This is a genomic window from Rhizobium leguminosarum (assembly GCF_002953715.1).
Taxonomy (GTDB): domain Bacteria; phylum Pseudomonadota; class Alphaproteobacteria; order Rhizobiales; family Rhizobiaceae; genus Rhizobium; species Rhizobium leguminosarum_V.
The window spans coordinates 3,477,428-3,592,468 of the sequence record NZ_CP025012.1; the positions used below are offsets into that span (position 1 = coordinate 3,477,428).

The following is a 115,041-nucleotide window of genomic DNA, read 5'->3' on the forward strand; positions in this document are numbered from 1 at the left end:
ATCGTCAGAGTCATGGCCGGCCAGAAGGCTGCGATTTCGCTCTCCGGCAGCCGCGAGAAGCTGTCCGGCTCCGTGCGCCTGGTCTCGCCCACCGTCGATCCGGTCACCCGCCTCGGTCTTGTCCATATATCCATCGACGACGACAGCAAGGCGCGCTCGGGCATGTATGGCAGCGCCGAGATCATCGTGCGCGAAACAGAGGGCGTATCGCTTCCCCTGACCGCCGTGCTCACCAGTAACGAAGGCTCCTCCGCCCGCAGGGTCGAGGATGGTGTGGTAAAATACGCCAAGGTCGAGACCGGCATCCAGGATGGTGCCTATGTCGAGATCGTTGAAGGATTGAAGACCGGCGACGAGGTCGTGGCCAAGGCGGGCGCTTATGTTCGTGACGGCGACCACATCACCCCGGTGCGTGAACAGCTCCCGGCTTCCAACTAAAGAGACCATCCGATGAATTTTTCAGCCTGGTCCATTCGAAACCCCATCGCACCGCTGCTGGCCTTCTGCCTGCTGGTGTTCATCGGCATACAGTCCTTCAACTCGCTGCCGATCACGCGCTTTCCCAACATCGACGTACCGCTCGTTTCGATCAGCGTGACGCAGAGCGGTGCTTCGCCGGCCGAACTCGAAATGCAGGTGACGAAGGAGATCGAGGACGCAGTCGCTTCGATCACCGGCATCGACGAAATCCAGTCGACGGTGACCGACGGCAGCTCGCAGACCAACGTCATGTTCCGCATGGAAGTGCCGACCGAACAGGCCGTGCAGGACACCAAGGACGCGATCGACCGCATCCGCAGCGATCTGCCGGCAAACGCCGAAGCACCGATCGTCTCCAAGGTCGATGTCGAAGGCCAGGCGATCCAGACCTTCGCCGTTTCCTCGCCCGCCATGTCGCTGGAGGAACTTTCCTGGTTCGTTGACGACACGATCAAGCGTTCGCTGCAGGGCCAGGCCGGCATCGGCCGCGTCGACCGCTACGGCGGTGCCGAGCGCGAAGTGCGCATCGAACTCACCCCCGACAAGCTCAACGCCTATGGCATCACCGCCGCAAGCGTGAACGAGCAACTGCGCGGCACCAACATCGATCTCGGCTCCGGCCGCGGCCAGGTGGCCGGCAGCGAACAGGCGATCCGCGTCCTGGGCGATGCCCGCAACGTCGCCGAACTCGCCGACACGACGATCGCGCTGCCGAACGGCCGCTTCGTCAAACTCTCCGATCTCGGTGTCATCAAGGACACTTATGAGGAGCCGAAGTCCTTCTCGCGCTTCAACGATACGCCCGTCGTCACTTTCGGCGTTTTCCGTTCCAAGGGCGCCAGCGAGGTCAGCGTCGCCGAAACCGTAGCGCAGAGCCTCGACAAGGTGCGGGCCGAAAACCCGAATGTGAAGGTCGAACTGATCGACGATTCGGTTTATTTCACCTATGGCAACTACGAAGCCGCCATCCATACGCTGCTCGAAGGCGCGCTGCTCGCCGTCATCGTCGTCTTCCTGTTCCTCAGGAACTGGCGGGCGACGCTGATTTCAGCAATCGCCCTTCCCTTGTCCGCGATCCCGACCTTCTGGATCATGGACATGATGGGCTTTTCACTGAACCTTGTCAGCTTCCTCGCTTTGACGCTTGCGACCGGTATCCTCGTCGACGATGCGATCGTCGAAATCGAAAACATCGCTCGCCACATCAAGATGGGCAAGACGCCCTACCGAGCGGCGATCGAGGCGGCTGATGAAATCGGCCTTGCCGTTATCGCCACCACTTTCACGATCATCGCCGTTTTCGTGCCGGTTTCCTTCATGCCGGGCATTCCGGGCCAGTACTTCATCCAGTTCGGCCTGACCGTCGCCTTCTCCGTCTTCTTCTCGCTGATGGTGGCGCGCCTGATCACGCCGATGATGGCCGCCTATCTGATGCGCGCCGAAGACGCGATGGAAGACCATCACGACAATGACAGCCTGCTGATGCGCGGCTACACCCGTCTCATACGTGGCACGACCGGACGCTGGTACACGCGTTATGCGACGCTGATTGTCGCGTTCGGCTTCCTGGTCGGCTCTGTTATGTTGCTGATGCAGGTTCCCGGCAGCTTCCTGCCGCCGGAAGACGCTTCACGCATCGTTCTCTCCGTCGAACTGCCTCCCAATGCGCGGCTTGACGACACCGAGAAGACGACGGATGCGATTTACGACAGGGTCAAGGACATCAACGGTGTCGATAGCGTCTTCGTTCTCGGCGGCGCGTCGCCGAAGGGCGAACTCGAACTGCGCCGCGCGACCATCACGCTCGCCCTCGACAAGCTCGACCAATCGCTGCTCAAGAAGATGGTCAACGACGTGCTCGGCCGTATCCCGGTCGTTGGCCCGATGCTGCCGAAGGTGGAAGTCCACGGGCGCGAACGTCCGCAATGGAATATCGAAAAGGAAGTCTTCGCCAAGCTGCGCGACATTCCCGACGTCCATATCCTGAAGCTCAACGACCGCGGCGAACGCGACCTCTCCTTCAACTTCCTCTCCAAGAACGAGAAGGACCTGAACGACGCCGTCGGCATTCTGGAATCCAAGCTCCGCGCCGATCCGCTGCTTGCCAATGTCAGCGCCGACGGCGCCCTGCCCCGTCCGGAACTGCAGGTTCATCCGCGCAAGGATGAGGCTGCCCGCCTCGGCATCACGCCGCAGCAGATCTCCGAGACGATCCGCGTCGCCACCATCGGCGATGTCGATGCAGCCCTTGCCAAGATCTCGCTCGACGATCGCCAGATCCCGATCCGTGTCCAGACTTCACTCGACATGCGCCGCGATCTCGCGGCCATACGGGCGCTGAAGGTCCAGACCGCCAGCGGCGGCACCGTTCCGCTCGCAAGCGTCGCCAATATCGACTATTCGGAAGGCGTAAGCTCGATCAAGCGCAACAACCGCAACCGCGTCGTCTCGATCGGGTCCGACCTGCCGCAGGGCGTTGCGCTCGACACGGCTTCGGCCCGCTTCCGCGAGATCGTCAATGGGGCCAACATCCCGGCCTCGGTGCACCTTGCCGAAAGCGGCGACACCAAGGTGCAGACCGAGATGCAGCAGAGCTTCGTCAACGCCATGCTGATGGGCCTCCTGCTGGTGTTGACAGTGCTGATCCTGCTCTTCAAGGACGTGATCCAGCCCTTCACCATCCTGTTCTCGCTGCCGCTCGCCATTGGCGGCGTCGCGGCCGGCTTGCTCGTCACCAGCAATCCGCTGTCGATGCCTGTCATGATCGGCATTCTGATGCTGATGGGTGTCGTCACCAAGAACGCGATCCTGCTCGTCGATTTCGCGATCGAGATGCGCCACCGGGGCATGCCTCGCGTCGAGGCCATGGTCGAAGCCGGCCGCAAGCGCGCCCGTCCGATCATCATGACCTCGATCGCCATGTCGGCGGGCATGCTGCCTTCCGCGCTCGGTGTCGGCGAAGGCGGCTCGTTCCGCGCGCCGATGGCGATTGCGGTGATTGGCGGTATCATCGTCTCGACCGTGCTCTCGCTCGTCGTCGTGCCCTCCTTCTTCCTGATCATGGACGATCTGTCCCGCCTGCTCGGCTGGGCTTTCGGCCGCCTGGTCGGCAGGAAGGACGAGGAGGAGCTGCCGCTGTCGCGCGAGGATCTCACCCGTGTCACCCGGGAGAACCGCAGCGAAATCGACTCGCTGGAGGAGCGCCTGACCGCAATCGAAAAGCCGGAAGGCAAACGCAAGAGCGCCAAGGGCAACGACACCAACGTGCTGCGCCTGCCGCCCTTCGCGGCGGAATAAGCAAAACCCAGGAAATGAACGGGCCGGGAGCGATCTCCCGGCCCGTTTCATTTTTTGCTGTTCACTTCTGGCGATTGACCGAAATCAAATCCGCCGCCATCTCCTTCCCGTATTTTGCCGGGCATGCACATGGAATTGGAAAGACCGGCCATATCAGGAGACCGGGAGATGAACAGGACGCTGACATTCAACGGCCATGAGGCCGCTGTGCTCGCCAAGGCCGCCGTCATGGCCGGGCTCGACCATAGCGAGACTGAAGCCCTGCGTGCCTGTGCCACCGTTCGCCTCTGCGACCCGCATGACGTTCTCTTCGAGGAGGGCGACAAGGCGGCCTATTTCTATTGCGTGCTCAGCGGTTATGTCAGGCTCTATCGTCACAACGGCGACGGCAGGCAGGCCGATATCCGCATCTGCGAGCCCGGCGACAGCTTCGCGGAATGCCTGATCCACGCCGACGAAACCTATCGCTACGGTGCGCAAGCAATGGATCATGCCGTGTTGGCCTGCTTCCACATCGGCAAGGTCCGGCTATTGCTGGAGGAGCGGCCGCGGATCGGCAAGGCGATCATGCGCAGCCTGTCACTGCATCTGATCTCGGCGATGGAATGCCTGGCAAGCGACCGGATGCAGACCGCGCCGCAGCGCGTGGCTCATTATCTGCTGACTCACTGCGCCGAGAACGGTGCGGCCGCTTCGCTGCGGCTGCCCTTTCCGAAAAACCTGCTTGCCCGCAAGCTTGGCCTCGCACCGGAGGCGCTCTCGCGCGCCTTCTCGACGCTGAAGACAAAAGGTGTCACGGTGCGCGGCCGGGCGATCGCCATCAGCGACGTCAACCTGCTGCGTCAGATCTGATCGTCAGAGCATGAGGCCGAAAAGTGTGAGTGGTTTTCGGACGACATCATGCTCTAATTCTTTGACTTTGATCCGATGATTTTAGGCCGATCCGGCCTAAAATCATCCGGATCTAAGCATGTCGCGCAAAAGTGTGCAGCGGTTTTGCGACAACGACATGCGTAAAAACAAAGACCTAAAGCGCACGAAGCGAATCTGAAAGATCGCGACGCGCTTTAGAGACCGCCCTGCTCCCTGAGGAAGCTGACGATCGAGCTGACGCCGTCGCCGCGCTTCATGTCGGAGAAGACGAAGGGGCGCGAAGCGCGCATACGCGTCGCATCCCGGTCCATCACCTCGAGATCGGCGCCGACATACGGCGCCAGATCCTTCTTGTTGATGACGAGCAGGTCCGACCGGGTGATGCCGGGCCCGCCCTTGCGCGGGATTTCCTCGCCCTGGCAAACGGAGATGACATAGATGGTGATATCGGCAAGATCGGGCGAAAAGGTCGCCGCCAGATTGTCACCGCCGGATTCGATGAAGACGACGTCGAGATCGGGGATCCGCCGGTTCAAGCCGGCGATCGCCTGCAAATTGATCGTCGCATCCTCGCGGATTGCTGTATGCGGGCAGCCACCCGTTTCGACACCGACGATGCGGTCCGAAGTCAATGCCTGCATCCGCACCAGCGCCTCGGCATCCTCTGTCGTGTAGATATCGTTGGTGACGACGGCGACGGAATAGTCGTCGCGCATCGCCTTGCAGAGCTTTTCGGTCAGCGCCGTCTTGCCCGAGCCGACCGGCCCGCCGATGCCGACACGTAAAGGTCCGTTTCTTGATTTCATGTGCCTTACTCCAATCGAACCCCGATGATAGCGAAGCCGCCCGCCCGCGCCACCGTCAAATGACTTAGAGCGCTTGTTTTTCTTCAAATCACGGAAGCGCTCTATCTCTTTGTTTTCACGCAATTCCGGACGCAAAACCGCTGCGCACTTTTGCTGGAATTGCTCTCGCTCCAGCGATATTTCGGACAATCACGAACGGAACAGCCGTGTCGCCTGCGTCTCGTGGCGCAGGCTGGCAATATCGGCCTGCACCGTCGCCGAACCCAGATCGTCGAGCGTCGAGGCTGCCGCCCGCCGGGCAACCTCCGCGATACGGTCTTCCAGACCGGCAAGAACGGCGACGCCATCCCTTTGCCCGGCGACACCGAGGCGGATGCCTGATGAAACCGCTTGTGAGACATAAGCATGTAGGAAGGCGGCGAGCGCCTTCTCGGGCCCTATCCCATGGGCGCCCGTCACCGCCCCGACTGCAATGGGATACGTGACCCTATCAGGTAGCCGCTCGAACACCTCGTCCGGCCAGGCCCGCGCCGCTGCGAGGAAAGCCTCACCGAGCAACATCGTTTCCTGATGCCGCTCGCGTGATCCGGCCAGCGCCTCGGCGAGTGCAGCGACTTCGGCAAGGCGTGCGGGTTCTGCCTGTTGCCTGTGGCTTTCGGCCAGAAGCACCGCATCGTTCCAGGCCGAACCATTGCCGATCAGCGTGCCGATCCAGGCCGCAAGCGAGGCCGCATCCGTAACCAGCCCGTCGGCCACCGCCCGCTCCAGCCCGCCCGAATAGGCAAAGCTGCCGATAGGAAAGGCCGGCGAGAGCCATGCCGTCAGGCGCAGCAATGCCTGCAGCTCGCGATCCCTGGTCATCAAGGCTCAGTCGTGCTTGTGGTCATGATCATGACCACGATCGTGGCGGTGCTCATGCTCATGCTCGTAGCCATGTTCGTGATCATGGTCATGGCCGTGATCATGCCCGTGGTCATGCCCGTGGTCATGCCCGTGGTCATGATTGTGATCGTGATCATGCCCATGCGAATGCCCGCCTTGGGAATGATAGGCGCCGCGCGCCGGCTGGAACGGCTCGTCGATCTCGAGGACGACGGCGCCGAGGCCCTGCAGCATGGCGCGGATGACATGATCGCGGAGGATGACGATGCGGTCTTCCTCGATCTGCGCGGCAAGATGCCGGTTGCCGAGATGCCAGGCGAGCTCGACCAGATGGGTGCGGTCGCGACCGCGGATTTCGAAGAGTTTCTCGTCGGCGGCGAGGATCTCAATCAGTTCGCCGTCGTCGCGCACCAGCAGGTCGCCATTGGCGAAAAGCACCGGATCCTTGAGATCGAGCATGACCATCGCGCCATTTTCCAGATGCAGCAGCTTGCGGCGCAGATGGCGCAGATCATGCGGCAGCTTGACCTGGGCGATTGGGTGAGAGGAAGGGGTTCCGGCGAGAAGATAGGAGGTGACGCGCTGCATGACATGTCCGTTTTTCTGAGAGGACGACCATGCAAAATAGCTCTTCCCGATGCAAGCACCAATGGCCTTTCGTCCGGCTTCGGCTTTTATATTCCGTAAGCCTGCATCACATTGTCGCTCTCCGGGCCTCTGTTCTCGCCATCGACGCCGTTCTCGACGAGCCCGTGCCAGGCGTGATGAAGACCTTCCCGTTCGTGTACGACGCGATTGCGCCCGAGCGCCTTGGCGAGATAGAGCGCCCGGTCGGCGGAGGCATAGACCGCCTGCTTGTTGCGCCCGGCGACGAGATCGGCAACGCCGCCGGAAACGGTGATGCGGATATCGTGCCCCTCGGCCTTGATGGCGCCGCCGGCGATCCAGGCCCGGACACCTTCGATGCGCTCCATCCGTGCCTCCAGCGGCTCGCCGGATACGATGATGCCGAACTCCTCCCCACCCAGCCGTGCGACGACGGACATCTCATCGAAGGCGGATGTGAGCATGGACGAAACGGCGATGATCACGGCATCGCCGCAACCGTGGCCGAAGCGATCATTGATCGCCTTGAAACGGTCGACGTCGAAAATCACTAGGGACGCGTTGCCATCGGCATTCTCAAGCGCCTCGGTAAAAGCGCGCCGGTTGAGCAGCCCGGAAAGCGTATCCGTGCGGCTGAGCTTTTCGAACTCCGCTCGTGAGAGCGCGAGGTCGCGCATGGCAAAGCCGGCAAACAGCGACAGCATGCCGGAAACGGTACCGCCGATCAGCCAGGAAAAGATCGCGCTGAAGCCGATAGCATGGGCGAGCGTCACCGGTAGGAGCCCGAGAAGATCGAGCGACGGCATCGTCAATGCGATAATGACTCCCGAGAGAATGACGGCAAGAAAAGCCATCTTCAGGGCGAAGACGTAGACGTTCTTGCGGTATTGAAGATCGCCAAAATCGGCCTGCAGCGAAATCCAGTTTCTCATGAGAATCAACCTTCCTGCTCGGCGTTTCCAGGCATTGATAAGAGCCCAATTGCTGTGGGTGTCTTAATTGACTCGTTAAAATTCGAACGGTTTCGGACGTTTCGGTGGACAGAATTTTTCTAGCAGGGGATGCAGCTTTCCAATCCCTGAATCGAACAGTGCGGAGAGACAGTTAAACATTTGATATAAAAGGAGTTTATCAGGATAAGCGACGCATATGTTCCAGAATGGTTTAGCCGGGAAAAATACTGGCTTTCCCACCGATTTTTACAACCAAATGGAGAGTGCTGTTCGCAATTCACTTTAAGGGCGGGTTGGGTCGACGCCGCCTCAATTGTAGACAGCAACAGACAATCGCAATGCTTGTGGAAACGGGTTCCATAAGCCGGTTCGAAGCCCGGCCGAGCGCAGGGCGGCGGCAGTCCAGGTATTGCAGCCGAAGAGGGCGTTGAAGTATCCCCGGGCCTCGAAGAACCGATCGATCTCGCCGTAACCTGCATCCGGGATCGGCACCGCCGCGCCCGCGTCGCGGACGAAGCTCTGCGAGATAAAAACGCGCAGCCGCGCCAATTGATCGTCGCTGACATCAAATGCCGCAACAGTGGGCTGGGGCTCGGCGATAGGACCGGCAAGGTCCACATGCAGCACTGAACGGTCGATCGTCAGCGCGCGCAACACCGGCAGCGGCTTCAGCTCCGCCCATGTGGGAGTTTCCAGATAGAAGGCACGACCGCCCCAGCCGATAATGAGCCACTCCGCATTCGGATGGCCGAGCGGAAAACCGGTATCGTCGAGGAAGGAAAAGGCAGCCCGCGTTTCCGCGTCGAGCGGGATGGCAATATCGGTATGGATCGGGCCTGACAGCAGGAGAATCCGATGCGTCATCGCCGCGGACGACGCCTTGACCGGCGCAATCAGCGGCCGGGGAACGAAGGTCCCGCAGGCCACCGAGAGCACAAGCAGAAATACGATCCGCAACAACCAGCGGATACCTGTCCTCATCGCACCCGTCCGTCGCACATCGGACGTGGGCCTAGAACAGGAAATAGCGCTGCGCCATCGGCAGCACCGTCGCCGGCTCGCAAGTCAGCAGCTCACCGTTCGCCCTGACCTCATAGGTCTCCGGATCGACCTCGATCTCGGGTGTCAGGTCGTTGTGGATCATCGATGCCTTGGAGATGCCGCCGCGCGTATTCTTCACCGCGACCAGTTCCTTGGCGACGCCGAGCCGGCCCTTCAGGCCGGCATCGAGCGACGCCTGGCTGACGAAGGTGACGGAGGAATTGGTGAGGCTCTTGCCGTAGGAGGCAAACATCGGCCGGTAGTGAACCGGCTGCGGCGTCGGGATCGAGGCGTTCGGATCGCCCATCGGCGCGGCCGCGATCGAGCCCCCGAGCAGCACCATATCGGGCTTCACCCCGAAGAAGGCCGGATTCCACAGCACGAGGTCGGCGCGTTTGCCGACTTCGACCGAGCCGATCTCACGGCTGAGGCCATGGGCGATCGCCGGGTTGATCGTGTATTTGGCGATATAGCGGCGGACGCGGAAATTGTCGTTGTCGCCCCTTTCCTCCTTCAGCCGGCCGCGCTGACGCTTCATCTTATCGGCCGTCTGCCAGGTGCGGATCGCCACTTCGCCGACACGGCCCATGGCCTGGCTGTCGGAGGAGATGATCGAGAAGGCGCCGATATCGTGCAGGATGTCTTCGGCAGCGATCGTTTCCTTGCGAATACGGCTTTCGGCAAAGGCGATGTCTTCGGGGATCGACGGCGACAGATGGTGGCAGACCATCAGCATGTCGAGATGCTCGGCGATCGTATTGACCGTATAGGGCCGTGTTGGATTGGTCGACGACGGAATGACGTTCGGCTGGCCGCAGATCTTGATGATGTCAGGCGCGTGGCCGCCGCCGGCCCCTTCCGTGTGGAAGGCATGGATGGTGCGGCCCTTGATGGCGCCGATCGTATCCTCGACGAAGCCGCTTTCGTTCAGCGTATCGGTGTGGATCATCACCTGCACGTCGTATTCGTCGGCAACCGACAGGCAGCAGTCGATCGCACCTGGCGTCGTGCCCCAATCCTCGTGCAGCTTCAGCGAGGTGGCGCCGGCCAGCACCATTTCGGTCAGTGCCCCCGGCAGCGAGGCATTGCCCTTGCCGGCAAAGGCAAGGTTCATCGGAAAGGCGTCGGCGGCCTCGATCATGCGTGCGAGATGCCAGGGACCGGGCGTGCAGGTGGTGGCAAGCGTGCCGTGCGCCGGTCCCGTTCCGCCGCCGAGCATGCAGGTCATGCCGCTCATCAGCGCTTCCTCGATCTGCTGCGGCGCGATGAAATGGATATGGCTGTCCATGCCGCCAGCGGTGACGATCTTGCCTTCGGCGGCGATCGCCTCCGTGCCGGGACCGACGATGATATTGACACCCGGCTGCATGTCGGGATTACCGGCCTTGCCGATCGCGACGATGCGCCCGTCCTTGAGACCGATATCGGCCTTGTAGATGCCAGAATGATCAACGATCACCGCATTGGTGATGACGGTATCCACTGCGCCATCCGCCCGCGTCACCTGGCTCTGGCCCATGCCGTCACGGATCACCTTGCCGCCGCCGAACTTCACCTCCTCGCCATAGGTGGTGAAATCCTTCTCGATCTCGATGAAGAGCTCCGTATCGGCAAGGCGCACCTTGTCGCCGGTGGTCGGTCCAAACATGCCGGCATAGGCGGCGCGCGAGATCTTGTAGGGCATCTATCAGGCTCCTTGGGAGGAAGAGACGAGTGTTTCTCCGCAGAACCGCTTGAGGCGGCCAGCGGCAATATAACTATCGACAAGCTGTCGTTCGGCCGCAAATGGGTGCCATTCCCAGCCGGAGTGGCCGAAGCCGGCAAGCGTCACCTCGGCCTCGGCATATGTATTCAAAACCTCGGCAATGACGATCATGCCGCTGCTCGGCACGACATAGGGCGAAGGAGCAAAGGCCGACAGCGAGGTATCGACGGCCTCGTGAACCGCCTTGCCGATAACGACGTGCGTTTTGCCGGTATCGGCGCAGAAGACACTGAATTCATCCGTGTAGTCGTCGCAGAAATCGTCGAGTTCCGGATGCGAGACGGCAAGCGGCGCCCGCATCGCGGCGAATTTTTCCGGGTCGCGCACACTCCAGATTTCGCCAGCCGACACGACGCCCGGATGGGCGCGCCACTCACGCGAACCGAGCATCGCCTTTGCCGGCCTGCCGGTGTTGCAGACCGCAACGGCATCGGTGCGGCTGCCGCCGGCGCCATAGGAGCGGCAATCATTGAAGCGGATGACGATATCGGCGGCATCGATGATGCCAGCCCCGCCCTCCTCAATGTCGCCATTGCCGACGATCATGATTTTCCTGATCACCCTAGTTGCTCATCGTATCTTCGAGCTCTTTCAGCTCTTTCGTGCGTTTGTCGGTAATGTTGGCGAGACAACCGGCGACCAGCATCGGCTCCATCGTGCCGCCACGGGCCTGAAAGCCAAAGGCGTCGCATTCGGCATCGCGATAGTCGATCCAGGCACGCTGCGCCTTGACGAGCGCCTGCTCTGCGCCCTTCTGGTCAGCATCCAGGTCCTTGTCGATCGCCGCCACGGCGGCGCGGGTCTTCTTGTATTGCGCATTCAAAGCCTTGTCGGCGGTCTCATGGCGCGCCGCCTCGCAGCCAGTCATGTCCGATTGCGTCTTGGGATTGTTGCAATCGATATCCTCCGCAGAGGCGGCACCTGCCGTCAGCAGCATCGCCGCCCCGACGAGGCAGATATTCAAGCGCATGCATTCCTCCAGCCTATTGTTCTTAAAGCTTACCCATCACCAGCTGGCGGAAGCCGTAAACCTCGCGCTTGCCGGAAAGCGGGATCAGCGTCACCGAGCGCGTCTGCCCCGGCTCGAAGCGCACCGCGGTTCCCGCCGGGATATCCAGCCGCTTGCCATGCGCCGCCGCGCGATCGAAGGAAAGCCCGGCATTGGTCTCGGCGAAATGATAGTGGCTGCCGACCTGCACCGGCCGGTCGCCTGTATTGGAAACCTCCAGCGTCACCGTCGGCGCGCCGGCATTCAGTTCGATATCGCCACTTGCGGCAATGATTTCGCCTGGAATCATCTCGTCCTCCTTAAGCCGCCTTGGGCGCGCAGCCCTCGGCTTTCAGCACACGCTTCGTCGATGCCGGATTTTTAGCAAGCATCGCCGCCGGCCGAATAGGCCTCGCGACGAGATTACCGCCGCAGTTCGGGCAGACACCCTTCAATACACCGTCCACGCAATCGGCGCAGAAGGTGCATTCATAGGTGCAGATCCGTGCCTCAGTGCTATCAGGCGACAGATCCTTGTCGCAGCATTCGCAATTGGGCCTGAGCTCCAGCATTCCTATCTCCTCACCGGATCGGTTCGTGCACGGTGACAAGCTTGGTGCCATCGGGAAACGTCGCCTCCACCTGCACGTCGTGGATCATCTCTGCAATCCCCTCCATCACCTGGTCGCGGCCGATCACATGGGCGCCGGCTTCCATCAACTCGGCAACCGGGCGGCCGTCGCGGGCGCCTTCGACGACGAAGTCGCTGATCAGCGCGATCGCCTCGGGATAGTTCAGCTTGACGCCGCGCTCCAGCCGCCGCCGCGCCACCATCGCCGCCATGGAAATCAACAGCTTGTCTTTTTCTCTCGGAGTGAGGTTCATCGCTTGTCCATCTGCTTCATGCCTAGAACAGGATGATCCTGTTCTACATTAAAGAGTTAGAGCATGATGTCGTCCGAAAACCGCTCACACTTTTCGGCGTCATGCTCTAGGTTCATAGATTCCAGACTTTCGGCACAGGCGCGCCGTTGCGCAAGACCGAAATGACCGGGATCAGGATTTTTCTGAGCGAGAAGCCGTCGGCTGCGGCAAGGCGGACGACGAGCTTGTCGTTCCAGGCGCTTGCCCCGCCCATCGGCCCCTCGACGAGCGGCCGCACCTTGCCGAGATAGGCTTCGGCCAAAGGCCCGGCATAAAGCAGCGTCGCAAAAGCCACCTGCCCGCCGAGCACGGCCTGGCGCGCGGCAAGGGCCGCTACGCCGTCGGACAGCCGCAGTTCTTCGGCATGGATCAACCGCCCCGAGCGGCGGATGCGCCAGCGGTCGCGGAAAAGTCCCGTCTCCATCATCTCGCCCATCGCCTTGCGGCCAAGCAGCACGGCTTCGACGGCGAGAAATTCGGCATTCTCGTCGAGATCAACATCCAACCGGCGCGACAGCGAGGCGCGGTCGAAAAGGATCGTCTCCTGCGGCAGCCAGTCGACACGGGCGCCGGCGCCGACCTCGATGCTGGTCGAAACCTCTGCCGTGCCGGCCGAAGCCTTGTAGATCTTCTCGCAGGCCTGGGTGGTGACGTCGATGCGCGTACCGGCACCGGCAACGACGCTCCAGGACATGCGGTCACCGCCTGTCAAACCGCCTGATGTATTGATGATAACAGCTTCCATGGAGGCATCGAAGGTATCGGGCAGGCGGATCTTCGCGGCCCCCTCCTGATAGAGTTCACGGATGCGCGTGCGGCCATCGAACAGCTTTGCCGCCAGATGCCCGCGCCCTTCCGCTCTTTGCGGTCTCGTGCCTGCCGCCGCAATCGTCATATCGTCCCTTTCGGTCGCGCTATCGGTTTTCATTCAAGCGCGTGGATAGCGGAAAGCAAGCAATTCCTATGCCGTCCCGAGCAGACCTTTGGCGGCGGCGGACGGTTTTCCAGACGCCGTGCTCCTTGCTGTTAAAAGCGGCATCTGCCGGTCAGACAGTCAGATGGCGGCGAGCCTCTGGCGTATCCAGCGTCTCGGCAAGTCCTTCATGCACGATTTCGCCGCGATCCATGATGTAGACGTAGTCGGCCAGCTCGCGGCAGAAATCGAGATATTGCTCTACGAGCAGGATCGCCATGCCTGTGGAGTCACGCAGATAGCGGATGGCCCGGCCGATATCCTTGATGATCGATGGCTGAATGCCCTCGGTCGGCTCGTCGAGCACGAGGATCTTCGGCCGCGTCACCATGGCGCGCCCGATCGCCAATTGTTGCTGCTGCCCGCCGGAAAGATCGCCGCCGCGACGTGACAACATCGACTTCAGCACCGGGAAGAGACTGAAGATGTCATCAGGGATGTTGCGGTCGCGGCGGCCAAGCGGAGCAAAGCCGGTTTCGAGGTTTTCCTTGACGGTCAGCAGCGGGAAGATTTCGCGCCCCTGCGGCACATAACCGATGCCCTGCTTGGCGCGGGCAAAGGGCGGCAGGCCGTTGAGCCTGGTGTCGTTGAAGGTGATGGTGCCCGCCGACAGCGGATGCTGGCCGGTAACGGCGCGCAGAAGAGAACTCTTCCCCACGCCGTTACGCCCCAGCACGCAGGTGATCTTGCCCATCTCGGCCTTGATCGAGATGCCGCGCAGCGCCTGAGCGGCGCCATAATGCAGATTTGCGTTTTCAACTGTCAGCATGCGTTCACCCATTCCCCATCAGTTCATCAGCATGCGCCTCAGCATTTGCAGGGCGTGCTCCTGTTCCTTCGTTCTCTCACCACCGACCTCGGCCACTTCCTCGGCAATGCCGATCAATTGCTGACGCTCTTGCATATCGAGCGCCTCTATCCAGAGAGGCCGGAACCGGCGGATCGGATCTTCGGGGCTGGTGACGTTTTTAGACGCCCACTCGCCGAAAACCAGCACCTCTTCCATATCGCCCGGCCGGATGATGCCTTTCATGCGATTACGGACGACATTCTTCGCAGCGTCGAAATACATCGGCTTTTCCTTGGCAAGGCAGAAGAAAAAGGCCACCGCCGCAATCGCCGGATCGGCGATCGAGGCCAGCGGCGCTGCCTCGGCCTGCTTGCGGAACTTTCCGCGCTTATAGGCGCCCCGCATACGCTCGACGGAATCGATGATCTCGTTTCCCGCCTCACGCACCATTTTCAAACGCCAATACCAGACGACCGCGCCGCTGATCGCCACGACGAGAATACCGAGAAAAGCCACGATGAAACCCCACAACAAGACCCGCTCGTTTTAAAGCCCGTTCTTTTGTCAGGTTCAAGCCTGCAAGTTGCATAGATCACCGCCCCAGATAGTTCTCGATCACCTTCGGATCGGAGCTGACGAAATCGATCGATCCTTCCGCCAGCACCGAGCCTTCCGCGAGGCAGGTCACCTTGACGCCGAGGTCACGGATGAAGCCCATGTCATGTTCGACGACGACGACAGACCGGGTTTTGGCGATATCCTTGAGCAGGATCGCAGTTTCCGCCGTCTCTGCATCGGTCATGCCGGCCACCGGTTCGTCGACGAGCAGAAGCTTCGGCTCCTGCGCCAGCAGCATGCCGATCTCCAGCCACTGCTTCTGCCCGTGCGAGAGATTGGCGGCGAATTCGTCGCGGCGATGCGTCAGCCGCACCGTTCCGAGGATCTCCTCGATGCGCGCCTTGTCCTCGCCGGAAAGCCGGTAGAGCAGCGTCGAGAACACGCCACGACGTCGGTTCAGCGCCAGCTCCAGATTGTCCCACACCGTATGGCTTTCGAAGACGGTCGGCTTCTGAAACTTGCGGCCGATGCCGAGCTGAGCGATATCGGCTTCATCCTTCTTGGTGAGATCGATCGTGCCGTTGAAGAACACCTCACCCTCATCGGGCCGGGTCTTGCCGGTGATGATATCCATCATCGTCGTCTTGCCGGCGCCGTTCGGGCCGATGATGGCGCGGAGTTCACCGGGCTCGATGACGATCGACAGCGAGTTCAGCGCCTTGAAGCCGTCGAAGGAAACCGACACGCCGTTGAGATAAAGCACGCTGGTGGGTTTGACGTCGGGGATCATGGCGCTCACTCCGCTGCCTGGATTTTCGGCTCGATACCGTCTTCCTCAGCCGCCGGTGGTGCCGCCTTGGAGACAGGCTTCCGCTTGCCTAGATATTGCGAAATTGTGCCGACGACGCCCTTCGGCAGGAACAGCGTGACGGCGACGAAGAGACCGCCGAGTGCAAACAGCCAGAATTCCGGGAAGAGGCCGGTGAAGATCGTCTTGCCGCCGTTGACGAGGATCGCGCCGATGATCGGCCCGATCAGCGTCGCCCGCCCGCCGACCGCCGTCCAGATGACGACTTCGATCGAGTTCGCAGGGGCGAATTCGCCCGGATTGATGATACCGACCTGCGGCACGTAAAGCGCGCCGGCAATGCCCGCCATCATCGCCGAGACGACGAAGGTGAAGAGCTTGAAATGCTCGACGCGGTAGCCGAGGAAGCGCGTGCGGCTTTCGGCATCGCGCACGCCGACCAGCACCTTGCCGAATTTCGAGCGTACGATCGCCGAGGCGATCATCAGCGATAGAGCGAGAAAGATCGCGGTTGCGGCAAAGAGGGCTGCACGCGTGCCGTCAGCCTGTACGTTGAAACCGATAATGTCCTTGAAATCAGTGAGGCCGTTATTGCCGCCGAAGCCCATGTCGTTGCGGAAGAAGGCCAGCAGCAGCGCATAGGTCATCGCCTGGGTGATGATCGAGAGATAGACGCCGTTGACGCGTGAGCGGAAGGCAAACCAGCCGAAGACGAAGGCGAGCAGGCCGGGTACGACGAGCACCATCAGCGCCGCAAACCAGAAATGGTTGAAGCCGTACCAGAACCAGGGCAGATCCTTCCAGTTCAGGAACACCATGAAGTCGGGCAGAACAGGATCTCCGTAGCTGCCGCGCGTGCCGATCTGGCGCATCAGATACATGCCCATCGCATAGCCGCCGAGCGCAAAGAAGGCACCGTGGCCGAGGGAGAGGATGCCGCAGAAGCCCCAGACGAGGTCGAGCGCCAGCGCCAGCAGCGCATAGGTCAGGTACTTGCCGAACAGCGACATGATATAAGTCGGCACGTGCAGCGGGTTGGTCGGCCCCGTCATCAGGTTCAGGACGGGCACGAGGACCGCGACCAGAAGCAGGAGGGCGATGGCAATGACGATCTTGCGATCGAGTGATCGGAGAAGGAAGGCCGTAATCATGCTTCCACCGCCCTTCCTTTGAGTGCGAAGAGCCCGCGGGGACGCTTCTGGATGAAGAGAATGATGAGGACGAGCACCAGGATCTTGCCGAGCACGGCGCCGGCAAAGGGCTCGAGGAACTTGTTGACGACGCCGAGCGAGAGTGCACCGACTAGCGTACCCCAGAGATTGCCGACACCGCCGAAGACGACGACCATGAAGCTGTCGATGATGTAGGATTGACCGAGGTTCGGCGAGACGTTGTCAATCTGGCTGAGCGCCACGCCGGCGATGCCGGCAATGCCCGAGCCGAGCGCGAAGGTGAAGGCATCGACCCAACCGGTGCGGATGCCCATCGACGACGCCATGCGGCGGTTCTGCGTAACGGCGCGCATCTGCAGGCCGAAGGCGGACCGCTTGAGCAGCAGGAGCAGCGTCACAAAGACCACCATCGAAAAGACGATGATCCAAAGTCGGTTCCAGGTGATGGAGAGCCCGCCGAGATCGAAGACGCCGGACATCCAGGTCGGATTGCGGACCTCGCGGTTGGTCGGGCCGAAGATGCTGCGCACTGCCTGCTGCAGGATCAGCGACACACCCCAGGTAGCGAGCAGCGTTTCCAGCGGCCGACCGTAGAGATAGCGGATGACGGCGCGCTCGATCAGCAGACCGACGAAGCCGGTAAAGACGAAGGCCACAGGCACAGCAAAGGCCAGCGAATAATCGGCAAGCTCAGGAAAGGCGGAGGTTATGTATTCCTGCACGACATAGGTCGTATAGGCGCCGATCATCACCATTTCGCCATGCGCCATGTTGATGACGCCCATGACGCCGAAGGTGATGGCAAGGCCGATCGCGGCAAGCAGCAGTACCGAGCCGAGAGACAATCCGTACCAGATGTTCTGGACGATATCCCACAGCGCCAGGCTGCGATTGATGGAACTGATATCCGCCTGGATCGCCGGCTTCAGGTCTTCAGGCGCGGTTTCGAGTGTGGTCGTGAGGATGGTCAGCGCATCGCGGTTGCCGCGCGCTGCGATCGTATCGATCGCAGCCTTCTTGTCTTCGACGCTCGCATCCGTCTTGAGCAGCAGCACTGCGCGCGCCGCTTCCATCGTATTCTTGATCTCAGCGTCCTTTTCGGCCGCCAGCGCCGAGTTCAGCAGGTCGAGATTGGCGGGATCGGCATCCTTCAGGAGGCCCTGCGCCGCGGCAAGCCGCGCGGAACGGTCCGGGCTCATCAGCGTCAGCTGGCTGGTGGCGGCGCTGATGACGCCGCGAAGCGCATTGTTGATCTTCACCTTCGTCATCAGATCCGGATCGACATCGGCAGCGGCTTCGCCGGTGATCGGATCGGAATAGGTCGGTTCGTCATCGGTACCGCCCTGGAGAAGAACCGGGCCGCCATCGGAATTGACGTAGAGAAGGCCGTCACTCAACTGCTGCAGGATCTGGCTGACATGCTGGTCCTTGGAGGCGACCAGCGCTTTGATGGCCGCTTCGCGTTCCGGGAAGTCGCCGACGCCGAGCGCGTCGATGAGCACATGGATATCGTCCTGAGCCTGGGCTTCGCCCGAGATTATCACGCCCGAAAATGTCAGGCCCGAAAATGTCAGGCAAACCGTGATGAGGAAAATCTTTATGGCGCGATACATCGGCTTTCTCGCCCTTGATAGTGTTGGCCTCGCGGCGCAATCGCTGGGACGGAGCTTCCGCCCGGGATCAAACCCGGACGGAAGCCTTCAGGCAATCATCGGATCGGGGTTGTACTCAGGAACCCTTGCCGCCGCACTTGCCCGTAGCAACGTTGAAGTTGCCGCAGGACATCGGCTTGCGCCAATCGGAGATCAGGTCCTTGGAATCAGGCAGGAAGTCTGACCATTCGTCGCCGACGACGGCAGGTGTCTGCTGGACGATTTCGAACTGGCCGTCGGCCTGGATTTCACCGATCAGCACCGGCTTGGTGATGTGGTGGTTCGGCATGACGGTGGCATAGCCGCCGGAGAGGTTCGGAACGCTGACGCCGATGATGGTGTCGAGAACCTTGTCGGTGTCGGTCGTGCCGGCAGCCTGGACGGCCTTAACCCATGCGTTGAAGCCGATATAGGCGGCTTCCATCGGGTCGTTCGTCACGCGCTTGTCGTTCTTGGTGAACGCATGCCAGTCCTTGATGAACTTCTTGTTGGCAGGGCTTTCGACCGACTCGAAGTAGTTCCAGGCAGCGAGATGGCCGACGAGCGGCTTGGTGTCGAGACCGGCAAGCTCTTCTTCGCCGACCGAGAAGGCGACGACGGGAATGTCAGTTGCCTTGATGCCCTTGTTGCCCAGTTCCTTGTAGAAGGGAACGTTGGCATCGCCGTTGATCGTCGAGACGACGGCGGTCTTCTTGCCGGCCGAACCGAATTCCTTGATCTTGGAAACTTCGGTCTGCCAGTCGGAGAAGCCGAACGGCGTGTAGTTGGTCATGATGTCTTCTTTCGGAATACCCTTCGAAATCAGGTATGCCTCGAGAATCTTGTTGGTCGTGCGCGGATAAACGTAGTCCGTACCTTCGAGAACGAAGCGCTTGACGCCTTCTTTTTCCATCAGGTAGTCGACAGCAGGAATGGCCTGCTGGTTCGGAGCAGCACCCGTGTAGAAGATGTTGCGCGAGGACTCTTCGCCTTCATACTGGACCGGGTAGAAGAGGATCGAGTTGGTCTCTTCGAAAACCGGCAGAACGGACTTGCGCGACGAGGACGTCCAGCAACCGAAGACGGCGGCAACCTTGTCCTTCTGGATCAGCTCACGTGCCTTTTCGGCAAACAGCGGCCAATCGGAAGCCGGGTCGACGACGACGGCCTCAAGCTTCTTGCCGAGAAGGCCGCCCTTCTTGTTCTGCTCGTCGATGAGCATCAGCATGGCGTCCTTGAGCGTGGTCTCGGAGATGGCCATAGTGCCGGAAAGCGAGTGCAGAATGCCGACCTTGATCGTGTCGTCGGCGGCAACCGCACCGCTGAAGGCAGCCGAGGCCGCCATGACGGCGCCGAGTGCAGCGCCTGTAATAGTAGTTCTGAGATTCATCTGGTTGAGCCCCTCTTCTTGTGCCGCAACAGGCCGGAAACGGAGATTAACTGTTGCTTAAGGGACTATCGGGCGCTGCAGCGCAAAAACACATACGCAAAATGACGTAGGCGCGGGGGGCAAACAGGCAGACCAGGGAAGGAAGGGCATCCCCGCAGCAGGGATGCCCTATCTCGATACCGGAATTTATCCGTCGATCGTCAAGGTAACTGATGTCGGGCCGTAGGAGAGGGTCGCCTTGTGGCCGGAGACAGTGAACTTGCCGAAGGTGCCGGTCACGGCACTCGCCTTCAGGATTTCGATCTTCGTTCCGGGCGTTGGGGCATAGCCATCGGCAATCGTCACGTCGAGATCGCCGGCCAGCACTACCTTGCCTTCGACGACCAGTGTGCCCGCACCGTTTTCGCCGAGCGCCGGCTTCGTCGTGGCATTGGCGAGCTGCAGATAATCACCGCTCACCGTCAAAGGCTTGTCCGCCGCCAGAACGAGCGAGCCGCCATTGACCGTCAGCCCGCCACGACCGAAGGCCGACGGCGACAAGGCCACCAGCGCGCCCTCTTCCAGCACGGTGCCGCCGGAATAGCTGTTTGCGCCCGAAAGCCCGAGGATGCCGTTGCCGCGCTTCACCAGCCTGCCCTTGCCGGTAATGTCGTTCCGCCAGGTATCGATCGAATTGAACCCGCCCTTTGCCGCGTCCATCGTCACGGTCACGTCCTGTTCGAACGCAGCGTAACCGTCGGCGGCGGCAAACAGGTTGAGACGGCCGTAACCTTCCGCGTCGTCGAGGAGCGGGTAGCCGGAGGCGATCTCCGTCGTCTTCAGCACGTCGCGGCGCTGCTCGCCGTCCAGATAGGGCAGACGCGTTTCGAGAAGCGCTTCGGCGCCCTGCGGCACGCGAGCCGGCTGATCGGTCGCATGGATCGTCGGCAGGCCGTAGCTCAGGCGCTGCAGCACGTAGGCGCGATTGGCGTCATGATCGGCGAAACGATCTGTAGCCAGCGGTGCTGCATGGGCCGCAACCTCGAGCGTACCCGCATCCGCAACGCCTGATTTGGCGACGAGCCATGTCTGCGCTTGGCTGTAAGCATCGCTCTTCAGCGCCGCATTGTCGGCCTTGTTCAGATTGTAGACGACCGTAGCCGTGCCGAGCATCCGGCCGCCCATCACGTCAAGAGGAGAATGCATGCCGGCAAGGATGCGGTCTTCACCCAGCTCGCTGGCGCGCGTGATCATTTCCTGAAAGCGCTGCGGCACGAGATAGGCCATGGCGAGCGCATCCCGCCAGGCTTCCGCCGTATGCCCGCTCGGGAAACCGCCGTCCTCGACCGGCTTGCCGCTCTTGGCGGGCTCCAGCGTCGGCACCACCGACACGTCCTGGCTCCAGCGGTAGGGACGGCCATATTTGAAATAGCGTTTTGCAGGCTCCGTCGAGCCGTCACCGCTTGCGGCGTTGATGAAGTCGATTGCAAGGCCCATGTCGGGGTTGGCATCGGTCTTGTTTTCCGTGTCCGGCTTGCTGCCGGCGCCGCGATTGTTGCCCTTTTCGTCATATTTGACCGTCGTTGCGTCGGCCGCCACGGCGGTGATCGTGGTGGTCTGCTTCGAACCGGCCTTCCAGGCATCCGTCAGCGGACCGAGACCATCGACAATGCTGGCATTCTTGCCGCGCCGATCGTCGAGATAGGCAGCCACCGCCTGGTCGGCCGTCCGCGCCCGCGTCGCATTGACGACATAGGCAATGTTGGCGTCATGGACGGCCTGGCTGACAATGTGGCCATCGGTCTTGCTGGTGGGAATGCCGTCCCAATCCGTCTTGGCGACAGCCGGGCAATTGTCCTTGGCCGGGGCTTCGACACCCGCATCGACGAAAGGCGTGCGCGGGGTCCAGATTTCGAGGAATCCGGAGAGAAGGTGAACGGCAGCATTGGTGTCGACCGTCGAGAAGCAGGCGTCACCGCGCTTGTTGGTGTTTCCGGCCTGCGCATAGGGAGCTTTTGCCGCCGTGGCCTGCTCGGCGCTGGCAAGCGATGGCACGATGGAAAGCAGGCAGACGAGGGCGGTGCTCAGGCGGCAAAGGCTTAAAGTGGACATGTGGTACCCGAAATGGTTGAACGAACGCCGGGAGAGTTAGAGTTCTTACGTGACAGATCAATTGCAAAAATATTGCCATTCTGTGAACCAGTCGGTGTCCGCCTCTTGCCTTTCCCATCCATCCCGCCAAAACTGGCTGGAAGACGATGAGCCCAACCAGATTGCCGGAAAGAGGGCATGACAGCGCGCCAACGCATCATTCCGGTGAGACGCGAATACAATCGCTGGGTCGCCAACCAGACGCTGGAAGATTATGCGCTGCGCTTCACCGCCAAGAGCGCCCGGCATTTTTCCTCGCAGCGCATCTCGCAGACGGCGATCGGCGCGATCTCCTTCCTGGCGCTGGAGGCGATCGGCGGCGCGATCACCCTCTCCTACGGCACCACCAACGCCTTTTACGCCATCATCGTCGCCTCGATCGCCATGCTGGCGATCGGCCTGCCGATCAGCCGCTACGCCATCCGCCACGGCGTCGACATCGATCTTCTGACGCGCGGCGCGGGCTTCGGCTATATCGGCTCGACCATCACCTCGCTGATCTATGCAAGTTTCACCTTCATGCTGTTTGCGATCGAGGCTTCGATCATGTCCGGGGCGCTGGAGCTCACCCTCGGCATCCCGCTCTGGATCGGCTACATCATCAGCGCCGTCATGGTGATCCCGCTGGTGACGCACGGCGTGCGGCTGATCAGCAAGTTCCAGCTGATGACCCAGCCCTTCTGGATCGTGCTGAATATCCTGCCGTTCATCTTCATCGCCTTGCTGGACTGGGAAAAATTCGATCTCTGGCGCGCCTTTGCCGGCATCCGCCATGCCTCCGGCCCGCCCGGCACCGTCGCCGAATTCGATCTGGTGGAGTTCGGCGCTGCTTCTGCCGTCATCCTGGCGCTGATGTCGCAGATCGGCGAACAGGCCGACTTCCTGCGCTTCCTGCCGCCGGACCCGCAGCGCAAATGGCGCCATCGCCTGGCGATCTTTCTCGCCGGGCCGGGCTGGGTCATCATCGGCGCCCCGAAGCTGCTTGCCGGTTCCTTCCTGGTCGTGCTGACCTTCACCTCGGGCGTCCCCCTCGATCGCGCTGCCGACCCGGCGCAGATGTATCTGACCGCCTTCGGCTACATGGTCCCCTGGCACAATGCGGCGCTGCTATTGATGGCCGCTTTCGTCGTCGTCTCGCAGCTGAAGATCAACGTGATGAACGCCTATGCCGGCTCGCTCGCCTGGTCGAACTTCTTCTCGCGGCTGACCCACAGCCATCCCGGCCGCGTCATCTGGCTGGTCTTCAACGTCGCAATCGCCCTGCTTCTGATGGAACTCGGCATCTACCGGCTGCTGGAGGAAACGCTCGGCATCTTCTCGATCATCGCCATGGCCTGGCTGTGCACCATCTCCGCCGATCTTTTCATCAACAAGCCGCTGGGGTTGGCTCCCCCCGGCATCGAGTTCAAGCGCGCCCATCTTTACGACATCAACCCGGTCGGCCTCGGCGCCATGACGCTGTCGGCGACGGTGTCGCTGACTGCCCATTTCGGTGCCTTCGGCGAGATCGCCGCCTCGCTCGCCCCCTACATCACCCTCGTCATCGCGTTGATCGCCTCGCCTGTTATCGCCTGGGCGACGAAGGGCAAATTCTACCTCGCCCGCAAGCCGCGCCAGAGCTGGAAGAACCTGACGAGCATTACCTGCTCGGTCTGCGAACACCCGTTCGAGCCGGAGGACATGGCCTGGTGCCCGGCCTATGCCGCGCCGATCTGCTCGCTCTGCTGCTCGCTCGACAGCCGCTGCCACGACATGTGCAAGCCAGCTGCCCGTTTCAACGCACAGGTCGGCACCGTCGCCAAGGCGCTGCTGCCGGAAGCCATTCTGGGGAAGCTGACGACGCGCCTTGGCCGCTACGGCATCGCCGTCGTGCTCGCATTGACCGCCATCGGCGCGATCCTGGCGATGATCGCCCATCAGGTCGCCTCCGCCTCACCCGCGACGGGTGAGGTCGTCAACCGCACCATCCTCATCGTCTTCTTCGTCTTCTCGGTAATCTCGGGCGTCGTCTGCTGGTTCTATGTGCTCGCCCATGACAGCCGCGTCGTTGCCGAGGAGGAATCCTCGCGTCAGAACACGCTGCTGCTCAAGGAAATCGCCGCCCACAAGAAAACCGACGCCGCCTTGCAGAACGCCAAGGAGACGGCCGAGGCCGCCAACCGCGCCAAGAGCCGCTATGTCGTCGGGCTCAGCCATGAATTACGCACGCCGCTGAACGCGGTGCTCGGCTACGCCCAGATCCTGGAACGCGACGAGACCATTCCGGCGCCGCGCCAATCCTCGATCAAGGTCATCCGCCGCAGCGCCGAACACCTCTCCGGGCTGATCGACGGCCTGCTCGATATTTCCAAGATCGAGGCCGGCCGCCTGCAGGTCTATTCCAACGAGATCAACATTCAGGATTTCCTCGACCAGATCGTTGATATGTTCCGCCCGCAGGCGCAGGCAAAGGGGCTCGCCTTCATCCACGAGCGGTCGCCGGCCTTGCCGCAATTCGTCCGCACCGACGAAAAGCGCCTGCGCCAGATCCTGGTCAACCTGCTCTCCAATGCCATCAAGTTCACCGACGAAGGCAGCGTCACTTTCGATGTCGGCTATCGCAGCCAGGTTGCGACCTTCACCGTCGCCGATACCGGCCGAGGCATCACGGAAAAAGACCTGCCCCGCATCTACGAACCCTTCCAGCGCGGCGAGGCTGAAAGCGTGCGGCCAATGCCGGGCCTTGGCCTCGGCCTCACCATCACCCGGCTTCTGACCAACACGCTCGGCGGTGAGATCTCGGTTTCGAGCGTGAAAGATGAAGGCTCGACCTTCCGGGTCCGGCTGATGTTGTCCGCCGTCATGCGCGCGGTGGCCGCAGCGCCGCAGGAAAAGCGCATCGTCGGTTACGACGGCCCGCGCCGCACGGTCGTGGTCGTCGACGATAACGAGGACCACCGCGAGATGATGCGCGAAATCCTGGCGCCGCTGGATTTCATTGTGCTGACGGCGGCAGGCGGCGGCGAATGCCTGACGCTGATCGAGGGCATCATACCGGACCTCTTCCTTGTCGATATCCTGATGCCCGGCATGAACGGCTGGCAGCTCGTCTCGCGTCTGCGCGAGGCCGGTCAGACGGCGCCAGTGCTGATGCTTTCCGCCAATATCGGTGATGCGGCGGTTCTCAGCGACAGTGACGACAGCCACAACGATGCGATCGGCAAGCCGGTCGACATCCGCCAGCTGCGCGACAAGCTCGCCCTGCATCTCGGCCTGACATGGATCTTTGCCGATGCCGCGCCCGCCGTTCCTGTTAAGATCGAAGCGCCGATGCTGAGCCCAGGTGCTGCCCATGTGCAGGAATTGCTGCGGCTCGGCGAGATCGGCTATATCAGAGGTATCGAAGCCAAGCTTTCCGACCTTGCCAAGGTGGAGGCAAATCAGCCATTCACAGAGGAACTTCGCGCCTATGTCGCCGCCTTCGATCTCGCCGGCTTCATGACCTTCCTGCACGACTTCGACGAAAAGGTGGAATCCATTGGCTGAGCCGGCCCTCCCCCGTGACATCGTTCTGCTCGTCGACGACTCGGCCGAAGCGCTCGGCTTCTTGACCGACGCACTCGAACAATCCGGCTTCTCGGTGCTGATCGCCACGTCGGGCACGGCCGCACTTGGTATCGTCGAGCGCATCACGCCCGATATCATCCTGCTGGACGCGGTGATGCCCGCCATGGACGGCTTCGAGACCTGCCGCCGGCTGAAGGCGAATGCCGCGGTGGCGCAGGTGCCTGTCATCTTCATGACCGGCCTGACCGAGACCGAGCATGTCGTGCACGCGCTGGAATCCGGCGGCGTCGATTATCTCAGCAAGCCAATCAACATCGATGAACTGCGCGCCCGCATCCGTGTCCATCTGCGCAACGCTCGCTCGGCCCAAAGCGCCCGCATCGCGCTGGACGCGGCCGGCCGCCATCTGCTGGCGGTCAAGGGCGACGGCGCCATCCACTGGTCAACACCGCAAGCCACACGGCTGGTCAATGCCGCCATGGGCAGCGACGACGGCATGGAAATCGTCGTCCACCATATCGCCGGCTGGATGCGCGACCGCGTCGCCGCGGTGCGCGACGGCATCATCTCCGTTGCCCATGCCGGCCAAGCAGCGCTGCAGCTCGCCTTCCTCGGCGCAATCGGCCCTGACGAATATCTCTTCCGCCTCACTGCCGCCAATCAGCGCAGCGACGACGCGGTGCTGCGCCAGCGCTTTTCGCTCACCCAGCGCGAATCCGAAGTGCTGCTCTGGATTGCCAAGGGCAAGGCCAACCGCGACATCGGCGAAATATTGGGACTGTCGGCGCGGACGGTGAACAAGCACCTGGAACAGATTTATGTGAAGCTCGGCGTCGAGAACCGCGCATCGGCTGCCGTGAAGGCCACGCATGTGCTGCACGAGATGTAACATGGCGTTGGCGGCTGGTCGCTAAACCACCCGATCCGGCACATCCCTGCCCTCGAAAAACGCCGTCACGTTGTCGACCACCTTTATGCCCATGGCGGTCCGCGTCTCTTCCGTGGCGCTGCCGAGATGCGGCAGCACCATGACGTTCTCCATACGCCGCAGCGCCTCCGGCACATCAGGTTCCGCCTCGTAGACGTCAAGCCCGGCGCCGCGGATCGTGCCCGCCTTGAGTGCTGCAATCAGCGCCGCCTCATCCACCACGTCGCCACGCGCCGTATTGATGAGAAAGGCGTCCGGCTTCATCGCTGCAAGCCGTGCCGCATTCATCAGGTGTCGGTTCTCTGCTCCACCAGGGCAATGCAGCGAGACGAAATCGGCCACCGCCAGCACGGCCTCGATCGTCGGCAGCTGCCGCGCGCCGTAACGCGCCGCCTCCGCCGGATCGGTCGGTGAACGGTTGAAGAACACCACATCCATGCCGAAGCCGAAATGGCAGCGTTGCGCAAAGGCCTTGCCGATTCGGCCGAAACCGATAATACCGACCGTCTTCCCGCTCACCTTGGTGCCGACCAAATGCGTCGGGCACCAGCCCTTCCATTCGCCAGCGCGTAGCTGCCGCTCGCCCTCGCCACCGCGCCGGGCAACGGAGAGCAGCAACAACATGGCGATATCGGCCGTGCAGTCGGTCAACACGCCGGGCGTGTTCGTGACCGCAATGCCTCTGTTCTTGGCAGCTGTTATATCGATGTGATTGTAGCCGACGCCGAAATTGCCGAGGAACTTGGTAACAACAGGCACGCCGTCGAAGACGGCGGCGGGCAACCGGTCGGAAACCGTCGGCAATACGGCATCATAGGTCGAGAGCGCCAGCCGCAGCTCGTCTTTGCCGAGCGGAATATCGTCACGATTGAACGTCACGTCGAAACGTTCGGCAAGGACGGCTTCCACCGTGGCTGGCCAGCGCCGGGTGACAAGAATGCGGGGTTTGGACATGGACGGTTCCGCTCAACGCTTCAAAACGATGCCAAGAGTTAGACCAGCCAGGCGAAAATTGAAACGTCCGCAAAAAGAAAGAAGCCCGGTCGGAACCGGGCTTCGATAATCATGTCCCATAAAGGGGAGCGAGGCTTACATGCCCTGCGGGAAGTAGCTGTACTTGCCGTCCGGACCCTTCTTCCATTCGTACATGATGTAGCCAGGAATCTTCGGGTCGCCCTTTTCGTCAAACGAAATGTCGCCGAGAACGGTCGGGAACGGACCCTTTTCCTTCATGGCCTTGGCAACGGCCTCAGGATCCAGCGAACCGGCAGCCTTGGCGGCTCCAGCGATCGTCTGCATCGCAGCGTAGGAATAGAGCGTGTAGGCTTCCGGATTGAAACCAGCGGCCTTGAACTTTTCGACGAGTTCCTTGTTCGCAGGGTTCGCCGTCGGATCGGGGCCGAAGGTGTTCAGCGTACCGGCGACGGCGTCGCCAGCGATCGAGGCCAGTTCGTTCGAAACGATACCGTCGCCCGAAACCAGCGTCGCCTTCAGGCCCTGGTCAGCCGCCTGGCGGATGATGAGACCGGCTTCGGTGTGCAGACCACCCCAATAGATGATCGAGACGCCGGCTTCCTTCATCTTGGCGATGAGGGCCGAGAAGTCCTTGTCGCCGACATTGATGCCTTCATAAATGACTTCCGTCACGCCGGCGGCGTTCATAGACTTCTTGGTTTCGTCGGCAAGGCCCTGACCGTAGGGGGTCTTGTCGTGAACGACGGCGATCTTGGCGTCCTTGAAGTGGTCAGCAAGATACTTGCCGGCGATGGCACCCTGCTGGTCGTCACGGCCGCAGGTGCGGAACGTGTTCCAGAGGCCCCGTTCCGTGAAGGTCGGGTTCGTGGCGGCCGGGGTGATTTCGAGGATGCCGTTTTCGGCATAGACTTCCGAAGCCGGGATCGAAACGCCCGAGTTGAAGTGGCCGATGACGAACTTGACGCCGTCAGCAGCGAACTTGTTGGCGACCGAAATGCCCTGCTTCGGGTCGGAGACGTCGTCGCCGAGTTCGATCTTGATCTGCTCGCCGTTGATGCCGCCAGCCGCGTTGATGTCGGCGGCTGCCTGTTCAGCACCCTTCTGGAGCTGAGCGCCGAACGCGGCGTTCGGGCCAGTCAGCGGACCAGCGACAGCGATGAGGACGTCGGCCCAAGCGTTGCCGCTGAAGGCGACCATCGCCGTCAGAGCCACTGCCGACAGAAGAGACTTCTTCATATTATTACTCCCAATTTTTGGGCGGGTTCCGGTCCAAGGCCCAGCGCACTACCCACCATTGACTGCGCCAGGAAAGCTGTTCCACTCGGAAGGCAATTCATGCCTAGTTTCAACGGACTGTCAATGTTTGTCCTTCCACGAAAACGCGGAAGTCTTTTCGTACAGCCAGTAATAGTTGTTAACCATCTGATTGGTGCGGCGGTAGCGGAAGCCGGCCGTCGAGAACACCAGCAGCGTCACGAAGTCGAGGATATAGTAGAAGGCGTTGAGCATCGGGCCATTGAACAGGGCATGATGCAGGAACTGCATCGCCCAGGCGAGCAGGAATGTATAGACGATGACCAACGGATAGTCGGCCCAGCCTTCGGCAACCGCTTTGCCGGCGCGCCAGGCCGTCCAGAAGCCTAAGAGCAAGACGATGACACGGATCGCCACAAGGGGGCCGGCATCCGCTTCGAAGAAAAGTCCCTGCATGTCAAACTCTCCTTTCGACCTAGTGTCTTCCGCCTTCGAGATAGGCGGCGCGGACCTCGGGATTGGCAAGAAGCTCCTTGCCGGAGCCGCTCATCGTCACCTTGCCGTTCACCATCACGTAGGCGCGGTGAGAAAGCCTGAGGGCAGCGAACGCGTTCTGCTCGACGAGGAAAACGGTCAGCCCCTCCGCCTCGTTGAGCTTCTTGATCGCCTCGAAGATGCCCTTGACGATCAGCGGCGCAAGACCAAGCGAGGGTTCGTCGAGCAGCAGCAACTTCGGGCGCGCCATCAGCGCGCGGCCGATCGACAGCATCTGCTGCTCACCGCCCGAAAGTGTTCCGCCCCGCTGGGCGTGACGTTCCTTGAGACGCGGGAAGAGCGTGAAGATCTTCTCGACGTCTTCGGCGAAATGTTTCAGATTGTCGAGGCCTGCGCCCATCTGAAGATTTTCCAGAACCGTCATGCGCGGGAAGATGCGGCGGCCTTCTGGCGACTGTGCAATGCGTAGACGGGCGATTTCATGCGTCGGCATGCGGGTGATGTCGCGGCCCTCGAAGACCACCGAACCGGTGCGGGCCTGCGGGCTGCCGCAGATCGTCATCATCAGTGTCGACTTGCCGGCGCCATTGGCGCCTATCAGGCTGACGATCTCGCCCTTGTTGACGTGGACATCGACGCCGGCCAGCGCCCGGATATTGCCGTAATAGGTTTCGACGCCATTCACCTGAAGGAGCGGTTGACCCGTCATTACTTCATCGCCCATCAGTTTGCGCCTCCTTCGAGCTGCTCGACGGCTGCGATCACCTCTTCCACTTCTTCATCCTCGACACCGAGATAGGCCGCGATGACCCTCGGATCGTTCTTCACATGATCCGGCGTGCCGTCGGAGATCTTCTGACCATATTCGAGGACGACGACGTGGTCGGAGATTTCCATGACCACCGACATGTCGTGCTCGATCAGCAGAATCGACGTTCCTGTTTCGGCACGAATGCTCTTCAGCAGCGCGTTGAGCGTTGCAGATTCGCGTGGATTGAGGCCGGCAGCGGGTTCATCCAGACAGAGCAGCTCCGGGCCGGTACACATGGCGCGGGCAATTTCGAGACGCCGCTGGGCGCCATAGGGCAAATCGCCGGCGGGATCGTCGGCGCGGTCGATCAGATCGGCCTTCTCAAGCCAGAAACGCGCAAGCTCGATCGCCCCGGCCGCTTCCCGCCTATACGGGCCGACACCGATAAGGCCGAGGATCGTATAACCCGACGCCTTCATCAGCTTGTTGTGCTGGGCAACCAACAGGTTTTCGAGAACGGTCAGGCCGGAGAACAGCCGGATGTTCTGGAAGGTACGCGCGACCTTGGCTTCCCTGGTGATGCGAAAGTCCGGCAGGCGCTCCAGCAGATATTGCTTGCCGCTCTTCTGGTTGAACGTGATCATGCCCATCGTCGGCTTGTAGAAGCCGGTGATGCAGTTGAAGACGGTGGTCTTGCCGGCGCCGTTCGGCCCGATCAGCGCGGTGATATCGCCGCGCTTGGCTTCGAAGGAGAAGTCGTTGATGGCCATCAGGCCGCCGAACTTCATCGACAGGTGTTCGACCTTGAGAAGAGTGTCGTCAGACATCGTATTCGTTACGGGGCTCATCAACCATGGCCCTCCTTGATGAAGCTTCCGGATATCGCCTTGCGCTCTCGGAGGAAGGCTGTCGGCTCACGCGAGCCGACGAAGCCGCGCGGCTTGAACAACATGACGACGACCATGGCGAGGCCAAAGATCAACATGCGGTAGAGTTCCGGCGTAAAATCGGGTCCGAAGATGAGTTTTAGGAAGTCCATGCTGCGCAACAACTCGGTGCCGCCGACCATGACGATGGCAGCGATCGCGATGCCGGTCAACGAGCCCATGCCGCCGAGAACGACGATAGCGAGAATGACGGCCGATTCCAGGAAGACGAAGGATTCCGGCGAAACGAAGCCCTGGCGGGCGGCGAAGAACGAGCCGGCGAAACCGGCAAACATCGCGCCCGTCGCAAAGGCGGTGAGTTTGGTCGTCACCGTGTTGATGCCGAGCGAACGGCAGGCGATCTCGTCTTCGCGCAAGGCTTCCCAGGCGCGTCCGATCGGCATGCGGCGCAGCCGGATGGTGACATAGGCCGTCAGCATGCAGAGCGCCAGGATCAGGTAAAAGAGGAAGATCTTGTAGTAGGCCGAGGAGGGCGGCAGGTGAAAGAGCTTGGCAAAACCGCCGGCCGTCGCATCGAAGGGAATGCCGAAGAGTGTTGCCTTCGGGATGCTCGAGATACCGAAGGTACCCCTCGTCACGTCAGTCCAGTTGATGAGGACGAGACGAATGATTTCACCGAAGGCAAGCGTCACGATGGCGAGGTAATCGCCGCGCAGGCGCAGCACCGGGAAGCCGAGAATGACGCCCCAGAGTGCCGCGAAGATGCCCGAAAGCGGCAGCAGCACCCAGAAGGACAGGCCGAAATAGCTCGAAAGCAGCGCGTAGGAATAAGCGCCGACGGCATAGAAGGCGACGTAACCGAGATCGAGCAGGCCGGCGAGGCCGACGACGATGTTCAGCCCCCAGGCGAGCATCACATAGATCAGGATCTGGATGCCGAAATTGTCGACATATGTCAGCGAGCCCTGAGGGCCTTTGATCGCCACCACCACCATGGGATAAAGCAGCAGCGCGATCAGCGCGATCTTCAGGAAATGCCGGTGGAAGAAGCTTTTCTCGGTTGAGATGTCGAGTTCGCCCTGCCTCGCCTTTGCCAGCTTGCGGCTGTCGAGATGCGGCCGCAGGAAAACCACTGTGGCGAAGCGGCCGATGGCGGCGACCGCGACGAAGATCGCAAGCAGGCCCCAGCGCTGGACGATGATCAGCTCGTTGCTGATGTTCTGGTCGGTCTTGAGGCCGACATAGAGAACGAACATGCCGAACGACAGGACGGCGGCGAAAAGAGCTTCGGTAAGGCCTTTGCGGACAAGTCCGGCATCGGGCTTGCCTGCAGAATTTTCAATGTTTGCCATGACGTTATACCTTCTCGACTTCCGGCCGCCCGAGGATGCCGGTCGGCTTGAAGATCAACACGAAAGCCAGGATCGCAAAGGTCGCGACGTCTTTGTAGGCGATGGTGAAGTATGCCGACCACAGCGACTCGATAAGGCCGATAAGCAGGCCGCCGAAGACGGCGCCGGGTAACGAACCGATACCGCCGAGAACGGCTGCCGTGAAGGCCTTCACACCAGGCGTGAAGCCGTCGTTAAACGAGGCGACGCCATAATACATCAGGTACATCGTGCCGGCGACGGCTGCGAGTGCCGCACCCATAACGAAAGTGATCGAGATCGTCTGGTCGACGTTGACGCCGAGCAGCGCCGCCATCTTGCGATCCTGCTCTGTGGCGCGCTGGGCACGGCCGAGTGCGGTGCGATTGACGATGTACCAGAAGATCGTGAGCAGCACTGCCGTGATCACGATGATGATGATCTGTTTTAGCGACACCGAGATGTTGCCGAACTGGTAGATCGTGCTCACCATTGGTGGAATCGGCTTGTTGCGCGGGCCCTGCGTCACCTGGATGAAGTTGGACAGCGTGATCGACATGCCGATCGCGGTAATCAGCGGCGCCAGGCGGAAGGAACCGCGCAGAGGACGGTATGCGACGCGCTCAATCGTCCAGTTCCACAAACTCGTCATCAACATCGCGACGACAAGCATCGCCAGCAGCAGAACTGCCACCGGGAGACCTGCGAAAATGGATGTGAGGACGAGGAAGACGATAAGAGCGGCGAAACCACCGAGCATGAAGATGTCGCCGTGGGCGAAATTGATCATGCCGATAATGCCGTAAACCATCGTATAGCCAATAGCCACAAGGCCATAGATGGATCCAAGCGTCAGCCCATTTAAGAGCTGCTGGACGAAATACTCCATATGTCGTTTTCCCCTGGATGCGAGCGAAAGATGCTGCATCTCTTTTTGGTTCTTCAGTTCTCCGTTTCAGAGAACCTCATAGGCCGAATGCATAGCGGTTTCGTTGGAAATGTGAAGACAAAAAGGATTTACTCCGACAGATTCTTGTCAGAACAGGCCTAACTGGCGCGTTTTGAACCAAAATCCACAGAAAAACGGCAGAGCAGGGCCTATTTTTAGCCAGAAACTGCCACTGGGTTAACCATCCGGAGATATTGCCGTCGATTTCCTGCTCGGCTTGCTGCGTAAGTTATTCCACAGAATTGGAAGATGGAGCAAATTCAGACCCCAAGGCAGCCTCTTTGACGAATGCCATTTCACAAGGGATGCCCCATCTTCGTCTGACAAGGCCGAAAACTTATGGTAGCATCATCAAGCTGTGTATTGAGGGATGCAGAGCACGACGGGGAACACCATATAGCTTAAGTATCTGGTTGTAATAGGGATGGTTTGCGGACGAGCGACAGCGGGGTGCTCGCCGCGTGGCGAACGGCTGAAGGACAATGCTGAGGACATTTGAAAAGGCGGCGCTCGAAGCCGGCAAGGCCATCATCACGGTCCTGCGCGAAGGCTTCCCCGTCGCCATGAAGGCGGATGCAAGTCCGGTCACGGTCGCCGACGAAGAGGCCGAACGCATCATCCTCGCTCATCTCGCCAGAGATTATCCCGAAATACCCGTCGTGGCGGAAGAATCGGTCGCCGCCGGCAAGGTGCCTGACATTGCCGGCCGTGGCTTCTTTCTCGTCGACCCTCTCGATGGCACCCGTGAATTCGTCGACGGACGCCAGGAATTCACCGTCAACATCGCCTATATCGAGAACGGCGCCCCGGTGGCGGGCATCGTCTACGCGCCAGCGCTCGGACTTGCCTTCTCGGGAGAACGCGGCCACGCCGAAAGGCTCGTCGTGACGGATGATTTCACGATTGGCGCACGCAGCACAATCACTGTGCGCGAACAGCCCGACGACAGGCTGGCGCTTGCAAGCCTTCGCCACAACAGCCCGGAAACCGGAAGCTTCCTCGCCGACCACGCGATCTTCAAATGCACCAATATCGGCTCCTCGCTGAAATTCTGCCTGCTGGCCGAAGGCAAGGCCGACGTCTATCCGCGCTTCACCCGCACGATGGAATGGGACACCGCGGCCGGCGATGCGGTGCTGCGCGCCGCCGGCGGCTCGACAGTGACGCTGGACGGAACGCCGCTGACCTACGGCAAGACGGGAACGGCGGCCGATTTCGACTTCGCCAACCCGAACTTCATCTCCTGGGGCGGCAGGAAACGCGTCCTTGAACCGGCGTGACCATCCTCAGGATCGCTGAATACCGGCAAGCGGCGCGATTCTCTGCATCGTAGCCATGAGCTCAGACCTGTCGTCGCCGACAATCTGCGACTGGCCTCCGGCATGCGCCCCAACTGAGCAAGCCGTCCCTCCTTAAAGCATGTCCACGATCCCATACCGGCTGTGAAGTGATTCGCGTTATCGGGCTTGATCAAGCGATTCGGGCCGCGAATTCGTTACCCTGCATCTTTTCAAGACGCTGCCTGCCATCAATCCTGCCTTGGTTTTGTCACATTTCGGCACTGCTTCGACAGTGATCGATATCTTCATCCGAAAAATTTCGCCGCGTGTTCCGTTAAGAAATATGCTTAAGAGACCCGGTGCACGTGTCGAAACGGCACGTCGCCAACCCCCGGTGACCCCCTGCCAAAGGCCTAGAAACTTTGACAAAATTCCAATTATTAACGAAATATCATGAGCTTGCCTCAACTTAACGCAAGTGCGAAAGATTTGTTGCGATGCGATATTTCTCTGGACACCATTACACAATTGTCGCATTTTTCCGTTCTAGTAGGGTTACCAAGACCTGAGTGCAGCCCTGGTGACAGGGTTAACCATTGATCGCCTATTGCCGCCGCGCCCCCTCGAAGACAACAGAGTACGATCCTTGAGCATCACAGAACTAAACAACAGCATTTCGACAGAATCCTTCCGGCCGAGCCGCCGCCAGCAGCCGAGCCTGAAGATCCAGACCCCTGTTATCCATAGCGATGCGCCGCAGGCGCCGTTGGTGGATCTGGTCCTGAAGCGGGCGTTCGACATTATGTCGTCGTTGAGCGCCCTCCTCGTCCTCGCCCCTTTCCTTCTGTTCGTCGCCCTGCTGATCAAACTCGACAGCCCGGGACCGGTGCTCTTCAAGCAGACCCGCTGGGGCAAGAACTGCAAGGCCATCAAGGTCTACAAGTTCCGTTCCATGCGCACCGACCTCTGCGACGTCTCCGGCGTTGCCCAGACGGTGAAGAACGATCCGCGCGTAACCCGCATCGGCGCCATCCTGCGTCGCACGAATGTCGATGAGTTGCCGCAGCTGCTGAACGTGCTGCTGGGCCACATGTCGGTCGTCGGCCCGCGTTGCCATGCAATCGGCATGCGCGCCGGCGGTATGCTCTACGAAGAGCTCGTACCGGAATACCATCAGCGCCATGCGATGCGTCCTGGCATGACGGGTCTTGCCCAGATGCGCGGCCTGCGCGGCCCGACCGATCGTCCGGCCAAGGCGCGTGCACGCATCGCCAGCGATCTCTACTACGTCGGGAATTTTTCGATCTTGATGGACATGCGTATCGTTTTCGGAACCGTCGTGTCGGAACTGACCCGCGGAAAAGGCTTCTAAGCGTTAAGCTTTGCGAGAAACGGCCGGCTGCCTTGTGCATGTCGCCGAAAGGTGTGCAGCGGTTTTGGGAAACCGACATGCTGAAACAAAGACCTAAAGCGTGATGCGACGCGCTTTAGAGCAGCCGGTACCGGAAGGCTCTGGCGACCGCCTGCATGCGGTTGACCGAATCGAGCTTGCGCATCGCGCTCTTCAGATAACCTGCCACCGTATGCGACGAGAGATCGAGGATGATCGCGATCTCGTCGCTGCTCTTGCCGACCGCCGACTACAGCGCCGCGCGTCTTATTAGATGCGCAAAGGACGCTGTAGCACTTTGAATTGCTGCCTGATTCCTTAAATCGATTCCGATTTAAGGAATCAGGCAGCGTCGCAGGCATTCGATTTCGCGCCGGGTGAGCGTCTCCGACGGACCGTCTTCCGGGTTGCCATTGCGCCAAACCTTGTCCAGAAGCTCCATGCAGCCGCACCATCGCCTGCTCCCGCGTGGGCATAGGACAGTCGCCTGAGAAGGCGAAGATGTATTGTTTCAGGTCAGCGTCATGCAGCGCGAAGGCGAAGGTATTCTTCAGCCCGTGCATCTGAAAGAGCGTGTTGAGTCTGCGGTTTCCCTGATTGGCGGCGCTGCCCGCAAACGCCACTCTTTGCAGAAGATCGGCACGATCGTCCGCTTCATCGCGGTCACCAGTCTGCTGCAATAGAAGAGATCGGCGGCCTCGTAAAAGCCGACAAGGCTTTGCGGCCAGTTGCTGATCAGCCGGTTTTCGATGAAAGCCGTTCGGCCGCCCACGGGAAAACCGAGAGCAGATAAAAATCGAAGCCCGCAAACTTCGCCATCTCCCGTGCCGTTCCTTGCCGTCGTTAAACGAAACCCCTGCGCCATCGGCCTGCGAACGCGAAAATGCAGCATCCTCAGCGCAGTCGTCGACTGCGCGCTCACGTATTTTCATCTTCGTATCCTCGTATGGCCAGCTTCGGCTCGGCCTCGCTGCCGGCGGCGAGAAGCTCGCGCCGGAACATCAGCAAAGACGACCTTCTGCCCCGCATCCCGAGGACACGAAGCATCAAAAGCGCGAAATGGACTGATACAGCGGGAAGAACGGAGACGAGGTCTTGCGCTCATTCTTTTGTTGCAGCGCTTATAAGATCATCCCGGAAAATCCGGTAATCTTTATTCCGCATGCTCCCATGCAGGCGCTACAAATTGACGTAGCGGCAGGCGGCCGCCGCAAATTCGCGGCCCGAGGGCATCTAAATTTGTTATCAAAGTCTTACGATGGGTTTAGGCAATTTTTAAATGTGGCAGGCTAGAGTGGGGCTCGTGGTCTTGCGTTGTGTAGAGAGTCCAATGACCGAAATGATACGTCCCCGAGTAAAATATGTCATCGGCCCCGATGGCAGCCCCCTGACGATCGCGGATCTCCCGCCGCCCAATACGCGGCGCTGGGTGATTCGCCGGAAGGCAGAGGTTGTTGCGGCTGTTCGCGGTGGCTTGTTGAGCTTGGAAGAGGCCTGCGAGCGTTATACGCTCACGGTCGAAGAATTCCTGTCTTGGCAGTCGTCGATCAACAGCCACGGTCTCGCCGGCCTGCGCACCACGCGCATTCAGCAATATCGTCACTGATCACCCGCCAGCATCGACGACATCTATTTCGGGCCGGACGCATCTCCCGTCAGGGAATGAAGAAGGCCCGAAATCATTGACGAGGCCGCGTAGCACCAGAGGCCCGGCTGCGTGAAGGCATCTGCCAGCCCCGTCGTCTTCGCCGCCGCAATGACGATCGCGACCAGCAGCACGTCCATCATCGACCACTTGGACAGATGCGGTACGACACGACGATAGAACAGGCTGCCGGCCCCACCGCCGGTGGCCGTCGCTTCTGCGGCGATCCCGATTATCTTCAGAGACGGGAGCAGGATCGAAACCAGTGCAACGATCGCCGCCAGCAGCCCGTCCCCGCCTTGCCAAAGCGAGACAATGATTTCGATGAGGGACGGCGTCTCGTCGAAGAAATACAGCGTCTCGAAATGGACCAGCGGTAACACGAGGCCGAGCGCCAGGAAGAACGGCGCCGCCACGAGAAGCACCGGGCGAATCATCGAGAGCGCCTTCATTGCCTCGAACCTCGTATCAATCCGATATTGTGCATGAACACTCCGTCTCGTATCTGTCTTGCCTCCACGGCTTGGCACGACCCCGCCGCCATGTCACGGTCCGCTACGACACTATCCGTTACGAGGAAAGACCATGGACATTCGAAACGACGAAGGCGCCTCCGGCGGCCGGTATGCAGCCGAGGTCGAAGGGCACGAGGCGGAGATGACCTATTCGCGCGCATCGCCGAAGCTCGTCATCATCGATCACACGGCTGTTCCCGATGCGTTGCGCGGCAAGGGTGTGGGCCAGGCATTGGCGCTCCACGCCGTGGAAGCAGCCCGCACCGGCGGCTGGAAGATTATCCCGCTTTGCCCCTTCTTCAAGGCGCAGGCGCAACGCCATCCGGAATGGAAGGATGTCGTGAACTAGCGCATCGGCCCGAAAATCGGAATCGATTATCGGAAAGCACGATGCGAGGATTGAAAGAGTTAGAGCGTCCTTTGTGCGTCTGAAAGGATGCGCGGCGCTCTCATACGCATCGCTCAAAGACATGCTGCGGTTTTGGGCCACGCGCATAAAAAAGGCATGATTCGCGTCGCGTGAATCACGCTCGATGTGACCCGCCTTGGAGGCGGCTTCTTCAATCGCCTTCGGTGTGACAGGCTCGATTTCGGCGACAGCTGCGCCGAAGGCGCTGACGCCGAGAGGCGACAACACCAAAAGCCATGTATGACGGACAGCGCGCCCGTCATACATGGCTTCTCAGCGGCGATCCCAGGCGCCGAAACCGGCGCCCACCGTTTTTCGCTTACGCCCTTGCTCGGGCGCCGCTGTCACGCTCTTCCAGCGCCGTCGCCCTTGCATATTCCGCCTGCATCTCCTCGAGCGCCATTTCCAGCGTCTCTTCCTGCATCTTCAGTTCCTTGATCGAAACCTGCAGGTTATCGGCCCGCTGACGCGCGGCCTTGGCGAAGGTCGGATAAGCAAAGTGATTCGGGTCGGAAATACCGGACTTCTTTTCCTCGACGACGATCTGGCTCTCCAGATCCTTCGTCATCCGTTCGAATTCAGACATCATCATTTGCAATTGCTGCAACTGACGTCGTTTTTCGTTCACCTGAAATTCCTTCAGGCGAACGAGACTTTCTCGCGACTTCATACGCATTACTCCCGTGATGCGAGACCCCGGCTCAACTTGAAACCGCCCTGCGCGCCGCTTTGACACGGTTTGCTAAAAAATTTCCGGCGATATTAACAAATACCTACCGCTGGTAACCTTTCGTTTACGGGCATCGTTAATGATAGGCCCTATGATTTAAGGGTCGGTAAATGCCACGGCATGAAGTTCGAACCTTTTCATTGGCGAGTCGGATGAATCACTTAGCGCTGTTTCCTAATGTTAAAGTTGAGGAACGCCTTTTGAGATTCCTATTGGAAAACAGACAAATGGAAAAATTATTTAATAAATTCGATATTCCTTGCCAGAGTGAATTAGAATTTGTTAACCATTTCGTGGCAGCTTCCAAATCACGTAGCGTGTTCGGTATCGTGTAGGGGGCCAGACCACCTTTCGGCGGCGGTAAAGGGGATAATTATGCGGGTACTTCTAATCGAGGATGACAGCGCGACGGCGCAGAGCATCGAGTTGATGCTGAAATCAGAGAGTTTTAATGTTTATACCACCGATCTCGGTGAAGAAGGCGTCGATCTGGGCAAGCTGTATGATTATGACATCATCCTTCTCGATCTGAACCTGCCCGACATGTCCGGATATGAAGTGCTTCGCACTCTCCGGTTGTCCAAGGTCAAGACACCGATCCTCATCCTGTCGGGCATGGCCGGCATCGAAGACAAGGTTCGTGGCCTCGGCTTCGGCGCCGACGACTACATGACCAAGCCGTTCCACAAGGACGAGCTCGTCGCCCGCATCCACGCCATCGTCCGCCGCTCCAAGGGCCATGCCCAGTCGGTCATCATGACCGGCGAGTTGATCGTCAACCTCGACGCCAAGACTGTCGAAGTCGGCGGCCAGCGCGTCCACCTGACGGGCAAGGAATATCAGATGCTGGAGCTGCTTTCGCTCCGCAAGGGCACCACCCTCACCAAGGAAATGTTCCTGAACCACCTTTACGGCGGTATGGACGAGCCGGAACTCAAGATCATCGACGTCTTCATCTGCAAGCTCCGCAAGAAGCTCGCCAACGCTGCCGGCGGCGCCAACTATATCGAGACCGTCTGGGGCCGTGGTTACGTTCTTCGCGAGCCGGATGGGGCCGAATACGCCGAAACCGCCTGATTTTTTTCCGATCCCCCTTATCGGATAAACGAAGATCCCGCCTCTCCGGCGGGATTTTTCGTTTCTGCCCTGGGCAAACAAGAAGCCACCCTGACGGAAGACTCCAGGCTGGATCGGCCTGATCCTCTATATCACGTTCATGAGAATGGAAGGTGGCGGCGGCCGAACGCACTTGCACCTTCGGCGTGATGCTCGAGGGATGCCGATATTGGCGGAAGAAATCTGCGTCAGGCGGCGATCGCGCGGTTTCCGAAAACCGCGGTCAGGATCTTGCGATCGAACGGCTTCAGCAGGAAGTCGGTGGCACCGGCCCGTTTGCCCGCCATCAGCTTCTTCAGATCCGCCTCGACGACGCAGTAATAGATCTTGACCTCTTTGCCGCCGTCCATGGCGCGGATGGCGGCGATGAGGTCGAGGGCGCCTTCCATGCCGGAATCGACGATCAGATATTCCGGCAGCTCCGCCTGGCAGCGCTGCAGCGCCTCGCCGGCATTGGAGGCTTCGCTGACGAGAAAATCGAGTTCGGAGAGAATGCGCTTGCCGACCTTGCGGACGATGTCCGAATTATCGGTGATCATGAACCTTTGCATGGCCGCTCCTTTGCCCCCGCATTCGTCGCAGCAAGGGGCCTCTTACAACCCTGGAGAATAGGTCCATCAGGCTAACGAATCGTTACCGGACGAGCGCCGACACGCGTCCGCGCTCCGAAATCAGGCTGCCGCGGCCACTGCCGTGAACACCAGTTCGTCTGCGCTGGCGCTGTGATCGAGCGTCATTCCGCACTCCTGTGCCAGAAGCACGGTGTAATAGGGCTGGATCGAATGGGCGTCGATCGCCTCCTCGATGGTGCCGGTCGATATCTCGACGAATTTCGGCGGCAGCCGCATCAGTTTGCCTTTGGCCGTAAGCTTGAACCTGGCATCGAATTCGGGATTTTCGAGCGTTACCTCGAGTACGCCGCCGCGCGGAATGGCGGAATATGCAACGAGGAAGAGGTTGAGCAGCAGCTTGACACGGTTCTTGGCGACGATGGCGCGCGGTCCGTTCCAGATCACCTCGGTCTTCTTCTCGGCGACGGCAAAATCCTTGGCAGCGCGTTCCGCCTCGCCGGTGTCGATCGAGGCGCCGACGGATCCTGACGCGCCAAAGGCGAGGCGTGCGAATTTCAGGCGGACGGACGCGTTGAGGGCGCTGGTGCGGATCAGGTCCATCGCATCGGAGTCGGCGCCACCCTCATCCAGGAGTTCCAGCCCGTTATTGATCGCCCCGACGGGCGAGATGACATCGTGGCAAACGCGGCTGCAAAGAAGCGCGGCCAGATCCGGGCCGGACAGGGTGAGATTGGGGTTCTTGGACATCATCGGCTCCTGAGGGGCGGCAATTTCATTGCGCCCGGAATATACTTCATCAAAATTGCGCGAAGTTTGCGATCGTACTCGATGCCATAATGACACCATATTTGGTAAACCGATTGTTAAGATCATCGGCGCAAAATGCACCAATCGCCGCGAGCGGTTGCCCGCTCATAGCCAAACGACGAACGGATGACACTATGCGCCCTCTATTTCCGCACCGATTCATCGGCTTCTGCAGGTTGCTTTCGGCCCTCGTCTTCTCCTCGCTGATGGTTGCCGCACCGGCCGCTGCCCAGGACAACGGCCAGTACACGATGCAGGAAATCGTCGACGCCGGCCACTCCTTCTTCGGTTCCGCCAGCGGCGGACTTGCCAAGGTCGTCGAGAGTGCCTTCCAGAAATACGGCCTGCCGAACGGCTATATCCTCGGACAGGAAGGCGGCGGCGCCTTCATCGCCGGCCTTACCTATGGCGAAGGCCAACTGAACACCAAGAACGCCGGCGAACATAATCTCTACTGGCAGGGACCCTCGCTCGGCCTCGATTACGGCGGCCAGGGCTCGCGCGTGATGATGCTGGTCTACGACCTGCCCTCCATCAACGGCATCTATGCCCGCTTCGGCGGCGTCAGCGGCTCGGCCTATGTGATCGCCGGCTTCGGCATGACGCTGCTCAAGAACAACGATGTGCTGGTCGTGCCGATCCGCACCGGCGTCGGTGCCCGCCTCGGCGTCAACGTCGGCTATCTCAAGATCACTCAGGCGCCGACCTGGAACCCCTTCTGAGGCCGCAGAGCCGCCGGAATCTGCCGCCGTTCCCACCGGCGGCCTTGCCATGCGTCCCATGCCTGCTTAATCATCGCGGCTGACCCGTATCAACCTTCTTACCGATGGCCGCGCCGTGATCGAATATGCTCTCTTGTTCGGATTGGGCTTCCTGACCGCGGCCTTCCTCGTCTTTCTGGTCTCGCCCGCCGTTCACCGCCGTATTGTCTGGTATACCGAGAACCGGCTGAAAGCGACGATGCCGCTGAGCCCGCAAGAGGTTCGCGCCCAGAAAGACATGGTGCGCGCGCTCTATGCCGCCGAAAACGCCCGCACCACCCAGGACCTTCTGCGTGAGCGCGAGAAATCCCTGTCGTTCCAGCTTCGCCACGACGCCCTCGCCGTCGACGCCGGCAGGCTTGCCGCCGAGATCGGCGATTTACAGGCGCAGATCGGCGAGATGCATGTCGAGGCGGCCGACCAGCGCTCGCATCTGCGCAAGGACGAGAACTATATCAGCCAGTTGAAGACCAACCTGCATATTGCCGAGCAGTCCGCCGCCAACAAGGAAAGCGAGCTGGCGACGATGCGGACACGCCTGAGCAAGCTCGGCGAACAGGCCGATGGGCTGAGGATTGACCTGGCCGCGCGCGAGACCGAGGCGGAGAGCCTGAAATTCCGGGTCAACGCGCTGCGCGACGAACGCGATACGCTGCGCCAGGACGTCAGCCTGCTGCAGAAGCGCGCCAAGGATGCCGAACAGAAACTGACGCAGCAGCAGCATATGGTGATCCGCCTGGAGGATAAGGCCGCGCGCGAGAGCGCTTCCGCCACCGAAAAGGAAACCCTGGTTGCTCGCCGCCAGCAGGAGATCGCCAAGTTGAAGGAGCAGTTGAAGGCCGCCAACGCCGAAATCCGCAAGGTCAACCGGGTCCTGCGCGACGCCGGCCTTGCCGGGATGGTGGCGGAGCTGCCGGCGGAAATGCCAGCCGAAGACACGGTCGCATCCGCGCTCGACACCGCCGCCGTCACGGCCGAGATGGGCGAGGATGTCCGCAATCGCAGCGCCGCCCTAGCCGAGCGCCTGCAAAAGGCAAAGGCGGTAACCGGGCGCGATGGCGCGATCCGCGAGGAGATCGCCTCGATCGCCGCCAATATGGTGGCGCTGACCGCACTCAACGAAGGTCCCTCCTCGCCGATCCGCACGCTGCTCGCAGACGCCGTGGAAAAGAACCCGAACGACCGCGTCAGCCTTGCCGACAGGGCGTCGGCGATCATCGCCGATCCCCCGCGCTGACGCCTTAGCGCGGCGCGCGTTCGATAGGACAAACGGCGCGCCATCATTTTGAGTTGGCGCAGAACCCTGAAAATCGATGCGTTAGATCCGCCCCATCGCCGAGGCCATGGAAAACAGCGCGATCCCCGTCGCCGTCGCGGCGTTGAGGCTGTCGAGTTCCTCCGATTGTGGAATGCGCGCGCTCTGGAACCGCGCAAGCAGCGCCTCCGGCAACCCCTCGCCCTCGGTGCCGACGACGAGCGCCATGCGTGTCGAGGCCGGAATGGCGCGGATATCGGTCTTGCCGTGCGGCGAAAGCGTCCAGATGGCAAAGCCCCGTTCGGCAAGCGCCAGGAGCACATCCAGTGCCTTGCCGCCGCGACGGTGCGCAACGCTCAGCACCGAACCGACCGAGACACGCAGCGCCTTGCGGTAAAGTGGATCACAGGAGGTTTCGTCGAGCAGCACCGCATCCGCCCGGAAGGCAGCCGCGTTGCGAAACATCGAACCGGCATTGTCGTGATTGGAAATGCCGCAACCGACGAGCACCAGCGCCTGCTCCGGCAGTGCGTCGAGAAGGGCCGCCGCCCCGCGATCCTCCCGCCGGCCGAGCGCGAGAACACCGCGATGCAGATGGAAACCGACGACGCCGTCGAGCACATCAGCCCCGGCGACATAGACCGGCACATCGGCCGGAAACCGCTCCAGGATGGGCAGGACGCCCTCGACGCGATTGCGCAGCAGCAAGATCTTCTCGGCGAAAAAGCCGCGGCCTGCCGCATGCGCCTCGGCGAGCATGCGCAGCACGACGGTACCTTCGGCAATGAAGCGCTTCTCTCGGCCCGTCAGGTCGCGCTCGCGAATATCGCGGAATTCAGCGACGCGCGGATCGTCGGCGCTGTCGATGTCGATCGGGACGGCGGCCATGCCGGCCTCAATTGCCCGCGACGGTGACGTCGGCGACGGTGCGGCCGGTCCTGAGATCGTAGACCAGCGCCTTGTTCTTGCCCTCGACCGTTTCGCCGTAGAACAGGATCTGCCCGGCCGAAAGGGATGTGGACTGCACCTTGAAGCCAAGCGGCAGGGAAACGGTTGCCGCAAGCGGCGCGTCTGAGGGCACGCCGGAGGCGGTAACAGCGGACGCCGTCTCCTTCGGCTCGCTGTGCATCACCTTGTAGACAACCGCGCCGAAGACCGCCATAAGGCTCACGAACATGATGGCGCCGGAAACGATCTGCAGGCGGACCATCTTGCGCCGGACACTTTCCATCGCCGGATCAAGGGGCTTCTCTTCCTGGTCGTCTGGCTCGATTGCTGTCATCTGTGCGTCCCGTTCTAAAAAAATACGTCGGAGAAGAAGCGTCTTGAGCGACCCCTTTAAACAAGCAGCCGGCAATAGAAAAGTCCTGACGGCCGATGAAAGCGCCGAAGGCCGGCTTGACGCCTGGCTGACGGCGCAGGTCGGCGAGGAATTTTCGCGCAGCCGCATCAAGACGCTGATCAAGGACGGCCAGGTTTTTCTGCGCGGCCAACCCGTCACCGACCCGCAACGCAAGGTGCGCACCGGCGATAGTTTCGAGATCACGCTGCCCGAGCCGGAGGACCCGACGCCGCAGGGCGAGGACATCCCGCTTGATATCCTCCATGAGGACGGCGATGTCATCGTCATCTCCAAGCCTTCCGGCCTCGTCGTCCATCCCGGCCCCGGCAACTGGACGGGCACACTGGTCAACGCGCTGATCCACCATTGCAGCGATACACTCTCCGGCATCGGCGGTGTGCGCCGCCCCGGCATCGTCCACCGTCTCGACAAGGACACGACAGGCGTCATGGTCGTCGCCAAGAACGACATTGCCCATCGCCACCTCTCGCTTCAATTTGCCGACCATGGCCGCACCATGCCGCTGGAGCGGGCCTACCAGGCAGTCGTCTGGGGCCGGCCCCGCACGCTGTCGGGCACAGTCGACGCTCCGCTTGGCCGCGCCACCGGCGACCGCACGCGCCGCGCTGTCAAACGCCCCGAGAGTCAGGACGCTGACGAGGCAATCACGCATTACCAGGTGATCGAGCGCTTCCACGAGAAGCCGGACGCGACAGCGTTCGCCTCGCTGGTCGAGTGCCGCCTCGAAACCGGCCGCACCCACCAGATCCGTGTCCACATGGCCCATATCGGCCATCCACTGCTCGGCGATACGGTTTACGGCGCCGGCTTCAAGACCAAGGCCAATCTTCTGCCCGAAGAGATCCGCAAGGTCGTCAACGGTTTCGGCCGCCAGGCGCTGCATGCCTTCATGCTGCAATTCGAGCATCCCCGCACCGGCGAAATCATGCATTTCGAGGTGCCGCTGCCGGATGATATGGTCGAATTGATCGAGGCGCTGCGGCGATAAAGGCGGCTCTGAATGCCGGTCTTCCAACTCACACCTGCGTGAGCGGCACCTTGAACCGCCGTTTCGCCACACTTATCTGTATATGGACTTAGTGCGGGCTCGGAGAGAGCCGCACGTCCCGGTTTGCCTTTTTTAACGCGAGGACGCGTTTCCATCGGGAACCGGAATTCACTTTAGGAGGGTGCACTATGGCCCGAAATACCTTGCCGTCCATTACCGCCGGTGAAGCCGGTCTCAATCGTTACCTCGACGAAATCCGCAAGTTCCCGATGCTGGAGCCACAGCAGGAATACATGCTCGCCAAGCGTTATGCCGAGCACGGTGACCGGGACGCCGCCCACAAGCTCGTCACCAGCCATCTTCGCCTCGTCGCGAAGATCGCGATGGGTTATCGCGGCTACGGCCTGCCGATCGGCGAAGTCGTCTCCGAGGGCAATGTCGGCTTGATGCAGGCCGTCAAGAAGTTCGATGCCGAGCGCGGCTTCCGCCTCGCCACCTACGCCATGTGGTGGATCAAGGCCTCGATCCAGGAATATATCCTGCGCTCGTGGTCGCTGGTGAAGATGGGCACGACCGCCAACCAGAAGCGCCTGTTCTTCAACCTGCGCCGGCTGAAGGGCCGCATCCAGGCAATCGATGACGGCGACCTGAAGCCGGAGCACGTCTCCGAAATCGCCACCAAGCTGAACGTCTCGGAGGAGGAGGTCATTTCGATGAACCGCCGCCTCTCCGGCGACGCCTCGCTGAACGCGCCGATCAAGGCAGCCGAAGGTGATAGCGGCCAATGGCAGGATTGGCTGGTGGACGACCATGACAGCCAGGAAGACGTGCTGATCGAACAGGATGAGCTCGACACCCGCCGGCGCATGCTGGCGAAAGCGATGAGCGTGCTGAACGAGCGCGAACGCCGCATCTTCGAGGCTCGCCGTCTCGCCGAGGATCCAGTGACCCTGGAAGACCTTTCGACCGAATTCGACATCAGCCGCGAACGCGTCCGCCAGATCGAGGTCCGCGCCTTCGAAAAGGTGCAGGACGCGGTCCGCAAGGAAGCCCTGGAACGCGCCAAGGCCGTCCGCGTCGTCGAAGCCACGGCATAAGGCCTGCCGCGTGATAAAATTGAAGAAGGCGGGCCTTGCGGCCCGCCTTTTCTTTTTCATTCACCTTTGCTCCGCAGTCTCAGCGCCACCCCAAAGGTCCGGGAATGCTGGCGTTGCGGAAACCGTCACTGGCTCGTCGACACATCCCCGAGCGCCGTCCATTCCTTGATCGCGGTATTGAAGGCGTCCGTTCCCGTACCGCCCTTTTCCATCGTCAGCAGCGCACGGCGGCCGTTGCGGTAGGTGATCGGAATGTCGATCCAGTTGCGGGTCGACATCAGGTCGAGGTTCGCCTTGCGCGCATCAGGATAGTCATTGAGCGCGATCATATGGAAATCGTCGGTGATCTTCGCCGGAACCGCAATCAGCGCATCGCCGCGGTCCTGCTCCGTACGTTTCATCGAGATGCGCTGGACGCTGTCGATGCTGCCGCCTTCGAAATTCGGCGGCACCGAGAAGACGATCTCGACAAGATGGCTTGCCGGCAGCGACGGATCGGAATTGCGCTTGAAGGTGACGAGAGCCGAAAGATTGCGTTCGGGAACGGTGACGTTGCCCTGTACCGTCGCCTCCTGTCGGCCGTCCTGGCCGGCCTCGTGCTGCACGCTCCAGACGACCGATCCCTCGATCGCCGTCGGCGAGCTCTGGCCGATGCGCTCCTCATAGAGGAACATCTTTTCCGACGAACCGACGGGGGGGGTCTGCTGCGGCGATGCCACCGGGCCGTTTGGCGTCTGCGTTTCGGCGGGAGCCACATCGCCCTGCGCGCTGGCAGGCGGCGTATCTGCTGCCGCGACATTTTGTTCGGCGACCGATTTTCCTTCCGCAGTCGGTGTTCCCGGCACAGTCGCCGGTCCACTGTCGACCTCGGTCCCATCGGTCAGCAGCCGTTGGGTGAATTTCGAATTGGCCGCAGCGCCGTCATTGTTCATTGACGCTACCTGCGGGTTCGGCTGCGCCGGCGTCGCTGGGGTATTCTGCGCTCCTGGTGTGGTCGGCTGGGCTGGCGTCACCGAGCCCGGCTGGGCAGGCGTCGCCGAGCCAGCCGGCGGTGTTGCCGCCTCGTTCCTGGTCGCCTGCGACGGTGCCGAGCTGACGAGCCCGTCGACCATCGCCACCAGCGCCTCTCTGTTCATCCAGCCGGCATAGGCGCCGCCACCGATCAAGATGAGTGCAAAGATGAGCGTGATCACGGTACCGATGCCGAAGCGGCGGCGCTTCGGCTCCATACGGAAACTCTTGCCCTGCAGCTTGGAGGCAACGATCTGATCGATATCCATCGACGGATTGGCGTCATCGTCATCACCGGCGACCGAGCCGCGGCGGTCGTAGCCGCGCAGCGCCTTCGCCTCGCGCCAGTTCTCGCTCGGCGCGCCGCTAGCAGGCGCCGGCTTGCCGTTGTGCACTTCCGCGAAGATATCGACATCGTCGAAATGCGATGCCACCGGCGCCTTCTTATTGCTGCCGGCCTCGATCGGCGGCAGATCATCGAAGGCGGCAGTCTCCCAGGAGAAACTTTCCTTGGCGGCCGGCATGACGGCAGCGGGGGCCGCATTTTCGAGGCTCGATATCACCTCTTCGAAGGCGCGCGCCGATGCATCCGCTGTGACCGGCGCCGCCTGCGAATATTGCCTGAGTTCCTCTTCCGCCCATTCGGTCTCCGCATCCTTGGGCGGCGGAGCCGGCGTTTCGGCAACGGGCTCGGCCCAGACCGGGTCGAAATGCGCCGCAGCATCGGCCTGCAACGGCTCCTCGCGGCTGTGCTCGACGAATTCCTGCGGACGATCGAAATCGGCGACCGGCTCCACCAGCCGGTTGGATGCATGGTCTATACCGCGGGTGATCGGCTGCAACGGCTCGACGGGCTCGTAAGCCTCCTCGGCCTCCGGCTCCTCGCTATCCACCGCCGCTGGCTCGGCCGCGATCTCGTCGGCTTCCAGGGGATGCTGCTGGTCGGCACCGACTTCGTCGGCTTGCTCGCTGTGATGCGCGGCAGGCGGCTCCCAGCCGTCATGTTCGGCCGACACGTCTTCGGCAGCGACGTCGCGCGCCTCGCTAGCATGCCATTCCTCGGCCGGCGCTTCCTCCTCATGCGAGGGATGCCAATATGTGTCGGCGGGAGCGGATGTCTCCGGCGAAACCGCTGTCTCGGCGGCAACAGGGATTTCGGCGGCAACAGGTTCTTCCGCGGAAAGGGGCTCCTCGGCAGCGACCTCTTCCTCAACTTCCTCTGGCGCGGCGGCTTCCACGTGATCGGGCTCGTCGGCAGCCTCGGCCGCCCGCGGCTCCGCATAGGCCTCGACAGCCGCCTCCGGCGCAGGCGCCGGTTCGCTCTCGTCGTGAAGGGTTTGCTCTTCCGCGGATTCCAGCGTGGCGGCGGCGGCCGGCTCATCGAGCGGCAGCGCCTCGGAGTGTTCGCCTTCCACCTCGCGGATGGCGGCCTCGAGCTTTTCGAGCTGGCGTTGCAGCATGGCTTCCGGCGGACGCGGCTTCATATTCTCGAGCTGCCGCTGCACTGCGCCGCGGGCACGTTCGTAGACTTTCACCCGCATCTCGGGGGTATTTTCAGCCAAGCCGTCAACGGCCCGCCGAATGACTGCAATAAAATCCGCCATCAGTACTTTCTCAAGAAGTCCGGTACCCTACCGAACCATCCTCCACAGTGACCCGTGAGCTTAATCCTCAAACGGATCGGTCACAAGTATCGTATCATCCCGCTCCGGGCTGGTGGACAGGAGCGCGACAGGCGCGCCGATCAGCTCTTCGACCTGGCGAACATATTTGATCGCCTGTGCCGGCAGATCCGCCCAACTGCGGGCGCCGACGGTCGATTCCTTCCAGCCTTCCAGCGTGATGTAGATCGGTTCGACCCTAGCTTGCGCTCCCTGGCTTGCCGGAAGATGATCAATCTGTTCGCCGTCGAGCATATAGCCAACGCAGATCTTCAATTCCTCGAGACCGTCGAGCACGTCGAGCTTGGTGAGCGCGATGCCCGTGATGCCATTGGTGGCAATCGATTGGCGCACGAGTGCGGCGTCGAACCAGCCGCAGCGCCGCTTGCGTCCGGTCACCACGCCGAACTCATGACCTTTTTCGCCAAGGAACTCACCGATCGCGTCCTTCAGCTCGGTCGGGAACGGGCCCTCGCCGACGCGCGTCGTATAGGCCTTGGTGATGCCGAGGATATAACCGAGCGAGCCGGGTCCCATGCCGGAACCGGCCGCGGCCTGACCAGCCACCGTGTTCGATGAGGTGACGAAGGGATAGGTGCCGTGATCGATGTCGAGCAGGCTGCCCTGCGCGCCTTCAAAGAGGATGCGGGAGCCCTTGCGGCGCTCCTTGTCGAGGAAAAGCCAGACCGTATCACGAAAGGGCAGTACCCGATCGGCGATCGAGGTCAGTTCGTCCATGATCGCCTGGTGGCTGACTTCGGCGACACCGAGGCCGCGGCGAAGCGCATTGTGATGCGTCAGAATACGGTCGACCTTGCCCGAAAGACTATCGAGATCGGCAAGATCCATGACGCGGATGGCGCGGCGGCCGACCTTGTCTTCATAGGCCGGGCCGATGCCGCGGCGCGTCGTGCCGATCTTGGTGCCGCTGTTCGACGCTGCATCCTCGCGCATCGCGTCTAGCTCGCGGTGCAGCGACAGGATGAGCGTCGCGTTGTCGGCGATACGCAGATTGTCGGGCGTGATCGTCACACCCTGACCGGCGAGCTTTTCGATCTCGGCGATCAGCGCATGCGGATCGACGACGACGCCGTTGCCGATCACCGCCATCTTGCCGGGGCGCACGACGCCAGACGGCAGCAGCGAGAGCTTGTAGCTGGTGCCGTCGATGACGAGCGTATGGCCGGCATTGTGTCCGCCCTGAAAGCGCACGACAATATCTGCACGCTCCGAAAGCCAGTCGACAATCTTGCCCTTGCCTTCGTCACCCCATTGCGAACCGACCACGACTACGTTCGTCATCCAACTCTTCCTGTTACCGGCGCGGAACCGCGCACCTGCTCAAACCCGCGCATCTATAAAGCTTTGTTTTTTGGAAAGCGACCCTGTTGTCACAGTAGATTGGGCTTTTTACGTGACAAATCAGCAGCCGACAGGCTATTTCCCCCCATAAAACGCCGCACGGCGATCGCGGAAAGACGGGAAGAACGCTCTTGCAAGCCACGGCCTATATCTGCCTCGTTATCGCCACCCTTTGCTGGGGCGGCAACTCCGTCGCCGGCAAACTCGCGCTCGGGCATATCAGCCCGATGATGCTGACCTTCCTGCGCTGGTTCCTCGCCGTGGCGGTGATCGCTGTGATTTCAGTACCGCAATTGCGGAAGGACTGGCCGGTGGTCAGGAAGAACCTGCCGCTGCTCCTCTTCTACGGCGTCATCGGCTACACCCTTTTCAACGCCATGCTTTACTCGGCCGTGCAATATACGACGGCGATCAACGTCGCCATCGAGCAGGCCGGCATCCCGATGCTGATCTTCCTGCTGAATTTCATGTTCTTCCGTACCGGCATCTCGCTGGCGCAATGTCTCGGCTTCGGCATGACGCTGATCGGCGTCGCTTTGACCGCGGCGCATGGTGACCTCTCGACGCTGCTGCAACTGGGCCTCAACCGTGGCGACGGGCTGATGCTGATCGCCATTGCCGCTTATTCGGTCTACACGATCTTCCTGCGCTGGAAGCCGCCGCTCGACTGGCGCACGCTGATGGCGATCCCGGCGCTCGGAGCCATGCTGACCTCGCTGCCGCTGCTCCTTTGGGAGGCCGGCCGGGGTGCCGCGCAGTGGCCGGACCAGGCCGGCTGGGTCATCACTCTCTACACGGCGATCTTCCCCTCGCTGGTCGCACAGATCCTCTATATCAAGGGCGTCGTCGCAATCGGCGCCAACCGGGCCGGCCTCTTCATCAATCTCGTGCCGGTGTTCGGAACGCTGCTCTCCGTCGCGCTGATCGGCGAGCAGCTGCAGTCCTTCCATGTGATCGCGCTGGTGCTGACCTTGGGCGGCATCGCGATCGCTGAAAGGGGCCGCCCGAAAGCTTCGGCACAGACCGTACCCGCCTCACCCGTGGATTAGAGCCTAACCGAGTTCCAACGTTGTCACGCCGAAGACGTGCTTCAGCGGGATGGCCGGCGCCGGCCCGCGATACATGCGCGTCGTCTCGAACACCGGTTGAAGGCCGAGGCCTTCGGCAAGCGCGACTGCCTCGTGGTTCGCCGTGGGAATATCGATGAAGACCGCGGCCCCCTTCGCCTCCGGGATCAATTCGGCAAGCAACGCTGCGGCGCTATCGGCGTCATTGGCAAAGAGCGGGCCGATCTTGTAGCCCTCGTAGCAGCGGCGGATCGTGCCGTAACCGCGAATCTTGCCGCTCTTGCGCACCACCGCCGAACGACGGCCCTTGCGACTAGTGCACCAGGCGGTGACGAAGGCATCCCGCGGCTGCGGAAAGATCGCCGAATCATAACGCTGCAGGCCTTCGAGGCGTGAATCCAGCACCGGCTGCGCGACAAGCGTCGAGACAGGCAAGGAGCTGGCGACCCCGCCGTAGCGAATGGTGGGATAGGCGGGTTCGAAGCCGGCCTTGCGGTAATTTTCCTGCTGTGCGTCGACGCCGTCGAGACCGATCGTGCGGTCTCCCGCGCTGGCGATGCCCGCCTCCCAGATCGCCTTGCCGTAACCCTTGCCGCGGAAATCGGGATGGACGATGTAGAGGCCCAGGAAGGCGAAACTCTCGCCATATTTGACGACCGAGATCGAGCCGACGGGAACTTCACCGATCGAGCCGACGAAAAATCCTGACGGATCGGCCTCGAGGAACGCAAGCGAATCGTCAAGGCCCGGGTTCCAGCCCTCCTGACGCGCCCATTCGAGCACGAGTTCCAGTTCGCCGGGCCGCATCGAACGAACGGCAAATTCCGAATTCATGCGACTTTCCTAGATTGAATGTCCCGCAAGTCCATCCCGGCAATGGCTAAGCAATTGTCAGGTCCCAGTTCCCCGATTGCACCTGCGAATGATGGAGAGCCGCGCTCATGGACTTGACGACGCGTATAATCATTTTTTCGATGCAATGCAGAAAGCTACGTTTCCGGATTACCATGAAACAATGCCGTTGCAAGCTCAAGAAAATTACTTGCGCGCCAATTATCTTCCTGCCGATGCAAATAAAACGCCGCGCCGAAAAGATACCGCCTGCCAAATTGAAACGCGAGGAAAGCACTTCGGCCGAAATCACTTCCGCGACGCGGCAAAGGCGCTGTTGAAACCGGCGCGACAACAGTCGCTCGCGGACGGATCACCGGCCGTTCAGCCGCCCATCGCGGTCTTCTGCTTTTCGCTCCCGCTCGTCATCGATGAGAAAAGACGGTCTGTCTCCGCCGCCGGTGCGGGATAGCCGAACGCATAACCCTGCAGGCCGTCGCAGCCGAGCTGCGCCAGCACGACGGCATGCGCTTCGGTCTCGATGCCCTCGGCGATCACCTCGACATCGAGCGCCTTGGCGATTTCCACGATCGAACCCACCACGCGCCGCTGCTCGGCCGAGCTGACGACCTCGGTGACGAGCTGCCGGTCGATCTTCAACCGCTTCGGCCGCAGCTTGACGAGACCGATGAGCGAGGCATGGCCCGATCCGAAGTCGTCGATCTCGATGTCGATGCCCATCTGTTTGATATCGCCGATATGATCGAGCAGTTTTTCGTCGCTGTCGTCGAGGAAAATCGTCTCGACCAGTTCGAAGACGATCACGCCGGGCGGGATGTCGAGTTTCCTCAGCTTGTCGAGCAACGCCGGATCGGCAAGCCGCGAGGCGGAAATATTGACAGCGATGCGCGGAACGGCCAGGCCGCGCAACAGCCAGAATAGCCGGTCCTCGAGAACGCTTTTGAGGATCGCCGCGTCGATCTCCGCCGCAAGTCCGTGCTCGTCGGCAATCTTCAGGAATACCCCTGGGGCCAGCACGCCCTTCTCGGGATGTTTCCAGCGCGCCAGCGCCTCGAAGCCGATGACCTCCCGCGTCCGGGCGTCGAACTGCACCTGATAATAGGGAAGGATCTCGCCGCGCTCCAGCCCGAGCTTCAGCTCTTCGGCGAGGCGACGCTTGGAGCGCAGATCCTCCTGCAATTGCCGCGTGAAGAATTCGACGCGGTTCCGTCCGAGCTTCTTGGCCTGGTAGAGCGCCAGGTCGGATTCGGCCAACAGGTTGCGCGCCCGCCGATCGCCGCTCCAGGAAACGCCGATCGAGGCGCCGGATTGCAGCATCTCCTGGCCGAAGCGGATCTTCTTCCGCAGCCGGCGCTGGACATCCTCGGTGATCAGCTTCAGCTCAGCGAGATCGGTGAAATTGACCAGTACGATGACGAATTCATCACCGCCGACGCGGGCGACCATGCCATTTGCAGGAATGGCAGCGGTGATGCGAAGGGCTGCGGCCCTGAGCACGGCGTCGCCTGCCGCATGACCGTGGCTGTCGTTGATCTGCTTGAACTGGTCGAGGTCAAGATGCAGCACCGCGAGCGTCGCGATGCTCTTGTCGGCCGGCAGCTCCGAAAGCCGCTTGTCGAGAAGGCGCCGGTTCGGCAAGCCGGTGAGATAGTCGTGATCGGCGACATGCTCGATGCGGGCATTGCTTTCCTCCAGCGCCAGCGCCCTCGCCTCGGCCACCACCTTCTGCCGCGCCAACTCCGCGTTGAGCTTTACGTCGGCAGTCACATCCCATTCGGCGCCGATGAAGGAGGGCAGCCCCTCCCCATCGACATAGAAATGCGCGCGCGAGCGCAAATGGCGGATTTCACCGCTCGGCAGCACGATGCGGAATTGTGAGTTATAGGCGCCGCGCGTCGCGATCGCCTGTTCGAAGTCGCGTTCGGCCCGCTCGCGATCATCGGGATGGATGGCATTCGACCAAAGCGATGCCGGCACCAGACGACAGGTCTCGCCGGTCTCGTAGAGACGATGCATCTGCGCATCCCACAAGATCCCGTCCTGCTCGATGCTGTGCTCCCAGACACCGATCTGGGATGCATCGAGAGCGAGTTCGAGCCGACGCAGAAGATCCTGAAACTCTCGTTCGGATCGTGTGGCTTTGTTCTCTGGCAACGCGGTCCCAGCCTTAGAAGCTTGTATAACGGCAATATGGTCTCAAGCCGGCATTAATGAAGCCTTGTCCTAGTGACCGAACTAGTGGCTAGGTGAACTGTTCGTTACGACTTCCCCTTTTGGATCAAGGGGCTTGCAGTCTTTAGCAACTCAAGATCAGTGATTGTGCCGCGGCGGGTTTTTCGCAATCCGACGAAATTCCGTCGCCCCCTCCAGCACCGCGCCGTCCGACAATTGCGTCACCGAGCGGCGGTAGATCTGCTGCCACGGCGTCGCATCCGCCGGCACCGGCGGGATGCCGTCGCCCTTGCGCCGTTCGATCTCGGCGTCATCGACCAGCATGTCGCAGCGCCCGTGGTTGAAGTCGATGCGGATAATATCCCCGGTACGAAGCCAGGCGAGGCCGCCGCCGGCGGCACTTTCCGGCGAGGCGTTGAGGATCGAGGGACTGTCGGCCGTGCCCGATTGGCGGCCGTCGCCGATCGTCGGCAGGCTGCGGATGCCGCGCTTCAGGAGATGATCCGGCGGCTGCATATTGACGACCTCAGCCGAACCAGGCCAGCCGATCGGCCCGGCGCCGCGGATAACGAGGATGGTGTTCTCGTCGATGCCGAGTTCGGGATCGTTGATGCGCTTGTGATAGTCCTCGGAACCGTCGAAAACCACCGCTTTGCCCTTGAAGACGCCCTCGTGCCCGGGTTCCTCAAGATAGCGCCGGCGGAAATCCTCCGAGACCACACTCATCTTCATGATCGCGAAATCGAAGAGATTACCTTTGAGAACGAGGAAGCCCGCCCGCTCCTTCAGCGGCTCAGCGAACGGCCTGATGACCTCGCGGTCGCGCGCTTCCTTGCCCTGTAGGTTCTCGGCCATCGTCCTGCCAGTCACCGTGCGACAGTTGCCGTCGAGCTTTCCGGCCTGCAGCAGTTCCCACATGATCGCCGGCGTGCCGCCGGCGCGATGGAAGCGCTCACCGAGATAGGCGCCGGCCGGCTGGACATTGGCCAGCAGCGGGATATCGAAACCATGCACCTGCCAATCGTCGGGATGGAGTTCGACGCCGGCGTGCTTCGCCATCGCGGCCAGATGCGGCTGCGCGTTGGTCGAGCCGCCGATCGCCGAATTGGTGCGGATCGCATTGAGGAAAGCCTCGCGCGTCAGGATATCCGACGGCTTCAGATCCTCGAATACGATCTCGACGGCGCGCCGCCCGGTGCGGTAGGCCATCTGGCCGCGTTCGCGGTAAGCGGCCGGAATGGCGCCGCAGCCGGTCAGCGAAAGGCCGAGCGCCTCGGCCAGCGCATTCATCGTCGAAGCAGTGCCCATCGTATTGCAGTGGCCGACGGAAGGCGCAGAATCGAGCGCCGCCTGAAGAAACTCTTCTCGATCGATCTCGCCTGCCGCATATTTCCGCCGCATCCGCCAGATCACCGTGCCGGAGCCCGCCAGCTCTCCCTCATGCCAGCCGTCCAGCATCGGCCCGCCGGAGAGCACGATCGCCGGAATATCGACCGTCGAAGCAGCCATGATCGCCGAAGGCGTGGTCTTGTCGCAGCCGGTGGTCAGCACGACACCGTCGAGCGGATAGCCGTAGAGGATTTCGACGAGGCCGAGATAAGCGAGATTGCGGTCAAGTGCGGCCGTCGGGCGCTTGCAGTTCTCGAACATCGGATGCGTCGGAAACTCGATCGGAATGCCGCCGGCATCGCGAATGCCGTCGCGCACCCGCTTGGCAAGCTCGACATGCACCCTGTTGCAGGGCGTGAGATCGCTGCCGCTCTGGGCAATCCCGATGATCGGCCTGCCGGAGCGCAGCTCTTCCGGCGTGATGCCGTAATTCATGAAGCGCTCGAGATAGAGCGCTGCCATGTCGATATGATCGGGATTGTCGAACCAGTCCTGCGAACGCAGGCGCCGCTTCGGCGAATGGCTGTCCGTCACTTCTTTCCTCCCGGCCGGGCATTCTTCTCTTCGAGATGGAGGAGCAGGGCGCTGTGATCCTTTTCGCCATTGCCATTGGCGACGAATTCGCTGAATTCGGCGTGCACCGCCGCCGTCAGCGGCAGCGTCAGCGACAGGGTCTTGGCCGCCTCCATGGCGGCGTTCAGATCCTTCAGCTGATTGCTGGACGAACCGCCTGGAGTAAACTGCCGTTCGACCATGCGCTTGCCGTGCAGTTCCAGGATACGGCTCTCGGCAAAGCCGCCGCGAATGGCGTCTCGGAAGGCCGCCGGCGAGCCGCCGCCCGCTTCGATCAGCATCATCGCTTCGGCGACGGCGCCGATCGTCACCGCGACGATCTGCTGGTTGGCAAGCTTGGCAAGCTGGCCTGCCCCGCTTGGACCGACGCGGGTTACCCGCCCCATCGGCGCAAAGACATCTGCAAGCCGGTCGATCACGTCCTTGTCGCCGCCCGCCATGATCGCGAGCGTACCGGCTTCCGCCCCGACGACGCCGCCTGATACCGGCGCATCGACGTGATGGATGCTGCGGTCGGCAAGCCTCGCCGAATGATCGCGGGCAAAATGCGGGGCAATCGAACTCATGTCGATGACCGTGGCGCTTGGCGCGATCGCATCGGCCGCTCCGCGGTCGAACAACACGTCCTTCACCGCCTCGGCGTTGGTCAGCATGGTGATGACGACATCGGCGCCTGAAACGGCATCCGCCGGCGTTTCCGCGCGGACCGCACCATCTCTCGCAAGCGCCTCGGCCTTGCCGGGATCGCGATTCCAGACGGTGACGGCAAAACCCGCGCTTAGCAGCCGGCGAGCCATCGGCGCTCCCATCAGGCCGGTACCGAGAAAGGCGATCCGCCTGCCCTCATCACCTTTTCTCGAACCTGTCATTCAGTCCTCCCAACTGTTGTCCGTCTTTGATAGTCCCCTCGCCCACCGTTGCAAACCGTTTTGACGGACGTAACGCATTTTTGTGGTGCATCCTTGGATGCGGATGATGTCGTCCGAAAACCGCGCACAGTTTTCGGCACCATGCTCTGAAAACGATACGGGCGAGAACCGAAGTTCCCGCCCGATTTACTCGACAAAGGAAGGTTGAATTCCGTTTATTCCGCCGCGAGCCGGATGACCTCCGCCTCTTCTTCCTTGTGTTCGTCCGGCTTGTGCTGGACGAGCGGACGGTTGCCCGTCAGCCGCCGCAGCAGCACGTAGAACACAGGCGTCATGAAGATGCCGAAGAAGGTCACGCCGATCATGCCCGAGAAGACCGCGACACCCATGGCCGCGCGCATTTCAGAGCCGGCGCCGGTGGAGACGACGAGCGGCACGACGCCCATGATGAAGGCGAGCGAGGTCATGAGGATCGGGCGAAGGCGAAGGCGGCTGGCCTCGATCGCGGCCTCCCGCGGTGTCCTTCCCTCGAACTCCAGTTCGCGGGCGAATTCCACGATGAGGATCGCGTTCTTCGCCGATAGGCCGACAAGCACGACAAGACCGATCTGAGTGAAGATGTTGTTGTCTCCACCGGTGAGCCAGACGCCGGTCAAGGCAGCCAGAACACCCATCGGCACGATCATGATGATCGCAAGCGGCAGCGTCAGGCTCTCATACTGGGCAGCCAGCACCAGGAAGACGAGCAGCAGTGCCAGCGGGAAGACGACGATGCTGGAATTGCCAGCGAGAATCTGCTGATAGGTCAGATCCGTCCATTCGAAGTCGATGCCCGCGGGCAGGGTCTCGTGAAGGATCTTCTCGATTGCTGCCTGCGCCTGGCCGGACGAGAAGCCCGGTGCCGGACCGCCGTTGATGTCGGCAGCGAGGAAGCCGTTGTAGCGGTTTGCGCGCTCAGGACCAGTGCTCGGCTCCACCTTCAGGAGGGCAGAAAGCGGGATCATCTCACCCGATGCTGAACGGACCTTCAACTGGCCGATATCTTCCGGTTGGGCGCGGAATTTCGCATCGGCCTGCACACGGACGCTGTAGGTGCGGCCGAAGGCGTTGAAGTCGTTCACATAGAGCGAGCCGAGGTAGATCTGCAGCGTCTGGAAGACGTCGGTGACGGAAACCCCGAGCTGCTCGGCCTTGGCACGGTCGAGATCGGCATAGAGCTGCGGCACGTTGATCTGGAAGCTGGAGAACAGCCCTGCGAGTTCAGGCGTCTGATAGGCCTTTGCAAGCACTGCCTTGGTGGCTTCGTCGAGCGCCTGGTTGCCGAGGCCGGCACGATCCTCGATCTGCAGCTTGAAGCCACCTGTCGTGCCGAGACCATTGACCGGCGGCGGCGGGAACATGGCGATGAAGGCATCCTGGATGACGCCGAACTTCTGGTTCAGCGCCATGGCGATTGCGCCGCCCGAGAGATCAGGCGTCTTGCGCTCCTCGAAGTCCTTCAGCGTCACGAAGACGATGCCGGCATTCGAGGAATTGGTGAAGCCGTTGATCGACAGGCCTGGGAAGGCGATCGCATTGGCAACGCCCGGCTGCGCCAGCGCGATGTCGGTCATGCGCTTGATGACGTCCTCCGTGCGGTCGAGGCTTGCGGCATCCGGCAACTGGGCGAAGCCGATCAGATACTGCTTGTCCTGCGACGGCACGAAGCCGCCGGGAACCGTGCTGAACAGACTGTAGGTCGCACCGACCAGTGCCAGATAGATCACCATGACGATGCTCTTGCGCGACAAGAGCCCACCCACGCCCTTGCCATAGGCATTCGAGCCCGCGCCGAAGACACGGTTGAAGCCGCGGAAGAACCAACCGAAGATGGCGTCCATGAACCGCGTCAGCCAGTCCTTCGGCTGATCATGGCCCTTCAGGAGAAGGGCTGCCAGCGCCGGAGACAGGGTGAGCGAGTTGAAGGCCGAGATGACGGTCGAGATTGCGATCGTCAGCGCGAACTGGCGATAAAACTGACCTGACAGGCCGGAGATGAAAGCGAGCGGCACGAAGACCGCGACGAGCACCAGCGCGATCGCGACGATCGGACCGGAGACTTCCTTCATCGCCTTGTAGGTGGCAGCTCGCGGCGACAGGCCATGTTCGATATTGCGCTCGACGTTTTCGACAACGACGATCGCGTCGTCGACGACGATACCGATCGCGAGCACCAGGCCGAACAGACTGAGCGCGTTGATCGAGAAGCCGAAGACATACATGACCGCGAAGGTGCCGATAATCGATACCGGTACCGCGATCAGCGGGATGATCGAGGCGCGCCACGTCTGCAGGAACAGGATGACGACGAGGACGACGAGAGCAATGGCTTCGAGCAGCGTGTCGATGACCTTCTCGATCGAGGCGCGCACGAATTTCGTCGTATCGTAGACGATCTCGTATTTGACGCCGGCAGGCATGGCGAGCTGCAACTGATCCATGGTCGCGTTCACATTGTCCGCGATTTCGATCGCGTTTGAACCCGGCGCCTGCAGGACAGCGACGGCGACGGCCGGCTTGCCGTCGAGCAGCGAACGCAGCGTATAGTCCGCAGCACCGAGTTCGATGCGGGCGACATCGCGAAGGCGGGTGATCTCGCCATTGGCGCCCGTCTTGACGATGATGTTGCCGAATTCCTCAGGCGTGCGCAGGCGGCCCTGGGCATTGACGTTGAGCTGCAGGTCCACACCGGGCTGGCTTGGCGATGCGCCGATGATACCAGCGGCGGCCTGGATGTTCTGGGAGCTAATCGCGCTGCTGATGTCGCTGGCGGCGAGATTGTGCTCGGCGGCCTTCTGTGGGTCGATCCAGACACGCATGGAATAGTCGCCGGCACCGAAGACCTGCACCTGACCGACGCCTGCGATGCGGGCGAGCCGATCCTTGATGTTCAGGGTCGCGTAGTTGCGAAGATAGGTGATGTCGTGATCGCCCCCGTCAGAGACGAGGTTCACCACCATGATGAAGTTGGGCGAGCTCTTGACTGTCGTGATGCCGAGCGAACGGACTTCCGCCGGCAGGCGCGGTTCGGCCTGCGAAACGCGGTTCTGCACGAGCTGCTGCGCCTTGTCCGGGTCGGTGCCGAGCTTGAAGGTGACGGTGACGTTGAGCACGCCGTCCGACGTCGCCTGGCTGGCCATGTAGAGCATGCCCTCGACCCCGTTGATCTGCTCTTCGAGCGGCGTCGCCACCGTTTCGGCGATGACGGACGGGTTGGCGCCGGGATAGGTGGCGCGCACGACGATCGACGGCGGCACGACCTCCGGATATTCGGAAATCGGCAGCGCGCGCAGGCCGATCAGGCCGGCAACCAGGATGAGGACCGAAAGAACACCGGCAAAGACCGGGCGGTCGACAAAGAATCTGGAGATGTTCATATCAAAGCCCTCTCCGGGGTGAACATGGATACAAAGTTCCTCTCCGGCGGTTCAGGAACCAGCCGGCGGGTCATATCATTTCGGGTATCGGCCTTCCCCCGGAGGGGAAGGCGAAGTCCTACTGCGCGGTCGCGACCTTTTCTTCCATCTGAGGTGCGACGACTGCACCAGGACGGATGCGCTGCAGACCGTTGACGACGATCTTCTCACCGACGTTCAGGCCGCTTTCGACAACCCGCTGGCCGTCAGCCAGCGTGCCGAGCTGGACCTGCCGATAGGCGACCTTGTTCTCTCCATCGACGACAAAGACGAACTTCTTGTCCTGGTCGGTGCCGACGGCACGGTCGCTGATGACGATCTTGTTCTCGGCCTTCGGCTGGCCCATGCGCACCCGCACGAACTGGCCGGGGATGAGACGCCCGCCCGGATTATCGAAGACGGCGCGCACGCCGATCGTGCCGCTTGATGCATCGACCTCGTTGTCGATCAGCTGCAGCTTGCCCTTGATCGGCGTGCCGCTGTCGGTCAGCGTGCCGACCTCGACCGGGATCTGCTCGACGGCAGGCAGGGCGCTGTCCGTCTGCGGAAGCTGGGCAAGCGCGCGCGTCACCATCTCTTCGCTGGCATTGAAGCTCGCATAGATCGGATCGACGGAAACGAGCGTCGTCAGCGCCGGCGAGGTCGAACCGGCCGCGACGAGATTACCGGCGGTCACCTCGATCTTGCCGATGCGGCCGGAAACCGGAGCCCGCACCTGCGTATAATCGAGATCGAGCTGGGCCGACTGCAGTGCGGCCTGCGCCGAACGCAGCCCCGCCTGAGCCTCGGCCAGCGAACTCTGGCGCTGATCGAGATCGCTCTGGGAGATGGTGCGGTTGTCGGAAAGCCTGCGGCCGCGGTCGAGTTCAGTCTGCGCCAGGCTGACCTTGGCTTCGGCCGAAGCGACCTGGCCTTCCGCCTGCGCCACGCTCGCCTGGTAGGGGGCCGGGTCGATGGTGAAGAGCAGGTCGCCCTGCTTGACCAGCGCCCCTTCACGGAAAGCCACCGACAGGATGGCGCCGGCAACACGGGAACGCACCTGCACACGATCGACGGCTTCCAGACGGCCGGAGAAATTCTCCCAGGCCGTCACATCGTGCGCCGCAACGACGGCAACCGTCACCGGCACAGCGGGAGCCTGTGCAGGGGCGGAAGCGGCCGTGGCGGTCGTGCTCATCGGCAATTCAAAAAACAATGCGGCGCCTGAAACGGACGCAACAAGGCCTATGCCGGCGCCCACCAGGGCCCAGCGCTTCTTTCTGGACGTCATCGGTACTCTCCTTGCGGCTCAAGGCCGCCGAAATATCAGGTCTTCTTCAATGCAATTGCGGTTGAACGCTTACGTCCCGAAGGAAGCTTCCGAAATGGCGGCTGACGTTTTCCTGCCAGTCGGGTGCTCCGTCGGATTTCCCACCATAAATCGAGGGCCAGCCCGTCCCGGCGGGAAGGACATGCTGACGCACACCGACGCCGGCCTGTTTCAGGCGGGCACCGTAACCAATTGTCTCGTCGTGCAGAGGATCATCCTCCGCGGTGAATATCAACGCCGGCGCGACACCCGAAATACGAGAACAGAGGCAAGGCGCCGCATAAGGGTGGCAACCGCCGCCGCTCAGATAGTGGCTCCAGCCCTCCGTCCAGCGTTGGCGCATACCGATGGCTTCGGCCTTGCGGATCGAGGACGTGCCCATGAAGGGATCGAGCAGCGGCGAAATCAGGACCTGGCCGTCGAGTGCGTCCGGCATCTGGTCGCGCGCCTTCAGCGCCACGCCGGCGGCGACATTGCCGCCCGCCTCTTCGCCGGCAACAAAGAGCAGCGACTTGCGGTCGCCGAGACCGGCGCGTTTGTTGGCGAGATAAGTGAAGACGGAGAAGGAAACTTCCAGCGCCTTCGGAAAGAGATTGCCGGAAAGGCTGCTGTAATCGGCGGCAACGACGATGGCGCCGGCCTTGGCGAGGCTCATCGCTACCGGCCGGTCGACGTTCTTGTCGCTGTCCAGAAATGCACCGCCATGCAGGTAAAGCACGATCGGCGGACCCTTGCCGTAATCGGCGCCCTGGTAGATGCGTGCGGAAACGGGGCCGATGGCCACCTTATCCAGCATCATATCTTTCCATTCCACCGTCATGCTTCGGTCTCTTTTGCGCCGGCGACAAGCAGACAACGCCTGCCGCTTGCATTTTGTACAAAAAAGATATTGTTATTCCAACCAAGGAATAAGAAGCTATATCGCGATAACACTGTTCCAGATCTCGAACAATGGTGCAACGCAAACTGCGGATTTGAAACCGATGGATCAGCTCTCGGCAATGCGCGTCTTCATTCGCGTCGTGGAGACGGGCAATTTCACCCGCGCCGCCGACATGCTCGCCATGCCCAAGGCGACGGTGACCAATCTCATCCAGGGTCTGGAGGCGCATTTACGCACCAAGCTTTTGAACCGTACCACGCGCCGGGTGATGGTGACCACGGACGGTGCGCTTTATTACGAACGCGCCGCCCAGATTATTTCGGAACTGGAAGAACTCGATGGCAGCCTCTCCAATTCGCAGAGCCTGCCGAGCGGGCGGCTGCGTGTCGAGATGGCCGGCGCTTTCGCCGATTGGATCGTCGTTCCGGCTCTTTGCGATTTCTACCAGCGTTATCCCGATATCCGTATCGACCTCGGTGTCGGCGACCGCACGGTCGATTATCTTGCGGAAAATGTCGATTGCGCGCTACGGGCCGGCACCCCGGCCGACCAGTCGCTGATTGCGCGGCGCGTCTCCGAAGTCGAGATGATCACCTGTGCTTCGCCGAGCTACATCCAGAAATTCGGCATGCCCGAGCGGCCGGAGGATCTGGAGGCGGATCATTACTCCGTCAACTATTTCCGCGCCCAGAACAACCGGACGCTGCCCTTCGAATTTCGCCGGCACAACGAGGTGATCGAGACCAGTCCGCGTTACATCGCCTCGGTCAACGATAGCCGCACCTATCTGACGGCTGCGCTGACGGGTCTCGGCATTGCGCAGGTGCCGATCTTCATGGCGCGCGAGCCGATGGCAAGGGGCGAACTCGTCCGCGTGCTGCCGGATTGGCGTCGCGATCCGCTGCCGCTTTACGTCGTCTACCCCCCGAACCGCCATCTCAGCAACAAGGTCCGTGTCTTCGTCGACTGGCTGGTGAAGCTTCTGGTCGAGGCGAGATTGAACGACGTCTGAGCGCCAAGACAAATACGGCCCGGAAGGCAGGGGAAACCTTCGACGGGCCGCAATGTACAACTTTGAACATCAAGTCTGTCGCACCGTGGAAAGGGCGCGGCAGGCTTTGGAGGTCGGAAGAGAACGGCAGGGAATTCCACTCTCTCGCGATAAAACAGATATACGCACTCCCCACAGGATTGTAAGGAAAAATTCCGCAATCACGTTCACATAATTGCGATGACGGCTTGGCGCCCATGGTCCCGCGCGCGGTGACGGGCCGGGTTTCAATTCCCGATGACCGGCTTCAGCAAGTCCTCGAGGCCGATGCGGCGGAACAATTCTGCCCGGACACGGTCGGCGACGCCGTTGACGATCTCCGCGCCATCCTCGGATGGATCGATATGGACGCGGAACGGTCTCGTACTGAATGGCTTGCCGACCACATCGACGATGGCGACGGCTACCGCGCCGGCATCGGCGTCGGCAGGTTCGAGTGCTGCCAGGCCCTGCAGCGCCTGGTCCGGCACGCCCTTGTAGGGTCCTTCATTATATTCGGCGGCGCGGGCGGTATCGAGAGGCGAGCCGGAATGGGCGAAATGGTTGGTGCCCTTGGTGAAGGCGCCGGGCACGATGATCGAGGTCTCGATGCCCCAGCGGGTAAGCTCGCCGGCATAGGAGACGGCAAGTGAATCCATCGCCGCCTTGGCGGCGAAATAGGGCGAGAGATAGGGAGGCGTGCCGCCGCGGCTGCTCGACGACGACACCCAGACCACCAGGCCCCTGCCCTGCCGGCGGAGATACGGAAGTGCCGCGCGGTTGACGCGCTGGGTGGAGAGCACGTTGATGTCGAAGAGCTCGGCGAACTGTTCCGGCGTGAAGGCTTCGGCCGGGCCGAAGGACATATGGCCGGCATTGTGGATGATGACATCGAGGCGGCCCGCATCGGCGGTAATCCTGGCGATACCTGATACAACCGAAGCGTCGGAGGCGACATCGAGTTCGACCGAGCGCAGATCGACGTTGTTTTCCCTGGCGAATTCAGCCGCATCGGCGACGGCGGGAACGTTGCGGCCTTCCGTGGCACGCATCCCGGCATAGACGGTATGGCCGGCCTTGGCGAGGGCGCGGGCGGTAAGAGCGCCGAAACCGCTGGAAGCGCCTGTTATGACGATGACTTGCTTGCTCATGATCCTATTCCTTCTGGGTTCGATTGGGGTTGCTTGAAGTGGAAACTTTGAGTTGGCGGCAGCCTGGAGACCGCCGCCGGTCTTTCGTCAGATCACGCCGCCATTGGCGCGCAGCGTCTGGCCGTTGATCCAGCCACCATCAGGACCGGCGAGGAAGGCAACCGCAGAAGCGATGTCTTCCGGTGTGCCGAGACGCTCCAGCGGGTTCATCTTCGCCATGCGGGCGACGAGTTCGTCCGACTTGCCGTTGAGGAAGAGGTCTGTGGCGACGGGACCGGGCGCGATGGCGTTGACGGTGATACCCCGACCGCGCATCTCCTTGGCCATGATCGCCGTCAGCGTTTCGACCGCGGCTTTGGTAGCGGCGTAGACGCCATAGGTTTCGAGCTTCAGGCCGACGACGGAGGTCGAGAAATTGATGACCCGGCCACCGTCACGCAGACGCTTGGCTGCCTCGCGCAACGTATTGAAGGTGCCCTTCAGATTGACGCCGATCTGCCGATCGAAATTGGCGTCATCGGCCTCGGCAAGCGAAGAGAGCATCATGATGCCGGCATTGTTGATAAGCACATCGACGCCGCCGAAAGCGGTTTCCGCAGCATCGAACATGCGGCGGACGGCTTCGGCGTCGCTGACATCGGCTTTCGCCGTCAGCGCCTTGCCGCCGGCCTGCTCGATCTCCTGGGCCAATTCCTCGGCCGGAGCGGCATTGCCGGAATAGTTGATGACGACGGTGAAACCGTCCTCGGCGAGGCGTCGGGCGACTGCCGCTCCAATGCCGCGGGAAGCGCCGGTGACCAGTGCCACCTTACCGTTTTCTTGGGAAGCCATTGTCCTTCTCCCTCATCCTGCGCCGCAGCGCGTTTTCGATGAGGAGAAGATGCACCTGTTCATTCTGCGGATAATCATGCATTCTTCGGCATCACTATCCGGGAAAAACGAACAAACAGATGGACAGATTTGATGCCATGCGCGTGTTTTGCCGTGTCGTGGAACGCCGCAGCTTCACGCTTGCCGCCGAGGACACTGGCCTGCCGCGCTCGACCGTCACCGATGCGATAAAGCAGCTCGAAGCCCGCCTCGGCGTGCGCCTGCTCCAGCGCACGACACGTCATGTCAGCCCGACGCTCGACGGCGAAGCCTATTACCAGCGCTGCCTGTCGATCCTTGCCGATATCGAGGATGCCGAAGGCGCTTTCGCCGGCGCCAAGCCGAAGGGCCTGCTGCGCGTCGATGTGCACGGCACGCTTGCCCGCCATTTCGTGCTGCCGAGCCTGCCGTCCTTTCTAGAGACCTATCCCGAGATCGAATTCTACATGAGCGAGGGCGACCGGCTGGTCGATCTTGTGCGCGAAGGCATCGATTGCGTGCTGCGCGTCGGCACGCCGCAAGACAGCGACATGGTCGCCCGGCGCGTCGCCATGCTCGACGAGGTGACACTCGCCTCCCCTGCCTATATCACCCGCCACCGCCTGCCGCACCACCCCGACCGGCTTGACGGCCATCGCATGGTCGGCTTCCGCTCCAGCAGCACCGGCAGTCTGCTGCCGCTCGAATTCATCGTCGACGGCACGGTGCATGACATCACCATTCCCGCCACCGTCGCGGTCAACGCCGCCGAAAGCTATATTTCAGCGGCGAGGATGGGCCTCGGCATGATCCAGATCCCGCGCTATCACGCCGAAAAGGACCTTGCCGAGGGTACGCTGGTCCATGTGCTCAAGGATTTTCCGCTGACCCCGACGCCGGTTTCCCTGCTCTACCCCCGTAACCGCCAGCTTTCGCCGCGCGTGCGCGTCTTCATCGACTGGCTGGTGAAGGTCTTCGCTCGACAAAATTCCGAAAACGCGCTTCACTAAAATGCGCCTTGCTAATATGAGCGCCCACGGAGAACGGCCATGGCACTCAACGATATCACCGTCTACCAGACGGAAGACGGCTTCGTCGTCGAATTCGGCGGCGAAGGCGAAGACAGCATTGCCGTGACGTTGCGCAGCACGCCTGAGCTGACGTCGGAAAATGCCGTCTTGCGTGCCAAGTCCCTGCTTGCCGCAGCGATCGAACCTGCCCATGGCGACGGCGCGCGCAGCAAGGACCCCGCTTTGCTCGAGGAAGAGCTGGAGGAGGGTCTGGAAGACTCCTTCCCGGCGAGCGACCCGGTCTCGGTCACATCACCCTCGATTCCGATGCGCGATCCGAACGCCGGCCGCTGATCCCGTCGCGCAAACGCATGAAACGGTTTTGGGATGACGATAAGCGCGGTGAATGTTATCTGCGTCTGATATGACCGATGGTGGAACGATATCAGGTGCGGTCGGCGCCGGCACCCTTACGGGCGAAAGCCTCAGGAAATTTTTCGAGCGCGATGCGATCACCGTCTCTCGCGACCTGCTCGGTTGCCATCTGACCGTGGATGGCGTCGGCGGACGCATCACCGAGACCGAAGCCTATTTCCCCGATGACGAGGCCTCGCACAGCTTCCGCGGCCCGACCAAGCGCAACGGCGCCATGTATGGCAAGCCGGGCAATGTCTATATCTACCGCATCTACGGCATGTACTGGTGCCTGAATTTCGTCTGTCATCCGGGTTCGGCTGCACTCATCCGCGCCCTGGAGCCGGAAACGGGAATCTCTGTGATGATGGAGCGGCGCGGCACCGATATGCTGACGTCGCTCTGCAGCGGCCCCGGCAAGCTCTGCCAGGCGCTCGGCATCGATATTGCGATCAATGACAGGCTGCTCGATCACCCGCCCTATGCGATCGCGCCGTCCGCACCGGTGCCGATCGTCTCGGGAAAACGCATCGGCATCACGAAAAATGCCGAAGCTCCATGGCGCTTCGGCATTCAGGGATCGCGTTATCTCAGCAAGCCGTTCCGCTAGAGCATGATGCCGAAAAGTGCGACGCGGCTTTCCATCCGGAACTGCGGCGACGCCTGGAGTTCATTCCATCACCGCGCTGTGGTCGACGGCAGGTGCTGCCTTCGGCTTGCGCAGCAATAGCACCAGCGGGATGACCCCAAGCGACATCAGCATCAACAGCTTGAAATCATCCATATAGGCAATGATCGTCGATTGCAGCGTGATGATCTCGTTGAGCGAAGCGCGGCCGGCCGCCGTCACCGGGCTGAGCCCCTGCGCCGCCACCGCATTGAAGCCGTGGTTGAACGGCGTCACATAGGCGGCGATCGATTCATGATTGCTCTGCGTGTTCTCGACGATCAGCGCCGAGACGATCGAGATGCCGACCGCCGAGCCGATGTTTCGCGACAAGTTGTAAAGACCGGTGCCGTCGCCGCGCATATGGGCGGGCAGCGTGGAAAAAGCGATCGTCGTCAGCGGCACGAACAGAAAGCCGAGACCGGCGCCCTGGATGAAGCCGACCGAGACGATCGTCCATTGCGAGACGTCGGGTGTCCAGCCGGTCATGTCGTACATCGCCCATGCGGTGAGCCCCAAACCGAGCGCCAGCAATGCGCGCGTATCAACTTTGCCGACCAGCCGCCCGACGATGAACATGCAGAGCATGGTGCCGAGCCCGCGCGGCCCCATGACGATGCCGGCTGTGATGACGGGATAGCCCATGAGAGTCTGCAGATAGGGCGTCATCAGCGCCAGTGAGGCGAGATAGGTAATGCCGACCACGAAGATGAAGATCATGCTGATCGAGAAGTTTTGATCGAGGAACAGCTTCGGGTTCACGAAGGATTTCTCCGCCGTCAGCGTATGCACGATCAGCAGATAGAAGGCTGAGGCGCAGATCAACGCCTCGAGCATGATCTCACCGGAAGAGAACCAGTCGAGCTGCTCGCCGCGGTCGAGGAAGAGCTGCAGCGCGGCGATGCCGAGGCTCATCATCCCGAAGCCGAACCAGTCCAGTTTGGCGCGCAGATCCCTCTTGGTCTCGGTGACGAAGACGACAATGCCCATGAAGGCCAGCGCGCCGATCGGCACGTTGATATAAAACACCCAGCGCCAGCTGATATTGTCGGTCAGCCAGCCGCCGATGACAGACCCAAGCACCGGCCCGACCATGACCGAGACGCCGAAAAGGGCCATCGCCGAGCCGCGCTCCTCGACGGTATAGATGTCGAGGAGGATGCCCTGGGAAAGCGGCACCAGCGATGCCCCAAACAGGCCCTGCAGGAGACGGAAGGCGACGATCTGGTTCAGCGATTGCGCCAGGCCACAGAGAACGGAGGCCGCCACGAAGCCGGCAATGGCGACGAGCAGCACGCGTTTGCGGCCGAACTTGGCGGCAAGAAAGCCCGACGGCGGCGTCATGATGGCTGCTGCGACGATATAGGAGGTCAGCACCCAGTTGATCTGGTCGGCGGAGGCCGACACGCTGCCCTGGATATAGGGCAGCGCCACGTTGGCGATCGTCGTGTCCAGCGCCTGCATGATGACGGCGAGAATGACGCAGGCCGTGATCGCACCGCGATTGGCAATCGGCGTCGCCGGAGAAGCGGGAGCGTTACTCATGATCCTTGCCCTGAGGCCGGCCCAGAAGCTTGTTGACGAAATCAGGCAGGCCGCGGGCATGGCCGGTCTCGACATCGACCACCGTGCTCATGCCGACGCGCAGCGGCGGCTTGCCGTCGGTGTCCTCGATGCTGACGCGCATCGGAATGCGCTGGACGACCTTCACCCAGTTGCCCGTAGTGTTCTGCGCCGGGAGCAGCGAGAAGCTGGAGCCGGAGGCCGGGCTGATGCTCTCGACCTTGCCCTTCCATGTCACGCCGGGATAGGTGTCGACATAGATATCGGCCGTCTGGCCGGGCTTGACATAGGTAAGCTCGGTTTCCTTCGGGCTGGCGGCGATCCACAGATGGTCAGAGGCAACAAGCGAGAAGGCCTGTTGCGAAGCCTGCAGGTAGGAGCCCACCTGCAGCGCGTTGACATTGGTGACGATGCCGTCGAACGGTGCCTTGACGACACTGTGGTCGAGTTCGCGCTGGGCACTGTCGACCTGCGACTTGGCCTGCAGGTAGAGCGGGTTTTCCTCGACCGGCTGGTCGGCATTGCCGCCGAGCTGGGCGAGTGTCGTTGCGGCTTCCGCCTTGGCGACGGCAACCTTCTGCTGCGCGGCTTCCAGATTGTGCTTGGCTTCGTCATAGGCAGACTGCGTCGCGCTGCCGTTGTTGACGAGGTTCTGCTGCCGGTCAAACTGATCCTGATAATAGGGCAGATCGGCTTGCGCCTGCGTGATCTCGGCAAGCGACTGCTGATAGCTGGCCTTGAGATTCATGATCTGGTTGCGCTGCGCGCCGAGCTGCGCCTTGGCGCCATCGAGCGCGATCTTGAAAGAATCCGACCGCAGGCTGAAGAGCACCTGTCCCGCCTTGACCGCCTCGTTCTCATGGACGTTGATCTGGTCGACGATACCCGAGACATCGGTGGTAAGCCCGACCATGTCGGCCTGGATATAGGCGTTGTCGGTCGACATCACCTGGCCGCCATTGACGTAATAATAACCGCCGACGACGAGCGCCACCGGCAGCAGCGCAAACAGGATCGGCCGCGTGAGACTGCGCCGGCGGCGGACCTTGTTGCCGCCAGGCGCAGCCACGGCGGCAGCCGGCGCTGAATTGGATGAAGGCGCTTCGGCTACCGTTTCCTGCTGTTTCGCTTGGTTTTCTTCGACAGGAGTCTTGGTCTTGGCATTGGCGTCGGCAACGACGCGGAGGGGGGATTGATCAGCCATCGTTCGTCTCATTCTCGTCAACCGGGCTCCGGCATGCCTGAACCAGGTTCGTCTTCATTACGGATAGGATGTGGAAAAGCAGCTCGCGCTGCTCGGCCGAGACGCCTTGCAACGCTTCTGCGCGGGTGGTGTCGCCGAGCTCGCGCATTTCGGCGAGCAACGGGTGCGCCTCGTCGCGCATATAGAGCAGCCAGATGCGCCGGTCGGTCGGGTGCTGGCGGCGCTCGATCAGCCCGCGCTCGGCGAGCTTGTCGAGAATGCGCACCAGCGTGATCGGCTCGACTTCCAGGATTTCGGCAAGGCCGCCTTGATGGATGCCTTCGTTATTCGAGAGATAGGCAAGCGTCTGCCATTGCGACCGGGTCAGCCCAAGGCACTTCGCGCGCTGCTCGAACCGCTTGCGCAGCAGCCGTGCGACGTCGTGGAGAAGGAAACCGAGGGTCGGAGTGGCGTTCATGAAAACCTGCGTCGTTATTTATAAGCATACTTATAATATCGGTAGATATATTGAGCATGCGCGCCGCACAAGGGCATGGATGGCAGATTCAACGGCAACGGCCAAAATGCCGCAGACCGGGTCAAGCATATCTGCGGTTCCTCCCTTTCTCTCGCACCGACGAGATCGACGATGATGTCTTTCATATTCTGGAACAGGGGCTCGACGGGGCCGAACTCGCCGCTCTCCCACCCGGCGGAGACGAGATCGTCGAGAGCTGATGCCCCCGGTAACGTTTTGATGGATTCCGGAATCGTTACCAATTGGCGTTTGCAATTTTTCGCCGCTGCCGTTTATAGTCCAATTCCATAGGGTTACGATTTTTCTGATGTGCATTGCGTGCCGGCCTTCCTTTTCCAAGGGATTGAACGCCGGGGGAATCATGGGGGCAGAGGCCCTCGTTCAAAGCAGCAAGACATGAACAGCATCACTTCATCTTGAGGTTGGCGGCAGTGAATCGGCCGTCGAGATTGGAGGACCGGTATGACTTACGCGCTTCGACAGATGATGGTGCTTGGCTGTATTGCCGCATTCATGCCTCTCCCCGCGCTGGCCCAGAGCGCCCCACCGCCCCCACCCGTCACCGTCGCCAAGCCGGTCGTTCGCGATGTCGTCGACAGCGACGAGTTCATCGGCCGTTTCGAGCCGGTCGACGAAGTCTCCGTTCGCTCGCGCGTCGGTGGTTACCTGCAGGAAATCCATTTCCAGGACGGCGCATTGGTCAAGCAGGGCGATCTGCTCTTCGTCATCGATCAGCGACCGTTCGTAACCGCCCTCAATCAGGCAAAGGCCACACTCGAATCGGCGCAATCCGCCCTTGTCTTTGCCGATGCGCAGTATAAGCGCACGCAATCGCTGACTTCGAGCGGCAGCCAGTCGGCCCAGACGCTGGATGATCGCCGCCGCGAATTCGATTCGGCCGAGGCCAATGTCCGCGGCGCACAGGCTGCAGCCGACCGCGCCTCTCTCGACATGGAATATACCGAGATCAAGGCGCCGCTCAGCGGTCGCATCGACCGCCGGCTGATCTCGGCCGGCAACCTCGTGCAGACCGATCAAACTGTGCTGACGACCATCGTTTCGCTCGATCCGATCGATTTCTATTTCGACGTCGATGAGCGCCGCCTGCTGAATTTCGCCGACACGGCGCGCAAACTGGGCAAGGATCTGCAGCAGGGCGGTGGCGGACTGGATGTGTCGGTCACGATCTCGGATCCCAGTGCCAAACCGTTCAAGGGAAAGCTCGATTTCGCCGAGAACCGGGTCGACAATGAGAGTGGCACCATTCGTCTCCGTGCCCGCTTCCCCAATCCTGATCTCGTCCTTCAGCCCGGCCTCTTCGGTCGCATACAGGTCGAAGCCTCCAACACCTACCAGGCCATTCTCGTCCCCGACGAGGCCATCGGTTCGGACCAGAATGAACGCGTCGTTTATGTCGTCGCCGAAGACGGCACGGTGTCGACCAAGCCGGTGAGACCCGGACCGCGGCTCTACGGCTACCGCGTCATACGCGAGGGCCTTGATGGCACCGAGACGATCATCGTCAACGGCCTGATGCGCGCCCGGCCGGGCGCAAAGATCACGCCTCAGATGACCGAACTGCCGCAGGAGCGGCAGGACGCTCCGCCGGAAACCGCCGGCGCGGAGAGCGGACAATGAGATTTGCTCATTTTTTCGTGGACCGGCCGATCTTTGCGGCCGTCATCTCGATCCTTCTTCTCGTCGTCGGCAGCATTGCCTACACGCAATTGCCGGTATCTCAATATCCCGAGATAGCGCCACCGACCATCGTCGTGCGCACCTCTTATCCGGGTGCCGACCCGCAGACGATCGCCGATACCGTTTCGACGCCGCTCGAACAACAGATCAACGGCGTCGAAGACATGCTTTATATGTCTTCTTACTCCAGCGCCGACGGCGCCATGTCGCTGACGATCACCTTCAAGCTCGGCACTGATCTCGACAAGGTCCAGGTGCTCGTCCAGAACCGCGTTTCCATCGCCCTTCCCCGTCTTCCCGAAGAAGTCCAGCGGCTTGGCGTGACCACCGACAAAAGCTCACCGGATCTGATGATGGTGGTGCACCTGCTGTCGCCGTCGCACCGCTATGACCAGCTTTACGTCTCGAACTACGCCCGCAACCGCATCCGCGACGTTCTGGTGCGCCTTGACGGCGTCGGCGACGTGCAGATCTTTGGCGAGCGCCAGTATTCGATGCGAATCTGGCTGGATCCGGAAAAGCTCTCCGCTTACGGGATGACATCCGATGACGTCGTCTCCGCATTGAGAGATCAGAACGTCCAGGTATCAGGCGGCAAGATCGGTGCCCCACCCGTTACCGGCAAGAATGCTTTCGAATATACGGTGCGAACGGACGGCCGCTTCTCCGACGTGCGCGAGTTCCGATATGTCATTGTGAAATCGACGACATCGGGCCGCCTCGTGCAGTTGCAGGATGTCGCCCGGATAGAACTCGGCGCACAGGATTACGTCACTAACAGTTATCTCAACAACGATCCCGCAGTTGCTCTCGGCATCTTCGCCCGGCCGGGAACCAACGCCCTGGACACGGCCCATCAAGTCCAGACGCTCATGAAGGACATATCCCAGAATTTCCCGCCGGGTCTGGAATATCGTATCGTCTACGACACGACCGAATTCATCTCGGATTCGATTACTGAGGTCTATAGAACCATTGCAGAAGCGGCCATCTTGGTGGCGATTGTCGTTCTTGTCTTCCTGCAATCCTGGCGAACCGCAATCATTCCGATCATTGCTATCCCGGTATCGCTGATCGGCACCTTCGCCGTTCTGCTCGCCTTCGGCTTCTCGCTCAACATGCTCACCCTGTTCGGTCTCGTGCTGGCGATCGGGATCGTCGTGGATGACGCGATCGTGGTGGTGGAAAACGTCGAGCGCAATCTGGCACGCGGCATGACGCCGAAGCAGGCGTCCCATGTCACAATGGACGAAGTTGGAACCGCCGTCGTCGCCATCTCGCTGGTGCTGATCGCCGTGTTCGTGCCGACAGCCTTCATTCCAGGCATCTCTGGCCAGTTCTACAGGCAGTTCGCAGTCACGATCTCCGTCACCACTGCAATTTCCGCCTTGAATTCGCTCACACTGTCGCCCGCCCTCGCAGGCATATTGCTGAAAACCCATGACCATGAAACCAAGCGCACGAATGTCGCATCCCGTCTGGGAAGAGGGCTGGCAGACGGCTTCAATCATGGATTCGATCGGCTGAGCTCCGGCTATTCATGGACCGTTCGGCATCTGGTCAGCAGTTGGGTGGGCTTGACAGCCGCGATGGTCACCTTCGTCTGCCTGCTTGGAGCGACCTGGTATATGGGCACGAAAGTTCCCGCGGGCTTTATCCCGACCATGGACCAGGGTTACGCCATCATCGTCATACAGCTACCCGACGGCGCGTCGCTCGCGCGTACCGATGCCGTCGTCAAACAGGTGGGCGATATCGCCCGCACCGTGCCCGGCGTCGGCAATGCCGTGCAATTTGCCGGCTTCAGCGGGGCCACGTTCACCAATGCCTCAAATGCCGGCGTCGTCTTCGTCCCGTTCAAATCCTTTGCCGAACGTGAAGAAGGCGGGGAGAACGCCAACAAGATCATCGGCGAGCTTTACGGAAAGCTGCAAAGCATCCAGGAAGCCTTCATCATTGCCATCCCACCGCCATCCGTGCGTGGCGTCGGTAATTCCGGCGGCTTCAAGATGCAGATCTCCGATCTCGAAAACGCCGACATGACGCGCGTCCTCGGCCTCGCCCGGCAAATGATGGGTGCGGCGGCAACGACCGAGGGGCTGACCGGCGTCTTTACGACATTCTCCGATGCAAGCCCACAATACTTCCTGGCGATCGACCGCGACAAGGCACGTTTCCTCAATGTGCCGATCCCCAATATCTTCAATGCCCTTTCTATCAATCTCGGCGTCGCCTATGTGAACGATTTCAATGCGTTCGGCCGCGTCTACCAGGTTCGCGCCCAGGCCGACCGGCAATACCGCATGGACCGGGAAGACATCCTTGCCCTCAAGGTTCGGTCGGCGACCGGGGCGCTGGTTCCGCTTGGAACCTTGATGGACATCCAGGATGCCAGCGGCCCGGCGCTTGTCCAGCGCTACAACATGTACGTCTCAGTGCCGCTTCAGGGCAATCCGACGCCGGGCACGTCGACGGGCGATGCCATTGCCAAGATGGAAGCACTGGCAGCCAAGATCCTGCCGCAGGGGACGACCTTCGAATGGACCGAACTCGCCTATCAGGAGACCCACACCGGCAACACCGCCATCTACATCTTCGCCCTGTCCGTCGTCTTCGTCTTCCTGGCGCTGGCGGCGCAATATGAAAGCTGGGTTCTGCCCCTCGCGATCATTCTCATTGTCCCGCTTGCGGTGCTCGCGGCGTTGATCGGGGTCTCGCTGAGGGGAATGGACAACAATGTCCTGACGCAGATCGGCCTGATCGTTCTGATCGGCCTTGCGGCCAAGAACGCCATCCTGATCGTCGAGTTCGCCAGGCAGGCGGAAGACGAGGGCAAGTCGCCGGTGGAGGCGGCCATCGAGGCGAGCCATCTTCGCCTGCGCCCGATCCTGATGACGGCATTCGCCTTCATCTTCGGTGTTCTGCCACTTGCCATCGCCACCGGCCCCGGCGCCGAAATGCGCCAGTCGCTCGGCACCGCCGTCTTTTCGGGCATGCTCGGCGTGACGATCTTCGGCCTGTTCCTGACGCCGGTCTTCTACGTCGTGCTGCGCGGCTGGCGCCGCAAGCGGCCGGCCACTGTAGAACCAGCGAAGACTGAGCCGGTCGAGGAAGGGGTCGTCTGAGACGATCCCACCCGGCTCTGAGGAAACAGGGCACAGAGGTCAGGTCGAAAACAGATGCACCTTGCCCTGCCACAAGCGGGCGACGGTGAGTTTGCCGCTGCGATAGGCGCGCGTATCGAGATTGAGCCGCCTCGGCCGTATATCGGGTTTGTCGTTCGGCGTATGGCCGTGAACGACGAGTTTTGGCAACGGCACCCGGCTTTCGAGAAACCGCTGGCGGATGAGGACCAGATCCTCATCCGTCTGCCTGTCGAGCGGCAGTTTCGGATTGATGCCGGCATGCACGAAAATCACGCTTGGGGTTTCCAGCAGGACAGGCATCGCCCGCATGAAATCGATATGCGTACGCGGCAGCGACTGGCGGATGAAGACATCGAGCTTCGCGCCGGTGGGGAAGACCAGGGGCAGATGCTCCGGATCGAGGCCATAGGATTTGAGCAGCTCCGCTGACCCCATCTGCATCCAATCGTCATAGGAGATCCAGCCGTCGATATAGTCGAGCATGGCGATTTCGTGATTGCCGGCAAGGCAGATGCGGTCGAATCCATCGGGCGGTGGCTCCATGAGATGGGCGATGACCTGTGACGATTCGGGGCCGCGGTCGATATAGTCGCCGAGCGTGACGATCAGCTTACGCCCGGGCAACTGCGCGCCATCGCGCAGGATCGCCGCCTCGGCTTTCACAAGCAGATCGTACCGACCGTGAATATCGCCGATCGCATAGGTTGGGATAGCGGCAATATCTAGCGTCAGACGCGGTCTCGGCTGGCGCGCCATTTTCGAAACCTCGCTGTTGCGAGCACGAGAGTCGCTCATCATATTTCTCGATCAAGGAAGCCCCACTTCACCGTAAGTAGAGTAAAGGACAAGGCAATCAAGCTGGTAAGAAAATTCAAAGCACACGGGTTTTGTAGAAAAACCGGCCTTATCATTCGAGGGGCAATCCCTCACTCCTATATCCATCGAGAAAAGAGTGACCGATGGGAACGGTATCGCAGTTTCATCAGAGCCTGAGGCCTCCCGCGCATCGCATCGAAAGCGAAGAGGAGGCGATATCCACGGCCCGCGACCTCGCCGCCGCATTCCGGCATCAGGCGAGCGAGCGCGATATCAACCGCATCCTGCCTTTTGCCGAGCTTGACGCGCTGTCGGTATCGGGGCTGACGGCAATCGCCGTACCGCCCGACCATGAAGGGCTCGACGTGTCGAACGCCCTGCTCGCCGAAATCGTTGCAATCATCGCCGAGGGCGATGCCTCGATCGGTGAGGCGCTGGAAAATCATTTCTGTGCGCTGGAAACGCTGCGCACCCGGGCTGCCGAGGATTTGAAGGCATCGCTATTTGCCCGTGTGCTGCTCGGCGACCGCTTTTCGGCCGCTACCTTCACCGACGGGGCCGAGCTTACGGCCGAAGGTCCGGGCTACCGCCTGAGTGGGCGCACGCGGCAGGCGGCCGGTATTCTATTCGCCGACTGGATCGCCGCTGCCGCCACCGCCCCGCCCAGCCGCCCGGTGACGCTCTATCTCGCACGCGATGATGAAGGCGTGCAGGTGGTCGACGATTGGGACGGCTTCGGCCAGCGCACCAATGGCTCGGCGACGGCGATCGTCGCCACGCTTCACCTCAATGCAGATGCGATTGCCCCTGCCCCCTCGTCCGGATATTCGACCGGCATCTCGCTCGGCCTGCTGCTCAAGGCAGGCGTCAGCCTGGGCATCGCGCGCGCCGCATGGAGCGACCTGATGACCGCGATTGGCGATCCCAGCGCGACCGTCCTCCCCCGGATCGGCGAGCGCGCCATCCGCATCGAAGCGACGGCGGCAGCCTTGGAACGGGCTGGCCGCAAACTCGACATTGCCCAGGTCAATCCTGTGGAGGCCGCAATGGCAGACGCGCATTTTTCCGCCTCAGCGGCCGCGATCCTTGCCGGAGAAACGGCGCTCGACACAGCAAACGCGCTGTTTGAACTTGCAGGGGAAACATCGGCAGGCATCGGGCTTAATCTCGACCGCCATTGGCGCAATGCCCGCATTCACGCGCTATCGCTGCCGCGGGAAAAGCTGGTGCATACCGCAGGCGAATATATGTCGAAGGTCGGCGGCGCCTAATCAGCTGGCGGCGGAGATCGGGAATTGTTCCTTGGCGCCTTCGATACGGCCGCCGTCGGCGACGAACTGCTCGAGGGTCATATTGTCGAGAATATCGGCGATCGCGTCCCGAACATCGGTCATCGAGCGCCGCACCTGACAGGTTTCCGGATCGGCACAGTCGTCGCAGGCCTCGTAAGCCGTGCGGCTGGCGCAGCGGATCGGCGCTAAGGGTCCGTCGAGCGTGCGGATGACATGGCCGATGCGGATTTCGGAGGCCGGCCGCGACAGAGAATAACCGCCGCCCGGTCCCTTCTTTGAACGCAGGATGCCGACATTGCGCAGTTCGAGCAGGATGGTATCGAGAAACTTCTTCGGGATATTGTTACGGGCGGCGATGTCATTGATGAAGGCAGTCTCGCCCGGCGCCAGCCGCGCCAGGTCGACCAGCGCCTTCAGCCCGTATTTTCCCTTTTTCGTCAACATCGTCGTCGCCCTGTAGAAATCGCAGTATTTATCCTGCCAATAGCAGGCAAATAGCGTCAAAAGCGTGAACATACAACAAAATAGCTATTATTTATAGCTTGTATCGGCAACGTCCACAGAAACGCCCGGCAGCCTTGAGAAAGACCGACCGCCGCGCGCCCTGCCGGCAGTCTCGGTCAGATCGTCTTCAGCATGCCGCCATCGACGAAATAGGTCGAGCCGATGCAATAGCTCGCACGCTCCGAACTCAGGAAGACGAAGACGTTTGCCAGCTCCTCCGGTGTGCCGAAGCGTTTGGAGGCGGCGTGCTCGTTGGCGACGCTCTGCAGGTAGCCTTCCCAGTTCCCGCCGGTTTCGGCCGTCAATTGTTTGGCAGTCTTGATCCAGTCAGGCGTCAGGATCAGGCCGGCATTGACGCAGTTGACACGGATATTGTCCTTGATGAGTTCGGTCGAGAGCGTCTTCGAAAACATCATCAGCGCCGACTTGCTGACATTGTAGATCGGCTCGTACCAGAGCGGCTGAACGGCACAGATCGAGGCATTGTGCAGGATCACACCGCCGCCGCGCCCCTTCATCTGCGGGGCGATGCCGCGCGCCAGCCGCACGGCGGCCATCACATGCAAGTCCCAATAGGTCTGCCACTTCTCGTCGGGTGCCTCCATCACCGTCTCGTTCGATCCGGTGCCGGCATTGTTGATGAGGATATCGGCGCCGCCTTTTTCGGCCGCCGCCGCTATGATCGCCTCGGTTCCCGCAACCGTCGCCACATCGGCGACAACAGCAACGGTGCTGACCCCGCACGTCTCTGCGATACGGGCGGCTTCCACCTCGAGGCGCTCGCCAACGCGGGCCGCCAGCACGAGGTCGGCGCCCTCAGCCGCCAGTCCTTCGGCGATCGCCAGCCCGATGCCGACCGACGCACCTGTTATGACGGCAGTCTTTCCCTTCAACCCGAGATCCATGTCTTCCTCCGCAAACGGCCGGAGATCCCGGCCTGATGTGCCGAGTGTTCCGCCAATGAATCCCGGCGTCAAGCGCCTGAACTCCTCTTGCGGCAGGCTCCGATCTGTCGCATGCCTGCATCAACAGGATGGGAGGAGTTTCATGCGACGTTATTCAGCCTGCATAGAGTGGCTGTTTGCCGAAGAAGGCGACAGCTTTCCCGATCGCATCCGCCACGCCCATGCGGCCGGCCTGACGGCGATCGAATTCTGGCGCTGGACCGACAAGGATTTGGAAGTGATCGACGCGACGCTGAAGGAAACCGGCCTTGCCGTCTCCAGCCTCGTCGCCGAACCGATGATTGCGCTGACCGACGCCGCCAACCGGCAGGCCTGGCTGAAAGGTCTTGCGGAATCCGTCACTGTCGCGAAACGTCTCGGCGCGCCGGTACTGATCGCCCAGGCGGGCGACGATCTCCCGGGCTTGACCCGCGAAGAACAGCGCCGGGCGCTCACCGAAACGCTGAGAGCCGGCGCCGATATCCTCAAAGGCAGCGGTGTCCGCCTCGGCGTCGAGCCGCTCAATATCCGCATCGACCATGTCGGCTATTTCCTCGATTCGACCCGGGAGGGCCTCGACATCATCGATGACGTCGCCCGCCCCGAGATCGGCATCGTCTACGACATCTACCATTCCGCCGTGATGGACGAACGCACCGAAGAGGTGCTGAACGGCCGCCTCGACCGTATCATCCACGTCCATGTCGCCGATCACCCCGGCCGCAACGAACCGGGTTCCGGCGGCATCGACCTTGCTCACCGCCTCGGCTGGATTTTCGCCAACGGCTATGACGGCGCCGTCGGTCTGGAATACCGGCCGACCAGGCCCGGCGCGGACGCGGTCAAGGCCGCGATCGCTTCGCTCGGCGGCTAGGCTTCAGCGATGTCGAGGTGCCGCCGCACGAAGTACTGATCCTGCCGCTCGATGCCTGAAATCAGGATCCGGATGAACTGGCGCCCTCGGCGAAGGCCTCAAGCTCGGGATCAAAATCGACGTCGACGACATTGTTGAAGACGGCGGTGGCCAGCATGATGCCGGCGAAGGCGACGAGATCAACGAGCACTTTGGTCTCGTAGCGCTCTTTCAGATTTGCCCAGAGTTCAGCGGGAACGGCGTTGGAATCGGCGACGATCGCCTTGCCGAAGGCGTCGAGCAGCGCTTCTTCGTCGGAAAGCTCGAGCGCGTCGGGATTGAAGCCCTTGTTGCTCAGCGCCCGGCGGAAGAAGGTGATGGCGATTTTCGATTTCGCCGCCTTCGAGATCGCATGCGAGAAAATCCAGATCGCCCGGTCGTTGATCGCGGGATCGAGTTCGGCGCGCAGCGTGAACCACTCTGCATAGATGCGGTGGGCCGCCGGCGAGTGCAGCAGCGTCCGCTTCATGTTGGTCATGCGCCCGCGCAACCTGACTTCCTCGTCATGCGCCGCACGAATCTCTTCTGAAGCGGTGTCGTAGTCGATTTGCGGGAGGTGGCTCATCGGGGTCCCGTTCTTTCCTTAGGCGCACAGAAGCTATCGGTGCGGAGATGTCGTGTGGCTGCGCAACGGCGAATCCGCTCGGCCGCCGCCCGGCGCCCGTCTGCTGCATATTTCCTTAAATCAGAATCGATTTAAGGATAAATTATGCAGCAATTCAGAAGTGCTACAGCGTCCTTTGCGCGTCCGAAAAGACGCGCGACGCTGTAGACTGATCAAATCGAAGCTGGAGGCAAGGCATGAGCGACGACCACGAGCATCATCATGTCGACTGGCGGGAACATGGCGTCAAGGTCATTCCCGGCAATTCGCTCGATCCGAACACCGCGCAGACGCCAGGCATGAACCGCGCGACCGCGATCAATAACGCGCGCGCCGGCGCCGAGAAGATCTGGGCGGGAACGGTGACGATCCATGCCAATGCCAAGACAGGCGCCCATCACCACGGCGATCTCGAAAGCATCATCTACGTGGTCAAGGGCAAGGCCCGCATGCGCTGGGGCGAGCATCTGGAATATACCGCCGAGGCCGGCCCCGGCGACTTCATCTACGTTCCGCCCTATGTGCCGCATCAGGAGATCAACGCCAGCCGCGACGAGACGCTGGAATGCGTGCTCGTCCGCTCAGGCCAGGAACCGGTCGTCGTCAATCTCGACATCGAGCCGGTCGAAAAGCCGGAAGACGTCGCGTGGATCGACCCGATCCATCGCTAAACCATGCCACGTTGAGCGAGCGCAGGTGAGATCCTGCGCCGCCAAAAGTTCTGCATGGCTCCTTGTGCGGCAAGGCCCCTTCAAGCGTGAACGATGCCGGCGCCACTCATGGCAGGATTCTCGATGATCCGGCCGGTATCGGCGGCATAGAGGTGGATCTGGTCGTAATCGATCGCGATGCCGATCGGATCGCCCGACTTCACCTTCACCGCCTCGGTCAGCGCCACGGCAAAGGGCAGCCCATCGAAATCGGCGTGCACGACGCGGCTGGCGCCGAGCTCTTCGATGAAATCGGCCGTTGCGGTGAGGGCGCCGGGCGCATCCGGGGCCACCAGCCGGGCGGCTTCGGCGCGCATGCCGAGTACGACGCGTTTGCCTTTCAGCGGCGCGGCGCGTTCGCGCGGCAGCGCGACCTTGCGGCTCTGATCGTAGACGAAGACGCCCTCGTCATTGATCGTACCCTCGAGCAGGTTCATCGCCGGCGTGCCGACGAAGCCCGCGACGAAGCGCGAGACCGGATGATGATAGACCTCTTCCGGCGTGCCGACCTGCTCCACCCTGCCGCCGTTCATCACCACCAGCCGATCGGCCAGCGTCATCGCTTCGGTCTGGTCATGCGTAACGAAGATCGAAGTGGCGCCGAGGCGGCGGTGCAAGCGGCGGATTTCGGCGCGCATGGCGATGCGCAGCTTGGCGTCGAGGTTCGACAGCGGTTCGTCGAAGAGAAACACCTTCGGTTCGCGGATCATCGCGCGGCCCATGGCGACGCGCTGGCGCTGACCGCCGGAAAGAGCGGCCGGTCGGCGTTCGAGGAAGGGTTCGAGGCTGAGCGCCTTGGCGACCTCGCCGATGCGCCGGCTCCGCTCCGCCTTCGAGACGCCGGCCACCTTCAATGCGTAGCCGATATTCTCGGCAACGCTCATATGCGGATAAAGCGCATAGTTCTGGAACACCATGGCACAGCCGCGCTCGCGCGGTTCCAGCTGGTTGACGACGCGGCCGTCAATGGCGATTTCACCGCCAGTGATTTCCTCGAGGCCCGCGATCATGCGCAGCAGCGTGGACTTGCCGCAGCCGGACGGGCCGAGGATGACGATGAACTCGCCGGACTGGATGTCGAGATCGACGCCGTGAACGACGGGATTCTTGCCGTAGTTTTTCTTCACGCCACGAATGGAGATCGGTGCCAAGGGAATACTCCTTCACTTCTCGGTGGAGATAAGGCCGCGTACGAACCAGCGCTGCATCAAAATGACGAGGATCAATGGCGGCGACATGATGATCAGGGTTCCGGCCATGGCGACGTTCCAGTCGGGCAGACCGAATTCAGACGGGATGAGAGTCTTGAGCTGCGTCACGGCGATGCCGAATTTCGGATCGGTGGTGATCAGCAGCGGCCAGAGATACTGATTCCAGGCCCAGACGAACATGATGGTGAAGAGCGCGATCATGTTTGGCCGCGAAAGCGGTAGCAGAATATCCCAGAAGAACCGGACCGGGCCTGATCCGTCCATCTTCGAGGCCTCAGCAAGTTCGTCCGGAACCGTCAGGTAGAACTGCCGGTATAGGAAGGTGCCGGTCGCGGTCGCGACCAGTGGCAGAACGAGACCAGGATAGGAATTCAGCAGGCCCCATTCGAGCTTGATCTGGAAGCCGGTGATCTGCGCGACGAGCCAGCTTATGCCGGTAAAGTCGAGGATCGTCTGGAAAGGTTGCAGCGCGTTGGCCGCAATCGAATAGGTCGGCACGATGCGGACTTCCAGCGGCAGCATCAGCGTGATGAAGATGATCCAGAAAATCACGTAGCGGCCACGGAAGCGGAAGTAGACGATCGAGAAAGCTGCCATGGAAGACAGCATGACTTTGCCGGCACCGACCGTTGCGGCGAAGATGATGCTGTGGAACAGCTTGTTGCCGAGATCGGCGCGAACCCAGGCGGTCTCAGCGTTTTCCCAGAAATGCGAGCCCGGAGTGAGCGGCAGCGGCACACGATTGACCGTCTCCAGATCCAGCGTCGACGCGAAGATGACGATGGCGAAAGGTAAAAGCGCGATCACCATGCCGAGCGCGAGAAGCGTATAGCAGATGAAGTTGAATATCGGCGTGCGTTCGATCATATCCGCGACCTCACTTGTAGTGCACGCGCCGCTCGATGAAGCGGAACTGGAAGATGGTGAGAAGGACAACGAGCACCATCAGGATGATGGATTGCGCTGCGGCGCCCGAATAATCGAGACCTCTGAAGCCGTCGAAATAGATCTTGTAGACCATGAGCTCGGTGGCGCGCGCCGGGCCGCCCTGCGTCATGACGTCGACGATACCGAAGGAATCCTGGAAGCTCTCGGTGATGTTGATGACGAGCAGGAAGAACAGCGTCGGCGTCAGCAGGGGCAGCTGGATATCCCAGATCCGGCGCATCGGCCCCGAACCATCCATTGCGGCGGCCTCGATCAGCGAGCGCGGAATGCCTTGCAGCGCCGAGAGGAAGAAGATGAAGTTGTAGCCGATATATTTCCAGGAGAAGGCGACAATGACGGCGATCATCGCATCCTTGCCGTCGAGTGCGGGGTTCCAGAGGCCGGGCCAGACGTGGTTGATAACCGACAGAAGGCCGGCTTCCGGCGCCAGGATGAAGCGGAAGGCGAGGCCAAGAGCGGGAGCGGCAATTGCGTAAGGCCAGATGAAGACGGACCGGTAGACTTTGTGGCCACGCAGTTCACGATCTGTCAAAAGCGCCAGGATGAGCGCCAGCCCCATGGCAATGGCCGTCGAGCTGAAGCCAAAGATCATGCTGCGGGTGATCGAATCCCAATAGATCGGATCGGTGAGCAGCTGTCTGAAATTGTCGAAACCGACCCAGGCATTGCCGCCGCCCCATGGCTGCTCGAGCGTGAACGCCCAATAGAGCGCCTGTGCACTCGGCCAATAGAAGAAGACGAAGATCAGCAACAACATCGGAAATGCGAAGAGCAGTCCGATCGTTGTTGAGGAGAAAGTGACGCGCTTTTCCATGAGTGGTCGTTTTCGTCCTGGTTTGGTTTAAAGCATGTCGCGCAAAAGTGCGCAGCGGTTTTGCGGTAACGACATGCGTCGAAATAAAGATCTAAAGCGCGAGCGGCGCGCTTTAGGCGCGGGCGGCGAGTTCGCATCCGCGGCCGACTAAAGAACTTGCAAAGACGCACCCGGCGCGCGAAACGCGGGCCGGGTGCGGCTCATATCAACCGATCAGGGGAGCTGAACGTTCTTGTAGGTCTGCTGGAAGCGGCGCAGCAGCGTATTGCCGCGTTCGGCAGCGCCGTCGAGCGAAGCCTGGACATCGGCATTGTTGACGAAGATTGCCTGCAGACCATTGGCGATTTCGGTGCGGACCTGCAGCAGGCCACCGAGACGGATGCCGTGCGGAGCCGCGTCGCCAGCCGGGGTAGCGGTCAGGCTCTGAATGGCGAGTTCGCGGCCGGCATAAGGAGCCTTATCGTAGAAGCCCTGCTTCTTCAGATATTCGAAGCCGGAGTTACGAACCGGGATGTAGCCGGTAACGGTCGACCAGGTAAGAGCTTCTTCCGGCTTTGCGATGAAGTTGAAGAAGGCAGCGGCAGCCTTGTATTCAGCGTCGGAATGACCCTTCAGAACCCAGAGCGAAGCGCCGCCGACGTAAGAGCTGTGACGGGTTGCGTCGCCGTAGGTCGGGAGCATGGAAACGCCCCAGTTCATGCCTTGCTTGGCGGTGCGGCCAACATTGCCGTGGTCGCCAACCGAGGTCAGGATGACCTGGCAATCGCCAGCGGCAAAGGCTTCGACGAAGGTCTGGCCGACAGCCTTGTTCTTGATGACGGCAAGCTTGTTGTCGTACCAGGACTTGAGGTCCTTGACGTAGCTGACGAGAAGCGCGTTCTTGTTGAACACCAGCTCGCCGTCGAGACCTTCAAAGCCGTTCTTCTTCGTGGCGATTGCTTCGCCGTTTACGGCTTCGAACTGCTCGATATACTGCCAGACTTCGTTGTTGGAAATGTCAAAGCCGAGCGGGCAAGCATAGCCTGCGTCCTTCAGAGCCTTGAGGTCCTCGCCTGCTTCCTTCCAGGTTGCCGGAGCATGATCCTTGCCGATCTTGGCGAAGGCGTCCTTGTTCCAGTAGAGCAGAGCGGTCGAGGAGTTGAAGGGGAAGGAGTACATCTCGCCCTTCGAGGTCGCGTAGTAGCCGGAGATACCGGAGAAATAATCGTTCCAGTCGACGGTGTAGCCCATGTCGGCCATCAGCTTGTTGGCCGGGTAGTAGGCGCCGGAGAGCATGATGTCGAGCGTGCCGGCGTCGGAGACCTGGGCGATGGTCGGCTGCTTGCCGGCGCGGAAGGCAGCGATGGTGTTCTGCAGGGACGCGTCGTAGCTGCCCTGGCTGGTGCAGACGACTTCGTAGTCGGCCTGCGACTGGTTGAAGCGATCGCACTGCTCCTGGACACGCTTTGCAATGTCACCGGAATTGCCGAACCAGAAGTCGATCTTGGTCTTATCGGCGGCGGCAGCGGGACCAGCAAGAAACGCTGTAGCGAGAAGGGCGCCAACGGCGCCGAGAAGCTTGGCTTGCATGAGAACCTCGAACGTAAAAGGGACGCGCACTTTCAGCGCACGCCCTATTAGCTGGTTCAAATTGCGTCTACCAATGAAGATTACATGACATGAAATGATCGAAACCCAGTTGTCACAAAACCTTCATACAATTGTTATTCGCCAATCTCGGGGAAATATTTATAGAAATTTCGCCAATTTCTTCAGCATGCAGTCAATAAATTACGTCTATATTCGAAACAATGGATTCTTAGGGGATATTTAATATTTATTTATATTACGACGGAGTGCCACTATTCGCCTGCTCCGCTGCAACGAAACTTGCGAAATCACTGACATTTTTGCCGTTGCACTGGTGTGCAACCTCAGGATTTAGGCTTCAGGATTGAAGGGAATCCTTCAGGATCGCCGCAAAACGCGGATCGAATGCACGGCTGATCGGTCCGGCGGCAGCACCAAGCGCCACCGACCAGGGATCGGCCATGCCGGGCTGCAGGCGCGGCAGCGTCCGGCCACGATGCTGGGCGATCGAGGGTAGCAACGGGCCGATTGCCGCAATCAACCTGTTCACCAGCGCTTCCGGCGCGCTGCCGCAGAGGATCACCGTCTGCGGATCGAACAGCGTCTCAAGGAGATGGATGCTCCAGCGCAGATCCACTGCTGCCGCCTCGACCCAGGCGTGGATGCTTTGATCGCCCCTTAAGGCGAGATCGTTGATCCGTGCATAAAGGCCGGGATCGGCGGGATCGATCGACAGATGCTGGTAGAGCGAGGCGAGCGAAGCGCGATGTTCGAGCGGCGTCGATTTGCCGTCGGCAAACAGCAGTGCCATGCCGATCTCGCCGGCATTGCCGTTGGTGCCGCGGTAAAGCTCGCCGTTCAGAATGAGGCCAGCGCCGATGCCATAACCGACGAAGAGGCAGACGGCATGGTCGAGGCCATGGGCGGCTCCCACCATGCGCTCGGCGGTCGCCGCCGCCGCCGCGTCGTTTTGCAGGCCGACATCGAGCCCGGTGCCGGCAGTCAGCGTTTCCAACAACGGAAATTTCTGCCAGGCCTCCATCATCCACGGATCGTCGCCGCTGCCGGCAACCCCGAAAGGCCCTGGCATGGCGGCGCCGAGACCAACCAGCCGCTTTTCCGACTGCTGGACGATCCCGGCAAGTTTTGACCGCACGCCGGCGACGAGATCGAGGATGACCTTCGTCCCGTTCGACGGACCGCCTGGTGGGAGGCCGGCCTCATCGCGCACGAGAACGCTACCGACCAGATCGACGGCGACCGCCCGCGTCACATGCCGGTCGATCTGCAGGCCGATCGCAAAGGCGCCCTCTGGCACCAAGCCGTAGGGTGTCGACGGCTGGCCCCTGCCCCTCCTCACCGCCTCCTGTGAACTGACGAGACCGTCGCGCTCGAGTTCCTCGATGATATTCGACACCGTCTGTTTGGTCAGCCGCGTCGCCCGTGCCAGATCGGCGCGTGAAAGCGCACCGTTGATCCTCAGCGCATCGATCATCACGCGCCGGTTATGCGCGCTGGTGCCTTCGTGATTGGTGCCGCTCTTGGCGCGGATCGGGCGGATGTCATTCATGTGCAATTCCCTCTTGACTCCAATAGAATGTTGAAGAAGTAATAAGTCAAGACACTTGACTTAATGAGGAACCGGAGAGTTCCAGGGAACGCAGGAGCCGGGCAACGGCTCCGACGACGCTCCGAGACGACGAACCGGCACGTTTTCGCGCGTGCCTTCTCGAACACCGATGGCGGAGGACCGCCCTCGGCAATGCGTAAATGTCAAAAACTGGAGGCTGCAATGCTGAAATCCTTTAACAAGACGCTTCTGGGTGCGGCCTTGATCGGCGCATCCCTTGCGCCGCACGCTTTCGCCGAAACGACGCTGAACGCGCTTTTCATGGCGCAGGCCGCCTATAGCGAGGCCGATGTGCGCGCCATGACCGACGCCTTCGCCAAGGCGAACCCCGACATCAAGGTCAATCTCGAATTCGTTCCCTATGAAGGTCTGCACGACAAGACGGTGCTGGCGCAAGGTTCCGGCGGCGGCTACGACGTCGTCCTCTTCGACGTCATCTGGCCGGCCGAATATGCCACCAACAAGGTGCTGGTCGACGTCTCCTCTCGCGTCACCGACGAGATGAAGAAAGGCGTGCTGCCGGGCGCCTGGACCACTGTGCAATATGATAGCAAATATTACGGCATGCCGTGGATCCTCGACACCAAATACCTGTTCTACAACAAGGAAATCCTCGAAAAGGCCGGCATCAAGACCCCGCCCAAGACCTGGGACGAACTGACCGAACAGGCAAAGACGATCAAGGACAAGGGCCTGCTCGCTACCCCGATCGCCTGGAGCTGGTCGCAAGCCGAAGCCGCGATCTGCGATTACACCACGCTCGTCAGCGCCTTTGGCGGCGATTTCCTGAAGGACGGCAAGCCAGCCTTCCAGACCGGCGGCGGCCTCGATGCATTGAAATACATGGTCTCCAGCTATTCCTCCGGCCTGACCAATCCGAATTCCAAGGAATTCCTGGAAGAGGACGTCCGCAAGGTCTTTGAAAACGGCGATGCCGCCTTCGCGCTGAACTGGACCTACATGTACAACATGGCCAACGATCCGAAAGACAGCAAGGTCGCAGGCAAGGTCGGCGTCGTGCCGGCGCCGGGTGTTGCCGGCAAGAGCGAGGCTTCGGCCGTCAACGGCTCGATGGGCCTCGGCATCACCTCGGCCAGCAAGCATCCTGATGAGGCCTGGAAATACATCACCTTCATGACCTCGCAGGCGACGCAGAATGCCTATGCCAAGCTCAGCCTGCCGATCTGGGCGTCCTCCTATGAGGACCCGGCCGTCACCAAGGGCCAGGAAGAGCTGATCTCCGCCGCCAAGATCGGCCTTGCGGCCATGTATCCGCGTCCGACAACGCCGAAATATCAGGAGCTCTCGACCGCGCTGCAGCAGGCGATCCAGGAATCGCTGCTCGGCCAGTCCTCTCCCGAGGACGCGCTGAAGTCGGCCGCCGACAATAGCGGCCTCTGAGCAAAGCACGAAACCCCGGGCGGCGCCGGCCGTCGCCCGGTTCGATCTCGATAACCTGTGAATGAAGAAGGGTCGCCTTGATGTCGGGCACTTGGCTGACAACCCGCGCGTGGCTTTTGATGCTGCCGCTTCTCGTGGTCATGATATCAGTCATCGGCTGGCCTCTGATCGATACCGTCGGCCTCTCCTTCACCGATGCCAAGCTCGTCGGCACCGAAGGAAACTTCGTCGGCATCGACAATTACGCGAAGATGGTCTCAGGCTCGAATTTCCAGCGTACGCTGATCACCACCGCATGGTTCGCGATCGTCTCGGTCGCCGCCGAAATGGTGATCGGCGTGCTGGCTGCCCTGCTGCTGAACCAGCAGTTTCGCGGCCGCACCGCGCTGCGCGCCCTGATGATCCTACCCTGGGCGCTGCCGACCGTCGTCAACGCCACACTCTGGCGGCTGATCTACAATCCGGAATACGGCGCACTGAACGCCGCGCTGACCCAACTCGGCATGCTGGATGCCTACCGCTCCTGGCTCGGCGAACCAGGCACGGCGCTGGCGGCCCTCATCGTCGCCGACTGCTGGAAGAATTTCCCGCTGGTGGCGCTGATCGCGCTGGCCGCACTCCAGGCCGTGCCGCGCGACATCACCGCCGCCTCGCTGGTCGACGGCGCCGGCGCTTTCGCTCGCTTCCGCTTCGTCATCCTGCCCTATCTCGCCGGCCCGCTGATGGTGGCCCTGGTGCTGCGCACGATCGAAGCCTTCAAGGTCTTCGATATCATCTGGGTCATGACCCGCGGTGGCCCGGCCAACAGCACGCGTACGTTATCGATCCTCGTCTATCAGGAAGCCTTCTCCTTCCAGCGGGCAGGCTCGGGGGCATCGCTGGCATTGATCGTCACGCTGCTGGTGACGCTGCTTGCTGCCGGCTACGCCGCTCTGGTGCGTAAGACCGCCGGGAGTGCGGCCTGATGGAACGCCAGAGCCCACTCTTTTCTGCCTTCATTCACCTCTGCGCCCTGCTGCTTGCCGCCGTCATCCTGGCGCCGATCCTGTGGCTGTTCATCATGAGCATCTCGCCAGCCGCCGACCTTGCCGCAAAGCCGCTGCGCTGGTGGCCGCAGACGGTGGATTTCTCTCGCTACGGCGTACTGCTCTCGACGATCGAAAACAGCGCTGGCGCCGCCTTCACCTCGTCGCTGCGCAACAGCATCGAGGTGGCGGGCATGGCGACGATCGCTGCCATCGCGCTCGCCATTCCGGCCGGCTGGGCTGTGTCGCGCACACCTTCGGTCGGCTGGTCGCTGTCGATGGTGATCGCCACCTACATGCTGCCGCCGGTGGCGCTCGCCGTGCCGCTCTATATGGGCCTCTCCCATCTCGGATTGCTGAACAACGTCTTCGGCCTCGCCCTCGTCTATCTCACCATCCTTGCGCCCTTTACCACCTGGTTGATGAAATCGGGCTTCGATTCCATCCCGCGCGAGATCGAATCCGCGGCGATGATCGACGGCGCCGGCCTGTTCCAGACGTTGAGGATCATCACGCTGCCGCTCGCTGCCCCCGTGGTGGCAACGTCAAGTCTCTTTGCCTTCCTGCTTGCCTGGGATGAATTTTTCTATGCGCTGCTCTTCACCTCGGACCAGCGGGCCAAGACGCTGACCGTCGCCATCGCAGATCTCGCCGGCGGCCGCGTTTCCGATTACGGACTGATCGCAACGGCAGGCGTGCTCGCCGCCCTGCCCCCGGTGCTGATCGGTCTTGTCATGCAACGCGCCCTGATTTCGGGGCTCACCAGCGGCGGCGTCAAGGGATGAACATGACAGCAGAAAGAACCCGGCCGGCCGGGCTTGCCGCGATCGATCGCGAAATGGCCCGTCAGCATGCCGACGCGGTCTCCTCCTATGAAGCAGCCCAGCCGATGGCCGTGAGGGCCGCCGCCTCGCTGAAGCGGACCGGCCGGCTGTTGCTCATCGGCATGGGCGGTTCGCATGCCGTCAACCGCGCCGTCGAGCCGCTCTACCGTGCCCTCGGCATTGATACCGTCGCCTTGCCGCTATCCGAGCAGCTCGGCCAGCCGCTGCCGATCGCCGGTAGGACGATCTTCGTCACCTCGCAATCCGGCGAAAGCGCCGAGGTCGTGCGCTGGTTCAACGAAACCGGCGGCACCGAGGAGACCTTCGGCCTCACACTCGAAGGCAGCTCTTTCCTCGCAAGAACTGCCCCGTCGCTCATCGGCACCGGCGGCACAGAGCTTGCCTTCGCCGCGACCCGCAGCCTGACGGTGACCTTCGCCCTGCATCTGGCAATCCTGGCCGCCCTCGGCGAAGATCCAGACGCCGCGATTGCCGCCCTCAAAGCGCCGGAAGACCATGACATCGCCGCCGCGCTCACCGCGCTCGAAAATGTCGCGACCATCGTCACGTCAGGCCGACGGCTGCAGGGTATCGCCGAGGCGCTGGCGCTCGGATTGACGGAACTGTCGCGCCGTCCCTGCTTCTCGCTCGAAGGCGGCCAGCTCCGCCACGGACCGATGGAGATGCTGGGGCCCGAGATCGGCGTCGTGCTGTTCCGCGGCTTTGACGAGACGGCCGGCCTGGTAACGGCGATGGCGACCTCCGCTGTCGAGACCGGCGCCCCCGTCATCCTGTTTGACGCCTCGGGCGAAGCGCCGGTCGCCGGCGCGGTGACGATCCGATTCGCCCCGGCAACCGGTCTTGCTGCGATCTTCGCCATGCTGCCGGTCGCCCAGCGGCTGATGATCGCCTTTGCCGACGCCCGCGTGGAGAATGCCGGAACGCCGGTCCGCTCCACCAAGATCACCCGGAGCGAATGAATGCGGCCGCTTGCAGTCATCGGCAACGTCAACATCGACCTGATCCTTGGACCGGCCGCCCCCTGGCCAAAGGCCGGGACGGAAATCATCGTCGATCATGACGAGTTACGGGTCGGCGGAGCCGCCGGCAACAGCGCGCTCGCCTGGCAAGCGCTTGGCGTCGAATTCGAGATCGCCGCCAATATCGGCAGTGACCAGTTCGGCCGCTGGCTGAGCGAAGCCTTCGGCCACCGTTCCGACAAGTGGCCGGTACGTCCTGAGAAAACGACGCTCTCCGTCGGCATCACCCATCCGGACGGTGAGCGAACCTTCTTCACGACAAAAGGCCACCTGCCGCGCTTCAGCCTGGCAGATGTCTTCGCGGTCATCGAGGGCGCAAGGCTGCAGGGCGGCTACGCCCTTCTCTGCGGCTCGTTCCTGACCGACGACCTGACAGCGGATTATGACGCCTTCTTCGACTGGGCCGACTGCCATGACATCACCGTCGCACTCGATACCGGCTGGCCACTCGACGGCTGGACAGACGAGAATTGCGCAGCGACACGCGCATGGCTCTCCCGCAGCGGTATCGCGCTGCTGAACGAGGTCGAATCGACGACACTTGCCGCCATTGCCGATCCGGTCGAGGCGGCGCGTCACATCAGGTCGCATATGCCAAAGGGTGCGATCATCGTCGTCAAGCGCGGCCCGGACGGCGCTCTCGCGATCGGGCCGGATGGCCTGTTGGTTTCGGTGGCAGCACCCGTTGTCGAGGTCGTCGATACGATCGGCGCCGGCGATGTCTTCAACGCCGCCTTCCTCGCCGCGCTCGCAAGCGATGAGCCGCTGATTTCTTGCCTGGAGGCGGGAACCGCAGTCGCCTCGCGCGCCATCTCCACCCTTCCCCGCAACTATGGCGGCCCGTTATCTCCTGAGGAGCCTGTGCGATGAGCGCGCTCGAAATTCAGAACATCCGCAAGACCTATGGCGACGTCGAGACGCTGAAAGGCATCGACATCTCATTGGAAAGCGGCGAATTCCTGGTGCTGCTCGGCTCCTCCGGCTGCGGCAAGTCCACCCTGCTGAACATCATCGCCGGCCTTGCCGAGGCGACGAGCGGCGATGTCAGGATCGGCGGCCGCTCGGTGCTCAGCGTGCATCCGAAGGACCGCGATATCGCCATGGTCTTTCAATCCTACGCGCTCTATCCCAATCTGACGGTGCACCGGAACATCGGCTTCGGCCTGGAAATGCGCAAGGTGCCGGCGCCCGAGCGCGACAATGCCGTGCGCGATGCCGCAAAGCTCCTGCAGATCGAAAACCTCCTCGACCGCAAGCCGAGCCAGCTTTCCGGCGGTCAGCGTCAGCGCGTCGCGATCGGCCGTGCGCTGGTGCGCAAGCCGGAGGTATTCCTCTTCGACGAGCCGCTCTCCAACCTCGACGCCAAGCTGCGCATGGAGATGCGCACCGAGATCAAGCGGCTGCACCAAATGCTGAAGACCACGGTCGTCTATGTCACCCATGACCAGATCGAGGCAATGACGCTTGCAAGCCGCATCGCCGTCATGCGCGACGGCCGCATCGAGCAGTTGGGCACGCCGGAGGAGATATACAACCATCCGGCAACGCTCTATGTCGCGACCTTCGTCGGTGCGCCGCCGATGAACCTTTTGAAGGCGACGGCGCGGGACGGCCGCCTGGCGCTTTCAGGCTCCGATGCCAGCCTGCCCCTGCCCGCCCGGTTCCGCGAGACGGCCGGCAATGGCCGCGACCTTATCCTCGGCATTCGTCCCGAAGCCCTTCGCACAGACGGCACCGGCCCGTCGATCGAGGCAACTCTTGAGGTCGCAGAGCTGACCGGCCCGGAACTCGTCGTCACTGCCATTGCCGGAAATCAGCGCCTGATGGCCTGCCTGCCGCCACGCACGCCGATCCGCGACAACGAAAAGCTCACCCTCTTTTTCGACGAGGAAGCAATGCATCTCTTCGACCCGCAAACCGGCCTCAGCTGCGGCCGCTAGAGCATGTCGCGCAAAAGTGTGCAGCGGTTTTGCGACAACGACATGCGTAAAAACAAGGACCTAAAGCGCGAGGAGCGAATCTGAAAGATCGCGACGCGCTTTAGCGACGGAACGGCTATCCCCGTCGGCTGTTCAATTTGCCGCGTCGGTGGGCTTGCGCTGGTAGACGTGAATATAGTCGACCAGCAGGATGGAAGGATTGGGCGTTTCATCGATCGGCCAACCCGAGCCCAGTGCCAGGTTCACCAGCGGATAAAACGGCATGTGGAACTCCTTCGGCGTGTCGAAGCTCCAGATGAACTGACGGTCAAGGTAGAAGCTCGTCTTGTCAGCTTGGATATCGACGCCGTAGGTGTGATATTCGCTGTTCAGAATTCCGTCCTGGACGGTTTGCCAATGGCCACCGGTGGTGTTCTGGCCGCCCTGGCTCTGACGCCAGATATGGAAGCCCATGCTGAATTCGTAGGGTGCGCGCCCATAATATTCCAGGACGTCGATCTCGGCGGTGTATTTCGACCGATCGAGCCCGATGAGCCAGAAGGCTGGCCAGACTCCCTTGCCCGGCGGCAACTTCATCCGCGCTTCGAAATAACCGAATTGCTGCGAGAATCCTTCGCCTTTCGGGTTCACCGACGACAACAGGCCCGAGCGCCAGGTTCCATCGGCCTCCTTGCGCGCTTCGATCTTCAGAATTCCCTGATCGGTGGTAAACGGAAAGCCGGGGGCCGGATCGGTGAAACGGGCGTCACCGAAATCGCCGTTCCAGGGCGTATGGGCGATCCAGCGGGAGCTTCTTTCTCCCCAGGCCGAGACGTCGAGACTGTCGAAGCTCTCCTCGAATGTTAGCTGGTACGCATTGATATTGAGTGGTTGCTGAGCCACGCTGGGTTGGCCGGGCAACGCCCCCAGACCGAGAACGATGAGCAAACCCAGAGCCTTAGAAGATATCCCGTAACGCATTCTGCTCCTCCGAAAACGCCAAACCAATCGTTGGACTACACTTGTCTCGATCAAAAGGTGAGAACCCCGTTTCGTCGCGGCATGAGCCTTTGGACGACGATGGTCTCGATGCCGTCGGGCCTTCCGACAACCTGCCACAGCAGCAGCGCGAAGGCCCAGAAGATCGCTACTGCCGCCCCGCCGCAAAGCGCCAGGCTGACGACAAGGTTGAGGCCGACAGGCATGGCGGAGAGCATCGGCTCGATCCACAGCAGGAAAGCGATCATCGGCAAGCTCGCGGCCAGAGGCCGCAAAAAGGCATACAACTGGGCAGCAAACGTCGCGCCGATCAGCCGCCGCGTGATGATGAGCGATGCGGCATAGGCGACAAGCACCGCCACGATCCGCGCGCCCAATGCGCCTGCCACCTGAAAATAGACAATGCCCAGGATGGTGACCGGAACCCTGACGGCGAACTCGGCAAACATCCGGAGAGCGAGATAGCGGGTTTTGTTCAGGACCATAGCCAATGGCGGCATCATGTTCGTGGGAAGACCGAGCAGACTGACGATGCACAGCCATTGCAGAATCGGCGCCGCGGATGCCCATTTCTCGCCGACGATAATCCGCACGGCCGGCTCGGCAAGAAAAGCGAGCGCGATGAGGATGGGCGCTGCCACGAAGGTGATCGCGTTCGTCGCCTTCAGATAGGCAGCGATCAGATTACGACGGTCATCGACGGTCGAGAATGCCGCCATCAGCGGGCGCAACAATGGCCCGACGAAGGTCTGGTATGGAATAGCGGCGATATTGTCGGCGACGCTGAAGGCGCCGAACGTCGACAAGCCGGTAAAGCGCGGCAAAAGCAGCCGGTCCAGTTGCCAGTTGATCGAACTCAACACCTGCGAGACGGTGTTCCAGCTGATCATGTCCTGAAAGTGCTTCCATTCGGAAAGGCTGAACCTCGGTCGCATCGGCGCAAAGACATAGGAGGTGATCGCCGCTGCGGTCGGGCCTGCAACCGCGCCGATCGCCAGTCCCCAATAGCTGCCGGTCGCGACCGCCACCCCGACACCGAATAGCAGTGTCGACCCCTTGGTGATGAGATCGAGTGCGAACTCGCGTTTGAAATCGAACCGCTGCATGAACAGAACCATGCGCGGGCTGATCACACTGCGCATGGCAGGCGCGATGGAGAGCACGGCGACAAGAGAGAAAAGCCGGGAATCGTCATAGATCAAAGCCATCGGCCAGGAGATGATCATCATCAGCGTGCTGATGGCCACGCCTCGAAGCAGGCTGAGGGTAAGGGCCGTGGCAAACATATCGTCCGAAGGCGACGGCTGACGCATCAGGGCCTGCGTCAGCGGCAGGTCCAAAATTGTCTCGACGATGACCAGAATCGAGGTCGCGATGGCGACGAGGCCGAAATCCGCTGGGCTCAAAAGCCTTGCGAGGATCAGGAGGCTGACGAAATCGAGCAGTCGCGCCAGGAATTTTCCGCTGATGGTCCAGATACTCGCCGTCGCCGTCCTCTGGGATACGCTTGACATGATCTATCTTCTATTCCTCGTCGGCGGATTGAGACGGTTTCGGTCGCAGCGGCAAGACAGGCAGCTCCGTCCTTCTCGTCAGCCCGGCCGCCTTCTGAAGACGTCGGCGGATCGGTCGCCATGGGTGGACAGTTGTTGCTCGATGAGGCCGGACAGACGGTCGCGGAACACGGCGGAAGAGAATTTCAGCGAGTGCGCGCGGATTGCATGCGGATCGATATCGTCCTCCACCTCTTCGAACGCCGCCATCGTTTCCAACAGAGCTTCCGTGGTCTGCTGCCCGAAGCGAAACCCGACCTGCGGCGAGGAAACGGTTTCCCTGGCGCCGCCGGCGTCGAAAGCCAGGACCGGCCGCCCCGATGCCATGGCTTCCACCGGAAGAATGCCGAAATCCTCCGTGCCCGGAAACAACAGGGCGCGGCATCGCGACAGGTGGTCGCGCAGAACGTTGAAGGGCTGATGGCCGAGAAACTCAACGGTCGGTCCGGCGATCGACTTCAGATAAGCCAATTGCTCTCCCTCGCCAATCACGACCAGCTTCCGCCCGGCCTCGGTGCAGGCGCGAACGGCAATATCCGGCCGCTTGTAAGTGGTCAGTTGTCCCGCATAGAGATAGAATTCGCCTTTTCCCTTCGCCACCGCAAAATCGTCAGTCGCAACGGGCGGATGGATGACGATGGATTCCCGGTCGTAGAAGCGGCGGATACGGCTCGCGACATAATCGGAATTGGCGACGAACACATCGACCCGCGAGGACGTCGTCACGTCCCAGGCGCGCAGCATGGGCGCGGTGATCGACATCAAGGCGCGACCCACCCAGGGCAGGCCATGCCGGTAGACATGGAACTGATCCCAGATGTAGCGCATCGGCGAGTGGCAGTAGCAGACATGCAGTGCGTCCGCGCGCGTGATGATGCCCTTTGCGGGTCCGGATTCGCTCGACAGCACGAGATCGTAGTCCTGCAGATCGAACTGCTCGAGCGCGAAGGGCATCAGTGGCAGCATCTTGGTATAATGCCGTTGCGCGCCGGGGATCTTCTGTAGGAAGGACGTGCGGATGTTCCGCGTCTTCAGAAAATCGCTGATGCGATCCCGGTTGCAGACGAGGGTGAAGATGTCGGCCTGCGGAAACATGCGGCACAGCTCTTCGACGACTTTCTCGCCGCCGCGCATCGAAACGAGCCAATAATGCACGATGGCGACACGAAGCTGCTTGGTGTCGCTCGCGCCTCCGGCCTCGGCGACACGTCTTTTCGCCATCACCGGCGCATCGCCGAGAAATGCCCTCGCGTCGGGAAGAGAGGTTGTTGCTTCAAGAGTCAACTCAATACTCCTTGTATCGCCACACCGTCTGTCAGCTCGGGAACCGCATTCGTCGAAATCAGGCTTTGGTATTCGGCAAGAAGCGCGTCGCGCCATTCCTCGTGTGTCGAGGCGAGATCCGGCGACAGCCGGAAAGCCCGCTCGCTCATGGCGCGGACCTCATGCCCCGGCATTTGGCTAAATCTCGTCAAAGTGTCGGCAAAGGCGCTTTCGTCAGCCGTATCGCAGGCAAGCGCCATGCCGGCTCTTTGCATTTCCTCGGCGAGAAAGGCGCTGCGCGACATGATGACGGGCAGACCGCTCCTGGCCGCTTCGATAGCGACGAGGCCGAACGGCTCGGGATAGCGCGACGGCATCAACAACGCGCGCGCTTTGCGGATGGTCGGGCCGATCTCCGCATGCGACTGCCAGCCGACGGCCCTGACGTGATCTCCCGAAGCTGCGACCAGCGGCATCAGCGGCCCGTCCCCGATCACGCAGAGCTTGACGCCGGCTTTGCGCGTGGCGGCCACGGCGTCCTCTATGCCCTTCTCTTCGTCCAACCGCCCGATGAAGACGAACTCCTCATTGGCCTCCGCCTCGATGCGTTTGATGGATAGCGGAGCGACGGGATTGCGGATCGTCGTCAGTCGTTCGGGCCGATATCCGGCGCCGACGAGAAAGCCAGCCATCTTCTCGTGTAGCAGGATGATCCGGCCGAAGTCGGCCTGATCCTTCAGCAGCCGGAGGATATTGGAGCCGCGGGCAACCCGCCACAATTTGTGCGAATAACTTCTCTTGTCGCAGGCCGTCGCAATGCAGCTTCCGCCGAGCGGGCGTCGAAGGCAGATTTCCTGCGCCTGATAGTCGAAGAAGGCGCCGTTGGGGCAGGCCGTGAAGAAATCATGCGCGTGAACCACGCATCGTCTGGCGACCGGCAGCAACGCCCTGAAAATCGCGGGAGACAGGATCTGGTGCCAGCCATGGACATGGTAGACTGTATTGGCGGTGTCCTTTGCGGCAATCCAGTTCGCGACCATACGGACGGCGGCGCCATTGTGAATGCCGGTCACGAAGGCCTTCGCACGCTCGGCGCTGAGCAGGTCGCGGCTGTTCAGCCCGATCATTGAGACTCCGAGGGCGACAAGCTCCGCATTGGCGGCGTCATCCCCGCAAATATAGGTCACGGGGATGTCGAGCCCCCGAAAAAGCTTGGCCGATAGCACCGCCAGCGCCGTCGCACCGCCTCTGGCCACCGAATAGTCGTCGATGATGACCACGCGATCGATCTTTGTCGTGCCGAGGCCGGGAAAGCGGCCAACGCTTGTGGCAGATCGGAGAACCTCGGGAAGCGACGGGCGCATCACTTCACCGAAACCGCGCCGTTGGCACAGGCCTCCAACGCCTTGCGGTTGATAATGCGGATCTTGCCCTGCCCCCCGTCGATGATCTTGCTTTCCCGCAGGCGCCGCAGGCATTGATTGACCTTCTCGCGAGACGCCGGCAGCGTCGCGGCCAGGTCATTTTGCGAGATGATCAGTTCGTCCCCGCTGTTTGCCGCATCTTTTCCGTAAACAGCGGAGAGCCGCAGCAGCGTGCTGGCCAGCCTCGACTGCAGGCTCGACGCCGCATTTGAAATGATCCGGAGTTCGAGCTCTGAAATACGTGCCAGCGCCCTGGAGAAGACCTTTTCGCGAAAGCAGGGATCGCTGGCGTACATGTCGCGCAACAGCCGGCCTTCGAAGAAATGCAGTTCGCAGTTGGAACCGGCTCGGTATTCGAGGCTCAACGTCTGCCTGCGCAGAACCTCGAGCTCGCCGATGAGGCCGGATTTCGGAATGATCTCGACGATGAATTCCCTGCCGTCGGGCAGCATCGTGCTGGCGCTGACTACCCCCGAATGTACGCGAGCGAAGGTATCGACGAGGACGCCGGCGCCGGCGATGACCTCGCCGCGCCGGAAACGCCGGACGCTCGACCGGCAGGAAAGAAATTCGTCGTCGATGACGATGCGGCTGTTGAGATGAATGCTGCCGTTAGTCGATATCGCCGCCTTGCCGATGCCGGCCCTGCGATCTGATGCGTGTGTCACCCCATCCATGCGCATAACTCCGAGTACTCGAATAACCATAGGAAATGCTGCACTGCATCATTTATATTGTCTTAATATGGGTGTCAAATAACATCCCCGAGAGACAGCGTAAAGATCAAGTCTACATTTAGTTGTGAAACAAAAATACATCAGCAATTGAAATCAAAATCTCGACGGAATCGAAGATAGATCGTATGATTGAAGACAGGTGCTTATTAAAAAGTCTTCCTGAGTTAAAAATAAGCAATAATAGAAATGTTGACATCAAAAATATAAATGAATACCTGCGAACTATCACCTCGAAGTAGGTTAGATTGGCATTTGCAATGAAAAGAGGCTACCGAGGACTAGTCGGAATTCTCGAATGCCGCTTAGTAGCATAAAGAATTTATTAAGGATTATGACCTTGGTAACAGACAACAAGAGTGCGGCGCAGCAAACATTGAATGGTTCTTAATCGGAATATTTGGAGACCACCGATGACATGGGAAGCACATAGTTTCGAGGCTTGGTCGCGTGTCGGACGGTCCGCAGAAGGCGGCGATCTCCATTCGTCCCGGCCTCGTGCGGCAGGCAGATCGTCGAAGCGCGCGATAGACCTTCTCATCGCGATCATTGCGCTGATCCTGCTTTCCCCGCTTCTGTTAATCGTCGCATTGATCGTCAAGATTAGCGACCGCGGCCCGGTCTTCTATTCCCATACGCGCATCGGCGTCGGCGGAGCGCCGTTCGGATGCCTCAAGTTTCGCACGATGAAGACCGATGCGAGTGCTCAGCTTGCCGAATTGCTGCAAAACAACCCGATTGCGCGAAGCGAATGGGAAGCGACACGCAAGCTGAAGGACGATCCGAGGATCACGGCGGTCGGCGAAATTCTGCGGCGGTCGAGCATCGACGAGCTACCCCAACTGATCAATATCATGCGTGGTGAAATGAGCCTTGTCGGCCCCCGGCCGATCACCGCCGAGGAATTGCCGCGCTACGGCGAGCATATATGGGCCTACATGGCCGTACGCCCGGGCCTGACCGGTCACTGGCAGACCAGCGGGCGCAACGATGTCAGTTACGAGTACCGGGTTTCCCTCGACGTTCACTATCTCGACAACTGGTCGCTCGGCCGGGACTTCGTCATCATTGCCAAGACCATTCCGGCTCTGTTTTCGCAACGTGGCTCGTACTGAGCATTCAAGGGGAGAGCTGCCGATCATGCCTGAAATCGGAAGACATGCTGCTCCCTCCGTCCCCTCCAAGCTGCCACTACCTGGTTACTCCGTGATCTCGCCATTTTGGATTAGGACGACATGACCTCCAGCACGATCTTCAGCGGCGTTTCGCCGATACCTCTGGCTGCCGCAGCCCCTGGCGGGAATTCCCCGCTGACCTTGCGGGATATGCTCTTCTTTCTCAGAATGCGCTGGCTGTGGGTTCTGGCGACAACTTTTGCCTTCCTCGCAATGGCCGGGGCCTACGTGCTGACCGCCGAGCCGACTTTCGTTGCCAGCACGCAACTTGTGATCGTCCCCCAGGTGAGCGGCTCTGAAGCGCAGAGGGCTTTCGCGGAAGACGCGTTCATAGAGGGACAGCTGGAGATTGCCAGATCCAGCGATGTCGTCGGTGGAACGGTAAGGGCACTTGGTCTCGATACCGATCCCGACTTTGTCGATCAGACGCCTTCGCTGCAGGATAGGGCAAAGAACTGGTTGATGGGGATTTCTTCTGAACCGGATACGGAATCGCAGCAAGCAGCAGGCACAGGGCCGCGTGAAGCACAACCGCACGCGGAGGACGAGCGGATCCAGGATCGGGCGATCGCCACGCTGCTGAACATGATAGGAATACGCCGGGTCGGGAGTTCGACGATCATCGAGATCTCGGCTGCTGCGTCGACCCCTCAAAGGGCCGTCGACATCGCCGATATGCTCGCTAGGCAATATATCCAGAAGAATATCGCGATGAAGGCCAGTGCTTCCCGGCAATATAGCGAATGGCTGGAAAGATTCGTAAGCGAGCAGCAGCGTGGACTGGCCGAGGCCGCCAGCGCCCTGGCCAGCTTCACCAGCAACCCGCGCGATCAGTTCAAGCTTGCGGAGCTGCAGAGTGCAACGGATGCCCGCCGCAGCCTCTATGAAAATACCTTGAACCAGCTGACGGAAGCCCGGCAGCGCATCACCTACCCGGTGTCCGATGCCACGATCGTCTCGCGGGCCACGCTGCCTCTTTCGAAGGCCAGACCGCGCAGCACGCTCATCATCGCCTTTGCGGCGGCGGTTGGTCTTGGCGTCGGCTTGGCACTCGCCATGATAAGGCACGTCGGCGATCGCCGGATCGTCCGCCCCCATCAGATCGCGGAAGCCAGTGGACTGCCCTTTGTCACTTTGCTGGGGACATCGAGGAGGACCCACATTGGTCACCCTGCGCGTTTTCTCCCCGCCGGTACCGGTAACAGCAGCACAGCCGCCTATCCTGTTATTCCGGGCATGGCGGAACTGAGCGCGACGGTTGTCGGCCTTCGACGCAAACGCCGGGTCGTCATTGGAATCGTCGCCGTTGATCCCGGCAGCGGAGCCTCGACCATTGCACGCGAACTTGCAGTGCTGTCGTCGATATCAGGGGCTCACACGCTGCTGATCGATGCGGCTGCGCAGAAGTCGTCACTCAGCAATTCGATCGCGCCCCATAGTTCCACAGGCCTCGTCGATGTTCTCGACAATGGCGAACTGATCCAGACGGCGGCATTGCCCCTCACCTCGACACTGAAATTCCTTCCCCTCGGCAAGATCGAAGTCGTGACGCCGGCCATTCGCCTCAGTTCCCGCCGTACGCAGTTGAGCTTCGCCGACCTGAAAAAGGAGTTCGACGCCATATTCATCGACATCTCCGCATTCTCTGCTTCGCCGGATGCCAATGCGATCGCGCCGGAACTGGACGGTGTCCTCGTGGTCACCTCGCACGGACGCACCTCGATTGACGATACCATGCGCGTCATCGACACCCTGCGGAATGTCGGCGCGGAGATCCTCGGCGCAGTCATCAACCATGCACCGGAAAGAATGCACTCATGACCTCGCCTTCGGCAGAAGCAACCAGACAGGACGGCCCGATCAGGCCGGCGCCTGTTCCTTGCGGCGCTGAAGCCATGGCTGAGCGCGCGAAGCGCCCGTTGCGAATGGCCGTGGGGATTGCTTCGGCAGGCCGCCCCTCGATACTGCGGGAGACGGTCGATTATCTCACCACCCTGCCGGACCAGCCGGAGCGGCTGATCGTCTGCGTGCCCGCGATCGACGACGCCGCCGGGCTCGCCGACCGCCTTGATGTGGAAGTCATCGTCGGCAGCCGCGGCCTGACCTCTCAGCGCAACAGGATCATCCAGGCCGCCGCCGCCGATACGGATGTTCTGATCTTCCTGGATGACGACTTCATTCCCGCCGCGACCTTCCTGTCGCGGATGGCGGCTGTCTTTGCGGCAAACCCCGACGTGGCGATCGCCACCGGTGAAGTTCTGGCCGATGGCATCCTCGACGGTGGCCTCAGCATGTCAAACGCCCTGCAGGTTCTTGAAACTACGGCCGAAGGGGCCGAGCAGGTGACGGAAATCTATAACGCCTATGGATGCAACATGGCGGTTCGCCTTTCACCCATTCTCGAGCACGCGCTGGCCTTTGATGAGCACCTACCGCTCTACGGCTGGCTCGAGGACGTCGATTTCAGCCGGTCCATCGCCCGCTACGGCAGGTCCGTACGGGTCGAAGGCGCCCGTGGGGTGCATCTCGGCGTCAGATCCGGGCGCCAGCCCGGTCGGAGACTCGGCTATTCGCAGGTTGCCAATCCTGTCTACTTGATCCGGAAGGGCACGATGTCGAAGGGCCGCGCCATTGCACAGATCGGCCGTAACATCCTGGCGAATACGCAAGGCCTATTATTCAATGATCGCTTGATCGACCGCTGGGGACGTTTGAACGGCAATTTGTTGGCGCTGTCCGATCTTCTTGTCGGACGCGCCTCTCCGTCCCGCATTCTCGAATTCGGCAATCCCTTGCCGCGCGAGATGCCTTCGCCGTCGATCGCAACGAAACGGAGATAGCAGACAATGCAGCGCACATCCTTGTCCGATCGCCTCATCTCCGCCGCCCTTGCCTTGCTGGTATTTTCCTGCGTGACCGGCTGGAGCGTCGCCCATGCGGAAAACTATACCCTCGTGCCGGAAGATCAGGTGAGACTGCGGGTCGTCGAATGGCGATCTTCGGATTCCCGCTATGCCAGCTGGGAAGCACTTGGCGGGACATATACAGTCGATGATGCCGGCAATCTGGCAATCCCGATCGCCGGCCAGGTGCAGGCGATCGGGAAGACGACGGAACAGGTTTCCGATGCGATCGCCACTGCGCTCGCCGAAAAGGCGGAACTGCCGGGAAAGCCATTCATCGCCTTGGAAATTGCCCAGCATGCGCCGATCTTCGTAACCGGGACCGTGCAGACCCCCGGGCGTTATGCTTTTGAGGCCGATATGACGGTCATGAAGGCCGTCAGCATCGCCGGCGGCTTCCTTCGCGAGCGCGAGGAGAATACCGTCTTCGAGCGCGACCGGATCCAGGCTGCCGGGGCCTATCGAACGGCCATTCTCAACCGGCGCGATCTTCTGATGCGTCAGGCACGGTTGCGAGCCGAGATCGCCGGCGAACAGAGTTTCGAGATCCCTGCCGAGCTCGCCGGAACGCCCGATGTAGACAAGCTGAAGGCGCAGGAATTGAACCTGATGCGGCTGCGACGTGTCGATATCGAAAGCCAGATCGATGCGGCGAGCGACCTCACCCGTCTCTACGGCCAGCAGGTCCAGTCGCTCGAGGCCAAGATCAATTCGCAAAAGCGGCAGATCGAGCTCGCGCAAAAGGAACTGGATAATGTCAACAGCCTGGTGAGCAAGGGCCTGGTCAGCAATTCCCGTCAGGTCTCGGTCGACCGTGGGGTCGCGGATGCACAAGGCACCCTGATCGATCTCGAAGTCGCCCTGACCACCGCTCGCCAGGGGCTCAGCGAAGCCGATCGTTCAAAGATCAATATCGTCAACCGGCAGAACAGTGAAAACCAGGAACTGCTGAACCAGGTCAATCTCGCGATCGGCAGGGCGGCAATCGACATCCAGGTGGCCCAGCTTCTCGGCGAGCAGGCTGGCTACAGCGCGCAGCTCGCCCAGATGAATACGGAAACGCCGGGTCTTGGCAGAGCGCAAAAGAACTACAGGATCGTGCGTCGCAACGAAGACGGGACTTATCGCAACATCGAGGCGGACGAGACGACCACCTTGCGGCCGCATGATGTCGTCGAAATCGGCATCGATACGGACCTTCAGACGCCGTCGCCTCCGCTGCAGTTGCAGTCCGCGCCGCAGCAGCAAAGCTCGACCGTCCCGCTGTCGAATGTGGCAGGCGATAATCAGGCGGCTCCCGGCTGGATATCCCAGACGGGATCGAATTAGGGGGCGGTTGTGACCATCGACGACAGCTGGCGACTTCCGCCTCAAGCATCGCGCCGAAAGGCGGATGCCGGTCTTCGGCAAAACCGATGCCTCCGCCGCTCGCCGTCCGGATCGGGATCTGAAGCATGTCGATAGAACCGATCGGTTTCATCGTTCTGCTACTTGGCCTGCTCGGCATGGTCAACGGCGCGCGTTTTGCGATCGCGACCCTTTGCCTCTCAACGTTGCTGGGGGCCGCTGCGGCTCTCCAATTGCCCGCGCTCGGCGGCAGCAGCATCCAGCCAAGCCATCTTCTGGTGCTTTTTCTCGTGGCCGCCGCCCTGCTGCGCCCGGCTCAAACACAGGCCATGCTGGCCAGCATGGCCTATCCGGGTCCCGGTTTCTGGTTTGCCGCCTACATCCTGTTTTCCGTGGCATCGTCTTTCTTTTTGCCCCGCATCTTTGCAGGCGCGACCCTCGTCTACTCCTCTGCACGAGACGCTACGGGCATGATGTCGACGGTGGCCGCTCCCTTGTCGCCGGGCTCGTCCAATCTCAGCCAGTCTGTCTATCTGCTCGGCGACCTCGCCTGCTTTGCCGTCATCTCGGGGCTTGCCAGGCTCGGATATGCCCGTTTCATCGCACTGCAGTTGATCGTGGCCTCGATCGCATGTTTTGCCCTGGCGTTGATTGATATCGGAACGTTCCTGACCGACCAGTCCTACCTGCTCGATGTCATCAGAAATGCGAATTATACGATGCATACGGCCGAGACGATCAGTGGCTTCAAACGCATCGTCGGCCCGTTCCCCGAAGCAAGCACTTATGGCGCGGTCGCATTGGCCTATTTTTCCTTCACGCTCATGCTTTGGCTGGAGCGCGTCCAAAGCCGTATGGCGGGAGTTGCAACGCTTTTCCTTGGCCCGACGATCGTCCTTTGCACGTCGACAACTGCCTATATCGCCGGCATCTTCGTTGTCTGCATGTTCGTGCTGTATTGCTTGAAACGACTGATCGGCGGCCCGGCCACGACCCCGCATGTGACACTCCTGGTGATCACGCTGTTCTTGATTCCCTGCGGGATCGTCGCGCTAAGCCTTGTCCCCGATGCGTGGGATTCCATCGCCGGCCTGGTGAACACCACCTTGTCGGACAAGCTTCAATCGCAATCCGGCGAAGAGCGCACTGCCTGGAACACGCTGGCATTGATCGCATTCGTCGATACAGCCACCTTCGGCGCCGGGCTCGGCACGGTTCGAGCCTCGAGCTTCATCGCTGCATTGCTCTCCAATGTCGGATTGACCGGCACTCTTCTCTTCGCCGCCTTCCTATACAGCCTTGTGAGAGCCTCCGGCCGGCATATGTCAGGCGATCGGGAGATGCGCGCGATCGGAAACGCTGCGGTTATGGCATCCATCGCGCAGGTCGCCTCGGCGGCGATATCGGGAAGCGGTACCGATCTCGGCTTGCTGTTCAGCACGACGGCGGGTCTGGCGGCCGGCTGCCTGGCGGCAACCAGTATCTCGCCACGGCGCGCAAAGCGATCGCTTGCCAACCGAACCCCACTGGAGACATCGACATCTCTGACGAGAGCGCCGATGTTTTCAACACGATGAGGCCCGCAGTGAAGCTCAGCCATCGCGCGGGATGGCGATCTCGTCGAGCCATCGGCGTGTCGGCATTGGATCGACGTCGGCTGGCCGCGCCGCATCTTTCAAGCATCGCCTGTAAAAGCAGCCGGTCGGACGAATGCGGTCCTGCAAGGTCATCCGCACGAGGATATGCTGCAGGTTCTATGCCAACATTAGCCTTGCGGGCGCTCAGTGGTGGTGGTCGCGACGCTATCTGCGACGGAATTGTTTTCCCGCAGCCTGGCACTACGCCGCAAAAGCCCCGACAGGAACGCACCTGCCAGATAGGCGATTTCCATGAGCGCGAGGATGGCGACACCGGAGAGCGTGCCCACGATCACCGAAGACCCGTCGGCAAAAGCCACGCTGCCGAAGCCGATTGCCACGAGGAATGCAAAAATCGCGAAAGCCCAGGCGCGGATGGCAGCCCCGGCAGCGATCGAAATCACGGTTGCCACGAGCGCGGTGATCAGCATGGCAATCCTCCTTCCCTCCGCATTCCGACAAGGATCCCGGCACCAATCGTCGTACCGCGAAACAAGATGTCGAAACACAGCCCCGTGACAGGCAAGGCACTCTTCATGGCGAATATCTCAACAATGAAACTCACAAAAGCCGCCGGCAGCCAGACACCGGTTCAGCTCCACCGGTCTGGACGCCGGCTATATATAACGAACGGGGCCTTCATATGACAGACCCGTCAGCGCAATTCGCAACTGTTCCCTCGACTGGAAAGACAATGCCGATTCATTTGTATTGCGGACAATCGGAAGGGTGATGACATGAACAAGCAGTGCGTCGTCTACGTCACGGATGTCGAGTATTCATTTCCGACTATTCTCTCGGCGCTTCAGGCTCGCAAATTCGCAAGCCCCGCGACCGATGTCTGCGTCCTCATGTCGGAACATCTCGATAATTTCGAAGAGCTGAAAGCCTTGCTTGCAAGGAGCAGTGTCATACTGATCGATACGACCGAAGCGCTGCAGGACTCGCTCGGCAAGCTCGACAGTTCGCATTTCCAGGGACGCATCAGCGTCAGCACGATGGCCAAGCTGGTCCTTTGCGAGATCCTGCCTGACAACTATACCCAGATCATCTACCTCGACGGTGATACCCAGATCGTCAGCGATCTCGGTGCGTTCGAAAGTGCCACTGTGCCCGAGGGCCGGTTTTTCGCGGCGCGCGATTATACGGCGATCCATGACTTCCTCGACACTGGAAGCAGCAGCCACTATTTCAACGCGGGGGTCCTGAAATTCCATCGCAACGGCTGGATCGGGCAGGAGGCGCTTGAGCTTTTTGCTAAAAATCCCGAGGCCTGCGAGGGCAAACATGATCAGGGCGCATTGAATTATGTCTGCGGTTCATCGCTCATCCTCGTATCGAACCGCTGGAACTTTCCCAAACAGTTCCTTCATCTGGTGAACATGTCCTCCTTGTCGATCGTCCATTATATGGCGCATCCGAAGCCGTGGCATGGAACCTTCTTTCCCTGGACCGATAAGGAAAGCCAGGTCTACGTCGACCTGCGCAAAGCACATCCGATTTACAACTCGCTGTATCGCGGAATAAGCTTCGACCGTAAGATGCTGTATAAATACAGGTCGATACGGGCACGCATCGAACACGCAATTGAGAAAGACGGATCCAATCCTCGGGTCCAGGGCCTGCTGGTTGGCGATTACGCAGTATGATGATGTATGGTTGGTCCGACCTGAATGTCCGCGTGACTGAACTCAGCGTCGCCGGTCGAGCCGTGGATTTGCAGACGGAAGCGCAAGTATTCATCCATTCATTTCAGGAATGGATAATGTTCAGGACAGAATATGAGTTATAGGGCTTCCGCCGCCAGTATCTCGCATTACGTGAAAGCCCGCCTGCGCCGGTCGCTCAAGGCTCGGCAGGTTCGCTACGACCTGCTGCGCAGCGGGCTCAAGCAGGCGCGTCACGTCGTCATCTGCGTCATCCGCGACGAGGGGCACCGGCTGGCATTCTTCCTGCAGTATTATCGCGATCTCGGTTTCGAACACTTCATCTGCATCGACAACGGCTCGACCGACGGCACGGCCGAGTTGCTGTCCAGCTTCGACGACGTCTCTCTTCTTTCGGCGCATGGGTCCTACAAGGCAGCGAGATTCGGAAACGACTGGATCAACGAAGTCATCAACCGGCACTGCCGGGAGAAGTGGGTCCTGTATGTCGATGCAGACGAGTTTCTGGTCTATCCGCATTGCGACACCCGGCCGATCGATCAACTGACCGCCTATATCGAATCCATGGGCGGCCACTCCCTCCGCTCGGTGATGATCGACATGTACAGCCCGCATCCCGTTCTCGAGAACATCTGCGAATCCGGTCGCAACCCGCTCGAGGTCTGCAATCTCTTCGACCGATCCGGCTATGTCGCGCATTTCGACGAACGCAACTGGACAATATGGATCAAGGGCGGCGTTCGCGGGCGGGTCTATTTCCACGACCGGCTCTGGGACGGCCCCGCGCTTAACAAGATACCTCTCGTCTATGTCCAGGGTGAACGTCTGTTTCTCAAATCATCGCACCAAGTCTGGCCACTCTCCCTGAATTTGGGCGACATGCGCGGAGCGCTCGGCGTATCCGGCGCCCTTCTGCATTTCAAGTTCCTGTCGACCTTCGTGCACAAGGTTGCCGATGCGGCACACCTGTCCCAACATACGGAAGAATACACCGTATACTCCTCAGGCAAGGACATGGATGACTTCGTCCATGACGATACGGGCACCTACCGAAGCTGGAAGGACCTGTCCGATCACGGGCTCATACAGGGTGAAGGGTGGAAATACTGGAGGAATGCTTCCGAGAGCGAAATCTAGAGCATGTCGTGCAAAAATGCGCAGCGGTTTGGGCACACCGTCCACCAAGATAAGGGGGTAAAACGCCAATCTGGTTTTTCAGCCCTGCTTCGTCCGATTATCAACACTCACAGCCATTCAAACACAGAACCCGCCGGTGGCGGGTTCTGTTGAGGCTTTCTGCTCTTTCGTTTTTATCGCCGCGACGTCTCAAGCAAGAGACGCCGCCCCCTCGGCATAAGCCTCCAGCGCCTTCCGATTGAGAATGCGGATCTTGCCCTGTGTCCCGTCGACCACTTTGCTCTCGCGCAAACGCCGCAGGCATTGGTTGACCTTCTCACGCGACGCCGGCAGCGTCGCGGCCAGGTCATGTTGGGAGATGATCAGCTCGTCGCCGCTATTCTGCGCATCCATCCCGTACAAGGCAGAAAGACGCAGCAGCGTCCGGGCCAGTCTCTGCCTTAGACTCGATCCGGCATTGGAAATAATCCGCAGCTCGAGTTCAGAAACACGCGCCAGTGCCTTCGACAGGATCTTCACCTGAAATTGCGGATCGTTCGCACACCAGTCCCGCAGCAACCGACCGTCGAAGTAATGCAGTTCGCAGTCCGAGGAGGCTCGATATTCCAGGCTGAGAGACTGCTTGCGCAGCACCTCCAATTCGCCGATCAAGCCACCTTTAGGAATGATTTCGACGATGAACTCTCGTCCATCGGCAAGCGGCGTGCTTGCACTCACCATTCCGCGCTGTACGCGGGCGAACATGTCGATGAGGACACCGGCGCTGGCAATAACCTCACCGCGGCGAAACTTTCGAATACTTGAGCGGCAAAACGGAAACTCGTGATCCAAATCAGCCCGGCCGCCGTAAACAATACCTAAAGGTCCGCAAGTAACCGCTTCGCCTATTCGCGCCGCGCTTCCTCTAGTCCTGTTGTCTCTGATGCCAATCGCCCCGTCCATACGCGCAACTCCACGCAGACTAATTGATTTACTGTCTTGAGCGACATTCGTAATGCGTTAAATTATAAAGTCAAATAGTAATAAAATAAAAATCTCGTGTTTAAACTATACATAATTATGATGCCTCCTCACATTTATATATAATAAAATTCATATTGAATTCTACCCCAAGAAAATCCTTGAGGCTGCGCGACGGTTTTTATACAATTTGTGACAGTTGCCAACCCGTAGAATAAGTTAACAACTATAAGAGTAATATAAGAATATAAAATAAATATGAATAACGCCTCCGTTATATATTTCAATAACCAAGGTAATATTTTAAATAGTCAAAAGAATTTCTTCAGAGTATAAGGAAATTATTGAAGATTGTGACCTCGGTCACAGACATCAAACTTGCATTAAAACAAGCTTTGGCTGTGATTTCTGGGGTTTGTCTAACGGAGACGCGGATGGCGGGAAAAAATCAGGGCGTCAACCCAACCAAACCTTGGCGGGATTTCGCCAGGGTTCGACAGGAAAGGCGTCCATTCAATTCGTCACAATCCCATAGGATCAGCAGAATTCTGAAGCGTGCATTGGACATCATCATTGCGGCAAGTGTCTTATTCCTTCTGTCGCCGCTCCTTCTGTCGGTGGCAGTCATCATAACGCTAAGTGATTGGGGGCCTGTATTCAATTCCCATCGTCGGCTCGGTCATAAGGGAAAAGAGTTTGGTTGCCTCGAGTTTCGTACGACAAGAGCCGACGCAACGGCCAAAGCGCAGGTCACTGTCGTCGGCGATATTTTGAGACGATCGAGCCTCGCCAAGCTTCCGCAATTGATCAATGTGTTGCTGGGTCAAATGAGCCTCGTCGGGCCCCGCGCCATTACCAAAGAAGAGCTGTCGCGTTACGGTGAACATGCTTACGCCTACATGGCCGTCCGCCCCGGCCTGACTGGCCATTGGCAGACCAGCGGGCGCAACGACCTCAGCTATCAGAATAGAGTTTCCCTCGACGTCGAGTATTTGTCTAAATGGACGCTCGCGCTGGATTTTGCGATCATGGCAAAAACACTCTCCGCCCTGCTGTCGCGGCAGGCCCTACTGCCCAGGGTGGACTCCTAAAGCATATCGCGCAGAAGTGTGCAGCGGTTTTGCGACAACGACATGCGTTGGAAATAAAGATCTAAAGCGTGAGGAGTGAACCTGAAGGATTGCGCCGCGCTTTAGACATCCTGACATAGCGCAAACACCGAGCATCCTGCCGCCTCAGTCATTATCCATGAGGACGCTTGCCTGTGACATGGGAGCGATCGGCGATGGCGTTCTTTTTCCGGCGCTTTTGATTATGCCCCCACAACGAGAAGGCGAATAGACCCGCCAGATAGCATATCTCCATCAACACAAGCACTTCGAGGCAAGAAACGATCGCTTCCGTCAAGGAGGAGCCTTTTAGCAGGGTCACGGCGCCCAAGGCCGCGACCACCAGAAATGCGAAGGTTGCAAAGGCCCAAGCGCGAATGGTTGCTCCGGCGGCGATGGAGACGGCAACCACGATGAGCGTGCTGTTCAGCATTATTCTGTTCCTCTCTTCACACCTCCTTCAAGCCACCGCCAGCCCTCAATGACATGACAAAACCCAAAGTCAGAACGAAGTCCGATCAAAGTATTTTATCGATTACGGTTAAAATATTGCTAACACCCGCCCAATAACTCGGCTGAGCCACGCCGGAGAATATTCGACTATTCATCCAACAGGGCCACTCCATCGTCAAAAACCAAGAAATTCATGGATATAGCAGCTGGAAAGATTTAGGCACCGAAGGCTTATACAGAAGCCGGGGATGCGGTTACGGCATTATCTCGCCGAACTGAACATTCATTTTTTCCGAAAAAAATAAGTTTAGTCATACGCCTAGGATGAGCGCATCGACGGTATCAGGGTTGGGTAACAGCCTACGCAGCACTCGGCCCCTATGCCGGACCCCGATGTTCATCAGTGGTGATGGGTCAGGCAACAACGAAACAGGGCTCGCGGCGATGGCGAGCCCTGCTGACCTCTTTGTCGGTTAAGCACCTGCGATGGAATTGCCAGCCTCGAGGCCGGTTTCGACAGACAAGCCTATTTCGAGACTGCACCGGCCAATTGTCGTTTTGCGCCGCGTTGGAGCCTGAAGTTTTCCAGCCAGGTGACTTGCTTCCTCAATTTCAGCGCTGGCTTTTCGATGAATCTCCACGAGAAGGCGGCAAAGCAAGTGGCAATGATACTGCAGACAATGCCGTTCAGCCACCAGTTATGCGCCCAAGGCCCGAGCGCTACGAACGCCTGTTGGATCGGATAGCCATAGAGGAAGACGCCGTAGGAGTAGTCGGCTCCACGCAGGACGCCAAGCTTGCGGGGCGAGGTGAGACCAAGGAAGACGGTGACATAGCCCATGGCCGGAATGGCAACGAAGTCACCAAAGGAGGTGAACCAATAGGCCCATAGTATGAATGCCACCGAGGCGAGGAAAATTCGGATATCCCAAAGAACCTTGTCCTTGTAGAGATAGAAGGTCACCCCCACAAGAAAAGCACAAATGAGCAGATTGCCCGACGCAGTCGTCGGCATATTCGCCCAATCACTTTCATGTTTCCAATATCTTGCGATACCGAAGCTTATGATCAAGGCGGGCGTTACGATGAGGGCAATCACCCGCCGCCTGACGACGCCGAGCAAGAAGAGGGCGGCGATCACCGCATAGCACTCAAGCTCGAAGGGCACGGTCCAAAGCTGCCCATTCACCATCGCGGCATCAGGATTATCCAGGAATACCCCGGGAAGATTGAAGTGAATGTGCCCTGTGACATTCATCAGATATGTAAAGAACTGAGGATCGGTGAAATAGTCACGCAGGTCATACTCTGTATAGATCGCTCCGAGTATAAAGGCAGCCAGCAATACCTCAACCGCAAGAGCAGGGTAGATCCGGATAAATCGGTTACCGAGAAAGGAGATCAATGTCTTCGATCGTTCAAGACTGCCAGCCACCAGGAACCCGCTCAGGACAAAGAACATCGGCAGCACTGACTTGATAACAGGGCGGAAGGGTGACTCCCAGAGAAACAGG

102 protein-coding genes and 1 pseudogene (2 of these 103 only partly in view) are annotated in these 115,041 nt (G+C 60.9%); 38 read left to right on the plus strand and 65 right to left on the minus strand.

Annotated elements, in window-relative coordinates; translation table 11 throughout:
• From CUJ84_RS17505 to CUJ84_RS17515, 3 genes are all read left to right on the plus strand, one after another.
• Positions 1–438 carry the 3' end of an efflux RND transporter periplasmic adaptor subunit gene (locus CUJ84_RS17505; protein ID WP_105007146.1) on the plus strand. It extends 753 nt beyond the left edge of the window, so only the last 438 of its 1,191 coding nucleotides appear in the window; its start codon lies beyond the left edge, outside the window; it ends in the stop codon at positions 436–438.
• Between the two features lie 12 nt (positions 439–450).
• Positions 451–3,777 (plus strand): efflux RND transporter permease subunit, encoded by a 3,327-nt coding sequence (locus CUJ84_RS17510; protein ID WP_105007147.1) that lies wholly within the window; start codon positions 451–453, stop codon positions 3,775–3,777.
• 168 nt (positions 3,778–3,945) lie between these two features.
• A complete protein-coding gene (locus CUJ84_RS17515) occupies positions 3,946–4,629 on the plus strand; it encodes a Crp/Fnr family transcriptional regulator (protein WP_105007148.1) in 684 nt (227 codons plus the stop codon).
• Between the two features lie 215 nt (positions 4,630–4,844).
• Here the strand turns inward: CUJ84_RS17515 and ureG are convergent, their stop codons facing one another.
• From ureG to CUJ84_RS17610, 19 genes are all read right to left on the minus strand, one after another.
• Positions 4,845–5,456, minus strand: a complete 612-nt coding sequence (gene ureG / locus CUJ84_RS17520; protein ID WP_011653180.1) for an urease accessory protein UreG — start codon at positions 5,454–5,456, stop codon at positions 4,845–4,847.
• A gap of 189 nt (positions 5,457–5,645) precedes the next feature.
• Complete coding sequence (locus tag CUJ84_RS17525; protein ID WP_105007149.1) at positions 5,646–6,317, minus strand: urease accessory protein UreF; 672 nt, start codon at positions 6,315–6,317, stop codon at positions 5,646–5,648.
• A gap of 6 nt (positions 6,318–6,323) precedes the next feature.
• Positions 6,324–6,926 (minus strand): urease accessory protein UreE, encoded by a 603-nt coding sequence (locus CUJ84_RS17530; RefSeq protein ID WP_105007150.1) that lies wholly within the window; start codon positions 6,924–6,926, stop codon positions 6,324–6,326.
• An 86-nt stretch (positions 6,927–7,012) separates the two neighbouring features.
• Positions 7,013–7,876, minus strand: a complete 864-nt coding sequence (locus CUJ84_RS17535; protein ID WP_105007151.1) for a GGDEF domain-containing protein — start codon at positions 7,874–7,876, stop codon at positions 7,013–7,015.
• Between the two features lie 330 nt (positions 7,877–8,206).
• Complete coding sequence (locus tag CUJ84_RS17540) at positions 8,207–8,878, minus strand: TIGR02117 family protein (protein WP_105007152.1); 672 nt, start codon at positions 8,876–8,878, stop codon at positions 8,207–8,209.
• 31 nt (positions 8,879–8,909) lie between these two features.
• Positions 8,910–10,622 carry an urease subunit alpha gene (ureC, locus tag CUJ84_RS17545; RefSeq protein WP_105007153.1) on the minus strand — a complete coding sequence of 571 codons (1,713 nt, stop codon included), beginning with the start codon at positions 10,620–10,622 and terminating at the stop codon, positions 8,910–8,912.
• A 3-nt stretch (positions 10,623–10,625) separates the two neighbouring features.
• Positions 10,626–11,249 carry a Urease operon accessory protein gene (locus tag CUJ84_RS17550; protein WP_105007154.1) on the minus strand — a complete coding sequence of 208 codons (624 nt, stop codon included), beginning with the start codon at positions 11,247–11,249 and terminating at the stop codon, positions 10,626–10,628.
• 16 nt (positions 11,250–11,265) lie between these two features.
• Complete coding sequence (locus tag CUJ84_RS17555) at positions 11,266–11,673, minus strand: lysozyme inhibitor LprI family protein (RefSeq protein ID WP_105007155.1); 408 nt, start codon at positions 11,671–11,673, stop codon at positions 11,266–11,268.
• A 22-nt stretch (positions 11,674–11,695) separates the two neighbouring features.
• Positions 11,696–12,001: an urease subunit beta gene (locus CUJ84_RS17560; protein WP_003542314.1), complete on the minus strand. Its 306-nt coding sequence runs from the start codon at positions 11,999–12,001 to the stop codon at positions 11,696–11,698.
• Between the two features lie 10 nt (positions 12,002–12,011).
• Positions 12,012–12,263, minus strand: coding sequence for a DUF1272 domain-containing protein (locus CUJ84_RS17565; protein WP_105007156.1), 252 nt, complete (start codon positions 12,261–12,263; stop codon positions 12,012–12,014).
• A 10-nt stretch (positions 12,264–12,273) separates the two neighbouring features.
• Complete coding sequence (locus tag CUJ84_RS17570) at positions 12,274–12,576, minus strand: urease subunit gamma (RefSeq protein WP_003561955.1); 303 nt, start codon at positions 12,574–12,576, stop codon at positions 12,274–12,276.
• Positions 12,577–12,688: 112 nt separating this feature from the next.
• Positions 12,689–13,510: an urease accessory protein UreD gene (locus tag CUJ84_RS17575; protein ID WP_105008227.1), complete on the minus strand. Its 822-nt coding sequence runs from the start codon at positions 13,508–13,510 to the stop codon at positions 12,689–12,691.
• A 151-nt stretch (positions 13,511–13,661) separates the two neighbouring features.
• Positions 13,662–14,357, minus strand: coding sequence for an urea ABC transporter ATP-binding subunit UrtE (urtE, locus tag CUJ84_RS17580; protein ID WP_105008228.1), 696 nt, complete (start codon positions 14,355–14,357; stop codon positions 13,662–13,664).
• Positions 14,358–14,375: 18 nt separating this feature from the next.
• A complete protein-coding gene (locus tag CUJ84_RS17585; protein ID WP_245457497.1) occupies positions 14,376–14,912 on the minus strand; it encodes a hypothetical protein in 537 nt (178 codons plus the stop codon).
• A 58-nt stretch (positions 14,913–14,970) separates the two neighbouring features.
• Complete coding sequence (gene urtD / locus CUJ84_RS17590; protein ID WP_003561960.1) at positions 14,971–15,726, minus strand: urea ABC transporter ATP-binding protein UrtD; 756 nt, start codon at positions 15,724–15,726, stop codon at positions 14,971–14,973.
• 5 nt (positions 15,727–15,731) lie between these two features.
• The gene (gene urtC, locus CUJ84_RS17595) at positions 15,732–16,895 is read right to left on the minus strand and encodes an urea ABC transporter permease subunit UrtC (RefSeq protein WP_105007157.1); all 1,164 of its coding nucleotides are present in this window, start codon (positions 16,893–16,895) and stop codon (positions 15,732–15,734) included.
• Complete coding sequence (gene urtB, locus CUJ84_RS17600) at positions 16,892–18,529, minus strand: urea ABC transporter permease subunit UrtB (protein WP_105007158.1); 1,638 nt, start codon at positions 18,527–18,529, stop codon at positions 16,892–16,894. The genes urtC and urtB overlap by 4 nt, the downstream gene beginning before the upstream one ends.
• 115 nt (positions 18,530–18,644) lie before the next feature.
• Positions 18,645–19,937: an urea ABC transporter substrate-binding protein gene (urtA, locus tag CUJ84_RS17605; RefSeq protein WP_003561963.1), complete on the minus strand. Its 1,293-nt coding sequence runs from the start codon at positions 19,935–19,937 to the stop codon at positions 18,645–18,647.
• A gap of 186 nt (positions 19,938–20,123) precedes the next feature.
• Entirely contained in the window at positions 20,124–22,028 is a 1,905-nt protein-coding gene (locus CUJ84_RS17610; protein WP_105007159.1) for an acid phosphatase, read from the minus strand.
• A 177-nt stretch (positions 22,029–22,205) separates the two neighbouring features.
• Here CUJ84_RS17610 and CUJ84_RS17615 point away from each other — a divergent pair, with 177 nt between their 5' ends.
• Both CUJ84_RS17615 and CUJ84_RS17620 read left to right on the plus strand, forming a co-directional pair.
• The gene (locus tag CUJ84_RS17615) at positions 22,206–25,592 is read left to right on the plus strand and encodes a hybrid sensor histidine kinase/response regulator (RefSeq protein ID WP_105007160.1); all 3,387 of its coding nucleotides are present in this window, start codon (positions 22,206–22,208) and stop codon (positions 25,590–25,592) included.
• A complete protein-coding gene (locus CUJ84_RS17620) occupies positions 25,585–26,502 on the plus strand; it encodes a response regulator transcription factor (RefSeq protein ID WP_027683356.1) in 918 nt (305 codons plus the stop codon). The genes CUJ84_RS17615 and CUJ84_RS17620 overlap by 8 nt, the downstream gene beginning before the upstream one ends.
• A 21-nt stretch (positions 26,503–26,523) precedes the next feature.
• Here CUJ84_RS17620 and CUJ84_RS17625 read toward each other — a convergent pair whose 3' ends face one another.
• The 7 genes from CUJ84_RS17625 to CUJ84_RS17655 all read right to left on the minus strand — a co-directional run bounded on the left by CUJ84_RS17625 (position 26,524) and on the right by CUJ84_RS17655 (position 33,162).
• On the minus strand, positions 26,524–27,495 hold the full coding sequence (locus CUJ84_RS17625) for a 2-hydroxyacid dehydrogenase (RefSeq protein ID WP_105007161.1): 972 nt from the start codon (positions 27,493–27,495) through the stop codon (positions 26,524–26,526).
• Between the two features lie 135 nt (positions 27,496–27,630).
• Positions 27,631–28,752: a branched-chain amino acid ABC transporter substrate-binding protein gene (locus CUJ84_RS17630; protein ID WP_105007162.1), complete on the minus strand. Its 1,122-nt coding sequence runs from the start codon at positions 28,750–28,752 to the stop codon at positions 27,631–27,633.
• Positions 28,753–28,872: 120 nt separating this feature from the next.
• On the minus strand, positions 28,873–29,226 hold the full coding sequence (locus CUJ84_RS17635; protein ID WP_003561969.1) for a DUF6867 family protein: 354 nt from the start codon (positions 29,224–29,226) through the stop codon (positions 28,873–28,875).
• A 19-nt stretch (positions 29,227–29,245) separates the two neighbouring features.
• Complete coding sequence (locus CUJ84_RS17640) at positions 29,246–29,989, minus strand: ABC transporter ATP-binding protein (protein ID WP_018073714.1); 744 nt, start codon at positions 29,987–29,989, stop codon at positions 29,246–29,248.
• Positions 29,989–30,864: an ABC transporter ATP-binding protein gene (locus tag CUJ84_RS17645; protein ID WP_105007163.1), complete on the minus strand. Its 876-nt coding sequence runs from the start codon at positions 30,862–30,864 to the stop codon at positions 29,989–29,991. The genes CUJ84_RS17640 and CUJ84_RS17645 overlap by 1 nt, the downstream gene beginning before the upstream one ends.
• Positions 30,864–32,255 (minus strand): high-affinity branched-chain amino acid ABC transporter permease LivM, encoded by a 1,392-nt coding sequence (livM, locus tag CUJ84_RS17650; RefSeq protein WP_105007164.1) that lies wholly within the window; start codon positions 32,253–32,255, stop codon positions 30,864–30,866. Before livM ends, CUJ84_RS17645 begins: the two co-directional genes overlap by 1 nt.
• Before the next feature lie 4 nt (positions 32,256–32,259).
• A complete protein-coding gene (locus tag CUJ84_RS17655) occupies positions 32,260–33,162 on the minus strand; it encodes a branched-chain amino acid ABC transporter permease (RefSeq protein ID WP_105007165.1) in 903 nt (300 codons plus the stop codon).
• A 542-nt stretch (positions 33,163–33,704) separates the two neighbouring features.
• Here CUJ84_RS17655 and cysQ point away from each other — a divergent pair.
• Positions 33,705–34,502: a 3'(2'),5'-bisphosphate nucleotidase CysQ gene (gene cysQ, locus CUJ84_RS17665; protein WP_027683353.1), complete on the plus strand. Its 798-nt coding sequence runs from the start codon at positions 33,705–33,707 to the stop codon at positions 34,500–34,502.
• Positions 34,503–35,148: 646 nt separating this feature from the next.
• On the plus strand, positions 35,149–35,874 hold the full coding sequence (locus tag CUJ84_RS17670) for a sugar transferase (RefSeq protein WP_027683352.1): 726 nt from the start codon (positions 35,149–35,151) through the stop codon (positions 35,872–35,874).
• A 115-nt stretch (positions 35,875–35,989) separates the two neighbouring features.
• Here the strand turns inward: CUJ84_RS17670 and CUJ84_RS39380 are convergent.
• A pseudogene (locus CUJ84_RS39380) lies at positions 35,990–36,824 on the minus strand (LuxR C-terminal-related transcriptional regulator).
• Positions 36,825–37,222: 398 nt separating this feature from the next.
• Here CUJ84_RS39380 and CUJ84_RS17685 point away from each other — a divergent pair.
• Positions 37,223–37,498 carry a DUF1153 domain-containing protein gene (locus tag CUJ84_RS17685; protein WP_007533628.1) on the plus strand — a complete coding sequence of 92 codons (276 nt, stop codon included), beginning with the start codon at positions 37,223–37,225 and terminating at the stop codon, positions 37,496–37,498.
• 23 nt (positions 37,499–37,521) lie between these two features.
• Here CUJ84_RS17685 and CUJ84_RS17690 read toward each other — a convergent pair whose 3' ends face one another.
• Entirely contained in the window at positions 37,522–38,067 is a 546-nt protein-coding gene (locus CUJ84_RS17690) for a paraquat-inducible protein A (protein WP_199788722.1), read from the minus strand.
• Positions 38,068–38,122: 55 nt separating this feature from the next.
• On the opposite strand from CUJ84_RS17690, the gene CUJ84_RS17695 reads away from it, so the two are divergent.
• On the plus strand, positions 38,123–38,401 hold the full coding sequence (locus CUJ84_RS17695) for a GNAT family N-acetyltransferase (protein ID WP_105007167.1): 279 nt from the start codon (positions 38,123–38,125) through the stop codon (positions 38,399–38,401).
• A 379-nt stretch (positions 38,402–38,780) separates the two neighbouring features.
• On the opposite strand, the gene CUJ84_RS17700 is transcribed toward CUJ84_RS17695, so the two are convergent.
• Entirely contained in the window at positions 38,781–39,131 is a 351-nt protein-coding gene (locus CUJ84_RS17700; protein ID WP_026188505.1) for a hypothetical protein, read from the minus strand.
• A 435-nt stretch (positions 39,132–39,566) separates the two neighbouring features.
• Between CUJ84_RS17700 and ctrA the strand changes: the two genes are divergently transcribed.
• Positions 39,567–40,268, plus strand: a complete 702-nt coding sequence (gene ctrA / locus CUJ84_RS17705; RefSeq protein WP_003542362.1) for a response regulator transcription factor CtrA — start codon at positions 39,567–39,569, stop codon at positions 40,266–40,268.
• 227 nt (positions 40,269–40,495) lie between these two features.
• Here the strand turns inward: ctrA and CUJ84_RS17710 are convergent, their stop codons facing one another.
• On the minus strand, positions 40,496–40,858 hold the full coding sequence (locus CUJ84_RS17710; protein ID WP_010069020.1) for a response regulator: 363 nt from the start codon (positions 40,856–40,858) through the stop codon (positions 40,496–40,498).
• Between the two features lie 120 nt (positions 40,859–40,978).
• Positions 40,979–41,626, minus strand: a complete 648-nt coding sequence (gene chpT / locus CUJ84_RS17715; RefSeq protein WP_027683349.1) for a histidine phosphotransferase ChpT — start codon at positions 41,624–41,626, stop codon at positions 40,979–40,981.
• 194 nt (positions 41,627–41,820) lie between these two features.
• Between chpT and CUJ84_RS17720 the strand changes: the two genes are divergently transcribed.
• The gene (locus CUJ84_RS17720) at positions 41,821–42,408 is read left to right on the plus strand and encodes a DUF1134 domain-containing protein (protein WP_027683348.1); all 588 of its coding nucleotides are present in this window, start codon (positions 41,821–41,823) and stop codon (positions 42,406–42,408) included.
• Positions 42,409–42,523: 115 nt separating this feature from the next.
• The gene (locus tag CUJ84_RS17725) at positions 42,524–43,684 is read left to right on the plus strand and encodes a hypothetical protein (protein WP_105007168.1); all 1,161 of its coding nucleotides are present in this window, start codon (positions 42,524–42,526) and stop codon (positions 43,682–43,684) included.
• 81 nt (positions 43,685–43,765) lie between these two features.
• Here the strand turns inward: CUJ84_RS17725 and CUJ84_RS17730 are convergent, their stop codons facing one another.
• Together CUJ84_RS17730 and CUJ84_RS17735 are read right to left on the minus strand one after the other, a co-directional pair.
• Entirely contained in the window at positions 43,766–44,590 is an 825-nt protein-coding gene (locus CUJ84_RS17730) for a TrmH family RNA methyltransferase (protein ID WP_105007169.1), read from the minus strand.
• 7 nt (positions 44,591–44,597) lie between these two features.
• Positions 44,598–44,984: a hypothetical protein gene (locus CUJ84_RS17735; RefSeq protein ID WP_027683345.1), complete on the minus strand. Its 387-nt coding sequence runs from the start codon at positions 44,982–44,984 to the stop codon at positions 44,598–44,600.
• Between the two features lie 43 nt (positions 44,985–45,027).
• On the opposite strand from CUJ84_RS17735, the gene CUJ84_RS17740 reads away from it, so the two are divergent.
• Together CUJ84_RS17740 and rpoH are read left to right on the plus strand one after the other, a co-directional pair.
• A complete protein-coding gene (locus CUJ84_RS17740; protein WP_105007170.1) occupies positions 45,028–46,053 on the plus strand; it encodes an RluA family pseudouridine synthase in 1,026 nt (341 codons plus the stop codon).
• A gap of 188 nt (positions 46,054–46,241) precedes the next feature.
• Entirely contained in the window at positions 46,242–47,150 is a 909-nt protein-coding gene (gene rpoH, locus CUJ84_RS17745; RefSeq protein ID WP_018243318.1) for an RNA polymerase sigma factor RpoH, read from the plus strand.
• A gap of 125 nt (positions 47,151–47,275) precedes the next feature.
• Here the strand turns inward: rpoH and CUJ84_RS17750 are convergent, their stop codons facing one another.
• Entirely contained in the window at positions 47,276–49,765 is a 2,490-nt protein-coding gene (locus CUJ84_RS17750) for a hypothetical protein (RefSeq protein ID WP_105007171.1), read from the minus strand.
• A 60-nt stretch (positions 49,766–49,825) separates the two neighbouring features.
• Positions 49,826–51,124, minus strand: a complete 1,299-nt coding sequence (locus tag CUJ84_RS17755; RefSeq protein ID WP_105007172.1) for an adenylosuccinate synthase — start codon at positions 51,122–51,124, stop codon at positions 49,826–49,828.
• Positions 51,125–51,315: 191 nt separating this feature from the next.
• On the opposite strand from CUJ84_RS17755, the gene CUJ84_RS17760 reads away from it, so the two are divergent.
• Complete coding sequence (locus CUJ84_RS17760) at positions 51,316–52,233, plus strand: DMT family transporter (protein ID WP_105007173.1); 918 nt, start codon at positions 51,316–51,318, stop codon at positions 52,231–52,233.
• 3 nt (positions 52,234–52,236) lie between these two features.
• Here CUJ84_RS17760 and CUJ84_RS17765 read toward each other — a convergent pair whose 3' ends face one another.
• The 7 genes from CUJ84_RS17765 to CUJ84_RS17800 all read right to left on the minus strand — a co-directional run bounded on the left by CUJ84_RS17765 (position 52,237) and on the right by CUJ84_RS17800 (position 63,690).
• Positions 52,237–53,085, minus strand: a complete 849-nt coding sequence (locus tag CUJ84_RS17765; protein ID WP_105007174.1) for a GNAT family N-acetyltransferase — start codon at positions 53,083–53,085, stop codon at positions 52,237–52,239.
• Between the two features lie 381 nt (positions 53,086–53,466).
• Positions 53,467–55,284, minus strand: a complete 1,818-nt coding sequence (locus CUJ84_RS17775; protein ID WP_105007176.1) for a putative bifunctional diguanylate cyclase/phosphodiesterase — start codon at positions 55,282–55,284, stop codon at positions 53,467–53,469.
• A 129-nt stretch (positions 55,285–55,413) separates the two neighbouring features.
• Complete coding sequence (locus tag CUJ84_RS17780; protein ID WP_105007177.1) at positions 55,414–57,198, minus strand: IlvD/Edd family dehydratase; 1,785 nt, start codon at positions 57,196–57,198, stop codon at positions 55,414–55,416.
• The gene (locus tag CUJ84_RS17785) at positions 57,195–58,106 is read right to left on the minus strand and encodes an NAD(P)-dependent oxidoreductase (protein ID WP_105007178.1); all 912 of its coding nucleotides are present in this window, start codon (positions 58,104–58,106) and stop codon (positions 57,195–57,197) included. Before CUJ84_RS17785 ends, CUJ84_RS17780 begins: the two co-directional genes overlap by 4 nt.
• 215 nt (positions 58,107–58,321) lie before the next feature.
• Entirely contained in the window at positions 58,322–61,522 is a 3,201-nt protein-coding gene (locus CUJ84_RS17790; RefSeq protein ID WP_105007179.1) for an efflux RND transporter permease subunit, read from the minus strand.
• Positions 61,523–61,640: 118 nt separating this feature from the next.
• Positions 61,641–62,831: an efflux RND transporter periplasmic adaptor subunit gene (locus CUJ84_RS17795; RefSeq protein ID WP_105007180.1), complete on the minus strand. Its 1,191-nt coding sequence runs from the start codon at positions 62,829–62,831 to the stop codon at positions 61,641–61,643.
• Between the two features lie 46 nt (positions 62,832–62,877).
• The gene (locus tag CUJ84_RS17800; RefSeq protein ID WP_105007181.1) at positions 62,878–63,690 is read right to left on the minus strand and encodes an alpha/beta hydrolase fold domain-containing protein; all 813 of its coding nucleotides are present in this window, start codon (positions 63,688–63,690) and stop codon (positions 62,878–62,880) included.
• 163 nt (positions 63,691–63,853) lie between these two features.
• On the opposite strand from CUJ84_RS17800, the gene CUJ84_RS17805 reads away from it, so the two are divergent.
• On the plus strand, positions 63,854–64,765 hold the full coding sequence (locus CUJ84_RS17805) for a LysR family transcriptional regulator (RefSeq protein ID WP_003561999.1): 912 nt from the start codon (positions 63,854–63,856) through the stop codon (positions 64,763–64,765).
• A 266-nt stretch (positions 64,766–65,031) separates the two neighbouring features.
• Here CUJ84_RS17805 and CUJ84_RS17810 read toward each other — a convergent pair whose 3' ends face one another.
• Together CUJ84_RS17810 and CUJ84_RS17815 are read right to left on the minus strand one after the other, a co-directional pair.
• Positions 65,032–65,934 (minus strand): SDR family oxidoreductase, encoded by a 903-nt coding sequence (locus tag CUJ84_RS17810; protein ID WP_105007182.1) that lies wholly within the window; start codon positions 65,932–65,934, stop codon positions 65,032–65,034.
• 87 nt (positions 65,935–66,021) lie between these two features.
• On the minus strand, positions 66,022–66,765 hold the full coding sequence (locus tag CUJ84_RS17815; protein WP_105007183.1) for an SDR family oxidoreductase: 744 nt from the start codon (positions 66,763–66,765) through the stop codon (positions 66,022–66,024).
• Between the two features lie 119 nt (positions 66,766–66,884).
• On the opposite strand from CUJ84_RS17815, the gene CUJ84_RS17820 reads away from it, so the two are divergent.
• From CUJ84_RS17820 to CUJ84_RS17830, 3 genes are read left to right on the plus strand one after another with little or no spacing between them, the layout of a single operon-like run.
• Positions 66,885–67,793, plus strand: coding sequence for a LysR family transcriptional regulator (locus CUJ84_RS17820; RefSeq protein ID WP_105007184.1), 909 nt, complete (start codon positions 66,885–66,887; stop codon positions 67,791–67,793).
• Between the two features lie 39 nt (positions 67,794–67,832).
• A complete protein-coding gene (locus CUJ84_RS17825; RefSeq protein ID WP_105007185.1) occupies positions 67,833–68,147 on the plus strand; it encodes a hypothetical protein in 315 nt (104 codons plus the stop codon).
• 52 nt (positions 68,148–68,199) lie between these two features.
• Positions 68,200–68,817 carry a DNA-3-methyladenine glycosylase gene (locus CUJ84_RS17830; protein ID WP_105007186.1) on the plus strand — a complete coding sequence of 206 codons (618 nt, stop codon included), beginning with the start codon at positions 68,200–68,202 and terminating at the stop codon, positions 68,815–68,817.
• 60 nt (positions 68,818–68,877) lie between these two features.
• On the opposite strand, the gene CUJ84_RS17835 is transcribed toward CUJ84_RS17830, so the two are convergent.
• The 3 genes from CUJ84_RS17835 to CUJ84_RS17845 are packed head-to-tail and all read right to left on the minus strand — an operon-like array spanning position 68,878 to position 72,098.
• On the minus strand, positions 68,878–70,419 hold the full coding sequence (locus CUJ84_RS17835; protein ID WP_105007187.1) for a DHA2 family efflux MFS transporter permease subunit: 1,542 nt from the start codon (positions 70,417–70,419) through the stop codon (positions 68,878–68,880).
• Positions 70,412–71,641, minus strand: coding sequence for an HlyD family secretion protein (locus CUJ84_RS17840; protein ID WP_105007188.1), 1,230 nt, complete (start codon positions 71,639–71,641; stop codon positions 70,412–70,414). The genes CUJ84_RS17835 and CUJ84_RS17840 overlap by 8 nt, the downstream gene beginning before the upstream one ends.
• Positions 71,634–72,098: a MarR family winged helix-turn-helix transcriptional regulator gene (locus tag CUJ84_RS17845; protein WP_012758726.1), complete on the minus strand. Its 465-nt coding sequence runs from the start codon at positions 72,096–72,098 to the stop codon at positions 71,634–71,636. Before CUJ84_RS17845 ends, CUJ84_RS17840 begins: the two co-directional genes overlap by 8 nt.
• 522 nt (positions 72,099–72,620) lie before the next feature.
• Here CUJ84_RS17845 and CUJ84_RS17855 point away from each other — a divergent pair.
• A complete protein-coding gene (locus CUJ84_RS17855; RefSeq protein ID WP_105007189.1) occupies positions 72,621–73,796 on the plus strand; it encodes an efflux RND transporter periplasmic adaptor subunit in 1,176 nt (391 codons plus the stop codon).
• Positions 73,793–76,981 (plus strand): efflux RND transporter permease subunit, encoded by a 3,189-nt coding sequence (locus CUJ84_RS17860; RefSeq protein ID WP_105007190.1) that lies wholly within the window; start codon positions 73,793–73,795, stop codon positions 76,979–76,981. The genes CUJ84_RS17855 and CUJ84_RS17860 overlap by 4 nt, the downstream gene beginning before the upstream one ends.
• Positions 76,982–77,020: 39 nt before the next feature.
• Here CUJ84_RS17860 and CUJ84_RS17865 read toward each other — a convergent pair whose 3' ends face one another.
• A complete protein-coding gene (locus tag CUJ84_RS17865; protein ID WP_199788723.1) occupies positions 77,021–77,797 on the minus strand; it encodes a metallophosphoesterase family protein in 777 nt (258 codons plus the stop codon).
• Between the two features lie 164 nt (positions 77,798–77,961).
• On the opposite strand from CUJ84_RS17865, the gene CUJ84_RS17870 reads away from it, so the two are divergent.
• Positions 77,962–79,089: a monooxygenase gene (locus tag CUJ84_RS17870; RefSeq protein ID WP_105007191.1), complete on the plus strand. Its 1,128-nt coding sequence runs from the start codon at positions 77,962–77,964 to the stop codon at positions 79,087–79,089.
• Here the strand turns inward: CUJ84_RS17870 and CUJ84_RS17875 are convergent, their stop codons facing one another.
• Positions 79,090–79,554: an RrF2 family transcriptional regulator gene (locus CUJ84_RS17875; protein ID WP_027683323.1), complete on the minus strand. Its 465-nt coding sequence runs from the start codon at positions 79,552–79,554 to the stop codon at positions 79,090–79,092.
• Between the two features lie 176 nt (positions 79,555–79,730).
• Complete coding sequence (locus CUJ84_RS17880; RefSeq protein WP_105007192.1) at positions 79,731–80,519, minus strand: SDR family NAD(P)-dependent oxidoreductase; 789 nt, start codon at positions 80,517–80,519, stop codon at positions 79,731–79,733.
• Between the two features lie 142 nt (positions 80,520–80,661).
• Between CUJ84_RS17880 and CUJ84_RS17885 the strand changes: the two genes are divergently transcribed.
• Positions 80,662–81,432 (plus strand): TIM barrel protein, encoded by a 771-nt coding sequence (locus CUJ84_RS17885; RefSeq protein ID WP_105007193.1) that lies wholly within the window; start codon positions 80,662–80,664, stop codon positions 81,430–81,432.
• Positions 81,433–81,493: 61 nt separating this feature from the next.
• On the opposite strand, the gene CUJ84_RS17890 is transcribed toward CUJ84_RS17885, so the two are convergent.
• Positions 81,494–82,036 (minus strand): hypothetical protein, encoded by a 543-nt coding sequence (locus CUJ84_RS17890; RefSeq protein WP_105007194.1) that lies wholly within the window; start codon positions 82,034–82,036, stop codon positions 81,494–81,496.
• Positions 82,037–82,272: 236 nt separating this feature from the next.
• Here CUJ84_RS17890 and CUJ84_RS17895 point away from each other — a divergent pair, with 236 nt between their 5' ends.
• Positions 82,273–82,746, plus strand: a complete 474-nt coding sequence (locus CUJ84_RS17895) for a cupin domain-containing protein (RefSeq protein WP_027683319.1) — start codon at positions 82,273–82,275, stop codon at positions 82,744–82,746.
• A gap of 80 nt (positions 82,747–82,826) precedes the next feature.
• Here CUJ84_RS17895 and CUJ84_RS17900 read toward each other — a convergent pair whose 3' ends face one another.
• The 5 genes from CUJ84_RS17900 to CUJ84_RS17920 all read right to left on the minus strand — a co-directional run bounded on the left by CUJ84_RS17900 (position 82,827) and on the right by CUJ84_RS17920 (position 88,897).
• Complete coding sequence (locus CUJ84_RS17900) at positions 82,827–83,936, minus strand: sn-glycerol-3-phosphate import ATP-binding protein UgpC (RefSeq protein ID WP_105007195.1); 1,110 nt, start codon at positions 83,934–83,936, stop codon at positions 82,827–82,829.
• A 12-nt stretch (positions 83,937–83,948) separates the two neighbouring features.
• Positions 83,949–84,863: an ABC transporter permease subunit gene (locus CUJ84_RS17905; protein ID WP_105007196.1), complete on the minus strand. Its 915-nt coding sequence runs from the start codon at positions 84,861–84,863 to the stop codon at positions 83,949–83,951.
• Between the two features lie 10 nt (positions 84,864–84,873).
• Positions 84,874–85,758 (minus strand): carbohydrate ABC transporter permease, encoded by an 885-nt coding sequence (locus CUJ84_RS17910; protein WP_018446921.1) that lies wholly within the window; start codon positions 85,756–85,758, stop codon positions 84,874–84,876.
• Between the two features lie 213 nt (positions 85,759–85,971).
• Positions 85,972–87,327, minus strand: a complete 1,356-nt coding sequence (locus tag CUJ84_RS17915; RefSeq protein ID WP_105007197.1) for an extracellular solute-binding protein — start codon at positions 87,325–87,327, stop codon at positions 85,972–85,974.
• 358 nt (positions 87,328–87,685) lie between these two features.
• Complete coding sequence (locus CUJ84_RS17920) at positions 87,686–88,897, minus strand: ROK family transcriptional regulator (protein ID WP_105007198.1); 1,212 nt, start codon at positions 88,895–88,897, stop codon at positions 87,686–87,688.
• A gap of 222 nt (positions 88,898–89,119) precedes the next feature.
• On the opposite strand from CUJ84_RS17920, the gene CUJ84_RS17925 reads away from it, so the two are divergent.
• The 6 genes from CUJ84_RS17925 to CUJ84_RS17950 all read left to right on the plus strand — a co-directional run bounded on the left by CUJ84_RS17925 (position 89,120) and on the right by CUJ84_RS17950 (position 95,187).
• The gene (locus CUJ84_RS17925; protein ID WP_018243352.1) at positions 89,120–90,358 is read left to right on the plus strand and encodes an extracellular solute-binding protein; all 1,239 of its coding nucleotides are present in this window, start codon (positions 89,120–89,122) and stop codon (positions 90,356–90,358) included.
• A gap of 80 nt (positions 90,359–90,438) precedes the next feature.
• Positions 90,439–91,323 (plus strand): carbohydrate ABC transporter permease, encoded by an 885-nt coding sequence (locus CUJ84_RS17930; protein WP_105007199.1) that lies wholly within the window; start codon positions 90,439–90,441, stop codon positions 91,321–91,323.
• Positions 91,323–92,168, plus strand: coding sequence for a carbohydrate ABC transporter permease (locus tag CUJ84_RS17935; RefSeq protein WP_105007200.1), 846 nt, complete (start codon positions 91,323–91,325; stop codon positions 92,166–92,168). The genes CUJ84_RS17930 and CUJ84_RS17935 overlap by 1 nt, the downstream gene beginning before the upstream one ends.
• Positions 92,165–93,187, plus strand: a complete 1,023-nt coding sequence (locus tag CUJ84_RS17940; RefSeq protein ID WP_105007201.1) for an SIS domain-containing protein — start codon at positions 92,165–92,167, stop codon at positions 93,185–93,187. The genes CUJ84_RS17935 and CUJ84_RS17940 overlap by 4 nt, the downstream gene beginning before the upstream one ends.
• The gene (locus CUJ84_RS17945) at positions 93,188–94,117 is read left to right on the plus strand and encodes a PfkB family carbohydrate kinase (RefSeq protein WP_105007202.1); all 930 of its coding nucleotides are present in this window, start codon (positions 93,188–93,190) and stop codon (positions 94,115–94,117) included.
• Positions 94,114–95,187 carry an ABC transporter ATP-binding protein gene (locus CUJ84_RS17950; RefSeq protein WP_105007203.1) on the plus strand — a complete coding sequence of 358 codons (1,074 nt, stop codon included), beginning with the start codon at positions 94,114–94,116 and terminating at the stop codon, positions 95,185–95,187. Before CUJ84_RS17945 ends, CUJ84_RS17950 begins: the two co-directional genes overlap by 4 nt.
• A gap of 132 nt (positions 95,188–95,319) precedes the next feature.
• Here the strand turns inward: CUJ84_RS17950 and CUJ84_RS17955 are convergent, their stop codons facing one another.
• From CUJ84_RS17955 to CUJ84_RS17975, 5 genes are all read right to left on the minus strand, one after another.
• Positions 95,320–96,147, minus strand: coding sequence for a glycoside hydrolase family 16 protein (locus CUJ84_RS17955; protein WP_012758759.1), 828 nt, complete (start codon positions 96,145–96,147; stop codon positions 95,320–95,322).
• A 50-nt stretch (positions 96,148–96,197) separates the two neighbouring features.
• Positions 96,198–97,679 (minus strand): lipopolysaccharide biosynthesis protein, encoded by a 1,482-nt coding sequence (locus CUJ84_RS17960; protein ID WP_105007204.1) that lies wholly within the window; start codon positions 97,677–97,679, stop codon positions 96,198–96,200.
• 78 nt (positions 97,680–97,757) lie between these two features.
• A complete protein-coding gene (locus CUJ84_RS17965; protein WP_105007205.1) occupies positions 97,758–99,002 on the minus strand; it encodes a glycosyltransferase family 4 protein in 1,245 nt (414 codons plus the stop codon).
• Complete coding sequence (locus CUJ84_RS17970) at positions 98,999–100,348, minus strand: glycosyltransferase family 4 protein (protein ID WP_199788724.1); 1,350 nt, start codon at positions 100,346–100,348, stop codon at positions 98,999–99,001. Before CUJ84_RS17970 ends, CUJ84_RS17965 begins: the two co-directional genes overlap by 4 nt.
• Entirely contained in the window at positions 100,345–101,082 is a 738-nt protein-coding gene (locus tag CUJ84_RS17975; protein WP_105007207.1) for a Crp/Fnr family transcriptional regulator, read from the minus strand. Before CUJ84_RS17975 ends, CUJ84_RS17970 begins: the two co-directional genes overlap by 4 nt.
• Positions 101,083–101,552: 470 nt before the next feature.
• Between CUJ84_RS17975 and CUJ84_RS17980 the strand changes: the two genes are divergently transcribed.
• From CUJ84_RS17980 to CUJ84_RS18000, 5 genes are all read left to right on the plus strand, one after another.
• A complete protein-coding gene (locus CUJ84_RS17980; RefSeq protein WP_105007208.1) occupies positions 101,553–102,254 on the plus strand; it encodes a sugar transferase in 702 nt (233 codons plus the stop codon).
• A 120-nt stretch (positions 102,255–102,374) separates the two neighbouring features.
• Complete coding sequence (locus CUJ84_RS17985) at positions 102,375–104,135, plus strand: GumC family protein (RefSeq protein ID WP_105007209.1); 1,761 nt, start codon at positions 102,375–102,377, stop codon at positions 104,133–104,135.
• Positions 104,132–105,154 carry a glycosyltransferase family 2 protein gene (locus CUJ84_RS17990; protein ID WP_199788725.1) on the plus strand — a complete coding sequence of 341 codons (1,023 nt, stop codon included), beginning with the start codon at positions 104,132–104,134 and terminating at the stop codon, positions 105,152–105,154. The genes CUJ84_RS17985 and CUJ84_RS17990 overlap by 4 nt, the downstream gene beginning before the upstream one ends.
• A gap of 6 nt (positions 105,155–105,160) precedes the next feature.
• Positions 105,161–106,546 (plus strand): polysaccharide biosynthesis/export family protein, encoded by a 1,386-nt coding sequence (locus CUJ84_RS17995; RefSeq protein ID WP_105007210.1) that lies wholly within the window; start codon positions 105,161–105,163, stop codon positions 106,544–106,546.
• A 125-nt stretch (positions 106,547–106,671) separates the two neighbouring features.
• Entirely contained in the window at positions 106,672–108,141 is a 1,470-nt protein-coding gene (locus CUJ84_RS18000) for a hypothetical protein (RefSeq protein ID WP_105007211.1), read from the plus strand.
• Between the two features lie 188 nt (positions 108,142–108,329).
• Here CUJ84_RS18000 and CUJ84_RS18005 read toward each other — a convergent pair whose 3' ends face one another.
• Entirely contained in the window at positions 108,330–108,632 is a 303-nt protein-coding gene (locus CUJ84_RS18005) for a hypothetical protein (protein ID WP_105007212.1), read from the minus strand.
• Between the two features lie 306 nt (positions 108,633–108,938).
• Between CUJ84_RS18005 and CUJ84_RS18015 the strand changes: the two genes are divergently transcribed.
• Both CUJ84_RS18015 and CUJ84_RS18020 read left to right on the plus strand, forming a co-directional pair.
• Positions 108,939–109,850: a glycosyltransferase family 8 protein gene (locus tag CUJ84_RS18015; protein ID WP_105007213.1), complete on the plus strand. Its 912-nt coding sequence runs from the start codon at positions 108,939–108,941 to the stop codon at positions 109,848–109,850.
• A gap of 132 nt (positions 109,851–109,982) precedes the next feature.
• Positions 109,983–111,005: a glycosyltransferase family 2 protein gene (locus tag CUJ84_RS18020; protein WP_105007214.1), complete on the plus strand. Its 1,023-nt coding sequence runs from the start codon at positions 109,983–109,985 to the stop codon at positions 111,003–111,005.
• Between the two features lie 189 nt (positions 111,006–111,194).
• Here the strand turns inward: CUJ84_RS18020 and CUJ84_RS18025 are convergent, their stop codons facing one another.
• Positions 111,195–111,947: a Crp/Fnr family transcriptional regulator gene (locus tag CUJ84_RS18025; protein WP_105007215.1), complete on the minus strand. Its 753-nt coding sequence runs from the start codon at positions 111,945–111,947 to the stop codon at positions 111,195–111,197.
• Between the two features lie 452 nt (positions 111,948–112,399).
• On the opposite strand from CUJ84_RS18025, the gene CUJ84_RS18030 reads away from it, so the two are divergent.
• Entirely contained in the window at positions 112,400–113,056 is a 657-nt protein-coding gene (locus CUJ84_RS18030; RefSeq protein ID WP_105007216.1) for a sugar transferase, read from the plus strand.
• 151 nt (positions 113,057–113,207) lie between these two features.
• Here CUJ84_RS18030 and CUJ84_RS18035 read toward each other — a convergent pair whose 3' ends face one another.
• Together CUJ84_RS18035 and CUJ84_RS18040 are read right to left on the minus strand one after the other, a co-directional pair.
• The gene (locus CUJ84_RS18035) at positions 113,208–113,507 is read right to left on the minus strand and encodes a hypothetical protein (protein WP_105007217.1); all 300 of its coding nucleotides are present in this window, start codon (positions 113,505–113,507) and stop codon (positions 113,208–113,210) included.
• A 546-nt stretch (positions 113,508–114,053) separates the two neighbouring features.
• Positions 114,054–115,041, minus strand: partial view of an acyltransferase family protein gene (locus CUJ84_RS18040; RefSeq protein ID WP_105008232.1) — the 3' portion only. Its footprint extends 122 nt past the window's final position; the window shows 988 of its 1,110 coding nt (coding positions 123–1,110); its start codon lies off the right edge, out of view; it ends in the stop codon at positions 114,054–114,056.

Bases quoted from the DNA above. Each gene is read 5' to 3' on its own strand.
- CUJ84_RS17510 (WP_105007147.1), top strand. From the start codon at position 451: ATGAATTTTTCAGCCTGGTCCATTCGAAACCCCATCGCACCGCTGCTG.
- CUJ84_RS17515 (WP_105007148.1), top strand. From the start codon at position 3,946: ATGAACAGGACGCTGACATTCAACGGCCATGAGGCCGCTGTGCTCGCC.
- ureG (WP_011653180.1), bottom strand. From the start codon at position 5,456: ATGAAATCAAGAAACGGACCTTTACGTGTCGGCATCGGCGGGCCGGTC.
- CUJ84_RS17525 (WP_105007149.1), bottom strand. From the start codon at position 6,317: ATGACCAGGGATCGCGAGCTGCAGGCATTGCTGCGCCTGACGGCATGG.
- CUJ84_RS17530 (WP_105007150.1), bottom strand. From the start codon at position 6,926: ATGCAGCGCGTCACCTCCTATCTTCTCGCCGGAACCCCTTCCTCTCAC.
- CUJ84_RS17535 (WP_105007151.1), bottom strand. From the start codon at position 7,876: ATGAGAAACTGGATTTCGCTGCAGGCCGATTTTGGCGATCTTCAATAC.
- CUJ84_RS17540 (WP_105007152.1), bottom strand. From the start codon at position 8,878: ATGAGGACAGGTATCCGCTGGTTGTTGCGGATCGTATTTCTGCTTGTG.
- ureC (WP_105007153.1), bottom strand. From the start codon at position 10,622: ATGCCCTACAAGATCTCGCGCGCCGCCTATGCCGGCATGTTTGGACCG.
- CUJ84_RS17550 (WP_105007154.1), bottom strand. From the start codon at position 11,249: ATGATCGTCGGCAATGGCGACATTGAGGAGGGCGGGGCTGGCATCATC.
- CUJ84_RS17555 (WP_105007155.1), bottom strand. From the start codon at position 11,673: ATGCGCTTGAATATCTGCCTCGTCGGGGCGGCGATGCTGCTGACGGCA.
- CUJ84_RS17560 (WP_003542314.1), bottom strand. From the start codon at position 12,001: ATGATTCCAGGCGAAATCATTGCCGCAAGTGGCGATATCGAACTGAAT.
- CUJ84_RS17565 (WP_105007156.1), bottom strand. From the start codon at position 12,263: ATGCTGGAGCTCAGGCCCAATTGCGAATGCTGCGACAAGGATCTGTCG.
- CUJ84_RS17570 (WP_003561955.1), bottom strand. From the start codon at position 12,576: ATGAACCTCACTCCGAGAGAAAAAGACAAGCTGTTGATTTCCATGGCG.
- CUJ84_RS17575 (WP_105008227.1), bottom strand. From the start codon at position 13,510: ATGACGATTGCGGCGGCAGGCACGAGACCGCAAAGAGCGGAAGGGCGC.
- urtE (WP_105008228.1), bottom strand. From the start codon at position 14,357: ATGCTGACAGTTGAAAACGCAAATCTGCATTATGGCGCCGCTCAGGCG.
- urtD (WP_003561960.1), bottom strand. From the start codon at position 15,726: ATGATCCCCGACGTCAAACCCACCAGCGTGCTTTATCTCAACGGCGTG.
- urtC (WP_105007157.1), bottom strand. From the start codon at position 16,895: ATGATTACGGCCTTCCTTCTCCGATCACTCGATCGCAAGATCGTCATT.
- urtB (WP_105007158.1), bottom strand. From the start codon at position 18,529: ATGTATCGCGCCATAAAGATTTTCCTCATCACGGTTTGCCTGACATTT.
- urtA (WP_003561963.1), bottom strand. From the start codon at position 19,937: ATGAATCTCAGAACTACTATTACAGGCGCTGCACTCGGCGCCGTCATG.
- CUJ84_RS17610 (WP_105007159.1), bottom strand. From the start codon at position 22,028: ATGTCCACTTTAAGCCTTTGCCGCCTGAGCACCGCCCTCGTCTGCCTG.
- CUJ84_RS17615 (WP_105007160.1), top strand. From the start codon at position 22,206: ATGACAGCGCGCCAACGCATCATTCCGGTGAGACGCGAATACAATCGC.
- CUJ84_RS17625 (WP_105007161.1), bottom strand. From the start codon at position 27,495: ATGTCCAAACCCCGCATTCTTGTCACCCGGCGCTGGCCAGCCACGGTG.
- CUJ84_RS17630 (WP_105007162.1), bottom strand. From the start codon at position 28,752: ATGAAGAAGTCTCTTCTGTCGGCAGTGGCTCTGACGGCGATGGTCGCC.
- CUJ84_RS17635 (WP_003561969.1), bottom strand. From the start codon at position 29,226: ATGCAGGGACTTTTCTTCGAAGCGGATGCCGGCCCCCTTGTGGCGATC.
- CUJ84_RS17640 (WP_018073714.1), bottom strand. From the start codon at position 29,989: ATGGGCGATGAAGTAATGACGGGTCAACCGCTCCTTCAGGTGAATGGC.
- CUJ84_RS17645 (WP_105007163.1), bottom strand. From the start codon at position 30,864: ATGAGCCCCGTAACGAATACGATGTCTGACGACACTCTTCTCAAGGTC.
- livM (WP_105007164.1), bottom strand. From the start codon at position 32,255: ATGGCAAACATTGAAAATTCTGCAGGCAAGCCCGATGCCGGACTTGTC.
- CUJ84_RS17655 (WP_105007165.1), bottom strand. From the start codon at position 33,162: ATGGAGTATTTCGTCCAGCAGCTCTTAAATGGGCTGACGCTTGGATCC.
- cysQ (WP_027683353.1), top strand. From the start codon at position 33,705: ATGCTGAGGACATTTGAAAAGGCGGCGCTCGAAGCCGGCAAGGCCATC.
- CUJ84_RS17685 (WP_007533628.1), top strand. From the start codon at position 37,223: ATGACCGAAATGATACGTCCCCGAGTAAAATATGTCATCGGCCCCGAT.
- CUJ84_RS17695 (WP_105007167.1), top strand. From the start codon at position 38,123: ATGGACATTCGAAACGACGAAGGCGCCTCCGGCGGCCGGTATGCAGCC.
- CUJ84_RS17700 (WP_026188505.1), bottom strand. From the start codon at position 39,131: ATGAAGTCGCGAGAAAGTCTCGTTCGCCTGAAGGAATTTCAGGTGAAC.
- ctrA (WP_003542362.1), top strand. From the start codon at position 39,567: ATGCGGGTACTTCTAATCGAGGATGACAGCGCGACGGCGCAGAGCATC.
- CUJ84_RS17710 (WP_010069020.1), bottom strand. From the start codon at position 40,858: ATGCAAAGGTTCATGATCACCGATAATTCGGACATCGTCCGCAAGGTC.
- chpT (WP_027683349.1), bottom strand. From the start codon at position 41,626: ATGTCCAAGAACCCCAATCTCACCCTGTCCGGCCCGGATCTGGCCGCG.
- CUJ84_RS17720 (WP_027683348.1), top strand. From the start codon at position 41,821: ATGCGCCCTCTATTTCCGCACCGATTCATCGGCTTCTGCAGGTTGCTT.
- CUJ84_RS17730 (WP_105007169.1), bottom strand. From the start codon at position 44,590: ATGGCCGCCGTCCCGATCGACATCGACAGCGCCGACGATCCGCGCGTC.
- CUJ84_RS17735 (WP_027683345.1), bottom strand. From the start codon at position 44,984: ATGACAGCAATCGAGCCAGACGACCAGGAAGAGAAGCCCCTTGATCCG.
- rpoH (WP_018243318.1), top strand. From the start codon at position 46,242: ATGGCCCGAAATACCTTGCCGTCCATTACCGCCGGTGAAGCCGGTCTC.
- CUJ84_RS17750 (WP_105007171.1), bottom strand. From the start codon at position 49,765: ATGGCGGATTTTATTGCAGTCATTCGGCGGGCCGTTGACGGCTTGGCT.
- CUJ84_RS17755 (WP_105007172.1), bottom strand. From the start codon at position 51,124: ATGACGAACGTAGTCGTGGTCGGTTCGCAATGGGGTGACGAAGGCAAG.
- CUJ84_RS17765 (WP_105007174.1), bottom strand. From the start codon at position 53,085: ATGAATTCGGAATTTGCCGTTCGTTCGATGCGGCCCGGCGAACTGGAA.
- CUJ84_RS17785 (WP_105007178.1), bottom strand. From the start codon at position 58,106: ATGACAGGTTCGAGAAAAGGTGATGAGGGCAGGCGGATCGCCTTTCTC.
- CUJ84_RS17790 (WP_105007179.1), bottom strand. From the start codon at position 61,522: ATGAACATCTCCAGATTCTTTGTCGACCGCCCGGTCTTTGCCGGTGTT.
- CUJ84_RS17795 (WP_105007180.1), bottom strand. From the start codon at position 62,831: ATGACGTCCAGAAAGAAGCGCTGGGCCCTGGTGGGCGCCGGCATAGGC.
- CUJ84_RS17800 (WP_105007181.1), bottom strand. From the start codon at position 63,690: ATGACGGTGGAATGGAAAGATATGATGCTGGATAAGGTGGCCATCGGC.
- CUJ84_RS17805 (WP_003561999.1), top strand. From the start codon at position 63,854: ATGGATCAGCTCTCGGCAATGCGCGTCTTCATTCGCGTCGTGGAGACG.
- CUJ84_RS17810 (WP_105007182.1), bottom strand. From the start codon at position 65,934: ATGAGCAAGCAAGTCATCGTCATAACAGGCGCTTCCAGCGGTTTCGGC.
- CUJ84_RS17815 (WP_105007183.1), bottom strand. From the start codon at position 66,765: ATGGCTTCCCAAGAAAACGGTAAGGTGGCACTGGTCACCGGCGCTTCC.
- CUJ84_RS17820 (WP_105007184.1), top strand. From the start codon at position 66,885: ATGGACAGATTTGATGCCATGCGCGTGTTTTGCCGTGTCGTGGAACGC.
- CUJ84_RS17825 (WP_105007185.1), top strand. From the start codon at position 67,833: ATGGCACTCAACGATATCACCGTCTACCAGACGGAAGACGGCTTCGTC.
- CUJ84_RS17830 (WP_105007186.1), top strand. From the start codon at position 68,200: ATGTTATCTGCGTCTGATATGACCGATGGTGGAACGATATCAGGTGCG.
- CUJ84_RS17835 (WP_105007187.1), bottom strand. From the start codon at position 70,419: ATGAGTAACGCTCCCGCTTCTCCGGCGACGCCGATTGCCAATCGCGGT.
- CUJ84_RS17840 (WP_105007188.1), bottom strand. From the start codon at position 71,641: ATGGCTGATCAATCCCCCCTCCGCGTCGTTGCCGACGCCAATGCCAAG.
- CUJ84_RS17845 (WP_012758726.1), bottom strand. From the start codon at position 72,098: ATGAACGCCACTCCGACCCTCGGTTTCCTTCTCCACGACGTCGCACGG.
- CUJ84_RS17855 (WP_105007189.1), top strand. From the start codon at position 72,621: ATGACTTACGCGCTTCGACAGATGATGGTGCTTGGCTGTATTGCCGCA.
- CUJ84_RS17860 (WP_105007190.1), top strand. From the start codon at position 73,793: ATGAGATTTGCTCATTTTTTCGTGGACCGGCCGATCTTTGCGGCCGTC.
- CUJ84_RS17865 (WP_199788723.1), bottom strand. From the start codon at position 77,797: ATGAGCGACTCTCGTGCTCGCAACAGCGAGGTTTCGAAAATGGCGCGC.
- CUJ84_RS17870 (WP_105007191.1), top strand. From the start codon at position 77,962: ATGGGAACGGTATCGCAGTTTCATCAGAGCCTGAGGCCTCCCGCGCAT.
- CUJ84_RS17875 (WP_027683323.1), bottom strand. From the start codon at position 79,554: ATGTTGACGAAAAAGGGAAAATACGGGCTGAAGGCGCTGGTCGACCTG.
- CUJ84_RS17880 (WP_105007192.1), bottom strand. From the start codon at position 80,519: ATGGATCTCGGGTTGAAGGGAAAGACTGCCGTCATAACAGGTGCGTCG.
- CUJ84_RS17885 (WP_105007193.1), top strand. From the start codon at position 80,662: ATGCGACGTTATTCAGCCTGCATAGAGTGGCTGTTTGCCGAAGAAGGC.
- CUJ84_RS17890 (WP_105007194.1), bottom strand. From the start codon at position 82,036: ATGAGCCACCTCCCGCAAATCGACTACGACACCGCTTCAGAAGAGATT.
- CUJ84_RS17895 (WP_027683319.1), top strand. From the start codon at position 82,273: ATGAGCGACGACCACGAGCATCATCATGTCGACTGGCGGGAACATGGC.
- CUJ84_RS17905 (WP_105007196.1), bottom strand. From the start codon at position 84,863: ATGATCGAACGCACGCCGATATTCAACTTCATCTGCTATACGCTTCTC.
- CUJ84_RS17910 (WP_018446921.1), bottom strand. From the start codon at position 85,758: ATGGAAAAGCGCGTCACTTTCTCCTCAACAACGATCGGACTGCTCTTC.
- CUJ84_RS17915 (WP_105007197.1), bottom strand. From the start codon at position 87,327: ATGCAAGCCAAGCTTCTCGGCGCCGTTGGCGCCCTTCTCGCTACAGCG.
- CUJ84_RS17920 (WP_105007198.1), bottom strand. From the start codon at position 88,897: ATGAATGACATCCGCCCGATCCGCGCCAAGAGCGGCACCAATCACGAA.
- CUJ84_RS17925 (WP_018243352.1), top strand. From the start codon at position 89,120: ATGCTGAAATCCTTTAACAAGACGCTTCTGGGTGCGGCCTTGATCGGC.
- CUJ84_RS17930 (WP_105007199.1), top strand. From the start codon at position 90,439: ATGTCGGGCACTTGGCTGACAACCCGCGCGTGGCTTTTGATGCTGCCG.
- CUJ84_RS17935 (WP_105007200.1), top strand. From the start codon at position 91,323: ATGGAACGCCAGAGCCCACTCTTTTCTGCCTTCATTCACCTCTGCGCC.
- CUJ84_RS17940 (WP_105007201.1), top strand. From the start codon at position 92,165: ATGAACATGACAGCAGAAAGAACCCGGCCGGCCGGGCTTGCCGCGATC.
- CUJ84_RS17945 (WP_105007202.1), top strand. From the start codon at position 93,188: ATGCGGCCGCTTGCAGTCATCGGCAACGTCAACATCGACCTGATCCTT.
- CUJ84_RS17950 (WP_105007203.1), top strand. From the start codon at position 94,114: ATGAGCGCGCTCGAAATTCAGAACATCCGCAAGACCTATGGCGACGTC.
- CUJ84_RS17955 (WP_012758759.1), bottom strand. From the start codon at position 96,147: ATGCGTTACGGGATATCTTCTAAGGCTCTGGGTTTGCTCATCGTTCTC.
- CUJ84_RS17960 (WP_105007204.1), bottom strand. From the start codon at position 97,679: ATGTCAAGCGTATCCCAGAGGACGGCGACGGCGAGTATCTGGACCATC.
- CUJ84_RS17975 (WP_105007207.1), bottom strand. From the start codon at position 101,082: ATGGATGGGGTGACACACGCATCAGATCGCAGGGCCGGCATCGGCAAG.
- CUJ84_RS17980 (WP_105007208.1), top strand. From the start codon at position 101,553: ATGACATGGGAAGCACATAGTTTCGAGGCTTGGTCGCGTGTCGGACGG.
- CUJ84_RS17985 (WP_105007209.1), top strand. From the start codon at position 102,375: ATGACCTCCAGCACGATCTTCAGCGGCGTTTCGCCGATACCTCTGGCT.
- CUJ84_RS17990 (WP_199788725.1), top strand. From the start codon at position 104,132: ATGACCTCGCCTTCGGCAGAAGCAACCAGACAGGACGGCCCGATCAGG.
- CUJ84_RS17995 (WP_105007210.1), top strand. From the start codon at position 105,161: ATGCAGCGCACATCCTTGTCCGATCGCCTCATCTCCGCCGCCCTTGCC.
- CUJ84_RS18000 (WP_105007211.1), top strand. From the start codon at position 106,672: ATGTCGATAGAACCGATCGGTTTCATCGTTCTGCTACTTGGCCTGCTC.
- CUJ84_RS18005 (WP_105007212.1), bottom strand. From the start codon at position 108,632: ATGCTGATCACCGCGCTCGTGGCAACCGTGATTTCGATCGCTGCCGGG.
- CUJ84_RS18015 (WP_105007213.1), top strand. From the start codon at position 108,939: ATGAACAAGCAGTGCGTCGTCTACGTCACGGATGTCGAGTATTCATTT.
- CUJ84_RS18020 (WP_105007214.1), top strand. From the start codon at position 109,983: ATGAGTTATAGGGCTTCCGCCGCCAGTATCTCGCATTACGTGAAAGCC.
- CUJ84_RS18025 (WP_105007215.1), bottom strand. From the start codon at position 111,947: ATGGACGGGGCGATTGGCATCAGAGACAACAGGACTAGAGGAAGCGCG.
- CUJ84_RS18030 (WP_105007216.1), top strand. From the start codon at position 112,400: ATGGCGGGAAAAAATCAGGGCGTCAACCCAACCAAACCTTGGCGGGAT.
- CUJ84_RS18035 (WP_105007217.1), bottom strand. From the start codon at position 113,507: ATGCTGAACAGCACGCTCATCGTGGTTGCCGTCTCCATCGCCGCCGGA.